Below are 112,202 nucleotides of genomic sequence, written 5' to 3'. Positions count from 1 at the left end.
ACGCCACGATCGAGGCCGCCCGCGCGGGCGAGGCGGGCCGCGGCTTCGCGGTGGTCGCCACCGAGGTGAAGCAGCTTTCGGCCCGCACCGCCCAGGCCACCGACGAAATCGCGGCTCAGGTTCCGGCCATGCAGGCGGCCACCCATGAGGCCGTTCAGGCGATCGAGAGCATCGTCGCCTTCGTCCGCCAGATGCACGACACGACAGCGACCGTGGCGAGCGCGCTCGAACAGCAGCGCTGCGCCACGCAGGAAATCGCCCGCAGCGTCGATCTCGCGGCGGTGGGCACCCAGGAGGTCGCTCAGACCGTCTGCGGCGTCAGCGAACTCGCCGCCACGGCCGGCGGCAGCGTCGGCGAGGTGCTCGATCTCGCCGGCACCCTCTCCCGCGAGGCGGCCTCGCTGGCGAGCGCCTTCGAGGGGTTGATGGCCCGCAGCAGCGCCGCCTGAGGCCGGGGTTCGGCGCCGCTCAGGCCTCGTCCCAGGGCGGGGCGGCCGGCGCCAGATGCGGCCCCAGCCTGACCGGCCAGACGCCCCGGGCGAGGCCCGTGCCATCGTCGATCTCGACCGCCAGGCCCGACAGGCTGCCCTCGCCCGACGCGGCTTCCAGCCGCGCACCCGGCGTCTTCTGCAGGAAGCGCCGGATCGGCTCCTCCTTCTGCATGCCCAGGATGGAATCATAGTCGCCGCACATCCCGGCGTCCGACTGGTAAGCCGTGCCGCCGGGCAGGATGCGCATGTCGGCGGTCGGCACATGGGTGTGCGTGCCGACGACGAGGCTGGCGCGGCCGTCGAGGAAATGGCCGGCGGCCTGTTTCTCGCTGGTCGCCTCGGCATGGAAGTCGACGATGACGGCGTCCGCCACCTCGCCCAGCGGGCAGGCAGAGAGTTCGCGCTCAAGCGCCTGGAAGGGGTCGTCGAGCGCATCCATGTAGATGCGGCCCATGACGTTGACGACGAGCACCCGCGCGCCGTTCCTCGCCTCGATCACCGCCGCGCCGCGCCCGGGCGTGCCCTTGGGATAATTGGCCGGCCGCACCAGCCGGTCCTGCCGCTCGATGAAGACGAGCGCCTCGCGCTGGTCCCAGGAATGGTTGCCCAGCGTCACCGCATCGGCCCCGGCCGCGAGCAACTCGTCGCAGATCGCCTCGGTGATGCCGAAGCCTCCGGCCGCGTTCTCGCCATTGATCACGACGCAGTCGAGCTTCCACTGCTGGCGCAGCCGCGGCAGGCGCTCCTGCACAGCGACCCGCCCGGGGCGGCCGACGACATCACCAAGGAAGAGAAAACGCATGGAAGGGTCCGGAAGCGGAAGACGCTCCTCCGTCGCGCGAAAGCGGACGGGAATCAACCGGGCGCATTCGCGCATCTGGGGCCCTGCTACACCTACGACGTCATTCCGGCCAAGCCGCAAAGCGGCGCCGCGCCGGAAACCATCATCGAGCGCCGTCGGGCCTTACGATGGATTCCGGGTCTGCGCTTCGCTGGCCCGGAATAACGTCGAGGTTGGCAACAAGAGGAGGGGCAGCCGCTCACCCGCAGCGGATCGTCTCGCGCTCGGTGACGATCCAGTCGAGGCGCCGGTCATGCGGCTCGTCAGGAACAGTGTCGATTTCCTGCGCGGCATAGGCGATGCCGATGCTGGTGACGGCGCCGAGCTCGGTGAGCTTCGCATCGTAATGGCCCTTGCCATAGCCGATGCGGTAGCCGCGACGGTCGAAGGCCGCGAGCGGCACGATCAGGATGGCCGGCACGCTCTCGGGCTGGGCCGGGTCGGGCACCAGCGTGCCGAAGCCGCCCGGCACGATCGGCTCATAGGGCGCCCAGCGCCGAAAGAGCATTCGCTTGGCGACAATGGCCGGCAGGCAGAGCGGCAGACCGCGCTCATGCAAGGCTTCGAGGACCGGCCTCGGATCGGCCTCGGAACGCATCGGCCAATAGGCCGAAATCGGGCCTTCCGCGGCGTCGAACACCGGCAGCGCCAGCATGGCTTGGGTGATCGCCTCATCCCAGATCAGGCGGTCGTCGATTTCGAGCGCGTCGCGCCGGGCGAGCGCCTGCTCGCGCAGGGCGGCTTTGCGCACAGCCTCGTCGGGAAGAGAAGACAGGTCGGTCATCGGAAAGTGCGGAGCCACCTCGGCCGTGGAGTTTCGATCCCGGGACACCTACAAAGTAGGTGGGCGCCGTGTGCTCGGGTCCAGGGACCCAAGCAGGGACAGCTCCCTAGGGAGTCGTATGGGCCCGGAAATACATACTCTCACGCACCAGACAGCCCCGCCACGCCAATGTAGGCGGGACGCCGGCAAAGCGCCAGTGCCGTGCCGGGTATTTCGGGGGAAGACTGCCCGTCAGGCTACGACCGACGCTAACCCTGAGGGCTCGGCAGCAGGCTGCGCGCCACGGCCTCGATGCGCTCGGCCGCGCCCATCAGCGCCTCGGCCGCGCGTTCCTCGACCTCGCCGACGCGCTGGTCGGCCGCCCCGGCATCGCCCTGGAGCGAAGCCAGCTGCGCTTCCAGCCGCGCGACGCGCCGCTGCATCTCCGAGGCCTCGTCGGCGACCATCAGCGCCGCCATGACATGGAGGCGCATGTCGCCGATCTCGCCGAAGGCCTGGCGCATCTCCTGGATCTTGCCGTCATAGACGCGGGCGAGCGCCTCGAGATGGGGCTCTTCCCCGTCCCCGCAGGCCATGCGGTAGGCCTTGCCGGCGATGGTGACATTGACTTGCGGCATGGCGATCTCCGCTCAATCGTCCCGGCCGCCGGCGCCGGCCGCGGCCGGCTCGCGATAGGCGGGGCCGGTCTCCGCGTCCTCGCCGCCGTCACCGCTGTCGTCGGCAGCCTGCGCCGGGCCATCGACCTGCGCCCGCTCGATCACGGCGCCGATCACATTCATCGCGCGCTGCAGGCGCTGGTCGACATCGGCTGCAGCAGTCTCGACATCGCCGAGCCGCGCGGTCGCGCCATCGAGCTCGGCTGCAAGCCGCGCCCGGTCGTCCTGCATCAGCGCCAGTTCGGTTTCGAGATTGGCACGGCCCCGCTCCGCCTCGACGCGGCGGCGGGCCGCGGCCTCCAGCTGTGCCAGGGCGCCGTCCAGCCGCGCCAGGGCCTTGTCCACCATCAGGCTCGCCACCGTGGCTCTCCCTTCTGATCGAAGCCGGCTCACACGATTCGGACCCTAGACCAACTCGCACGAAAACGTGAATCGGCAGCGCCGGGATGGACCTCCTTCGCAAGGGCTTGGCCGGGATTGCTTGTCCCGCATCGCAGCGAAAGACTGCCGCATCGCAGCAAAAACCGGGGCGGCGGAGGCCCTCTTGCGAATTGACTCCCACCGAGCCCGCGGCCTAAGCCGGGCCACCATTCGTGACCGGAGAGCGGTCGGAGATCGGGCCTCTGCTGGCCCGCCGCCCGCACGGGTTGGGGCCGCCGCTCCGCCCTCGCCAGACGGAGCCAGGAAGCATCATGACCACGACCGACCGTGCCCAGCACGACAAGCTCGCCAACGCCATTCGCGGGCTCGCAATGGACGGCGTCGAGAAGGCCAAGTCCGGCCATCCCGGGCCTGCCCATGGGCGCCGCCGACGTCGCCACCGTGCTCTTCACTCGCGTGATGAAGTATGACGCGGCCGATCCACGCTGGCCCGACCGCGACCGCTTCGTGCTCTCCGCCGGCCACGGCTCGATGCTCCTCTACGCCCTGCTCTATCTCACCGGCGCGCCGGGGCTGGAGCTCGATGATCTCAAGAAGTTCCGCCAGCTCGAGTCGAAGACGCCGGGTCACCCCGAGAACTTCATGACGCTCGGCGTCGAGACGACGACCGGCCCGCTTGGGCAGGGTCTCGCCACCGCCGTCGGCATGGCCATGGCCGAGCGCATGCTCGCCGCCGAGTTCGGCAAGAAGGTCGTCGACCACCACACCTATGTGCTCGCCTCCGACGGCGACCTGATGGAGGGCATCAGCCAGGAGGCGATCGCGCTCGCCGGCCACCAGAAGCTCAATAAGCTGGTCGTGCTGTGGGACGACAACGGCATCTCGATCGACGGCCCGCTCTCGATCACCGACAATGTCGACCAGGTCGCGCGCTTCAAGGCCTGCGGCTGGCGCTCCGAGCGCGTCGACGGTCATGATCCCAACGCCATCGAGGCCGCGATCCGCCGCGCCCAGAAGTCCAGCAAGCCGACGATGATCGCCTGCAAGACGATCATCGGCTTCGGCGCGCCGAAGAAGCAGGGCACCTCCAAGGCCCATGGCGAGGCGCTCGGCGCCGAGGAGCTCGAGGCCGCCAAGAAGAACCTCGGCATCACCGGCGGCGCCTTCGAGGTCGCGGCCGAAGTGCTGAAGGCCTGGCGCCAGGCCGGCAAGGCCGGCGCCAACGAGCATGCCAACTGGCGCAGCCGCTTCGGCCTGCTCTCCGAGCGCAAGCGCGCCGAGTTCGAGCGCCGCCTCGGCCATGGCCTGCCGGCCAAGCTCGGCAAGGCGATCCTCGCCCACAAGAAGGCGCTGATCGCCGCGCCCCAGGCCGTGGCGACCCGCAAGGCCTCGGAGCTAGCGCTGGAGGCGATCACCCCGGTGATGCCGGAGCTGGTGATGGGCTCGGCCGACCTGACCCCTTCCAACAACACCCGCACCAAGGCGGCCGAGGACTTCACGCCCAGGACCCCGAAGGGCCGCTATGTCCGCTACGGCATCCGCGAGCACGGCATGGCTGCCGCGATGAACGGCATCACGCTGCATGGCGGTTTCCGCACCGGCGGCGGCACCTTCCTGGTCTTCGCCGACTATGCCCGCCCCTCGATGCGCCTCGCCGCGCTGATGGGTCTCCCGGTCGTCTATGTCATGACCCATGACTCGATCGGCTTGGGCGAGGACGGGCCGACGCACCAGCCGGTCGAGCAGATCGCCTCGCTGCGCGCGATGCCGAACATGCATGTCTTCCGCCCGGCTGACACGATCGAGACGGCCGAAGCCTGGCAGTTCGCGCTCGAGAACACGAAGGGCCCGACCGTTCTGGCCCTCTCCCGCCAGAACCTGCCGCAGCTGCGCACCGACGCCACCGCGACGAACCGCTCGGCCAAGGGCGGCTACGAGCTGATGGCAGCCGAAGGCGGCAAGGCGCAGGTCTCGCTCTTCGCCTCGGGCTCCGAGGTCGAGATCGCGGTCGCGGCCCGCAAGCTGCTGGCCGAGAAGGGCGTGAGGGCGCGCGTCGTCTCCGTGCCCTCGCTCGAATTGCTGCTGGCGCAGGACGAGTCGACGCAAAGCGCCATCATCGGCGACGCGCCGGTGAAGATCGCGATCGAAGCCGGTGTGCGCTTCGGCTGGGATGCCGTGATCGGCCATGACGGCGCCTTCGTCGGCATGCACTCCTTCGGCGCGAGCGGCCCCTACAAGGAGGTCTACAAGCATTTCGGCATCACGCCGGAAGCGGTCGTCGACGCCGCAATGAAGCGCCACAACGGCTGACAGCGGCCACGTTGGAGAGAAAGCGGGGTCGGACCCGGCTTTCTCTCACGCAAACACTTGCTTTCGGTCACGCTTTGGCCGAATTGCCCGCGTGAATGGCGCGCGAGCGCCGGAGTTCGGCGAAGGAGAGGTTCGAGATGACGGTCAAGGTGGCGATCAACGGCTTCGGCCGCATCGGGCGCAACGTGCTGCGTGCGATCATCGAGTCGAAGCGCAAGGACATCGAGGTCGTCGCGATCAACGATCTCGGCCCGGTCGAGACGAACGCCCATCTCTTCCGCTTCGACAGCGTCCATGGCCGCTTTCCCGGCCAGGTGACTGTCTCCGGCGACACGATCGATGTCGGCCGCGGCCCGATCAAGGTCACCGCCGTGCGCGACCCCAAGGATCTGCCGCACAAGGCGCTGGGCGTCGACATCGCGCTGGAATGCACCGGCATCTTCACCACCAAGGAGAAGGCCTCGGCCCATCTCGCCGCCGGCGCCAAGCGCGTTCTGGTCTCGGCCCCCTGCGACGGCGCCGATTTGACGGTCGTCTTCGGCGTCAACAATGGCCAGCTCACCAGCGACCATGTCGTCGTCTCGAACGCGTCCTGCACCACCAACTGCCTCGCGCCGGTCGTGCACGTGCTTCATGACGCGGTCGGCATCGACAAGGGCTTCATGACCACGATCCATGCCTACACCGGCGACCAGCCGACGCTGGATACGATGCACAAGGATCTCTACCGCGGCCGCGCCGCCGCGCTCTCGATGATCCCGACCTCGACCGGTGCCGCCAAGGCGATCGGCCTCGTCATCCCCGAGCTGAAGGGCCGTCTCGACGGCTCCTCCGTTCGCGTGCCGACGCCAAACGTCTCGATGGTGGACTTCAAGTTCATCGCCAAGCGCAAGACCACGGTCGAGAAGATCAACGACGCGATCGTCAAGGCGAGCAAGCGCGGCCCGCTCAAGGGCATCCTCGCCGTCACCGACCAGCCCAACGTCTCGATCGACTTCAACCACGATCCGGCCTCGTCGACCTTCGCGCTCGACCAGACCAAGGTCATGGACGACAAGTTCGTCAGCGTCGTCGCCTGGTACGACAACGAGTGGGGCTTCTCGAACCGCATGAGCGACACCGCTGTCGCCATGGGCAAGCTGCTCTGATCGAACGCCCTTCCGAGGCCGCGCCGCACCGGTGCGGCCTCGCTCACTTCTCCAATCGAACGGAACGACCATGGCCAAGATCGAGCCGACCGTCGCATCGCCTGCCGAAACGTCGATGCCGACGACCGTCACGCCCGCCCCGAGCTATGGCACACCCGTGATCGTCGGTGGCAGCGCCACCGAGTCCGCACCGGTGACGGAGCCGCGCCAGCTCGACCAGCTCTCCCGCATCGAGGAGAAGGCCGCCCGCATCGAGGAAAAGTTCGCCCGCTACGAGGCCGTGCTGACCCGCGCCGAAGCCTCGCTCGAGCGCAGCGCCCACAAGGTCGACGCCGCCGCCGGCACGATGGACTTCGCCGCCATCCGCGGCGAGATCGCCGCCCTGCGTGACCGCGTCGACGCGACGCCGCGCGCCGCCACGCTCTTCACCACGGCCATCGTCACAGCGGTTCTCACCGTGGTTCTGACCATCCTCGTGCTGCGCTTCGGCGTGCCCGGCCTGATGCCGAGACTGCTGCCGTGACCGCCTTCAAGACGCTCGACGACGCCGACCTTGCCGGCAAGCGCGCGCTGGTGCGCGTCGACCTCAACGTCCCGATGGAGGACGGCAAGGTCACCGACACCACCCGCATCGACCGCATCCTGCCGACGATCCGCGAGATCGCGGCCAAGGGCGCCAAGGTCGTCCTGCTCGCCCATTTCGGCCGCCCCAAGGGCCCCGATGCCAAGAACAGCCTGAAGCAGGTCGTGCCGGCGCTGGCCCATGCGCTCGGCCAGCCGGTGACCTTCGTGGCGGACTGCATCGGCGACGACGTCGCCAAGGCTCTCGCGGCCGCCAAGAACGGCGATGTGCTGCTGCTCGAGAACACCCGCTTCCACGCCGGCGACGAGAGGAACGACCCCGATTTCGTCAAGGCGCTCGCTGCCAATGGCGACCTCTACGTCAATGACGCCTTCTCGGCAGCGCACCGCGCCCACGCCTCGACCGAGGGCCTCGCCCATGTCCTGCCGGCTTATGCCGGCCGCACCATGCAGGCGGAGCTGGAGGCGCTCTCCGCCGGCCTTGACAACCCCGCCCGCCCGGTCATGGCGATCGTCGGCGGCGCCAAGGTCTCGACCAAGCTCGACCTGCTCGGCAACCTCGTCAGGAAGGTTGACGTCCTCGCCATCGGCGGCGGCATGGCGAATACCTTCCTGGCCGCACGCGGCGTCGATGTCGGCAAGTCGCTCTGCGAGCACGATCTCGTCGCCACCGCCCGCGAAATCGAGGCCAAGGCGAAGGAAGCCGGCTGCGAGATCCTGCTCCCGGTCGATGCGCTGGTGGCGCGCGAGTTCAAGGCCAACCCCGGCCATCGCGTCGTGACGGTCGGCGAGGTCGCGGCCGACGAGATGATCCTCGATGCCGGCCCCCTCAGCGTCGCCGAGGTCGTGCTCAAGCTCGACACGATCAAGACGCTGGTCTGGAACGGGCCCTTCGGCGCCTTCGAGCTGCCGCCCTTCGACACCGCGACCGTCACCGTCGCCAAGGCGGCTGCCGCGCGCGTCAAGGCGGGCAAGCTCGTCGCGGTCGCCGGCGGCGGCGACACCGTCTCCGCCATGAACCATGCCGGCGTCGCGGACGACCTGACCTATGTCTCCACCGCCGGCGGCGCCTTCCTCGAATGGATGGAAGGCAAGCCATTGCCGGGCGTCGAGGCGCTGCGGAAGGGCTGAGAAGGCCATCTCCTCAGACTTCATCCTAAGGAGCGCTCCGCAGGAGCGCGTCGCGAAGGATGCTTCAGTCGACGCGGATTTCCCCGCTCCTCGGCACGGCCCCTCAGGGAACCGCCTTGCGGCCGTCCGAGCCAGTGCCACGCTCCATCCATGGGCGACGCTGATCAAATCGGCGAAGACCGCCTGAGAAGAGCAATCCGGGCGGAGGTCGCCTCTATCAGGCGAAGGGCGCGTTCGCGTGCAGTCGCTGGCTCGCCAGACGAGGCGAGAGTGCAGACCTTGTTGCGAAGGCAGGCCTGGTCGCTGTCGTTGCGGGAAGGCAGGGCGGAACTGGCCGCTGTGAAGCCCGAGATTGATTGGATGCTCCGGCTGGACGATCGCTTCTCCGCATGGCTTCGCAAGCAGCGGGACTGAGCCGAAAGTCCGAGCCCGCGGACGCTGAATCCGATCCCCAAACGCCGCTTTCGCTTTGCCATCCGGCCGGCGGCGCACTACATCCTCCCCATATCCATTGCCTCAAGGGGAGTGCCAACGTGGCCCGTATCACGCTTCGCCAACTGCTCGACCATGCCGCCGAGAACGACTACGGCGTGCCCGCCTTCAACATCAACAACATGGAGCAGGCGCTGGCGATCATGGCGGCAGCGGATGCCACCGACGCCCCCGTCATCATCCAGGCCTCGCGCGGCGCCCGCTCCTACGCCAACGACATCATGCTCAAGCACATGATGGACGCGGTCACCGAGATCTACCCGCACATCCCCGTCTGCGTGCATCTCGACCACGGCAACGAGGCCGCGACCTGCATGACCGCGATCCAGGCCGGCTTCACCTCGGTGATGATGGACGGCTCGCTCCATGCCGACGGCAAGACCCCGGGCGACTGGGACTACAATGTCGGCGTGACCAAGCAGGTCGTCGACATGGCCCATCTCGGCGGCATCTCCGTCGAGGGCGAGCTCGGCGTGCTCGGCTCGCTGGAATCCGGCGAGGGCGAGAAGGAGGACGGCCACGGCTTCGAGGGCAAGCTCAGCCACGACCAGCTCCTGACCAATCCGGAAGAGGCGGTGAAGTTCGTCGCCGAGACCAAGGTCGATGCGCTCGCGATCGCCATGGGTACCTCGCATGGCGCCTACAAGTTCACCCGCAAGCCCGATGGCGCGATCCTGGCGATGAACGTCATCGAGGAGATCCATCAGAAGCTGCCGAGCATGCACCTCGTCATGCACGGTTCCTCCTCGGTGCCGCAGGACCTCCAGGACATCATCAACCAGTATGGCGGCAAGATGCCCCAGACCTGGGGTGTGCCGGTCGAGGAGATCCAGCGCGGCATCAAGCACGGCGTCCGCAAGATCAACATCGACACCGACAACCGCATGGCGATGACGGGCCAGATCCGGAAGATCCTCTCCGAGCATCCCGGCGAGTTCGACCCGCGCAAGTACCTGAAGCCCGCCATGGAGGCGATGACCAAGCTCTGCAGCTTGCGCCTGCAGGAGTTCAACACCGCCGGCCAGGCCAGCAAGATCAAGCGCGTGCTCACCACCGCCGAAATGGCCAAGCGCTACGCCAAGGGCGAACTCGACCCGACCTTCGGAAAGGCCGCGTAAGCAAGGGACGTCATTCTCGGGCCGCGCGACGCGCGGACCCGGGGATCTCCTGGTGATGAGGCAACAAAAAACGCCCGGCCTTTCGCCGGGCGTTTGCTTTTTGCGAGAGACGGTCGGGGCAGGCCCGACCATGACGCTGGCGATCAGACGCCGATCTTGCCGCCGCCCTTCTTGGTGATCGCCACCACCGACGGCCGCACCGGCATGTCGGGCTTGAAGTCGGGCCAGCGGGTCGAGAGATCCTCGTAATAGGAGCGGCGGCCGAAGGCCGGCCAGTCCGGACCGTCGTCGCCGGGATGCTGAACCGCCACGAAGGCCGTGGTGTCGTCGGGCGTGAAGCAGGGGCCGCAGAGTTCGGCGCCATGCGGCACGCGGTAGAACAGCTTCGAGGTCCGTCGCGCGCCGCCCTCCGTATCGACCGCCCAGAGCCCGTCGGTGCGCCCGGTGACGTCGGGGCCGTTGCCGTCGGTCGAGACCCAGAGGCGCCCGGCGGAATCGACCACCGAATTGTCGGGCATGCCGAACCAGCCGCTCCTGGTCGTGTCGGTCGAGAAGGTCGCGCCGACGGCCGCCACGGACGGATCGCCGCATTTCAGCAGGATCTCCCAGCGCCCCTTGGTCGCCGTGTGGTCGCCGCCCTCTTCGATAATCTCGATGATGTGGCCGAAGGCGTTCTTGGCGCGCGGATTGGCGGCGTCGACCTGCTCGTCCTTGCGGTTCGAATTGTTGGTGAGCATCACATAGACCTTGCCGGTCACCGGATTGGGCGTGATGTCCTCGGGCCGGTCCATCTTGGTGGCGCCCAACAGGTCGCCGGCGCGGCGGGCCTCGATCAGCACATCGGCCTGGCTCTGGAAGCCGTTAGCCGCGGTCAGCGGCCCCTGCCCGAAAACCAGCGGCAGCCATTCCACCGTGCCCTCGGCCGCGAACTTCGCAACGTACAGCGTGCCGGAATCGAGCAGGTCCAGATTGGCCGCGCGGTTGTTGGCGTCGAAGCGGCCGGCAGTGACGAACTTGTAGACATAGTCGAAGCGCTCATCGTCACCGAGATAGGCGACGACGCGGCCGTCCTTGGCGACGATCATGTCGGCGCCTTCATGCTTGAAGCGGCCGAGCGCCGTGCGCTTCTTGGGCACGGAGTTCGGATCGAACGGATCGACTTCGATCACCCAGCCGAAGCGGTTGGCCTCGTTGGGCTCCTTCGCCAGGTCGAAGCGTTCCTCGAACCGGCCCCACGCGTAAGGGGAGGACGGGATCGCGAGGCGCTTGTAGTTGACCTCCTCGCGATGGCCCTCCGGCAGCTTGCCGGAGAAATAGCCGTGGAAGTTCTCCTCGCCCGAGACGAAGGTCCCCCAGGGCGTCATCGCGCCCGAGCAGTTGTTGAGCGTGCCCAGCACCTTGCGGCCGCTGGCGTCCGCGCCGGTCCTGACGCGGTCGGTCCCGGCGACAGGCCCCGACAGCTGCATCTCGCTCGCGACCGTGAGGCGGCGGTTCAGCTTCGAATCCGTCACCAGTGCCCATTGGCCGTTGGTGCGGCGGATCTCCGCGACGGTCGCGCCATGCGCCATCGCCTCGATCCTGAAGCGCTCCGGCGTCGCGTTCTTCAGGACCGGCTTGCCGTCCTTCATCTCGACGACGCCGGGAAACATCAGATGCGGGTTGGTGTATTCGTGATTGACGAAGAGCACGCCATGGGCGGAGGGGTCGGCCGCGCCCGGCATCGGCAGATAGCCGACGAAGTCGTTGTTGTAGCCGAACTGCTTGGCCTGGGCCTCGGGCGTCTGCTTGGCCGGGTCGAAGGCCGGCGCATCGGCCGTGACGGGGTCGCCCCAGCGCAGCAGGACCTGGGCGTCGTAGCCCTCGGCGACGTGGTGGTCGGCATCGACGCCGGCCTCGACCTCCTTGAAGGCGAAAGCGGATTTCGACGACTGCGCCTGCGCCTGCTCGGCCGTCTCCAGCGCCAGCGTGCCGACGGTCGCCGAGATCGCAGACACCGCCAGCGCGCCCTTCAGCAGGCCGCGGCGCGAGAAGCGCTGGGAGATCAGTTCGCCCATTGTGGCGTTGTCGGTCGGGTTCTGCGGCGCGGCGTCTTCATGCTCCAGAAGGCTGGCGCCGAAGGTCGATTCGTAGGGGCTGTCCTGGCTCATGGGTCCTGATCCCGGTGACATGCGCAGATTGGCATTGGAACAGATCGACGCCTAGCCGGCGAGGGTGACGTTGCGGTGACGGCGGCGATGATGCGCCCTGCGCATCGGGCCCTTCCGGCCGGCGCGATATTCTGGTTGAACGAGCCCCCCGCCGGCGCCGCAGGACCCGCATGTCCCTCCTTTTCTCAGCCCTCGTCGCCGTCTTCGTCGGCTTCGCCGCCTCGGTCGCGGTCGTGCTGGCGGCGGCGCAAGCGCTGGGTGCGACGCCGGCCCAGACCGTCTCCTGGATCGCAGGCCTCGCACTGGCGAAAGGGGCCGCGGGTCTCTGGCTGTCCTGGCGCCACCGCATGCCGATCATCTGCGCCTGGTCGACGCCGGGAGCCGCGCTCATCGCCGCCAGCAGCGGGCTCGACATGGCCGCTGCCGTCGGCGCCTTCCTGCTGGCCGCGGCGCTGATGATGCTGACCGCCGCTTTCCGTCCGCTCGGCGCGCTGATCGAGAAGATCCCGATGCCGATCGCCGCCGCCATGCTGGCGGGCGTGATCTTCCGCTTCGTGGTGGCGGTGTTCGACGAGATGCGGGTCTCGCCCGGCCTCGTCCTGCCGCTGCTGGCGGTCTTTCTGCTGGCGCGGCTGATCAATCCCTTTCTCGGCGTCATCGCCGCGCTCGGCGTCGGCATCGTCCTCAGCTTTGCCGCCGGGCTGGCGACATGGCCCACCGGCGGGCTCGCCCTCTCTGGCCTCGAATTCGTCACACCGCGCTTCGATACCGCCGCCATGCTCGGCATCGGCATCCCCCTCTATCTCGTCACCATGGCGGCGCAGAACCTGCCTGGCTTCGCCGTGCTGCGCGCCGCCGGATACCAGCCGCCCGTGCCGGCCTGCCTCTTCGTGACGGGGCTGACCTCCTTCCTCACCGCACCCTTCGGCGCCCATATGGTCAACATGGCGGCGATATCAGCCTCGATCTGCACCGGACCCGACACCCATCCCGATCCGGCGCAGCGCTGGAAGGCGGGCATCCTCTACGGCCTGCTCTGGCTCGCCATCGCCGCGACCGCGGGGCTGCTGCTCGCTCTCATCCTCGCCATGCCCAAGGCGCTGATCGTGGCGGTCGCCGGCCTGGGCCTGGTCGGCTCGCTGACCGGAGCCCTCACCCAGGCCACCGCCTCGGATGCCCATCGCTTCGCGGCCATCGTCGCCTTCGCCGTCGCGGCCTCGAGCCTGACGCTGTTTGGCGTCGGCTCGGCCTTCTGGAGCCTGGTTGCCGGCCTCGGAGTCTTGACATTGGACGCCATCGCGGGCCGTTTGCGCGCAAGATCATGACCACACAATCTCCCCCCACCCGCCTGATGCTCGTGACCCCGCCCGTGGCGGATGCCGACGCGATGGCCTTCCGTCTGATGCAGGCCCAGGCCGGCGGCGATCTCGCCGCGGTGCTGCTGCGGCTTGCGCCGGGCGACGAGCGCAGCCGCATCGAGCGCGTCAAGCGCCTCGCCGGCCCCGTCCAATCCGCCAATGTCGCCCTCCTCGTCGAGGATTCGGCGCTGGTCGCCACCCGCGGCGGCGCCGACGGTGTCCATCTGGCGGGCAGCCCCGAGGCGATCGCCGAAGCGCGCTCCAGCCTGAAGGGCGAGCGCATCATCGGCGCCGGCGGGCTGCGTGCCCGCCATGACGCCATGGATGTCGGTGAGGCCGGCGTCGACTACGTCATGTTCGGCGAGCCGCGCCCGGACGGCTCCGTGCCGCCGCTGCCGGCCGTGATCGAGCGCGCCGGCTGGTGGGCCGAGATCTTCCAGACGCCCTGCGTCGCCTATGCGCCCGATCCCGAATCCGTCGCCGCCCTCGCCGAAACCGGCGCGGAGTTCGTCGCGCTGGGCGAGTGGGCCTTCGAGGAGGGCCGCGATCTGCGCGCCGTCGTCGCGCAGGCGAACGAGGCCATCGCCGCCTGCGCGGCGAGGAAGTCCGCCCGATGACAGGCCTGCGCCGGGCCCTCGCCGGCCTGTGGCTCGCCGGCCTGTTCTTCGCATCGCCCGCTGCGGCGGCCGAGCGCGACCTCGCCTATGGCGCCTACCAGACCGGCCATTACCGCCGGGCTCTCTCCGAGGCGCTCAAGCGCATCGAGGCCAATGGTCGCGACGCGACGGCGATGACGCTGATCGGCGAGATCTACCGCCAGGGACTGGGCGTGCGCCCCGACCAGAAGGTCGCGACCGAATGGTATGAGCGCGCCGCCGAGCGCGGCGACATCAACGCCGTCTATGCGCTCGCCATCGCCCTGCTGGACGACGCCGCCGGTCGGCGCGACCCCGCCCGCGCCGGGGCGCTGCTGAAGCGGGCGGCCGAGGCCGGCCACCCCGCCGCCAATTACAACCTCGCCCTCGCCTTGCTCGCCACGGGCCAGCCCGCCGAGGAGACCCAGGCAGTCCGCAGCCTCGAGATCGCGGCCAAGGGCGGTATCCCCGACGCGCTGCATGCGCTGGCGACGCTCGCCCGCCAGGGCCGCGGCATGCCGAAGAGCGACGAGCAGGCGGCGCGCTGGATGGCCCAGGCCGCCCAGGCCGGCCATCTCCCGGCCGAGATCGAATATGCCATCATGCTGTTCAACGGCACCGGCGTCGCCGCCGACGAGACGGCCGCCGCCAGGCTGTTCCTGCGCGCTGCGGGCAAAGGCAACCCGATCGCCCAGAACCGGATCGCGCGGCTCTACCAGAGCGGCCGCGGCATTCCCCCCGACTCGATCGAGGCTGCCGCCTGGCATCTCGCGGCCCGGGCGCGCGGGCTCGATGACCCGGCGCTCGGGCAGCTCTTCGACCGGCTCACGCACGAGCAGCAGGCCCGAGCCGCGCGCCTCGCCGCCGATCGCATCGAGGGCGCAGCCTTGACGTCGCCCTGACAGGCGAGCAAGGGACCGGACGAGTTTTCTCCCGCCCTCCCCGTCGGCGCTGGCCGCGCCCCGGAGCCGGGCCCGCTGTCTGAACCGGATCCACGCGCGTTTGGGTCCAACTGCTGCGCCGAACGGCGCGAACGAGGTTACCGATGATCCGCTCTCCCCTGATGACCGTGATGACCGACGCCGTGATGAAGGCGTCGCGTTCGCTGAAGCGCGACTTCGGCGAGGTCGAGAACCTGCAGGTTCTCGCCAAGGGCCCGGGCGACTTCGTTTCCAAGGCCGACACCAAGGCCGAGGAGATCATCCGTGCCTCGCTGGAGAAGGCCCGCCCCGGCTATGGCTTCGTGATGGAGGAGGCCGGCAGCGTCGCCGGCACCGACGAGAGCAATCGCTGGCATATCGACCCGCTCGACGGCACCCACAACTTCCTGCGCGGCGTCCCGCACTGGAACATCTCGGTGGCGCTGGAGCGCGACAACCAGTTCGTCGCCGGCGTGATCTACGACGCGGCCAAGGACGAGCTCTTCATCGCCGAGAAGGGCAAGGGCGCCTATGTCAACAACCGTCGCATGCGCGTCTCGGGCCGCCGCGAGCCGACCGAGATGCTCGTCGGCATGGGCGTGCCCCATATCGGCAAGGGCGGCCACCCGCTCTTCCTGCGCGAGCTCGGCGCGGTGATGACCCGCTTCTCCAATGTCCGCCGCATGGGCTCAGCCGCGCTCGACATCGCCTATGTCGCCGCCGGCCGCTTCGACGCCTATTGGGAGCGCGATCTCAACACCTGGGACTTCGCCGCCGGCGCCGTGATGATCCGCGAGGCGGGCGGCACCTTCGGCACGCTCGATGGCAAGCAGCCGACGATGGCGCGCGACATCATCTGCGGCAACGAGGTCGGCGAGCAGGCCCTGCGCACGGCGCTCAAGGGCGTCTGAGCCGCGGGGCGCCGCGGCAACAGCCCGGGCTTTGGTCATATCTCCTTGATCTTTCGCGCTTGATCATCGCGGCATGGGAAGCGACAGTCCCTCCCGTCACGGTGGCGAACGGAAGATTAAGCATGGCGACTGAGGATCTGGCGGCCGAGCGGGACCCGGCCGTGCCCCCGCGGGACGAGACGCGATTCTCGCGCCCGCTGCGCTATGTCGTACGCGCCCTCGTCTTCCTCGCGCTGATCGGCTTCCTCGGCTTCATCCTCCAGGGCGGCCTGGTCACCGCCTTCATGACCAATCCGGGCCTGAACGGCCTGATCCTCGGCTCGCTCTTCGTCGGCGTGCTGATCGCGCTGCGCGAACTCTGGCGCCTCCATGCCGAGGCCCGCGCCGCCACCCGCCTCGCCGCCGACCCCGGCGCCGCGCAGATCCGCCGCGGCGAGGTCATCGCCCCGCTCGGACCCGTGCTGCCGGCGCTCGACGCCCGCAGCCTCGCCCCGGCCCAGGCGGCGACCGTGCTCGAATCGATCGCGGTCCGGCTCGACGATGGCCGCGAGGTGCTGCGCTATCTCGGCGGGCTGCTTGTCTTCCTTGGCCTGCTCGGCACCTTCTGGGGCCTGCTCGATACCGTCTCCTCCGTCGGCAACGTCATCAAGAGCCTGCGCACCGGCGCCGAGGCCGGCGTGCTGTTCGACGAGCTCAAGGCCGGCCTCGCCGCGCCGCTCGCCGGCATGGGCCTGTCCTTTTCGTCCTCGCTCTTCGGCATCGCCGGCTCGCTGATCCTCGGCTTCCTCGAACTGCAGGTCGCCCAGGCCCAACGCCGCTTCCGCAACGAGATGGAGAGCTGGCTCGGCACGCGCACGGGCGGCGCAGCAATCGTTGCTCCGGGCCTCCGCTCGCTGACCGGCGACCCGCTGGCCGACAGGCTGGACCGGCTCGGCGCTGCCATGGCCGAAAGCGGCGCCAACAACCGCGCCGCGACGCAGGCGCTCGCCAGCCTCGCCGAAGGCATCCAGGGCCTGGTCCAGCACATGCGCTCCGAGCAGCAGTTGATCCGCGACTGGGTCGAGGCCCAGGCCGGCCGCGAGAAGGACCTGAAGCGCCTGCTGGAGCGCCTCACAGCCGATAATGTGATGGAGCCCTGACGGCGATGGCCCTCTCCCGCTCCCACCGCCGCGACGAGGTCAATTTCTGGCCGGGCTTCGTCGATGCGCTCTCGACGATGCTGATCGGCATCGTCTTTCTGCTCTCGGTCTTCGTGCTCGGGCAGTTCTTCCTGTCGCAGGAGCTGACCGGCAAGGACACCGCGCTCGAGCGGTTGAACAGGCAGATCTCGGAGCTGACCGACCTGCTCGCGCTCGAGCGCTCCTCGAACCGCCAAGCGCAGGAAAATCTGCAGCTGCTGCAATCCTCGCTCACGCGCGAGCAGGCCGAGCGCGGCCGCATCCAGGATCTGCTCGCCGCCCAGCCCGGCAACCAGGCCGCCCAGCTCGGCGAGGCGCAGAAGGCGCTCGAGGCCGAAAAGCAGCTCTCCGCCCGGGCTCAGGCCACGGTCGATCTCGTCAACCAGCAGATCCAGGCCATGCGCCGCCAGCTTGCCGCGCTGGAGGAGGCGCTCGGCGCAGCCGAAGCCAAGGACAAGGAAGCACAGGCCCGCATCTCCCGACCTGGGCTCGCGGCTCAACGTGGCGCTGGCCCAGCGCGTTCAGGAACTGGCGCGCTATCGCTCGGACTTCTTCGGCCGCCTGCGCCAGGTGCTCGGCACGCGGCCCGACATCCGCGTCGTCGGCGACCGCTTCGTCTTCCAGTCGGAGGTGTTCTTCGACGCCGGCCAGGCCGTCCTCAAACCCGAAGGCCGCGGCGAACTCGACAAGCTCGGCGCCATCATCGCCGATCTCGGCCGCGAGATGCCGCCCGACCTGCCCTGGATCCTGCGCGTCGACGGGCACACCGACAACCGGCCGATCCGCTCGCCGCAATTCCCCTCGAACTGGCATCTCTCGGCAGGCCGCGCCATCGCGGTCGTCGAATATCTCGTGACGAAGGGCATCCCGGCCGATCGCATCGCCGCCACCGGCTTCGGCGACAACCAGCCGCTCGACGTCGCCAACACCGACGATGCCTGGCGCCGCAACCGCCGCATCGAATTCAAGATCACCGAGCGGTGAGGCGATGACGCGCGCCCGAGCAACGGCAGGGATTGTCGCCATGCTGCTCGCCGTCGCGGCCGCCGCCCCCGCCTGGGCGGAGCCTCGCCGCTCTGCGATCGAGGATTGCGCCGCCTGCCATGGTCTCGACGGCATCGCCCGCGACACCGAGGTGCCGCATCTCGCCGGCCAGAACGAGCGCTATCTCTTCAACCAGATGATGGCGTTCCGGACGGGCAAGCGCGCCCACAAGGAGATGCGCTACATGGCCCGCCACATGAGCGTCGAGGAAATCTCGGCGCTCGCTGCCTATTACGCGGCGCTGCCGCCGCGCTGACCGCTGCCGACCGGAGCCCGCCATGCCTTTCGCAGAGCCTGCCGACGCCACCGCCCGCCGAGCCCGGCCGCTGACCATCTGCTACCCCGTCGACGCTCTGCCGAAGCCCGACATGGCGCTAATGTCGCGGGCGCGCGAGCATCTCACCAAGATCGACGAGGTCACGGTCGCGCCGCGAGATGCCGAGGCCTTCAGCGTGCCCGCCGGCCACTTCTTCCGGATCATCGGCGTCGACGGCCCCCAGGTCGGCGATCTCAACCTCTGGAACGCACACGATCTCTCCGAGCGCTTCTTCAGCGGCAAGACCCGCCAGCTCCACGCCACCCATGTCTCGACCGGCGACCGGCTCTGGAGCAGCCTGCCGTCCTTGCGGCCGCTGGCGACGATCACCCATGACACGCTGGCCTGGTACGGCTTCGATGCCGATGGCGGCGGCATCCACGACGTCATCGGCACGCGCTGCGACCCCTACACCAACCGCCTGCTCTCGGGCGGCGACTACCACCATTGCTGCCATTCGAACCTGACGCGGGCGCTTGCCAGGGCGAAGGGGCTGCCGGTGACGGAGGCCGAGATGCATGTCCACGATGTGCTCAACGTCTTCATGTGCACCGGCTTCACCCGCGGGACGCATCAGTACTTCATGAAGGCGAGCCCGGTGCGGCCCGGCGACTACATCGAGTTCTTTGCCGAGATCGACCTGATCGGCGCGCTCTCCGCCTGCCCGGGCGGCGATTGCAGCACGACCCATTCCAGCGATGTCGCCGCCTGCTATCCCCTCAAGGTCGAGATCTACCGCACGCAGCCCGACCTGCTCGCCGGCTGGACCCCGCCGGAGCCCAGCGCCTATCCGCGCACGCATGGGCTGTAGGGCGCCTCCACACCCGCAATTGACAAAGCTGCCCTTGCGGAAGTCAGATCGGTCGGGACGGAGCGGGTTCCGCGGGGGGATTTTGATGAGGATTGCAGCCTTGGTGGCCTTCGCCGCCGTGATGTCGGTCGGTACGCCGGCCCTAGCCCAGCAGCAGCAGACCGAGATCGTCTTCTGCAACAAGACCGGATCCAAGATCTTCACCGCGCTGGCCCATGTCCCCCAGACGACCAAGAAATGGACGCTGACCGCCTGGCAGACGATTCCCGCCGGAGGCTGCAAGAGCGTTGCCCGCTGGAACACGGCCCTGTTCTACTACTATGCCGAGAAGGAAGGCCGGACCCTGCACTGGCCGGCCCAGTCCGGCGTCGACAAGACCTTCTGCGTGCCGACCCGCGCCATCACGCGCGAGATCGTCGGCGGCACCTGCCTGGCGGGCGAACGCAGCGTCGGCTTCAAGGGCACCGTGCCCAACGCGGGCAAGTACACGATCAACCTGGGCTCCTGAGCGCGGCGCGCCGAGGCGGCGCTTACGCCGCCTCGAGCCCGAACTGCAGCGCCGCCAGCCGGGCATAGAGCCCGCCGCGGGCCTTCAACTCGGCATGGGTGCCCTCCTCGACGACGCGGCCGTCCTCCATCACCAGGATGCGGTCGGCAGACAGGATCGTGGCGAGCCGGTGCGCGACGACCAGCGTCGTGCGCCCCTTCATCAGCGCGTCGAGCGCATCCTGTACCGCGCGCTCGCTCTCGGAATCGAGCGCGCTCGTGGCTTCGTCGAGCAGCAGGATCGGCGCGTCCTTCAAAACCGCGCGCGCAATGGCGAGGCGCTGGCGCTGCCCGCCCGACAGCGTCACGCCGCGCTCGCCGACGATGGTGTCGTAGCCATCGGGCAGGTCGCGGATGAAGCCGTCGGCCGCCGCCAGCCGCGCCGCCTCCTCGACCTCGGCCCGCGTCGCATCGGGCCGGCCATAGGCGATGTTGTCGCGCACCGAGACGCCGAAGACGGTCGGCTCCTGCGGCACCAGCCCGAAGCGCTGCCGCCAGGCTTCGGGATCGACCACAGGCCCCGCCATGCCATCGACGAGGACGCGCCCGGCACTGGGATCGTAGAAGCGCAGCGCCAACTGCAAGACCGTGCTCTTGCCGGCGCCCGACGGGCCGACCAAGGCGACCCGCTCGCCCGCCCGAACCGAGAAGGTGAGGTCCGACAACGCCTCGACGGTTCGCCCCGGATAGCTGAAGGACACGCGCTCAAAAGCGAGTTCGCCACGCGCGGGCTGCGGCATCGGCGCCGGGTTCGGCGGAGCGGCGATGGTCGGCTTCAGCGCAAGGATTTCGCCGAGCCGCCCGGCCGCCCCCGCCGCGGCCGAGATCTCGCCATAGACCTCGGAAAGCTGGCCGAGCGAGCTCGCCGCCAGCACCGCATAGAGCAGGAACTGCGACAGCCGCCCGCCGCTCATCCGCCCCTCGAAGACCTCAGTCGCCCCCGTCCACAGCACCCAGACCACGCTGGCGCTGACGAGGAAGATCGCCACACCCGAGAGCAGCGCGCGCGATGCGGTCGCGGCGCGCGAGGCGTCATAGGCCTCGTCCGAGGCCTGGCCGAAGCGGGCCGCCGTCTGCCGGGAAGCGCCGAAGGACTGCATGGTGCGGATCGCGCCGACCGCCTCAGAGGCGAAGGCCGAGGCGTCGGCCAGCCGGTCCTGCGCCGCCCGGGCGCGCCGGCGCACCGAGCGTCCGGAGAAGACCAGCGGCAGCACGATCAGCGGGATCGCGCCGATCACGATGGCCGAGAGTTGCGGGCTGGTCGCGATCATCAGCGAGAGCGCGCCGATCGTCATGATCGCGTTGCGCAGAGCGATCGAGGCCGTCGAGCCGAACGTCGCCTTGATCTGCGTCGTGTCGGCGGTCAGCCGGGAGACGAGGTCGCCGGCCCGACTCGAATCGAAGAAGGCGGGCTCGAGCCGGGTCAGATGGGCGAAGACGTCCGTGCGCAGATCGGCGACGATGCGCTCGCCCACCGTCATGACGAGGTAGAACCGCGCCGAACTCGCCAGCGCCAGCACCGCGACCACGCCGATCAGCAGTACGAAATAGCTGTTGGCGAGCTGCTGCTCGCCGCCGGAGAAGCCGACATCGATCACCCGCCGCACCGCCACCGGCAGCGCCAGCGTCGCCGCCGAGGCGATCACGAGGGCCAGCAGGCCGAGCGCGATCCGTGCGCGATATCTCAGGGCATAGGGCCAGAAGGACGCCAGGGAACGGAAATCCGGCCGTGCTTTGGTGTCGTCTTTTTCGGCTGCGGGCACGCGTCTTTGTCCTGTTCTGCTTGCGCTGTCGGCCCGGCTGAGATATGTGCACGCGACTTCACGACAGGCTCATACGATTTTTTCGACGGGCCGGGCAGGCTTGCCTGCTTGTCGACCACGCCCGTTTTCGACGTTTGAGGATTTAGCCATGGCCAAGACCGGCATCCACCCCGACTACCACACCATCAAGGTCGTCATGACCAATGGCACGGAATACTTCACGCGTTCGACGCTCGGCAAGGAGGGCGACACGCTCAACCTCGACATTGACCCGACGACGCATCCGGCCTGGACCGGCGGCTCGCAGCAGATGCTCGACCGTGGCGGCCGCGTTTCGCGCTTCAACTCGCGCTTCTCCGCCATCGGCGCCCTCGGCAAGAAGTGATCTGCCGGCGGGTTCGCCCGCCTGCCCTGATCTGAATCAAGAACGGCCCGGTCTTTCGACCGGGCCGTTTCGTTTTGGGGTGGGTTGCGGCGCGGCGATCCGCCGCGCGCCAAAGTCAGAGCGCGAGGCCGAGGCGGGCCTGCAGGCTGGCGAGCTGGTCCTTGACCGGATTGGCCTTCTCGGCCGGCGCCGGGGCGCTCATCTGGCCCTCGAGATGGCGGATGCGGGCCTGCAGCCGGAAGGAATGGGCGATCAGGTCGCGCAGGCCCTGCGGCAGGCGCTCCAGCTCGGCCGCCGTGCCGGACACGCCGGTCTCGGGGATGCGGACCTTGGCGTTCTCGGCGCGCGCCTGCTCGGCGGTCATCTCGCCCTCCGCGACTGCGCGCTGAACCAGCAGCCAGGAGGCGATCTGCATCAGCCGCGTCGTCAGCCGCATGCTCTCGGTGGCATAGCCGAGAGCGACCTCGCGCGGCAGCGCCGCAGACTGGGCCCTGCCCTCGCCGTCGAGATAGGCGGCGGTCTGCTCGACCAGCCCCATGCCCTCGCGGAACAGCACCATGAAAGCGTCGGACTTCACGAAGCCGCGTGCGAAGGAGATCGCGCCGTCGTCGCTGGTGGTCTCGCGGATCATCAGGTCGTTCATGGCCTTGTCTCCCATCGGCACAACGCCGTGTCCGCATGGCACGCGTCACGGCTCATGCCGTCGATGTCGCAAGGATAGCGCCGATGGGCGGGGGCCGCGTCGGTAACGTCCGGTTAACCTTAACGCGGGTAGAGACCATAAAAAAAGAGCCGCCCGAAGGCGGCTCGAAGGTCAACAGGGAGGCGTCAAACAGAGCGGGCAGGAGCCACTCGCATCCAGACAAACTGGATGATGCGATTCATACTTTGGAATCGTTAAGGAGCCCTTAACGCCGGCGCCATCTGCCGCTTTTTCAGCCGGGTTTCCGGAAGAACGCATCGGCTGCGCTGCGCGAGGCGTCCTTCTTCGCCCGCGCCTCGTTCAGCCGCTCGATCTCGGCCTGCAGTGCCGCCACGCGCAGATCGATCTCCGCCAGCGACAGCATCGACAGATCCTGCCCGATTTCGTGAACGGGCTTGGGCTTGGGACGGTCATCGTCGGAAAACAGGGACATCGGCGGCTCCATCGGCTCGGTTGACGAAGGTTACCGCCCCGTCGGGCCCTGCGCCACCGGGGCTGAAGCGTCCCCCGTCGCACCGCTTTTTCTTGGACAGGCGCACGGTGCGCGTCTATAAGCCGGCCATCCTGTTCATCGTCGATGATTTGGATGGCCGGCCGAAGAGGCCGGTCGGCGCCCGAGAGCTATTGTCCGCGACGTTGACCCGGCCCCAGCGCCGGATTCCGAGATTCCAGGAGACAGCCCGTGTCGTTACCTCCGCTGATGCCGAAAGCCACCGCGGTCTGGCTGGTCGAGAACACGTCCCTGACCTTCGAGCAGATCGCCGAGTTCTGCAAACTCCACCCGCTCGAGGTGCGTGGCATCGCCGATGGCGAAGTCGCCGCCGGCATCAAGGGGCTGGACCCGATCAATTCCGGACAGCTCACCCGCGAGGAGCTCGAGCGCGCCGCCAAGAATCCGGCCCACCACCTCAAGCTCGCCGAGCGCAAGGTGAAGGTGCCCGAGATGAAGAAGACGAAGGGGCCGCGCTACACCCCCGTCTCGAAGCGGCAGGACCGGCCCAACGCCATTCTCTGGCTGCTGCGCAACCATCCCGAGCTCAAGGACGCGCAGATCATCCGCCTGATCGGCACGACCAAGTCGACGATCGCGCAGATCCGCGACCGCACCCACTGGAACGCCCAGACGCTTTCGCCGATCGATCCGGTCAGCCTCGGCCTGTGCTCGCAGATCGATCTCGACTTCGAGGTCGGCCGCGCCGCCAAGGACCGCCCCGCCGCCGTCGCCGAGATCGGCTCGACGCTGCTTCCCGCCGAGGAGACCACGGCGCCGGAGCCCGCACCGCTCAGCCAGACCTTCGCCGATATGGGCAAGCCCAAGCGGGAGGAAGAGGCGGCGATCGACGTCGACTCTGTCTTCGCCAAGCTCAAGCAGATGAAGCGTCCGGTCGACGAGGACGACGAGGCCTGAGGCGTCTGCGTCTTGCCGATGGCGGCTCGCGCTGACACCCTGCCGGAATGAGTGCCGGACTAGCCTTCACCTTTCTGGGAACCGGCGCGCCGCCTGTCAGCCTGCGGCGCGCCGGTCCCTCCCATCTCGTCGAGGCCGGCGGCTGCAAGCTGCTGATCGATTGCGGTTCGGGCGTCAGCCAGCGGCTTGTGGCAAGCGGCCATCGCGGCGCCGACATCGACCTGCTCATCGTCACCCACGAGCATTCCGACCATCTGGTCGACTTCTATCAGCTCGTCATCTCCTCCTGGCATCAGGGCCGCAGCCGCCCCTGGCGGGTGCTGGCGCCGGCCCCCGCACTGGCCAATCTGCGCGACCAGTACGAGGCCTTCGCGCGCGAGCGCCGCCTGCGCATCGCCTTCGAGCAGCGCCCGGATGCCAGCGGCCTCGACGTCGTCTTCGAGGAACTGCAGGAGGGGCCGGTCGCGGGCCTCCAGGGCCTCTCGGTGACGGCGTTCCTGGTGGACCACAAGCCAGTGGAGCCGGCCTTCGGGCTGACGCTCAGCGACGGCACGAGCCGGATCGTTTTCTCCGGGGACACCCGCCTCACCCCGACGCTCGAGCAGGCCGCCGAGACTTGCGATCTGCTCGTTAGCGAAGTCTATGTCGAGAGCCAGATGCCGGTCGTCGCCGGCATCCGCACGGCCGCCACCGTCGCTGCGGTGAAGAGCTACCACATGACGCCGCAGGTGGTCGGCGATCTCGCGCGCAGGAGCGGTGCGAAAGCCTTGGCGATCACGCATATCGTGCCGCCTGCGGCCGATACGGCGCTGGTCGCGGAGGAGATTCGCGCGAGCGGCTATGCCGGGCCGCTGATCATCGGCGAGGATCTGATGCGGCTGGACTGGCCGCAGCGCCTGCTCCGATGGAACGGCGCGACCATCGGCTTCTAGCCCTGCGATCCGCGCCGGCCCCCTACCCCAGCCCCTTCGCCTTCAGCGCCAGCCCGATCTCGTCCAGCACCGCCGGATCCTCGATCGTCGCCGGCATGGCGTAGTCCTCGCCATCGGCGATCTTCTTCATCGTCGCGCGCAGGATCTTGCCCGAGCGCGTCTTGGGCAGCCGCCCGACCGTCAGCGCCAGCCGGAACGCGGCCACGGGTCCGATCTTATCGCGCACCAGCGCCACCAGTTCGCGCTCGACTGCATCCGGGCTTTGGGTGATGCCGGATTTGAGCACGACGAAGCCGCAGGGCTGCTCGCCCTTGACCGCGTCGCGGATGCCGACGACCGCGCATTCCGCCACCGCCGGATGCGAGGCCAGCACCTCCTCCATGCCCCCCGTCGAGAGGCGGTGGCCGGCGACATTGATGATGTCGTCGGTGCGCCCCATGATGAAGACATAGCCGTCGGCATCGATGAAGCCGGCATCCGAGGTGTTATAGAAGCCCGGATAGGCGGCGAGATAGGATTCGACGAAGCACTCTTCCGCCTGCCACAGGGTCGGCAGGGCGCAGGGCGGCAGCGGCAGCTTGATCACGATCGCGCCCATCGTGCCGGCCGGCACCGGCCGCCCGCCCTCGTCGACGCATTGCACGTCATAGCCCGGCATCGGCACCGTCGGGGAACCCGGCTTCACCGGCAGCAATCCGAGGCCGATCGGGTTGCCGACGATCGGCGAGCCGGTCTCCGTCTGCCACCAATGGTCGATCACCGGCACCTTCAGGATGTCCTGTGCCCAGACCAGCGTGTCGGGATCGGCCCGCTCACCCGCCAGGAACAGCGCCCGGAAATGCGAGAGATCATAGGCCGGCAGCAGGCTCGCCTGCGGGTCCTCCTTGCGGATGGCGCGGAAGGCGGTGGGCGCCGTGAACAGCACGACCGCCTTGTGCTCGGCGATCAACCGCCAGAAGGCGCCGGCATCGGGCGTGCCCACCGGCTTGCCCTCGTAGAGCACCGAGGTCGCGCCCTGGATCAGCGGCGCATAGACGATGTAGCTGTGGCCGACGACCCAGCCGACATCCGACGCGGTGATCATCACCTCGCCGGGCTTCACGCCGTAGAGATTGTCCATCGTCCATTTCAGCGCGACCAGATGGCCGCCATTGTCGCGCACCACGCCCTTGGGCTTACCCGTGGTGCCGGAGGTGTAGAGGATGTAGAGCGGGTCGGTCGCCGCGACGGGGACGCATTCGGCGCGGCGCCCTTGCGCCTTGGCGGCCGCGACCAGCATGCGCCAGTTCTTGTCGCGGGTGGCGTGCATCGACGCCTCGACCTGCGGCCGCTGCAGGATCAGGCAGGTCTGCGGCTTGTGCGCGGACAGCTCGATCGCCTGGTCGAGCAGCGGCTTGTATTCGACGACGCGGCTGGGCTCGATGCCGCAGGTCGCGGCCAGGATGACCTTGGGCGTCGCATCCTCGATGCGCGTCGCCAGTTCCTTGGCCGCGAAGCCGCCGAACACCACCGAATGCACTGCGCCGATGCGGGCGCAGGCGAGCATGGCGAAGGCTGCTTCCGGCACCATCGGCATGTAGAGGACGACACGGTCGCCCTTGGCGACGCCGAGGTCCTGCAGCACGGCCGCGAGCGCCCCGACCTCGTCGAGCATCTGCGCATAGGTGAAGACGCTCTTGGTGCCCGTGACCGGGCTGTCATGGATCAGCGCCGGCTGCTCGCCGCGCCCGTCGCGCACATGCCGGTCGAGCGCGTTGAAGCACGTGTTGCAGGTCGCGTCCGGGAACCAGCGGCCATAGGCGCCCTGGGCGGGATCGAAGATGCGCTTCGGCGGCGAGATCCACTCGATCGCCTGGGCGGCCTCCGCCCAGAACCCCTCCGGATCGGCCTGCCAGCGCCCATAGACTTCGCCGTAGCGGCCCTGCTCCGTCATGGCACCTTCCCCCTCGCTTTTTTGTTGTCGCCATCCCTTCACAGAGGCACGGCGCGCCGTCGAGAGCGACTTTCGCACATGGCGCCCCCGCGCCCTTGATCTTCTACCGCGGCGCGGGAGATGCCACGGTTGATCTGGCGCAAGCGCCGCCCTTCGCCTTTCGGACCTCCCTCACCATGCTGCTCGACCCCGCCTTCTTCGCCGCCATGGTGCCGGCGGTCATCCTGATGGGCCTGTCCAAGGGCGGCTTCTCGGGGCTCGGCCTGCTCTCGCTGCCGCTGATGGCGCAGGTCGTCTCGCCGGTGACGGCGGCCGCGATCATGCTGCCGGTGCTGATGTCGCAGGATGTCGTGACCGTCTGGTCCTACCGCCGTGATTTCGACCGCCGCACGCTGGCGACGCTCCTGCCGGGTGCCGCGCTCGGCATCTTCGCGGGCTATCTGCTGGCGGCGCGTGTGGCCGATGGCGCGGTCGTACTGGCCATCGGGCTGATCTCGGTCGTCTTCGCGCTGCGCAATCTCGTCTCCGGCGGCAAGGCGGAACTGCCGCCGACACGATCGAACTATCCGCAAGGGACTTTCTGGGGCGCACTCTCGGGCTTCACCAGCATGATCGCGCATGCCGGCGGCCCGCCCTACCAGATCTACACCATGCCGCTGCGGCTGCCGCCGGCCGTCTTCGTCGGCACCGGGGCGCTGTTCTTCGCGCTGATCAACATCATCAAGGTCGTGCCCTATATCGCGCTCGGCCAGTTCACGACCGCCAACCTCACCGCCTCGCTGGCGCTGCTGCCGGTCGCCATCGTCTCGACGGTGGCGGGCGTCTGGCTGGTCCGGAAGGTCCCGGTGAAGCGCTTCTACCGGATCATCTACAGCCTGCTCCTGCTGGTCGGGCTGAAACTCACCTATGACGGGCTGAACGGCCTGCACTGGCTCGGCTGAGGACCGCCCACGCACGCGCCCCCTTGCGCGCGATGGGCCGAAGGGATGGATTATCGCCGGGGCCCGCAGAGGCTAAGCCGAACGGGAGGGGACACCGCATGACCATATCCGCCTATGACACCGATCTCGACCGCAACCCGGCCAACCACCAGCCGCTGACGCCCCTGCCTTTCCTCGAGCGCGCGGCGAGCGTCTATCCGGACCACATCGCGATCATTCACGGGCCCCTGCGCCGCAGCTATGCGGATTTCTACGCCCGCTCGCGCCGGCTCGCCTCGGCGCTCGCCCGCCACGGCATCGGCAAGAACGACACCGTCGCCGCCATGCTGCCCAACACCCCGGCGATGCTCGAATGCCATTACGGCGTGCCGATGTGCGGTGCCGTGCTCAACACGCTCAACACCCGCCTCGACGCCGCGATCATCGCGTTTTCGCTGGATCACGGCGAAGCCAAGGTCCTGATCACCGACCGGGAGTTCTCGAAGACGATCAAGGAGGCGCTGGCGCTGTGCAAGGCCAAGCCCCTGGTCATCGACTATGACGACCCCGTCTATGACGGCCCCGGCGAACGGCTCGGCAGCATCGAATACGAGGCGTTCATCGCCACCGGCGATCCGACTTTTGCCTGGCGGATGCCCGACGACGAGTGGGACGCGATCGCCCTGAACTACACCTCCGGCACGACCGGCGACCCCAAGGGCGTTGTCTATCACCACCGCGGCGCCAATCTGCTGGCGACCTCGAACATCCTCACGGGCCAGATGGGCCGGCACCCGGTCTATCTCTGGACGCTGCCGATGTTCCACTGCAACGGCTGGTGCTTCCCCTGGTCGATCTCGCTGGTCGCCGGCACCCATGTCTGCCTGCGCCAGGTCCGCGCCAGGGCGATGTACGATGCGCTCGCCGACCATGGCGTGACCCATCTCTGCGGCGCGCCGATCGTGATGTCGGCCCTGCTCAACGCGCCCGCCGAGGAGCGCCGCGACTTTCCGCAGACGGTCTCCTTCTTCACCGCCGCCGCCCCGCCACCGGAGGCCGTGCTCGCCGGCATGAAGCAGGCCGGCTTCGAGGTGACGCATCTCTACGGGCTGACGGAGTGCTACGGCCCCGCCGTCGTCAACGACTGGAACCGTGACTGGGATGCGCTGCCGGCCCCCGAGCAGGCCGTGCTGAAGGCGCGCCAGGGCGTGCGCTACCCGGCGCTGGAAGGGCTCGACGTGCTCGACCCCGAGACGATGCAGCCGGTCCCGCGCGACGGCGCCACGATGGGCGAGGTCATGATGCGCGGCAATGTCGTGATGAAGGGCTATCTCAAGAACGCGAAGTCGACGCAGGCCGCCTTCGCCGGCGGCTGGTTCCACACCGGCGATCTCGGCGTGCGCTATCCCGACGGCTACATCCAGCTGAAGGACCGCTCCAAGGACATCATCATCTCCGGCGGCGAGAACATCTCCTCGATCGAGGTCGAGGACGCGCTCTACAAGCACCCGGCGATCCAGGCGGCCGCCGTCGTGGCCCGGCCCGACGACAAATGGGGCGAGACGCCCTGCGCCTTCGTCGAGTTGAAGCCCGGCCAGTCCGCGACCGAAGCGGAGATCGTCGCCTGGTGCCGCCAGCACCTCGCCGCCTTCAAATGCCCGCGGACCGTGGTCTTCACCGAAGTCCCGAAGACCTCGACCGGCAAGATCCAGAAGTTCCGCCTGCGCGAGATGGCGAAGGCCCTGTGAGCGCGCTCATTCCTTGGCCGGCGCGGGCGCAGGCGGCGCCGGCGCCGGCGCCGTCCAGGTGTTGATCCAGGTCTCCGAGAGGGTCCGCCCCCGGGCCCGCAGGAACAGCCGGAGTTCGGCCGTCTGCCCGTCCGGCAGGCTGGCATCGACGATGCAGCGGAAACCGCCCGCCGCCGGATTCGGCTGCAGGATGCGCGTGCCGATCGAGCCCGCCGTCACCGACGCCTCGAGTTCCACCCGCCCGGGATCGGCCAGGTAGTAGCCGAGATCGCCGCCGGCGAAGTCGACGATGAAGCGCTTGGTGCCCTGGCCGGCGACATGCCCATCCTCGATATCCGACCCCGCGAAGCTGTGCCGCGTCTGCGCGTAAGGGTGCAGATCATCCGTCGTGGACAGGGCGGTGATGCGGTAGCGGAACTCGGACGGCTCTCCGGTCGGAAGCGGCGTGTTCGGCGTCCAGCAGGCGCCAATATTGTCGAAGGCCTCGTTGTCCGTCGGGATCTCGATCAGCTCGATGCGCCCCTCGCCCCACTCGCCCTGCGGCTCGACCCAGTAGCCTGGCCTTGCATGGTAATGCGCCTCGAGGTCCTGGTAGTTCCCGAAGTCGCGGTCCCGCTGCATCAGCCCGAACCCCTTCGGATTCCGGTCGCCGAAGCTCGAGATGCGCAGACCCTTCGGGTTGCGCAGCGGCCGCCAGATCCACTCACCGCTGCCGGCCTGCATCATCAGCCCGTCCGAATCATGGATCTCCGGGCGGAAATCGCTGCGCTGGGCGAGATCGCCCTCGCCGGCCTGAAACATCGAGGTCAGCGGCGCGATGCCGATGCGCTCGATCACCTTGCGTGGAAAGATCGTGGCGGTGACGTCGACATGCGTCGTGGCCCCGGGCCTGACGACATAGCGATAGGCACCGGCCACCGAGGGCGAATCGAGCAGGGCGTAGATCACCAGATCCGCCGAATCGCGCGAGGGCTCCTCCAGCCAGAGCGCGCGCATGAAGGGAAACTCCTCCGGCTGCGCACCGCCAATGTCGAGCGCCAGCGAGCGGGCCGAGAGCCCGTAGCGATGACCGCGCCCGATCAGCCTGAAATAGCTCGCGCCGAGAAAGGAAATGACCTCGTCCTGCACCCGCGGATCGTTGAGATTCGTCGTCACCGCGAACCCCGCGAAGCCGAGCGAGGGCGAGAGCCCCTTGGGCACCGGCACCTTCCCGTATTCGAACAGGGAGGTGGTGAAGGGGATCGGCATCGCCGCGCCATGGTTGATGACGTGGAGTTGCACCGGCTTGTCGTGCAGGAAGCCGAGATGGAACGGCAGGAGCCGGAAATCCGAGCCACCTTCGCGCCAGAAGGCCTTGTCGCGGCGGAAGCGAATCTCGCGATAGCTGTCATAGGTCAGCTGCGAGAGCTCGGCGGGAATGCCCGCGCCATCCTTGTCGAAGGGCCGCTCGCCGAGCTGGCGCGCCCGCGCCACGACGTCGTCATAGCCGAAGCTCTTCTGCGGCCCGGGCGCCGGCGCCTGCGCGCCCGCCGGCAGCGCGACGAAGGCGCTGGCGGAAGCGAGCAGCCCCAGCAGAGACCGGCGCGAGCGCGCACCGCCCCTGTCGGGCTCCGCATCGCGGCCCGCAGCCGAGCGTTCATCGGGGTCAAACCGCATCATTTCTGTCCGTCCTGCTGGTGCTGCAGCCCCAACAGGAACCGGAGGCGGAAGTTCCGGCTCGCCCGCGGCCGGCCCGTGCAGCCATGAAAAAACCGGCCCCTTTCGGGGCCGGCCGGAACACGCGACGCAACTTCGGCCCGGTGGGCCGGCGCTCAATGGAGCGTTCGGTCCGGCATGGTCTGCCGCACCCGCTCGATCTCCTCCTTCAGCAGCAGCTTCTTTCGCTTCAGCTCGACCACGGTCAGACCGTCGGAGGAGGGGCGGGCCACGGCCTGGGCGATGGCTTCCTCGAGCTGACGATGCTTGCGTTCGAGTTCGACGAGATGGGTCTGCAGCGACATCTGGATCCTCCTGATGAGCGGTTGACGCGATCAATGTGACATAGAGCCGGCTTCACGTCTGCCGGATGGTCCCGCCGGACGGCATGACATTCTGTGATCGTGACCGACTCCTTTCTCCGGCCGCGCGAATGCGACGTGCCGCACCCGCAGGGCCGTTCCCGCACTTGCGGGGCGCCCGGCGTCTGACCATAGTCGCCGCCAATCGCGGCGATGATGGGACGGCGGCACTCCATGGGATTCGAGCTCAGCCCTGACGAGGTCGAGGCCTTCACCACGGAACTGGCCCGGCTGCGCGAGGAGCATCGCGACCTCGACAGCGCGATCGACGCGCTGGAGCGTGTCGGCGCCATCAATCAGGTCCAGGTTCAGCGGCTGAAGAAGCGCAAGCTCTACCTCAAGGACCGCATCTCGCAGATCGAGGATGCGCTGACCCCCGACATCATCGCCTGAGCATCGCAAAAGGCGCGATCGTGGATGCGGTTTTTCGTCCGGCTAAATCGATTTACATGGCCCATCCGCTGCAGTAGAGGCGTTTCGCTGCGGGGGCGGACCGCCCTTGCGGAAGGCTGGCCGCGGCGCTCCGTTGCCGACCTCCCGCAGGTGCGCTACACGGCATGCGACGAGCTTTTTCTCAGGATCAGACCATGGCCGATCACGGACACTCCGCTTCCGACATTCCGCAGATGGACTACCGCGAGCATGAGCGGACCTATCAGGGCTTCATCCACTTCGCCGAAGTCGGCACGGTCGCCTGCCTCGCCATCGTCGCGGTGCTCGCCGTCGGCGGCACCAAGCATGCCTGGGGCATCGCCATCATCGGCACGCTGCTGACCCTCGTCGCCACCGGTGTCGGCATCGCCTCGAAGTCGATCGGCTGGCGCGCGCCTGCGGTGCCGCTGGCCCTGATGCTGCTGGCGCTGCTGCTCGTCTCCGCCCCGCACTGATCCCGCCCGAACACACGCGCCGAGAGGTTCCGCCGCCATGCGCATCGCCGTGCCTGCCGAAACGCAAGGGGCCGAGACCCGCGTCGCCGTGACGCCGGAGACCGTCCGCAAGTTCAAGACCCTGGGAGCCGAGATCGCCGTGCAGAGCGGCGCCGGCCTCGCCTCCGGTATCTCCGACGCGGATTACGAGGCCGCGGGTGCGACCATCGCCGCCGATGCCGCCGCCGCGCTCGCCGGCGCTGCCATCGTGCTGAAGGTGCGCCGTCCCGCCGAGAGCGAGATCAAGGGCCTGCCCGCTGGTGCGCTGGTCGTGGCGACGATGGATCCCTATGGCAACGAGGCCGCGCTCGCAGCGCTCGCCAAGGCCAAGGTCTCGGCCTTCGCGATGGAGTTCATGCCGCGCATCACCCGCGCGCAGGTGATGGACGTGCTCTCCTCGCAGGCCAACCTCGCCGGCTACCGGGCTGTCATCGACGGCGCCGCCGAATATGGCCGCGCCCTGCCGATGATGATGACGGCGGCGGGCACCGTGCCGGCCGCGCGCATCTTCATCATGGGCGTCGGCGTCGCCGGCCTGCAGGCGATCGCGACCGCGCGGCGCCTCGGCGCCATCGTCACCGCCACCGACGTGCGCCCCGCCACCAAGGAGCAGGTCGAATCGCTCGGCGCCAAGTTCCTCGCCGTCGAGGACGAGGAGTTCAAGCAGGCGCAGACGGCCGGCGGCTACGCCAAGGAAATGTCCAAGGAATACCAGGCCAAGCAGGCCGAGCTGACGGCGAACCACATCGCCAAGCAGGACATCGTCATCACCACCGCGCTGATCCCCGGGCGCCCGGCGCCGAAGCTGATCTCGGCCGCCATGGTCGAGAGCATGAAGGCCGGCTCCGTCATCGTCGATCTCGCGGTCGAGCGCGGCGGCAATTGCGAGCTCGCCAAGCCCGGCGAGGTCGTGGTGACGCCCAATGGCGTGCGCATCGTCGGCCATCTCAACGTGCCCGGCCGCCTGCCAGCCACCGCCTCGCAGCTCTACGCCAAGAACCTGCTCGCCTTCGTCGAGACGCTGATCGACAAGGCCGAGAAGAAGGTCGCGGTGAACTGGGACGACGAGCTGGTCAAGGCCACCGCCCTGACCCGCGACGGCGCCGTGATCCATCCGAATTTTGCGGCCAAGCCCGCGCCCAAGCCAGAACCAGAGCCCGCACCGGCCGTCGAGGGGAGCGTCACCAATGGCTAATCCGACACCCGAACAGGCTCTCGAGCAGGCCCGCTCCGTCGCGGCCGCGGCGCGTCAGGCCGCCGATCTCGCCGCCCAGCATGCCGACAGCATCGCGGCCGGCGCCAGCGCGGCGACCGGCGGCTTCGTCGACCCGACCGTGTTCCGCCTCGCCATCTTCGTGCTGGCCGTCTTCGTCGGCTACTACGTCGTCTGGTCGGTGACGCCGGCGCTGCACACCCCGCTGATGTCGGTCACCAACGCGATCTCCTCGGTCATCGTCGTCGGCGCGCTGCTCGCGGTCGGCGTCGAGGCGGCGCCTGCGCTGGGCGACGGCCCGGTCTGGGCCAAGATCTTCGGTTTCCTCGCGCTGGTCCTCGCGGCGGTCAACATCTTCGGCGGCTTCCTCGTCACCGAGCGGATGCTGTCCATGTACAAGAAGAAGGGCTGAGCGCCGATGGCCGCGAACCTCTCCGCCCTTCTGTACGTCGTCGCCGGCGTCCTCTTCATCATGGCCCTGCGGGGCCTCTCCCATCCGACGACCTCGCGCCAGGGCAACCTGTACGGCATGGTCGGCATGGGCATCGCCATCGCGACCACGGTCGTCTTCTTCCCGCCGGCCGGCTTCTCCGGCTGGCTGCTGGTCGTGGCGGGCATCGCCATCGGCGGCGGCATCGGCGCCTTCATGGCCAAGCGCGTGCAGATGACGCAGATGCCGCAGCTCGTGGCCTTCTTCCACTCGCTCGTCGGCCTCGCCGCGGTGCTGGTGGCGGCAGCCGCGCTCTATGCGCCGAGCGCCTTCGGCATCGGCAAGGTCGGCGGCATCAGCGGCGCCAGCCTGTTCGAGATGGGTCTCGGCGTCGCCATCGGCGCGATCACCTTCACCGGCTCGATCATCGCCTTCCTCAAGCTCGACGGGCGCATGAGCGGCAAGCCGATCATGCTGCCGCAGCGCCACGGCATCAATATCGGGCTCGGCATCGCGCTGGTCGTGCTGCTGCTGATCTTCCTGAAGACCGAGAGCCATGTCGTCTTCTGGCTGATCGTGCTGGTCTCCTTCGCGCTGGGCGTGCTGCTGATCATCCCGATCGGCGGCGCCGACATGCCCGTCGTCGTCTCGATGCTCAACTCCTATTCGGGCTGGGCGGCCGCAGGCATCGGCTTCACGCTCGGCAACATGGCGCTGATCATCACCGGCGCGCTGGTCGGCTCGTCGGGCGCCATCCTGTCCTACATCATGTGCAAGGCGATGAACCGGAGCTTCCTCTCGGTCATCCTCGGCGGCTTCGGCGGCGACGATGCCGCCGCTGGTGCCGGTGGAGCCGTCGAGGCGCGCCCGGTCAAGCAGGGCTCCTCGGACGACGCCGCCTACATCATGAAGAACGCCGGCAAGGTCATCATCGTGCCCGGCTACGGCATGGCGGTCGCCCAGGCGCAGCACACCCTGCGCGAGATGGCCGACCTGCTGAAGAAGGAAGGCGTCGAGGTTAAGTACGCCATCCATCCGGTCGCGGGCCGCATGCCCGGCCACATGAACGTTCTGCTGGCCGAGGCCAACGTGCCCTATGACGAGGTCTTCGAGCTCGAGGACATCAACTCGGAATTCGGCCAGGCCGACGTCGCCTTCGTCATCGGCGCCAACGACGTCACCAACCCGGCCGCCAAGACCGACAAGACCTCGCCGATCTACGGCATGCCGATCCTCGACGTCGAGAAGGCCAAGACCGTGCTCTTCATCAAGCGCGGCATGGCGGCCGGCTATGCCGGCGTCGAGAACGAGCTGTTCTTCCGCCCCAACACGATGATGCTCTTCGGCGACGCCAAGAAGGTCACCGACGAGATCGTTAAGGCGATGGCGCACTGAGGCGCCCTTCCCTGTCCCGCTGCAAAAGACCGGCCTCGCGCCGGTCTTTTTCGTTTGGAGCCTGACACCAGTGAGCATCACGATCCGTCCGATGCGCGAGGCCGACCGCGAGGCGGTGACCGCGCTTCTGCTGCAGCTCGCCGCCTGGGAGGCCGGCCTGAGCAGCACCCGCGCCAGCGGCCGTGAGACGGCTCTAGCCTTGCTCGAGTCCGACAGCGCGCAGGCGCAAGGCCAGGGCGGCGCGCAGTTCGTGGCCGAGCGGGATAGCGCCTGCCTCGGCTATCTGGCGCTGCGGCTGGGTCGCACCGGGCCTTATGTGCATGATGAGCTGCGCGACCATGTCCTGATCGAGAACATCGTGGTCTCGGAGCAGGAACGCGGCACGGGCATCGGCCAGATGCTGCTGGCACAGGCCGAACGCTTCGCCCGCGAGCACGGGTGCCGGGCGCTCCAGCTCGGCGCGCTGACCGGCAACGACCCTGCGCTGCGGGCCTATCGCCGGGCCGGTTTCGAGCCCGTCTCCTACGAGATGATCAAGCGGCTCGACTGAGCGTCGCGCGATCGCCACCTTGCTGGGGGAGAAGCGCTGCGATGATGATCCTGACCCGCCTCCTCGGCCTCGCCCTTGCCGTCTATCTCGGCGTCCTCGGCCTGCTCTTCGTGCGGCAGCGCGAGCTCGTCTTTCCGCGCAATCCTGCCCGCGCCGACCTGGCCGCAGCCGGGCTGCCCGCGGCAGAGGAGCTGACCCTGACCGCCGCCGATGGCGAGCGCCTCGTTGCCTGGGCGGTTCCGCCGCGCGCCGGCAAGCCGGTGATCCTCTATTTCCACGGCAATGCCGGCCATCTCGGCAGCCCCGGGCGCATCGCCCGCTTCCGCGCCCTGACCGAGGACGGCACGGGCCTGCTCGCCGTCAGCTATCGCGGCTATGGTGGCTCGACGGGCAGCCCCAGCGAGGCGGGGCTGCATCTCGACGCCCGCGCCGCCTATGGCGCTGCGGCCGAGCGCTTCGGCGCGTCGCAGCTGATTGGCTATGGCGAATCGCTGGGAACCGGCGTGGTGCTCAAACTCGCCGCCGAGGCGCCGTTGGCCGCCGTCGTGCTCGAGGCCCCCTATCTCTCCACCGTCTCGGTGGCGCAGGGCATCTACCCTTACGTGCCCGTCGCCTGGCTGATGCTCGACAGCTTCCGCTCCGACGCGGTGATCGGCCGCGTCAGGGCGCCGCTGCTGGTGCTGCATGGCGAGCGGGACCGGGTGATCCCCTTCGCCCAAGGCGAGGCGCTCTACGGCCTCGCCAACGCGCCCAAGCGCTTCCTGCGCTTTCCCAAAGGCGGGCACGAGGATCTGCCGGCGCATGGCTCGCTGCCGGAGATCCGGCGCTTCCTCGCGGAGGTCGCGCGAGGATCCGTCACGGCGGCGGAGAGCCTCACCGTCGAGTGATCAGCTGCGGAAGAGCCCGCCGCCGCCGCCCAGACGCCCCTGCCCGGCGCGCGCGGCCGCATTGTTGCCGTCGAGCCCCAGAGCGCGCTGATAGCTCTGCGAGGCTTCCGACTTCTGGCCGAGCTTCTCCTGGGCGAAGCCGCGGCCGGCCCACGCATCGGCACTGCGGTTGTCGACATTCAGCGCGGCGGTGAAATCCTCGAGCGCCGAATCGTATTTGCCGACGGCGTTCAGGCTCTGCCCGCGGGCGATATAGGGCGGCGCGTTGTAGGGGTTGCGGTCGATCACCGAGTCGAAATCGGAGATCGCATACTGGTGCTGGCCTTCCTTCTGATAGACGAGCCCGCGCGCATGGAAGGCTTCCGCCGATTCAGGATTCAGCCGGATTGCGGTGTTGAGATCGGCCAGCGCCTGCTGGCTGTTGCCTTGGGCGCGCAGCAGATTGGCGCGCGCGATGAAGGCAGGGGCGTAGTTCGGGGCGACGCTGGTCGCCTTGTTGAAATCGGCCAGCGCAGCGTCGTTGCGGCCGCTCTGGCGCAGCGCCAGGCCGCGATTCGTATAGGCCGAGGCGAGGTTGGGGTTGAGCTGCACCGCCTTGGTGAAGTCGGAGATCGCGTCGGAGAAGCGGCCGACGCGGGCATAGGCCGCGCCACGGGTGTTGTAGGCGCCCGGATCGTTGGGGTTGCGGCTGATGACCTCCGACAGCGAGCCGATATTGACGCTCGCCTCGGCCGCCGAGGCCGTGTCGAGCTCGGCCACGGGCTGCGCCGTCATGCTCGAAACGGTGTCGCAGCCAGCCAGTGCCAAAGCCAGGCCCGCCACCGCCAGCCAGTTTCCGCCACGCATCATGCTCTGCCTCATCGGTCCGGTTCCGTTGCTCGTCTGCTATGCCGCCCCTCGGGCCGGCACCGCTTCATCGCGCTCCCCCAACCGACAGCGCCTCGCTCAGGAGAACGCACGCCAGTGCCAAGACTTGGTTAACGCCGCCAGAAAAGCAACAGCGCCCGGAGAGGGCTCCAGGCGCGGTCGGGTCTTTCGCGATTATCGACGGGCGGGCGAAATGCCGCAGCCCTTCGATATCAGGGGCGCTTCGGCTTCACCGGCGCCGGCAGCAGGCCTTCGCGCTGGAGCTTCTTGCGCTGCAGCTTGCGGGCGCGGCGGACGGCCTCGGCCTTTTCGCGAGCCTTCTTCTCGGAGGGCTTCTCGTAATGACCGCGCAGCTTCATCTCGCGGAAGACGCCTTCGCGCTGCAGCTTCTTCTTGAGGGCGCGGAGAGCCTGATCGACGTTGTTGTCGCGAACGAGAACCTGCACGTGAGTGTCCGTCTTTAGCGGGTTGGCGTTGAATAGCGGGTAAGACGTCCGCGGACGGCGTCTTTGAAGGTTCGTGCGGATAACAGAATTAAATCGGGCTGTCCACGCCGCAACGACCAAAAAATCGCGCCCTGGCCGCCCTTTTCAGCCGGCCTCGGGCCAGACCCGCGTGACATGCCCCATCTTGCGTCCGGGCCTTGCCTCGCGCTTGCCGTAGAGATGCAGATGCGCGCCGGGCTCCGCCAGGATTTCGCGCCAGCGCAGCGCCGCATCGCCGATCAGGTTCTCCATCTCGACACACCCGCGCCGGGCGGCCGAGCCGAGCGGGAAGCCGCAGACGGCGCGCACATGCTGGTGAAACTGCGAGGTCTGGGCGCCCTCGCTGGTCCAGTGACCGGAGTTGTGCACCCGCGGCGCGATCTCGTTGACGACGACGCTCTCGCTTGCCCCCTCGCCGACGATGAACATCTCGACCGCGAAGACGCCGACATAGCCCAGCGCCGCCCCGATCCGCCGTGCCGCCTCGATGGCGGCGGCTTCCGTCGCAGCCGAGACCTGGGCCGGAATCCGCGTGAAGGCGAGGATGTGGTCGCGATGCTCGTTCTCGCAGAGATCGAAGGCGGCGAAGCTGCCGTCAATGCCACGCGCCGCGACGACCGAGACCTCGCGGGCGAAGCTGACGAAGCCCTCCAGCACCGCCGGCGCCCGGCCGATCGCCTCATAGGCGCCGGCGAGATCGGTCCCGGGCAGGATCTTCACCTGCCCCTTGCCGTCATAGCCAAAACGGCGGGTCTTCAAGACGGAAGGCCGCCCCAGAGCGACGACCGCAGCCTCGAGATCGGCCAGGCAATCCACAGCACGGAACGGCGCCACCGTCAGCCCCTGCTCGGAGACGAAGCGCTTCTCGCTCAACCGATCCTGCGTCACCGCCAGCGCATGCACGCCAGGATGCAGCGGCTTGCGGGCCGCGAGGAAGGCCGCGGTCGCCGCAGGCACGTTCTCGAACTCATAGGTCACGACGTCGATGGCATCCGCGAAGCGAGCCAGAGCCGCCTCGTCCTCGTAAGGCGCGACCGTCTTTGCCGCCGCCACGTCGAAGGCCGGGTTCTCCGGCTCGGGCGCGAAGATATGGCTGGCGATGCCGAGATCGGCCGCCGCCAGCGCGATCATCCGGGCGAGCTGGCCGCCGCCGATGATGCCGAGCACGGCGCCGGGCGCCAGCCCCTTAAAAGGCACGCCCTCCCCCACGGACGCGCTCACGCCTCGTCCTTCACAGGGCGTTCCGCGATCGCCGCGCTCTGGCGCGCGCGATAGGCGTCGAGCCGTTCCGCCAGGCCCTCGTCCGACAGCGCCAGCACGGCCGCCGCCAGCAGCGCCGCATTGACCGCGCCGGCCCGGCCGATGGCGAGCGTGCCGACGGGGATGCCGGCCGGCATCTGCACGATCGAGAGCAGCGAATCCTGCCCCGACAGCGCCTTGGATTCGACGGGCACGCCGAACACCGGCAGCGGCGTCAGCGACGCCGTCATGCCCGGCAGATGCGCCGCGCCGCCTGCCCCCGCGATCACCACCTTGAAGCCTTCCGCCTTGGCGCCGGTCGCGAATTCAACCATGCGCTGCGGCGTGCGATGAGCGGAGACGATGCGGTCGTCATGGCCGATGCCGAGCGCATCGAGCGTCTCGGCGGCATGGCGCATGGTCGCCCAATCGGACTGGCTGCCCATGATGATGGCGACGGGCGCGGAGGTGGTGGCCATGGCGGGAAGCGCTTCCGGAAACGCTGGACGGGAAGCGCGCGATCTAGACCGCCCAACGCCGCACAAGCAAGCGCCGAATCGGGCTGACGTCGGCCAATCGGCCTTCGAGACCGCTTTAGCAGCTTGGAAGCCCTCATCCTGAGGAGCCATTCCCCTGGGAATGGCGTCTCGAAGGATGAGGGCTGAGGCGCCGAATGGCCCTAAGCCGTCGCCACAAGCCCGGCCCGCGCCAGCGCCGAGGCCTGGTCGGCCGCCACCGTCTCGATCTGAAAACCCTCGATCTCCGCCTCGAACAGCCGGTGGAAGTTCAATTCCGCATCGAGATGCAGGAACACCCCGCCGAGCCCGATCGCGGCGCGGTCCATGAAGACGAATTCGCGCGGCACCGTCACCGGCCCGCGCTTCTTCAGCGCCTGATGCACCTCGAAGGCCTGGCGGCGGCCCGTACTCGGCCGGGCTGACATCCTCGGCGATGCGGCGCGTGCGGTCCTCCAGCAGCGGCCCGTAGATGAAGCGCGCCCAGATGTTGAGCGTGTCGACCAGCTCCTTGGTCAGCCCCTTGAAGCCCCAGGTCTCATAGGCGTGGACGACGCGCGCCTCGTCGCCCTCCAGCAGGCCGCGATAGAGATCGACGACGCCGCCCACGAAGGACGGCGGGAAGATGCGGATGCAGCCATAGTCGAGCAGGTTGATCCCCTGCGGGGCGCCGTCCTCAGAGAAGACGGTGTAATTGCCCAGATGCGGGTCGCCATGGATGATGCCGTGATGGCTGAAGGGCCGCCACCAGGCCTTGAACATGGCCGTCGAGATCCGGTCGCGCGCCTGCTGCTCATCCTGCTTGTGGGTCAGGATGCCGTCGCCATCGAGCCAGTGCATCGTCAAAAGCCGCTTGGTCGAGAGCGAGGTCTCCAGCGCCGGCACGCGGATCTCCGGCGTCTGCGCCAGCACCTCCTGATAGAGCGCGATATGCTTGGCCTCGCGCTGGTAGTCGAGTTCCTCGCGGACGCGCGCGCCGATCTCCGTGGCGATCTCGCTGGTGTCGATCACCGGGTCCATGCGCCGGTGCAACGCAAACAGGATGTCGAGCTGGGAGATGTCGGCCTCAACCGCCGATTCCATATCCGGATATTGCAGCTTGCAGGCGAGCGCGACGCCCTCCAGCGTCGTCGCGCGGTGCACCTGCCCGAGCGAGGCGGCCGCCGCCGGCTGCAGATCGAAGGAGCCGAAACGCTCGCGCCATTGCGGGCCGAGCTCGGCCATCATCCGCCGCTTGACGAAGGCCGCGCCCATCGGCGGCGCCTGCGACTGCAGCTTCTGCAGCTCGGCGGCATATTCCGGCGGCACCACATCGGGAATGGTGGCGACGAGCTGCGCCACCTTCATGATCGGGCCCTTCAGCCCGCCGAGCGCCTTGGCCAGCGCCTCGGCATTAGAGGCGTTGCGCCCCTCCATCCCGAACAGCCGGGCGCCCGCAATGCGCGCCGCCACCCCGCCGACATTGGCTCCGACACGCGCATAGCGCACTGCCCGGGCAGAAAAGCGGTTGGCTTCGGAGTCGCGATCGGACATGGGGCGGGACGCTTTCGGGTGCGGGCTGGGCTCCTATGTAGGGTGGCGTCGTCGCGGGGCCAATGTGGCGGGTCGTCTCGCGGGACGAGAGGATGTCGGCTTGATTGCCCAATACGGACATCAACGAATGGTTGCTCTCGACCCGATAGCAGACCTTCCGGTGTCCAGCGCAGAAACACGGACGGATGTTAACGCCGACGTAGTACGGCCGGCTTTCGATAGACGACGACTTTCCCCTACGCTCTGGAGGTGTTCTTTGCCATCTCGGATGAAATTGGTAGTGGCTGCCGGCTGTTTGATGGTTGCGCTTCCGTTCTTCTGGTTCGGCATGGCGGCGGTAACTGAGCTTTGGCTTACATCGCCTTATCGCTATCGATTGGCGTTAGTCGTGTCGGTGAATGGCACGGATTTCGTCGCCGCGAGTGTCGTGGAAGGTCGTTTCACTCAGAAGTCTCCTCTCTTGCCGCAGACACGCGGCGTTTCCGTGAGTTTCTCTGGTGAAGCTGTGGCAGTCGATCTTGGCGAGCGCGGCGTCCTCTTTGCGACCCTGCTAGATGTTAAGCGGCCGTTTGCGTCCGGCATGTGGCTTGCTTCGCCGGAAAACATCGTCCAGTCAGCGTTTCCGCGCATCGCGGGGGAAGAGGGCGAACGGGGGTTTGCCCGCGTTCTGCGCCGCTACGCTCAGGGAGGCGAAATCCGGGAGCTACGGCCGGACCAGCTTCCCTTACTGGTGCTCTTTCGCGATATGGCAAACCCGATATCGGTCGAGCAAGTGGACCCATCGAACTTGGAACGACACTTCGGACCGGGCGCGAAGCTGACGCGGGCGACTATCGAGACCGTCCCCGTAGGATGGTTCCCGTTCAACCGCTTCGGCTTGTCGTCCCCACGATGGCTGACAGGGGTCCCCGTGACGAAAACGATAGATGCGAGACTTCCTTGGCTGGCAAGCTATCGCAATCAACAACTCGATGGCAGTCGGTACGAGCGGTCCGAAGCAGCCAATCGACTGGCTAACTCAATGAACGCTGGGGCTTTCAAGTCTTGGCAATAAGCTTTGGTTTTTGACTCACCGCGACCCTCGACACACCTACCGCCCAGCCAGTTCCGCCCTCATCTCCGCGACGCTGGCCGGACGCCCACCCGCAGCCTCGACCAGCCGCACCGTCTCCGCCACCAGCGCCGCATTCGTGCGCTCACACCCGAAGGGCGCAACGGCCCTCAGAACCGCTTACGCCGCCGGTCGGCCAGCACGGCCGTCGCCGCATTATGCCCCGGCGCGCCGGTGACGCCGCCGCCGGGATGGGCGCCCGAGCCGCAGAGATAGAGCCCCGGCACCGGCATGCGGTAATCGGCATGGCCGAGGACGGGGCGTGCCGAGAAGAGCTGGTCGAGCGTCAGCCGGCCATGGAAGATGTCGCCCCCGACGAGCCCGAAACGCGCCTCCAGATCGGCAGGGCCCAGCGCCAGCCGCCCGACCACCGAGGCCTTGAAGCCCGGCGCATGACGATCGACCGTCTCGATCATCAGATCGGCGACCCGGTCGCGGCAGGAATCCCAGTCGAGCCCCTCGGGAAGATCAGGCGCGACATGCTGGCAGAACAGGCTCGCGACATGGCAGCCGGGCGGGGCGAGCGTGTCATCGAGCGCAGACGGGATCAGCATCTCGACGATCGGCTCCTGCGACCAGCCTGAGAGACGCGCCTGCGCATGGGCCCGGTCCATATAGGCAAGGCTCGGCGCGATGATGATGCCGGCGGTGTGATGGTCGCCGGGTTCCGGCAGGCTGGTGAAGCGCGGCAGCTCCGACAGCGCGACATTCATCCGGAAGGTGCCCGAGCCGGAGGCGTAGCGCGTCATCCGCTCGGTGAAATCCGCAGGCACGATCGCCGGATCGACCTTGGAAAACAGCAGCCGCGGATGCAGGTTCGAGACGACCGCGCGCGCCCGCACCACGTCGCCGGCCTCCGTCACCGCACCGACCGCCCGGCCTGTCTCGCTCAGCACTTCGGCGACGGGGCTGTCGAGCCGGATGGCGACGCCGGCTTCCGCGCAGGCCTTCGCCATGGCCTGCGTGATCGCGCCCATGCCGCCGATGGCATGGCCCCAGGCGCCCTTGTGGCCGTTCACCTCGCCGAAGACATGGTGCAGCAGCACATAGGCAGAGCCCGGCGTGTAGGGGCTGGCATAGTTGCCGACGACGGAATCGAAGCCGAGCAGCGCCTTGATCGGCTCGCTCTCGAACCAGCCATCGAGCCAGTCCCCCGCCGATTTGGTGAAGAGGTCCATCACGTCGCGCTTCGCGGTGAGATCGAGCCGCGACAGCCGCCGCGCCACCCGCACGGCATCGATCAGATCCGGCAGCGCCGCCAGCCAACCGCCCTCAGCCAGATTGGGCGGCGCCTGCAAAACGAGGTCGCGCAGCACGCTGGCCACCGTCTCCAGCCGCGCCTCATAGGCCGGCAGACGCTGCGCATCGCGCTCCGAGAACGCGGCGACGGAGGCCGCCGTCCGGCCCGGACCGGCCGCGAGATGGCGCCCGTCCGGCAGCGGCAGGAAGTTGGCCATGCGCCGCTCGACGAGCCGCAGGCCGTGGCGCGGCAATTCCATCGCCGCGATGATCTCGGGCCGCAGCAGGCTGACCGTGTAGCTCGCGGTCGAGTTGCGGAAACCGGGATGGAAGCTCTCGGTGACGGCCGCGCCGCCGACGACGCCGCGCCGCTCCAGAACGGTGACCGACAGCCCCGCCTGGGCGAGCCGGTGCGCGCAGACGAGGCCGTTATGGCCCGCGCCGAGGATCACGACATCGCAGCTCGTCGTCGCCATGGCCGGCTCAGCCCACGGCCTTCAGCCGGGCCCTCACCTCGGCGACGCTGGCCGGGCGCCCGCCGGCCGCCTCGACCAGCCGCACCGTCTCCGCCACCAGATCGGCATTGGTCCGCCCGCAGCCGAAGGGCGCATCCTCCAGCCCGGCGCGCACATGGACGCCGCGCGCGACCGCCGCCGGGATCAGCCCGGTGAGATCCACGCCCAGCCCCGCGATCATCACCGGCGCCTCGGGGGCATCCTCCGCCAGCAGCTTCAGATGCGCATCGAGCGCCCAGTCGCGTGGCGGGAAGCCCCAGGCGAAGGTGTCCGAGAACATCAGCCGGTAGATCGGGCAGGGCATACCCGGATAGGCCTTGGCCAGCGCCGCGCCCAGCCGCGTGAAGCCGGGCTCGTAGATCGCATAGCTCGGATGGATGTTGTGCGCCTGCGCCACCGCCATCCCCTCGCGGATATGCTCGCCGGGGTTCTGGTAGATGAAGCCGGCCTCGCCTGAAGGGATGCCGTCGTAGGTCGTCCAGTTGCAGGAGCCAGGGTCGAGCACGCCCCATTCGACCAGCCCGCGCTTGGCCAGTTCCTCCAGATGCGTGTAGCGGCCCGAGCCGATGATGTCCCCGGCATAGGCCGAGCCCACGATCGGGATGGTCGGATAGACGATCGCGTCGACTTTCGCGCGGATGCCCTCGATCGCCTGGGCATAGAGCTCCCAGTCGTCGCGCTGCCGGCCGGTCTCGAGGTCGTAGACATGCAGATGCACGATCACCGCGCCGGCCTCCACCGCCGCGATCCCGTCGGCGACGATGTCGGGAATGGCGATCGGGATGCCCGGCTGCCGAGCCACGCCCCAGGGCCCGTTGATCGCGGCCTCGATCCAGATGGGTTTGGTCATCGGAATGTCCTCACGCTGACGCATCCTTCGGCCAGTTGTCGCGGATCCACCGTGTCAGCCCCTCCTCCTCGACCTCGCCCGCCGCGAGCGCGAGGATGGCGGCGGCGGCGGCGGGTTCGGGCACGATGAAATCGACGTCGTTGATGTAGAGAAACGTATAGAGCGCCAGCAGGGCCGTGCGCTTATTGCCGTCGATGAAGGGATGGTTCTTCGCCAGGCCGAAGGCGTAAGCCGCCGCCAACGCGGCGAGATCCGCGCCCTCATAGGACCATTTGTTGAGCGGCCTTTCGAGCGCCGACAACAGCATGCCACGGTCGCAAAGACCGCTCCCGCCGCCGTGAATGACGAGTTGCTCGTCATGGATCGCGACGACGATCTCCTCGGACAGCCAGTTCGGCTCGGTCATTTGGCGAGTTCGGCCAGGGCGTTGTGGTAGATCTTCATGCCGCGCCGAGCGGCTTCCATCGCCTTGTCGAAGTCAGGACGCTGCTTCACCAGACGGAAACCGCCCTCCGGCTGTTCAACGACATGGAGGCTGTCGCCCTCTTTCAGCCTCACCCGCGCCAGCAATTCCTTCGGGAGAATGATGCCGAGAGAATTCCCGACCTTGCGGATCTGCAGCACATTCGCGCCGTCAGCCGGCTGAGCCTTCACAGTCTGGTCGATCTTGTTCATGGCGGCCTCCGTTATGCGAAACGTATAACATGACGACTCGCTTTTGTCATGCCTCTGCGCTCAGCCTGCGGCAGCCACCGGTCCCTCGGCGCGTGGACGCCCCGCCCATGCCCCATCGAACACCATCGTCGCGACCAGCCACACCGCCAGCGCCACTGCCGCGACGCCCCCCAGCGTCATGAAGGCTGCCCCATAGCCCCAGGACTGCGCCACCCAGCCCCCCAGCGTCGGGCTCAACGAGGCGCCGATGCCCTGCACCGTCATCACGGCGCCGAGCCCGACATTGAAATGCCCGGTCCCGCGCAGGATGCTGGCGACGAGGCCCGGCAGCGCCACACCGAGCAGCCCCGCCCCGACGCCGTCGAGGATCTGCACGGGCACCAGCACCCAGAAGCCGGAGAACGAGGCGGCGATCAGCCCGCGCAGCGGCAGTGCGAGCAGAGCGAGCACGATGACGAGCCCATAGCCCCGGCTCTGCGCGAGCCTCGCTGCCAGCAGCGCCATCGGGATCATCGTCAACTGCGCCACCACGACGGTCAGCGCCGTCGCGGTGCTGGGGTCGCCCTGCCCGCTCGCGACCATGGACTGGCCGAGCAGCGGCAGCATCGCGCCATTGCCGAGATGGAACAGCATCATGACCAGCGCCATGATACCCAGCGGCGCGGAGGTCAGCAGCATGCGCCAGCCCGAGCCCTCGCGCGCCTCCGCATCATCAGCCTCGCAGCCGCGGGCCGCCTCATGGTCGATCGCATCGGCCGGGATCATCAGCGCGGCGGCCATGGCCCCCACCGCCATTGCGGTCATGAACCAGAACACCGCCTGCAGCCCGAAGACATAGCCGAGCGCGCCGCCCGCCAGCGCCGCAAACATGTTGCCGCCATGGTTGAAGGCCTCGTTGCGGCCGAGCTGCTGCGCGAACCCCGCCTGCCGCACGAGGCCCAGCGTGATCGCGGCGATGGCCGGCGCAATCACCGCCCCCGCCACGCCCTGGACGATCTGCGCGCCGATGGTGATGCTCAGGCTCGGCACATAGAGCATCGTCAGCGTCGCCGCGATGATCGCGACCGAGGCGACGATCATCGCCGCCCGCTTGAAGCGGGTAAGGTCGACCAGCGCCCCCAGTGGGGTCGTCGCCACCATGCCGGCGAGCCCGCCGACCGTCATCACCAGCCCGATATCCTGCGGCCCCCAGCCCTTTTCCTGGAGGTAGACCCCGAGGAAAGGGCCGAGCCCGTCCCGCACATCGGCCATGAAGAAGTTCAGCGAATTCAGGGCGACAAGGGACAAGGCGCAGCTCTCCGGGCCTGACGGCCGGCGACGGAACGTCACCCGCCCCGGCTTTGTTCCGCCCGCCCCGCCTGCATCTCTGGGCCTTGCCAGCGCCGACCACGGCACGCCAAATCCCCCGCCACGACGAAGCAGGTGAAGCCGATGCTCCAGCGCCACGCGACCTATGGCGAGACCGTCGAGCGGTTCCGCTGGGAGATCCCCGCGCATTTCAACATCGGCGTCGCCTGCTGCGACCGCCATGCGGATGGGACGGCGAAACCCGCGCTGCTCTACGAGGACGAGGCGACAGGCCTCGTCACCCTCTCCTTCGACGACCTCAAGCAGGCCTCCAACCGCATCGCCAATCTGCTGCGCGGCCATGGCGTCGCGGCGGGCGAGCGTGTCGGCATCCTGCTGCCGCAGCGGCCCGAGACGGCGATGGCGCATCTGGCGGTCTACAAGATGGGCGCCATCGCGTTGCCGCTCTTCATCCAGTTCGGGCCCGAGGCGCTGGAACACCGGCTCCAGCACAGCGGCGCGGCGGCGCTGATCACGGATGCCGAGAACCTGCCGAAGATCGAGGCGATCCGCCACGCCTTGCCGGATCTGCGGCTGATCATCCTGGCCGACGGTCCCGGCCCCGGTGGCACGCTCGACCTCGCATCGGAGATGGCGAAGGCCTCCGACGCCTTCACCCCGGTCGAGACCCGCGCCGATGATCCCGCCGTCATCATCTACACCTCCGGCACCACGGGGAAGCCGAAGGGCGCGCTCCATGCCCACCGCGTCCTGCTCGGCCATCTGCCGGGCGTGCAGATGCCGCAGGCCTTCTTCCCGCAGGCGGGCGACCTGTTCTGGACCCCGGCCGACTGGGCCTGGATCGGCGGGCTGCTCGATGTGCTGCTGCCCAGCCTGTATTTCGGGGTGCCGGTGCTGGCCTCGCGCGCCCGCAAATTCGATCCCGAGGCCGCCTTCGACCTGATGGCGCGGCACCGCGTCCGCAACGCCTTCCTGCCGCCCACCGCGCTGAAGCTGATGCGTCAGGTCCGCGATCCCCGGCGTTTCGGCTACGCGATGCGCTCGATCGGCAGCGGCGGCGAGACGCTCGGCGCCGACATGCTGGACTGGAGCCGCGAGACCTTCGGCTTCGCGGTCAACGAGTTCTACGGCCAGACCGAGGCCAACCTGCTGGTCGCCAACAACGCCGATCTCTTCCCGATCCGCCCCGGCTCGATGGGCCGCGCCGTGCCGGGCCACCGCGTCGCAGTGGTGTCGCCCGAGGGTGAGCCCCGGCCGGCGGGCACGCCGGGCCTGATCGCGGTCGCCCGCCCCGACCCGGTGATGATGCTGGGCTACTGGCGCCAGCCCGAGGAGACGGATGCCAAGTTCGCGGGCGACTGGCTCCTCACCGGCGACACCGGCCATTGCGACGAGGACGGCTATCTCTGGTTCCAGGGCCGCGACGACGACATCATCTCCTCGGGCTCCTATCGCATCGGGCCGGGCGATATCGAGGACTGCATCATGCGCCACGAGGCCGTGCTGATGGTCGCGGTCGTCGGCGTGCCCGATCCGATCCGCACCGAGGCGGTGAAGGCCTTCGTGCTGCCGCGGCCGGGCATTCAACCGTCAGCAACGCTGGCCGCCGAGATCCAGGCCTTCGTGCGGGACCGGCTCGCCGCCTACCAGTATCCCCGCCATGTCGAATTCGTCACCGAACTGCCGATGACCGCGACGGGCAAGATCCGGCGCAAGGATTTGAGGGACATGGAGGCGGCGAAGGCGCGGGCGGGGGAAGCGGGGTAAAGGTCATGCTCGGGCTTGACCCGAGCATCTCCGGCCGGAGGAGGCCTACCGTCCTGAGATTCTCGGGTCTGCGCTTCGCTTCGCCCGAGAATGACGCGCGCTCGGCGCGCCCTCTAACCCACCTCCAGCACCAGCTCGAAGGTCATCAGCACCGGGTTGTCGCCGCGCCGATAGCGCCCGGCAGCCATCGCCCCGGTATAGTCGACCAGCGCCACATCGATCTGCGCCTGCGGTCCGGCACCATCATTGACGATCGACCCGCCGGTGATCGCGACCTCGGTGGCGAAGTTCTCGACGATCCCGCCCTCCTCGAAGCGCGCCCCGATGGTCGAGCCGACGCCGCCATGGATGGTAGCCCGTACGATGCCGCGCTCGGCGCAGAAGGCCTCCAGCGCCCCGCAGAAGTCGATGTTCGGCTTGACCCTGAGCGCGAAGAAGCGGCCCTCGCGTGTGGCCCCAAGCGGCTCGGCCGGCCTCGGCCCGAACAGCTTGAAATGCGTCTCCGGATCGGTCTCGCCGAGGAAGGCGGCCCCATCGAGCCCGACCGCCGCCAGCGTGATCTCCTCCGCCACCATCGTCTCGTCGGGCAGGATATGGCCGCCGCTGCGCCGCCCGTCGCCCTCGACCCAAAGCGCATGGGCATGGAAGAAGGGTGCGCCGTCGCGCAAGCCGAAGGTCATCGCGCCCACCTCGATGCGGGCCACGCCGGCGGGCCGGAAGGTGTCGCTGTAGAAGGCCGCATGCTCCGGCGTCTGCGAGAGCGCCGGCATGACATAGGCGAAGGGCGAGAGCGCCAGCCCGTCGAGCTTCACTGTCCCGCTGACGAAGCCAGCCGCCGCGAAGCCGCGCCTTATGCCTTCGAGCAACGGCAGGCCGGGCTGCAGTGTCAGCGGAAAGCGCAGGCCGTGGCACTCCGCCCACTGGATGCGGCCGGGCGTCTCCGGTCCGGGCTGCTGGATGCGCCTCACGAGCCCTGCCCCCTCAGCCAGTCCAGTTGCCCGCGCGTCTCGAGTTCGTCGCGCACGAGCCGCTTGGGCACCTTGCCGTATCCGGATTTCGGCAGCGCCTCCCAGAAGAAGAAGCGCTTGGGCATCTTGTAGCGGGCGATCTTCTCCGAGAGGAACGCGGCGATCTCCGCCTCGTCGGCCCGGGCGCCGCCGCGGCAGACGCAGACGGCGACCCCGATCTCGCCCCAGACCGGATCGGGCAGGCCGAGCACCGCGACCTCCGCGATGGCGGGATGGGTCAGGATCTTCTCCTCGATCTCGCGCGGATAGATGTTCGAGCCGCCCGAGATGTACATATCCGAGGCGCGGCCGGTGATGTAGACGAAGCCTTCCTCGTCCATATGGCCGAGATCGCCGGTGCGGAACCAGCCGTTCCGGAACGACTTCGCATTTGCCTCCGGGTTGTTGTAATAGCCGGCGAAGACAGCCGGCCCGATCACGCAAATCTCGCCCTGGACGCCGGTTGCGACCTCCTCGCCCGCATCGTCCTGGATCTCCACCTGCATCGCGGTACGGGCATAGCCGCAGCTGCCGACCCGTGCCTGCGGCCCGTCCTCGGCGACATGCAGCGAGGGCGGCAGCACCGTGATGTTGCCGGTGACCTCGCCCAGCCCGAAATACTGCACGAGCACGGAGCCCAGCGTCGCCAGCGCGCGCTTCTGGTCCTCGCGATACATCGGCGCACCCGCATAGATGACGTAGCGCAGCGAGGAATGGTCGTGCTGCTCGACGGCCGGATGCTCGACCAGCATCTTCAGGATCGTCGGCACGGTGAACAGGCTGGTGACGCGGTGGTGCGCGATCAGCCGCCAGGCCTCGTCGATGTCGAAGCGCTCGGTCGGCAGCAGGATGGAGGCCGCCCCGCGCGCTGCCAGCATCAGCTGGTGCACGCCGGCGCCATGCGAGAGCGGCGCCACCACCAGCGAGCAATCGGCCTCGGTCGTGCCGGGCACGAGGTCGCAGAGATGGTTGGTGATGACAAAGCCCATCTGGCCATGGGTCAGCACCGCGGCCTTGGAGCGCCCGGTCGTGCCGGAGGTGAAAAAGAACCAGCACGGGTCGTCATGCTCGACGGCCACATCCGCGACCCGCTCGCCCCTGTGCCGCGCGATCACCGCGCCGACCTCGTCCTCGCCGAAGGCACCGGGCCCGATACGCCAGGTGAACTCCGGTGCGGGCGCGGCCTTTGCCACGGCTGCCGCATGATCGGGGAAATCGCCATGGCAGAGAAACGCCTTCGCGCCCGAGGAGGTCGAGAGATAGGCGACCTCGTCCGGCAGCAGCCGGAAATTGGTGGGCACCCAGACCGCGCCGATCCGGAAGGTCGCGAACATCGAGACATACATCGCGTCGCAGTTCTTGGAGTGCACCAGGATGCGGTCACCCTTGCCGATGCCGCGCGCCCGCAACCCCGCCGCCAGCGCCGAGACCTGCGCGTCGAGATCGGCCCAGCTCAGCGTCAGATCGCCCCAGACGAAGGCGGGGTGGGCGGCGAGCCGCCGCCCGTTCTGCGCGACGATATGGCCGAGATTCATTACACGCCGCGTCATCGGCGCGACGCCGCCTGCGGGTGCGGAGGCCTGTGTTGCGGTCATCTCAGTGTCTCCCTGAAAGAGAACGCGCCGTCATCCCGGGCGACCGCAGGGAGACCCGGGATCCATTCCTGAACGGTTCAGGCGTGGATCCCGGATCTCCGCTTCGCTGCGTCCGGGATGACGGCGCAGAATTGTATCTGGCGGTGCGGGCGATCGAACTGACGCGGAACTGCATTACACTCGCCTCGCCTCGACCACCGCCGCGACGGGCCGGACGACCCGGTCCGCAACGACGCGGCCCGGCACGAACATCTCCGCCAGCCGCCGCTCCATCGCGGCGACCTCGGCGCGCAGATGGCTGGCCAGCTCGTCCTGCCGCTCCTGCCCCATGCGGCTGTCGATCGCCGCCAGGCTGAGCGCGCCGGCGACGCGCCCGTCCGGATAGCGGAAGGCGATGCCGAGCCCCCAGGAGCTGGCGACCAGCCGTCCGGGGTTGAGGGCGAAGCCGCGCTGCCGCGCCGCGGCCAGATCGGCGCGGATCACGTCGGGCGCGAAGCCGGGATAGCGCGTCGTCAGGACGGGTCCGTTGGCGGCCATGAGGCGGTCCACATCGTCGTCCGGCATGGCTGCGAGAAGCGCGAGCGAGCCGGCCCCGACGCCGAGCGGATGCTGATCGCCGGTCTGCAGGGCATGCGTGCGCACCGGATAGGTGCCCTCCTCGCGATGCAGGCAGACACAGTAATTGTCGCGCCGCACCGACAGGAAACTCGTATCCATGGTGACGGCCGCAAGGCGCCGCAGGCTCTCCATCGCCAGGTCGAGCAGCCCGTGCCGGCGGGCCGCCAGCACGCCGAGCACGAAGGCCTCCTCGCCCAGGCAGTAATGGCGCGTCTGCGGTTCCTGTTCGACCAGACCGGCGCGCATCAGCGCCAGCAGCAGCCGCCGCGCGGTCGGCTTGTTGAGGCCGCTCCCAGCCACGATCTCGGCAAGCGGCAGGCCGCCGGCGGGCTCCCGCCCGATCAGCGCGAGCAGGTTCAGCGCGCGGTCGACGCTCTGCGAACCGGACATGCCGGCACGCGCCTTGTCGCTTGCTCCCACCTCGCATCCTCACGATCGGTCCACGATATGGACCTTGTTCTTGTTGCTAAAGCCTAGAGCGGCCCTTTGCGGATTGCAATGCGAGGATTGTCGTGTAATCTCCGGCCCGATCCACACAGACAGCGAACACAGTGTGGACCGCATCGACGGCTGCCTGACAAGCCAAAACAAGATCGATGCGACCGGGAGGACGACCAATGCCGATGCAGCACCGCCATGCGGGCAGCCGCCTGATGCCCGCCAGCCCGGCCTCGTCGGCCACGGGTGGCCTTGCTCCGCGCTGCGAAGGCTGACCCGCACCATGGTCGACGTCGCCGACAGGATCGCCCTGCCAGAAACCATCGCGGAGCTCGAGGGTGTCCGCCCGGGCTCGCCCTTCATGCGGCCCGTCGAGGCCATCGCGGCCGCGCTCGTCGCGCTGATCATCGGCGTGCTGCTGCTGGGCGTGACCTCGCGCTACGTCTTCTCGCTGCCGGTGATCTGGATAGATGAGGTCGCCTCGATCTCGTTTCTCTGGCTCGCCATGCTCGGCGCCGCCATCGCGATCGACCGCAACGAGCATCTGCGGCTGACGCTCTTCGTCGGCATGATGCCGGAGCGCCTGCGCGGCTTCGCCAACACCTTTGCGCTCTTGGTCGTCGCCGCCTTCCTGCTGGCGATGATCTACCCGGCGATCGACTATGCGATCGAGGAAAGCTTCGTCACCTCGGCCGCGCTCAACATTCCCAACAGCTGGCGCGTCTCGGCGCTCGCCACCGGCATCGTGCTGATGTCGCTGCTGGCCCTGCGCCACGCCTGGCGCACCTCGACGTTGCGCGATCTCCTGCTGGCGACGGCGCTGGTGGTTGCCATCGGCGTCGCCTTCTATCTGCTGACGCCGACCTTCAAGGGGCTGGGCTACAGCAACATCCTGATCTTCCTCGTCATCGTCGTTGCGCTCTGCCTCGCGGCCGGCGTGCCGATCGCCTTCTGCTTCGGCATGGGCACGCTCTGCTTCCTCGTCTTCTCAACCAATGTGCCGATGCTGGTGATGGTCGGCCGCATGGACGAGGGCATGTCGAGCATCATCCTGCTCTCGGTGCCGATTTTTGTGCTGCTGGGCTGCATCCTCGACGCCACCGGCATGGGCAAGGCGATCGTCGATTTCCTCGCCTCCATGCTCGGCCATATCCGCGCCGGCATGTCCTATGTGCTGCTCGGCTCGCTCTTCCTGGTCTCGGGCATCTCGGGTTCGAAGGTCTCGGACATGGCCACCGTCGCGCCCGCCCTCTTCCCGGAGATGAAGCGGCGCGGCTACCAGCCCAAGGAACTGATCGCGCTGCTCTCGACCGGTGCGGCGATGGCCGACACGGTGCCGCCCTCGATCGTCCTGATCGTGCTCGGCTCCGTCGCCGGCGTCTCGATCGCCGGGCTGTTCAACGCCGGTTTCGCCATCGCGATGGTGCTGCTGCTGGCGCTCGCCATTCTCGCGCGCTGGAAGGCCCGCCACGAGGACATGACCGGCGTGCGCCGGCTTTCGCTCTCCGTCATCGGCAAGACCGCGCTGGTCGCCGGGCCGGCACTGGTGCTGCCCTTTATCATCCGCGCAGCGGTCGGCGGCGGCGTCGCCACCGCGACCGAAGTCTCGACCATCGCGGTGCTCTACGCGCTGATCATCGGCATGGTGCTCTATGGCGGCATCGGCCCGCGCAAGCTCTATGCGATGCTGGTCGAGACCGCGGCCCTCTCGGGCGCGATCCTGATGATCCTCGGCACCGCGCTCGCCATGGCCTGGGCCCTGACCCAGACTGGCTTCGCCCGCGACCTCGCCATCTTCATGACCGGGCTGCCCGGCGGCTGGCTCACCTTCATGGCGGTGACGATCGTCGTCTTCATGGTGCTGGGCTGCGTGCTCGAGGGCCTGCCGGCCATCGTGCTGATGGCGCCGCTGATGTTCCCGATCGCCAAGAACCTCGGCATCAACGACGTGCACTACTCGATGGTCGTGGTCACCGCGATGAACATCGGCCTGATGACCCCGCCGATCGGCATCGGCTTCTACATCGCCTGCAAGATCGGCAATGTCTCGCCTGACGAGGCGATGGGCGCGATCTGGCCCTATCTGATCGCCCTGCTGGTGGGCCTCGTCGTCATCGCCGTCGTGCCCGGCCTCTCGACCTGGGTGCTGTGAGGACAGAGCGCCGCCCCGAGCCACCGACCGTCATCAACAAGAACGCCACAATAAACCACAGGGAGAAACGACCATGACCATCTCACGCCGCACCCTGCTCCAGGGCACCGCCGCCGCCTCCGCGGTCGGCACCTTCTCGATCGGCCGCGCCTCCGCCCAGAGCGCCGAGTTCACCTACAAATACGCCAACAACCTGCCGCTCGCGCATCCGCTGAACCAGCGCGCCAACGATGCGGTCGAGAAGATCAAGGCCGAGACCAACGGCCGCGTCGTCATCCAGATCTTCCCCAACAACCAGCTCGGCTCCGACACCGACATGCTGAGCCAGGTCCGCTCGGGCGGCGTCGAGTTCTTCACGCTCTCGCCGCTGATCCTCTCGACCCTGGTCCCCAACGCCTCGGTGTCGGGCATCGGCTTCGCCTTCCCGAACTACGACGCCGTCTGGAAGGCGATGGACGGCGAGCTCGGCGCCTATGTGCGCGGCCAGATCGGCAAGGCCAATCTCGTCGTCATGGACAAGATCTGGGACAACGGCTTCCGCCAGATCACCTCGTCCAAGGGCCCGATCAACACCCCCGACGACCTCAAGGGCCTGAAGATCCGCGTGCCGGTCTCGCCGCTCTGGACCTCGATGTTCACCGCCTTCCAGTCGGCCCCGGCCAGCATCAACTTTGCTGAGGTCTACACCGCGCTGCAGACCAAGATCGTCGACGCGCAGGAGAACCCGCTGGCGATCATCTCGACCGCCAAGCTGTTCGAGGTGCAGAAGTATCTCTCCGTCACGAACCACATGTGGGACGGCTTCTGGTTCCTCGGCAACAAGCGCGCCTGGGAGCGTCTGCCTGAGGACCTGCGCGCCATCGTCGCCAAGAACCTCAATGCCGCCGCCGAGCTGGAGCGCGCCGACGTCGCCAAGCTCAATGCCGGCCTGCGCGAGGATCTGACGGGCAAGGGCATGGTCTTCAACGAGACCAAGGCCGACCCCTTCCGCGACGCCCTGCGCAAGGCCGGCTTCTACGCCGAGTGGAAGAAGAAGTATGGCGACGAGGCCTGGGCGATCCTCGAGAAGGCCGTCGGCGGCTCGCTGAGCTGAGAGCCTTCGACGACCGCGCCCGTCATTCTCGGGCGAAGCGCAGCGCAGACCCGAGAATCTCCTGCAGGAGATGCTCGGGTCGAGCCCGAGCATGACGGCGCGGGTCGACCGCGAGACGAAAGAAGACCACCATGGCCGACCGGCTCAAGGGCAAGATCGCCGTCGTCTTCGGCGCCGGCTCCTCGGGTGAGGGCTGGGGCAACGGCAAGGCGGCGGCCGTCGCCTTCGCGCGCGAGGGAGCGCGCGTCGCCTGCATCGACATCAGCCAGGCGGCGGCCGACGAGACCGCCGCGATCATCACGGCTGAGGGCGGAATCGCCATCGCGCTGGCCGCCGACGTGACCCGGCAGGCCTCGATCGACGCCGCCGTCGCCGCGACGATGACGCGCTTCGGACGCATCAACATCCTCCACAACAATGTCGGCGTGACCCATATGGGCGGGCCGGTCGAGCTGTCGGAAGAGCAGTTCCAGGCCGCGATCGACCTCAATCTCGGCCCGGTCTATCGCTGCTCCAAGGCCGTGATCCCGCATATGCTGGCCGGCGGCGGCGGCGCGATCGTCAACATCTCCTCGATCGCCGCGATCCGCTGGGTCGGCTATCCCTATTTCGCCTATTACGCGACCAAGGCCGCCGTGAACCAGGCGACGGTAGCGCTGGCCATGCAGTATGCAAGGCAGGGCATCCGGGCGAACTGCATCATGCCCGGGCTGATCGACACGCCGATGATCTACAAGCAGATCTCGGCGCAGTACCCCTCGGTCGAGGAAATGGTCGCCGCCCGCGACGCGCTCGTGCCGATGGGCAAGATGGGCACCGCCTGGGACATCGCCAACGCCGCGGTCTTCCTCGCCTCCGACGAGGCGAAGTTCATCACCGGCGTCTGCCTGCCGGTCGACGGCGGCCAGACCTGCGGCGCGAGCGGGGTGGGGTGAGGCGCTGCTTCCGAACCCTGCTCGGAACCTCACCGCCATTCCGGGCAAGCGAAGCGAAAATCCGAAATCCATCCCAGAGAACTATGCTAACCCCTAGCGACGGCCACCAACCGCCGGCACAAGTATCGTGCGCAGAATTTCCGTTTTCATGGTCATTGAGCGCGCCTCCAAAAATCAGCAGTACCAATAGCCCGGGGATCCCAAAGTGGCATTTTGTTAAGCCATTCGCCAAAGCCGGTTTCCGGGCCAAATGACGGCAAATATCTCTGGACACCGACGGTCACAGGAGCACGCGTTGTCTCCAATGTGGCGCTCTTGAAACTATAACCAGGACCGAAACTCGCTGCGATATTGGTCGGATCGACGCGCGAAACCGTCTTTGGATCGCGCGGATCGAGGAAACGGACCATCAACGGCATTTGTTCGGGCCGAAGGGGCGCCACCAGATGCTCGTCACGGTAGCGTTTCAGGTTCTCAGGCAGGGCCTCACCGCCCCTATGTCCGGGCCGGCTATCCCTCGGAAAGGCCGAGTAGACGATCGAGCCCGGTTCGGAGTTGAAGCCTTCCTGGCGCGAGCCGTTCTTCAACAGCACAAAGATCTGCCCTCGCGCACCCAGATCGACGGTCACGGCCTCGCCGACGATGCGCATGCCGCCCGAAAAGCCCCGAGGCTGCTTCGTCTCGAACACTTCGACCACGCTGAAGCCGGACTTCACGCCATCGGGAGTGTTGACCTCGACCGTCAACTTGTAGCGGAAGCTGTTTGTCGGGAAGGCGATGGACCAGCAAGCCTTGAGGCCGATCAGGATCAGCAGCGGGGTCGCAACGATGATGGCGACGCGCTTCAACATTGGCGAACCGCTCACCGGCATCCGGAAGACGGGAAGATAACCCTGTGAGGCAACGCCATCCCGACCAACACCATTCCTCCCGAAGCCGGCCTCGTCCTCTTCATTGCGCCACCGAACCGTGCGGCTTCTTCATTCGTGCCGGCATGGCTGGACCTCTCAAACTAGGGGCTGACTTCAGTCGCTTGATGGATCGAGCCCCGACGACTGGGCGTTGCGGTCCACATTACATGTTCGCGACTAACAGAGTCCTCATCCTGAGGAGCCGCGAAGCGGCGTCTCGAAGGATGGTCCAGGAGGCTCCCGAACCATCTGGAACATCCTTCGAGACGCAGCCTTTGGCTGCTCCTCAGGATGAGGGCTGGAAATTCCTCACCCCCGCCTTGCGATCCAGTCCGCCAGCGGTCCCGCCAAACCCACGCTCTCCTTTCCCGCCGGCCGCGCGAAGCTCCCCGTGCGCGCCTTGAGCGGCCGCAGCAGTGCCAGCGTCTCGGCCTGCTTCACCGCCGCCTGAACCTGGTCGATCACCGGCACGGGAATGCGCTCGCGAACCTTCGCCGCGAGCCCCGCCAGCGGCGCTCCCGCCAGGATCACCACATCGGCCTGCGTGCTCGCGACCGCCTCGTTGGCGAGCGCCACCAGCAGTTCCTCCTTCTCCTCCTGCACATCCGAGATCGAGCGGAAGGCGCCGTCGAGCATGCGGATCCCGGCGCAGCGATCGGCCATGCCGTGCATCTCGACGCATTCCTGATACCAGGGCCCCAGCGCGCTCGCGAAGGTGACGATCGCGAAGCGTCGGCCGAGCATGCAGGCGGTCAGCATCGCGGCCTCCGCCATGCCGACCACCGGCACCTCGAACAATTCGCGCGCCGCGAACAGGCCCGGGTCGCCGAAGGCCGCGATCACCGCGGCATCGTAGGACCCCGCGCGCTCCGCCAGCATCTCAAGCGCGATCGCGCCGCCGATCTGTGCCTCCGCCCGCGTCGAGATATAGGGCACGCCGCGCGGTGCGGTCGCGGGCATGATCTGCGTGTCGGGGCCGACGACCTGCACCGCCGCATCGAGCAGCCGCGTCGTCAGGCTCTCGCTGGTGTTGGGGTTCAGCAGCAGGATCTTCATCGGGGCTCGCTCTCTCGGGATGGCACGCCGCGCCTGCAGGCTGCGTGCCATGGCGCCGCCCTCCGATCCAGCCCGGATCGCCAGCACGGCGCAGCGCGTTCCATCGCTGGAACACTTGATCCATTCCGCGCACGCTGCCAGAAGGGCTGACGCGCGGCGCGCGGCCGGGAGAGAGATGGCATGACGGACGAGACGGCCCTTGCGGCCCCTCGCGATTTCGACGGCCTGAGATCGCTGATCCTCGCCCGCCGCCAGTCGCTGCCCAAGCGCATCGCCCAGGTCGCCGCCTATGCGCTCGACAATCCCGACGAGATCGCCTTCGGCACGGCGGCCAGCATCGCCGACGCGGCCGGCGTGCAGCCCTCGACGCTGGTGCGCTTCGCCCAGCATCTCGGCTTCGATGGTTTCACCAGCCTGCAGAGCGTCTTCCGCGAACGGCTGCGCGAGCGCAATTCGAGCTATGAGGAGCGGCTTAACGCGCTGCGAGCCGATGTCGGCGGCAATGGCGCCAATCACCGCATCCTCGAGGGCTTCCTGACGGCGTCGGGCACCTCGCTCGACCTCATGGCCCGCTCCCTCGACGAGGCGCAGCTCGACCGCGCCCATCGACGCCCTCGCCGGGGCGGAGACGGTCTATATCCTGGCGCGACGGCGCTCCTATCCGGTCGCGAGCTACATGGCCTATGCGCTCGGCAAGCTCGGCGTGCGCAACCAGCTCGTCGAATCGGCCGCCGGCCTGAGCCCCGAGATCCTCTCCTTCGCGACGCAGCGCGACGTCGCGCTCGCCGTCAGCTTCTCGCCCTATGCGGCCGAGACGATCGACGAGGCTCGCCTGCTGTCGGAGCGCGGCGTGCCGGTCGTCGCCATCACCGACAGCGCCTTCTCGCCGCTCGTCCAGTTCGCGACGATCTGGTTCGAGGTCGCGGAGGCCGATTTCGGCGGCTTCCGCACGCTCTCGGCCACCATGGCGCTGTCGATGGCGCTGGCCGTCGGCATCGGCGACGCGCGCCGGGACCGCAAGCCCGGCAAGCCGCGCGGCCGGGCCCGCACCCCCTCCTGACGCCCCCGGCCACACTCTCCAGATCGGGAACATCCATTCCGAATTGACTAGAAAGTAGAACTGTTATTTCGTAAACGACGGATCGCCGGCGCGCGGTGCGCAGCCGGGACCAGGGGCAGGACAAGCCGGGAGAACGACATGGCGGCATCGCAGGGCGGACCCGCGCCGTCGCTCGACGTCATCACCATCGGGCGCGCATCGGTCGATCTCTACGGCCAGCAGATCGGCTCGCGGCTCGAGGATGTCGGCAGCTTCGCCAAATCGGTCGGCGGTTGCCCGGCCAATATCGCCATCGGCACGTCGCGGCTGGGCCTGCGCTCGGCCCTGCTGACGCGCGTCGGCGACGAGCAGTTCGGCCGCTTCCTGCGCGAGCAGCTCGCCCGCGAGGGCGTCACGCTGGACGGACTGAAGACGGACCCGACGCGGCTGACGGCGCTCGCAATCCTCTCGGTGGAGAGCGACAAATCCTTCCCGCTGCTGTTCTACCGCGAGAACTGCGCCGACATGGCGCTGGAGGAGGAGGACGTCGACGCGGCCTTCCTCGCCACGGCCCGCGGCGTCGTCGTCACCGGCACCCATTTCGCGAGGCCCAACACCGAGGCCGCCCAGCGCAAGGCGATGCGGCTTATGCGGGCGCAGGGCGGTAAGGTCATCCTCGACATCGACTACCGCCCCAATCTCTGGGGGCTGGCCGGCCATGCCGCGGGCGACAACCGCTACATCGCCTCGGCAGCCGTTTCGGAGCGGATGAAGAGCGTCCTGCCCGGCTGCGACCTTGTCGTCGGCACCGAGGAGGAGGTGCTCATCGCCTCGGGCGAGAGTGAGTTGCTGCCGGCGCTGAAGACGATCCGCGCGCTCACCCCCGCCACCATCGTGCTCAAGCGCGGGCCGATGGGCTGCATCGTCTATGAGGGCGAAATCTCCGACGATCTCGAAGACGGGATCATCGGCAAGGGCTTCCCGATCGAGGTCTACAATGTGCTGGGCGCGGGCGACGCCTTCATGTCCGGCTTCCTGCGCGGCTGGCTCGGCGGCGAGACCCTGCAGACGGCGGCGACCTGGGCCAATGCTTGCGGCGCCTTCGCCGTCTCGCGCCTGCTCTGCTCGCCCGAAAGCCCGACCTTCGCGGAGCTGCAGTACTTTCTCAAGAACGGCAGCCCGCATCGGGCGCTTCGTAAGGACGAGGCGATCAACCACATTCACTGGGCGACGACGCGTCGGCGCGACATCCCGTCGCTGATGGCGCTCGCCTGCGACCACCGCGCCCAGCTCGAGGAGGTCGCGCAGAAGGTCAGTGCCGACCCCGCCCGCATCCGCGACTTCAAGGTGCTGGCGGTCAGGGCCGCCGCGCGCGTCGCGGCCGGCCGCCCGGGCTACGGCATGCTGCTCGACGAGAAGCATGGCCGCGAGGCGATGTTCGAATTCGCCCGCCACCCCTTCTCCTGGCTCGGCCGCCCGGTCGAGCTGCCGGGCTCGCGGCCGCTGCGCTTCGAGACGAGCCAGGACATCGGCTCACTCCTGCCGGAATGGCCGGTCGATCACTGTATCAAGGCGCTCTGTTTCTACCATCCAGACGACGAGCCCGCGCTCAAGCAGGCCCAGCAGGAGAAGCTGCGCGGCCTGTTCGAGGCGGCCCGGAAGGTCGGTCGCGAATTGCTGGTCGAGATCATCGCCAGCAAGCACGGCCCGCTCGGCCCCGACACCATCGCCCGCGCGATGCAGGAGCTCTACGACCTCGGCATCAAGCCGGACTGGTGGAAGCTCGAACCGCAGGCCTCCCCTGCCGCCTGGGCGGCGATCGAGCAGACCATTGCCCGCAGCGACCCCTGGTGCCGCGGAGTGCTGCTGCTTGGGCTCGACGCTCCCGCCGAGGAGCTGGAGGCCGGCTTTGCCGCCACGGCCGCCACCCCCATCGTCAAGGGCTTCGCCGTCGGCCGCACCATCTTCATGGCCGCCGCCGAAGCCTGGCTCGACGGCCGCATCGACGACGAGGCCGCCATCGCCGACATGGCCCGTCGCTTCGGCGCGCTGACCGAGCTCTGGCTCGCCACGCGTGATCGCAAGGCGGCCTGACCGTGCCGTCCTTGTTCCATCCCCGACGTCATTCCGGACAAGCCGCGCCAGCGGCGCCGCTCCGGAATCCATCGTAGAATTCGGAGCCCTCCGATGGATTCCGGGCCTCCGCTTCGCTCCGCCCGGAATGACGAAGAGGTTCCACCGCCCAATCCGTGGCCGAAGAGACGTTTCATGACCGCCACCATCCGCCTCACCATGGCTCAGGCGCTGACGCGCTATCTCAGCCGCCAGATGACCGAGATCGACGGGCAGCGCCTGCCGATCTTCGGCGGCGTCTGGGCGATCTTCGGCCATGGCAATGTCGCCGGAATCGGCGAGGCGCTCTGGCACGATCGCGAGCGCCTGCCGACCTTCCGCGCCCATAACGAGCAGGCCATGGCCCATGCGGCAATAGCCTACGCCAAGACGAACATGCGCCGCCGCTTCATGGCCGCGACGACCTCGATCGGCCCCGGCGCGACCAATCTCGTCACCGCCGCCGCACTCGCCCATGTCAACCGCCTGCCGGTGCTGCTGCTGCCGGGCGACGTCTTCGCCAACCGCATCCCCGACCCCGTCCTCCAGCAGGTCGAGCATTTCAGCGACGGCACGATCTCGGCCAATGACTGCTTCAAGCCGGTCTCGCGCTATTTCGACCGCATCACCCGGCCCGAACAGATCATCCCGGCGCTCCATCGCGCCATGCAGGTTCTAACCGACCCGGCCGAATGCGGGCCCGTGACGCTCGCGCTCTGCCAGGACGTGCAGGCGGAGGCTTACGACTATCCCGAGAGCTTCTTCGAAGAGCGTCTTTGGACGCCGCGCCGCCCGCGGCCCGACCGAGCCGAACTCGCAGCGGCGACCGCCGCGCTGAAGGCGGCCAGGAAGCCGCTGATCGTGGCCGGCGGCGGCGTGCTCTATTCCGGCGCCAGCGACCAACTCGCCCGCTTTGCGACGCAGACCGGCATCCCCGTCTGCGAGACGCAGGGCGGCAAATCCGCCCTGCCCGACGACGCGCCGCTGAACATGGCCGCCGTCGGCGTCACCGGCACGGGCGCCGCCAACCGCCTCGCGGCGGAAGCCGATCTGATCCTCGCCGTCGGCACCCGCCTGCAGGATTTCACCACCGGCTCCTGGGCGCTCTTCGCCGCCGGCAAGAGCGTGATCGGTCTCAACGTCCAGGCTTTTGACGCCGGCAAGCACCGCGCCTTGCCGCTGGTCGCGGACGCCCGCGAGGGTCTGGCCGAACTGCGTGAGGCCATCGACGGCTGGACGGCCCCCGCGAGTTGGACCACTGATGCCAAGGCCGGCAAGGCGGCCTGGCGCAAGGAGGCGGATGCGGTCACCGCCGCCACCAACGCCGCCCTGCCCTCGGACGCCCAGGTCATCGGCGCCGTCCAGCGCGCGCTTGGCTCAGACATCATCCTGCTGCATGCGGCCGGCGGCCTGCCCGGCGAATTGCACAAGCTCTGGCAGGCGGGCTCGCCCGGCTCCTACCACGCCGAATACGGCTTCTCCTGCATGGGCTACGAGATCGCCGGCGGGCTGGGCGCCAAGATGGCGCGGCCCGACCGCGAGGTCGTCGTCATGGTCGGCGACGGCTCCTATCTGATGATGAACTCCGAGATCGCGACCTCGGTGATGCTGGGCCTCAAGCTCACCATCGTGCTGCTCGACAACCGCGGCTTCGGCTGCATCAACCGCCTCCAGAACGCCACCGGCAGCGCCTCCTTCAACAATCTGCTGAAGGACGCCCGGCACGAGACTCTGCCCGAGATCGACTTCGTCGCCCATGCCGGAAGCCTCGGCGCGATCGCGCTGAAGGCCGGCTCGATCGCGGAGCTGGAAACCGCGCTCGCTCAGGCGAAGGCGAACACCCGCACCACGGTCGTCGTCATCGACACAGACCCGCTGGTCTCGACCGGCGCTGGCGGCGCCTGGTGGGATGTCGCGGTGCCGGAGGTCAGCGAACGCGCCGAAGTCCGCGCCGCGCGGGCGCAGTACGACATCAAACGGCAGCGCCAGCGTGTCGGGAATTAAGCGCGCCGTCATCCCGGGCGGAGCGAAGCGGAGACCCGGGATCCATGCCGGAACAGTTCAGGCATGGATCCCGGGTCGACGCCGCTAACGCGGCTTGTCCGGGATGACGGCGTGTTTCCATCAACAACAGTTTGCGAAAGACCCCAAACATGATCCGCATCGGCGCAAACCCCATCGGCTGGTCGAATGACGACATGCTCGAGATCGGCGGCGACATTCCGCTCGAAACCTGCCTGAGCGAGGCCCGCACGGCCGGCTTCACCGGCATGGAGCTCGGCAACAAGTTCCCGCGGACCGCCGCGGCGCTGAAACCGATCCTCGACGCCCATGGCCATGCGCTCGTCTCCGGCTGGTACTCGACCGAGCTGCTGATCCGCGACGTCGCCGCCGAGATGGAAGCCGTGAAGGCTCACGCGACCCTGTTGCGCGACATGGGCTGCAACGTTCTGATCGCAGCCGAGACCTCGAACGCGATCCATTCCGACATGGCCAAGCCGCTCTCGCTCCGCCCCGTGCTGGCGAAGGATGGCTGGGCGCAGTTCGGCGCGCGCTACACCAACTTCGCTGAAGGCCTGAAGGCAAAATACGGCCTTCAGCTCGTCTATCACCACCATATGGGCACGGTGGTGCAAACCGAATCCGAGATCGACCGCTTCATGGCCGTGACCGGCGAGGCCGTCGGGCTCCTGCTCGACACAGGCCACGCCACCTGGGGTGGCGGTGATCCCGCCCGCATCGCCCGGCACTGGAAGCCCCGCATCCACCATGTCCACTGCAAGGACATCCGCGAGGCGGTGATGTGGCAGTCCAACAAGGAGGACTGGTCCTTCCTGCAGTCGGTGCTGGCCGGCGTCTACACCGTGCCGGGCGACGGACTGATCGACTACGTCCGCGTGCTCCGCGAGCTTCAGGGCTATTCCGGCTGGATCGTCGTCGAGGCCGAGCAGGACCCGAAGAAGGCGGAGCCCGCGACCTACGCGAAGCTCGGCCACGCCAATCTCAGCCGCTTCATCACCGAAGCGGGGCTGGGCTGACGACAGCGTCATTCTCGGGCGAAGCGCAGCGCAGGCCCCAGAATCTCTTGGAGGAGATGCTCGGGTCGAGCCCGAGCATGACGAACCCCGGATAGGAAACCGCCCATGTCCCACCTCAAGATCCGCCCCTCCGGCAGCCACGGCCTCTTGACCCGCGTCACGCCTGAGAGCGCCGGCTGGACCTATGTCGGCTTCGAGCTGCACCGGCTCAAAGCCGGCGAGAGCGTGTCAGCGGCGACGGGGGATCGCGAGGCCTGCATCGTCTTCGTCACGGGCAAGGGCAAGGTCGCGGCCGGCGGGCAGGCTCTCGGCGAGCTCGGCCAGCGCATGAGCCCCTTCGAGGGCAAGCCCTGGTCGGTCTATGTCCCGCAAGGGGCGGACTGGTCGGTGACCGCGACCACGGATCTGGAACTCGCGGTCTGCACCGCGCCCGGCCTGGGCGGCGGCCTGCCGGTGCGGGTGATCGCGCCCGACGCGCTCGGCCAGGAAATCCGCGGCAAGGGCTCCAACACCCGCCACGTCACCAACATCCTCCCCGAGGGCGAGCCGGCGGATTCGCTGCTCGTCGTCGAGGTGATCACGCCCGGCGGTAACACCTCGAGCTACCCGCCCCACAAGCACGACCAGGACGACCTGCCGCGCGAAAGCTATCTGGAAGAGACCTACTACCATCGGCTGAACCCGCCGCAGGGCTTCGGCTTCCAGCGCGTCTACACCGACGATCGCAGCCTGGACGAGGCCATGGCGATCGAGGATGGCGACGTCGTGCTGGTGCCCAGGGGCTACCACCCCTGCGCCACCTGCCACGGCTACGATCTGTACTATCTCAACGTCATGGCCGGCCCGAAGCGGACCTGGAAATTCCACAACGCCGCCGAGCATGAGTGGCTGACGAAGCTGTGAGGCGGGTGCCTGCTCGGCGTCGTTCTCGGGCTTGCCCCGAGAACCTCAGGACGAGAATGCTGGAGCCGGAGATGGTCGGGTCAAGCCCGACCATGACGACGCGCCCCCCTCACGTCCCGCATTTATAGACCGTCCCGGACGTCGACGGCCCCTTCCACTTGATGTCGGCTACGCTGGTCAGAACGTGGGTGCCGCCGAGATCGGCCGCACGGGATTTCAGTCGGGCGATGGCCGCATCGCGCGCCTTGTCGAGGATCAGCACGGCGTGCAGCTCCGAGGCGCCGTCGATCTCGCCGAGCTTCGTGCAGGGCTCGATCACGCTCTTGTTCTCCGTCAGCACCACGATGTTCGTGCGCGAGGTCGGGATCGCGCAGGCGCCGAGCAGGAGGGACAGCGCCAGAGCGGGCAGCAGCGGGAAACGGGGCATGAAGGCTGTCCTCGGGCGGTGACGAAACATCGGCCGCCATGATCCGCCGCTTTGCCGCAATTTCAAGGCCGGATCGATGGACTCATCGCGCCGTCGGTCCGCCAAGATGCAAGACTGCCTCCAGCAGCGTGCGCGCATAGTCCGTCTGCGGCGCGGCAAACAGCGCCAGGCTCTCGCCCTGCTCGACGATGGCGCCATTCTGCATCACCACCGTGCGCTCGCACATCATCCGGACGACGTTTAGGTCGTGGCTGACGAAGAGCAGCGCCAGATCGTCCTCGCGCCTTAGACGGTCGAGCAGCTGCAGGATCACCGCCTGGACGGAGACGTCGAGCGCCGCCGTCGGCTCGTCGAGGATCAGGAGCCGCGGCCGGCAGGCAATGGCGCGCGCGATGCCGACACGCGCCTTCTGCCCGCCCGAGAGCTGATGCGGGAAACGCTCCAGCAGGCTGCTCGGCAGACCGGCGCGCTCGGCGCATTCGCTGACGCGGGCGGTGAGCGCCGCCCCGTCCTTCATGTTCAGCAGGCGCCGCAGCGGATGGGCGATGCAGTCGAAGGCGTTGAAGCGCGGATTGAGGCTGTCGGTCGGGTCCTGGAAGACGATCTGGATGTCCTTGCGCAGCGGCGAGCGGTGGAAATCGCGCGCCGGCAGCGTACCGATCGCCTGCCCGTCGAACAGGATCTCACCCTCGCTGGCGTCGATCAGCCGGCAGACCAGCCGCGAGATCGTGCTCTTGCCCGAACCGGATTCGCCGACGAGGCCGAGGCTCTCGCCGGCCCGGATCGCAAAGGACACATCGTTCACCGCGACCACGCCGCGGTCATAGCGCTTCACCAGGTTCTGCACCTCGAGCAGCAGCGGCGTGCCGGGCACGGGCTTCTTCCCCGAGCCCTCAACCTGAGGAGAAGCCGCAGGCTTCGTCTCGAAGGATGAACCAGGAGGCTCCAGGCCCTCGGATGCCAGGGCCTCCGGCGCCAGATCCGCGATTGTCGAGGTCGCCGTCGGCGAGGCCGCGACGAGGCGCTTGGTGTAGGGATGCTGCGGCGCGCTGAACAGCGAGAGCGGCTGCGCCTCCTCCACCACCTTGCCCTGCTCCATCACGCAGACGCACTGGCAGTAGCGCGAGGCCAGCCCGAGGTCGTGCGTGATCAGGATCATCGCCATGCCGCGCTCGGCGGTGATCCTGGCGAGCAGGTCCATCACCGTCTTCTGCGTGGTGACATCGAGCCCGGTCGTCGGCTCGTCGGCGATCAGGAGCTTCGGCGCGCAGGCGATCGCCATCGCGATCATGATGCGCTGGCACATGCCGCCCGACAGCTCGTGCGGATAGGCGTCGAGCCGCTTCTCGGGCTCGCGGATCAGCACCGCCTTGAGCAACTCGAGCGCCCGCGCCCGGCCCTCGCCCGCCGAGATCGGCTCATGGGCCATGATCGCGTCTGCGATCTGCTGGCCGACCGTGCGGATCGGGTTCAGCGCGCCGCGCGGGTTCTGGAAGATCATCGAGATCGCCGCGCCATGCAGGCGGCGCAGCTGCTTAGAGGAGGCACTGGTGATGTCCTCGCCCGCAAAACGGATGCGCCCGGCGCTGATCCGGCCAGACGCATCGAGCAGCCGCGTCACCGCGAACGCCGTCACGGATTTGCCCGAGCCGCTCTCGCCGACGACGCCGAGCGTCTCGCCCGCTGCGACGGAGAAGGACACGCCGCGCACGGCCTCGACCAGCCCGCGCCGTGTCGAGAAGGTGACGTGCAGGTCTTCGATGGCGAGGAGGGGGGCGTCTTGTGAAGGGTTCACTGTTAAAACTCTGACGCCTGCCAATCGAAACGCACCGTCATCCCGGACAAGCGGCGCAGCCGCGCTGCTCCGGGATCCATCGAAGGGCGCTGGCGCTCTAGGATGGATCCCGCAGCAGCGCTTCGCTGCGTCCGGGATGACGCTGTGGTTCCGAGATCAATCATCAAGCGCGTCACGTCCGCATCCGCGGGTCGAGGATGTCGCGCAGGCCGTCGCCGAGCAGGTTGAAGCAGAGCACGGTCAGCATCAACGCGAGCCCCGGAAAGGCAACGAGCCACCATTTGCCGGTCGAGATGAAGCGGGCGCCCTCCGCGACCATGATGCCCCATTCCGGCGTCGGCGCGGAGACGCCGAGCCCGATGAAGGAGAGCCCCGCCGCGTTCAGGATCGCCCAGCCGAGATTGAGCGAGACCTGCACCGCCATCGCCGGCAGCACGTTCGGCAGGAGGAAGCGCAGGACCACCGAGACGTGGCTGTCGCCGCTGGCGCGCGCCGCCTCGACCCAACCGGCATTGCGCCGGACGTTCACCTCGGCCCGCGCGAAGCGGATGTAGAAGGGCAGGTTGATGATCGCGGTGGCGATCACGATATTCTCGACCCGGTTACCGAGCGCGGCGACCATCGCCATCGCCAGCACGAAGAGCGGGAAGGCCATCAGCACGTCGACGAAGCGCCCGACATAGCGGTCGAGCCGCCCGCCGGTATAGCCGCAGAGCGCGCCGACCACCGCACCGAGCACGAAGGACAGGCTCACGGCGGACGCCGCAATGGCGAGGTCGAGCCGGGCTGCCACGATGAGCCGGCTGAACACGTCGCGGCCGAGCTGGTCGGTGCCCGCCCAATAGGTCGCGCTCGGTGGCTTCAGCGCATTGGCGACATCCGACGCGATCGGGTCGAAGGGCACGATCCAGGGGCCGATCACGGCGAGCACGCACAGGATGAAGGCGCCGGCAGCGGCGACCGCCGTGACCGGATTGCCGCGCAGGATCCAGACCGTGTGGCGCAGCGTGGAGGAGGTCATGGGGTGGAACCTCCACCGTCATTCTCGGGCGAAGCGAAGCGCAGACCCGAGAATCTCAGGCCAGTGAGGCTCGTTTCCGAGATGGTCGGGTCAAGCCCGACCATGACGCAGTTATGAAGGCACCTCATTCCACCGACACCCTGGGATCGGCGATGCCGTAGAGCACGTCCACGGTCAGGTTCACCACGACGAAGATCGAGGCCATCAGCAGCACGAAGCCCTGCACCGGCGCATAGTCGGAGGAGAGCAGCGCATCGAGCGCATAGGAGGCCACGCCGGGCCAGGAGAACACCTTCTCGACGAGCACGTTGGCACCCAGCATCGTCGAGAACACAATGCCGGCGATCGTCAGCACCGGCAGAAGCGCATTCCTCAGCGCGTAGGTGACGATGACCTTCGCCGGCGGCAGGCCGAGCGAGCGCGCCGTGCGGACGAAGTCGCTGCCGAGCGAGGCCAGCATCGCGGCCCGCGTGATGCGCGCCAGCGGCGCCACCACGAACAGCGCCATCGTCATCGCCGGCAGCACGAGCTGCGCCGCCGCCGCGCGCCAGCCCTCCCAGTCTCCGGCCAGCGCAAAATCGATCAGCAGGAAACCGGTCGCGCGCGGCGGCAGCGAGGTGAAGATGTCGACACGCCCCGTCGGATCGGGCGCGAGCCCGAGCAGGTAGTAGAAGGCGTAGATCAGCAAGAGCCCCGAGACGAAGGTCGGCACGCAGACGCCGAGCGCGCAGATGAAGCGCACGAGATGGTCGACCCAGGAGCCCTGCCGCAGCGCCGCCGCGACGCCGAGCGGAATCGCGGTCAAAAGCGCGATCAGCAGCGCCGAGAAGGTCAGCTCCAGCGAGGCCGGCAGCCGGGACCTGAGATCCGCCAGCACCGGCTGTCCCGTGGTCAGCGAGCGGCCGAGATTGCCCGCGCCGATATCCCCGAGATAGCGCAGCAGCTGCTCGGGCACCGGCTTGTCGAGGCCCATCTGCTTGCGGATCATCTCGATCTCCTCCTTCCCGGCGCTGGGGCCGGAGGCGAAGAACACCGCCGGATCGCCCGGCAGCACCCGCATCAGCAGGAAGGTGAAGACCAGCACGCCAAACAGCGCCGGCAGCGACGAGGCGAAGCGCCAGCCGGCCCGTTTGGCGGTGGTGGAGAGTTGCGACATGTGTTGTCTCGCTCGCCCTGTTCCGAACCCGCACCGTCATCCCGGACAAGCGGCGAAGCCGCGCCGATCCGGGATCCATTCCTGAGCCTATCCGGAAATGGTCAGGCATGGATCCCGGGTCTTGGCTTCGCCAAGCCCGGGATGACGGCGGTGGTTTGGGATCAGTGGCGGAGGCCCTTCACTTCCGGCTCAGATCCCGGAAGTCGATCTGGCGGTGGAACTGGTAGACATAGCCCTCGATCGAGGGCGCCATCACCGCGTCCTGCGAGGGCTGCCAGAGCGGGATCTGCGGCATCAGCTCGAAATGCCGCGTGTTCAGCTCCTTGCCCAGCGCCGCATACTTGGCCATGTCCGGCTCGAAGCGGGCGGTCTGGGCCCATTCCGTGATCTTCTCGTCGTTGATCGAGGAGTAGTTCCAGCGGATCGGGCCGATGTAGAAGTTGCGGTAGAAGTAGTCCATCGAGGGCAGCCAGGCGACGATGCCCTCGGTGAAGAACGGCACCTTCTTCTCGTTGATCAGCGTCGACATCTGCGCGTCCGGCAGCTTCTGGATGTCGACCTTGATGCCGATCTTGGCGAGCGATTCCTTCAGCAGCGCGGCCATCGGCTCAGCCGTGCCGGCCTGCCCGACATTGAAGGAGAAGGTCGTCGAGAACCCGTCGGGGAAGCCGGCCGCGGTCAGCAGCTTCTTGGCCTCCGCGAGGTCGGTCTTCACCGGCTGCGCGATCGGGAAGGTCTCGCCCGTCGGCGCCTTGCCGTCGGCCCAGGTCGCGCCATAGAGCGGCTTGCCACGCCCGAACAGCGCCGCCTTGAACATGTCCTCATAGGGCAGCGCGGCGGCGATCGCCTTGCGCACCTCGATCTTGTCGAAGGGCGGCATCTGGTTGTTGAACGAGACGAAGGTGATGGCGTTGTACTGCGGGGTCGAGATGACCTTCAGCTTGCCCTTCTTCTCGAGATCGGCGGCATCCGTGGCCTGCAGGTCGATGGCGATGTCGGCATCGCCCTTCTCGACGAGGTTGGCGCGGGTCGCGGCCTCGGGGATCGTCTGGGTGATGATTCGCTTGAAGGCAGCGGGCTTCTCGGCCGAGCCGCGGTTCCAGTCCGGGTTGCGGCGCAGGATCGTGGTCTCGCCGGGCTTGAAGCTCTCGATGATATAGGCGCCCGAACCCGCTGTGTTTTCCTTCAGCCAGGCCAGCGCCCAGGGGTCTTCGGCGGTCGCCTTCGACTTGGCGAGCTTGGAATTGAAGATCACCGGATAAACCACGGCGAGATTGGCGAGCGCCAGCTTGTCGGGCTTGGGCAGCGTCACCTCGAAGGTGTGCGCGTCGACGACCTTGAACTGATCGGGGCTGGTCAGCGAGCCCGTCAGGAGCTGGCCCTTGCCGAGCACATTGGCCGTGACGGCGCGGTCGAGCGACCACTTCACGTCCTCGGCGGTCACCGGCGTCCCGTCGTGGAACTTGGCGTCCTTGCGCAGCTTGAAGGTGATCTTCAGCCCGTCGGGGCTGACCGTGTAGCTCTCGGCGAGCTCGGGCTGGAACTTGTCGAGGTCGAACACCCATTTGCCGTCGAGCTGCTTCTTCCCGAAGGAGAGCAGCCGGTCATAGGTCAGGAGCGAGAGGCCGAAGGCCTCGCGGGTCGAGCCCGGGATGTTGGGGTCGAGCGTATTGATCGCGGCGCCGGTAACGTGGCGCAGCGTCTCGGCACGGCTTTGCGCCAGCGCCGGCAGCGCCGTCGATGCCAGCAGCATCGACGCCAGGCAGGCGGTCCTCAGGATGCTCATGATGATCCCCTCGCGTTTTTTGTGGTGACGTTCGACAGGTTGGTTCCGAACGGAACAGGATGCAAGCAGGGTGCCATGCGAGCCACGCTCAGCCGACGGGCGTCGGTGGCCGGACCACGGCCTGCGGCTCGTCATAGGCCTGGAACTCCGCCCAGAGCGTCTCGATATCGGCCTGGAAGAGCCCCCGCGTCAGCCCGCCCACGAGCTTGGGCACGGCCGTGGTCATGGCGTTGATCGAGGAGCCCGAGGCGCCGAAGCTCATCGTCGAGGCGATGCTGAAGAGATGGATGTCGGCGATCCAGGGTGTCGCGCCGGGCACCCGCTCGGTCAGCGCATAATCGTCGCCGAGATAGGGGAAGCGCGCCAGCCGCTCGTCCCGCTCGGCCGGCGGCGGCCTGTAGCGATCGCCCCAGGCGGCGATGTTGCCGGCGAAGCGGGCCAGTTCCGGCCGCGCCGCAAGGTCGATCTCGATTCCGGTGGCGGCGATGACGTAATCGACGCGCAACGCGCCCGACGGCGTCACCAGATCGACCCCGTCGCGCCCGTTGATCGCGCTGGCGATCGGGGCGCCGAGATGCAGCCGGAAGGCTGCGTGCCGGGCGCAGCGATCATAGGTCGCCTGCGGGAAGCCCTCGCGCAGCCCCATGATCGCGCTCATGAAGCGCCAGCGCCAGGCATCGTCGAGATCGCCGAGATGGCGCAGGAAGCCGCGGAAGGTCAGCCAGCGATAGGGCTGCACCACCTGGATGTCCTTGCGCCGGCAGAGCAGATGCACCTCCGCCGCCCCGGCTTCCAGCGCGGTCGCGGCATTGTCGAAGGCCGAGGCGCCGGCGCCGACGACTGCCACGCGCTTTCCCGCCAGCGCCGTGAAATCGATCGCATCCGCACAATGCGCCCGGCGCGGCGGCGGCAGTGCCGCGATCACGCCCGGCAGGCTCCAGTCGCCCATGCTCTCCTGGCCCGTGGCGAGCACGACCTTGCGCGCGAAGAGCCGGCTCTCGACACCCGCGCTGCGGACGGTCAGCGCCAGCAGCCCGTCCGCCGGCGCGATGTCGACGACCTCGGCCTCGTTGCGGACGGGGATGCCGGTGACATGGCGGAACCAGTCGAGATAATCCGCCCAATACCCCTTCGGGATCAGCGCCAACTCGTTCCAGCTGTCGGCGCCGAACTTCGCCTCGTGCCAGGACTGGTAGGTCAGGCTCGGCACGTCGAGATCGGGGCCGGTGAAATCCTTCGGGCTGCGCAGCGTGTGCATCCGCGCATAGGTCCGCCAGGGGCCCTCCTGCCCGGCCGGGGCCTTGTCCAGCACCAGGATGTTGTCGACGCGCGAGCGCAGCAGCCCGAAGGCCGTGGCCAGGCCGGACTGTCCGCCGCCGACGATGACGACGTCATGCGCCGGCTGGCCATCCGGCCCCGTCTTCGGCTTCAGCCAGGGCGCGCGCGGATGGGCGATGCGGGCGAGATCAGCCGCGACGCGGCTTGCGAGCAGGGAAAGGCCATCATGTTTCATGGCGGCCCCGATGCAGCGTTCATGCCGTCCATCGCCTCCTCCTCAGGCGGCCAGCCAGCCGCCATCGACGACCATCGTCGTGCCGGTGCTGAAGGATGAGGCATCGCTGGCGAGATAGAGGGCGGCCTGCGCCACCTCCTCCGCCCGGCCGAAGCGCTTCATCGCATGGCGGCTGCGCGAGGCCTCCCGCACCGGCTCCGGATCAGCATGGCGGGCGAAGCTGCGCCGCAGCATCGGCGTGTCGATGGCGCCGGGCGCGATCGCGTTCACGCGGATGCCGTCGGCTGCGTAATCCAGAGCCATCGTCCGCGTCAGGCTGAGGATCGCCCCCTTGGCGGCGATATAGGCACTGTTGCCGCGCCCGCCGGCGATCGCGAGCTGCGAGGCGAAGGTCACGATCGCCCCGCCGCCGCGGGCCTGCATCTGCGGGATCGCGGCGCGCGCGAACAGGAAGGTGCCGCCAACATTGGCGCGGAACACGGCATCCCAATCGTCGGGCGCCGTCGTCGTCACCGTGCCGCCGCAGGAGAAGCCCGCCGCCGTCACCAGCACGTCGAGGCCGCCGAAGCGCGCGGCGCAGGCTGCCACGGCCCCCTCCCCGAAGCCCGGCTCACCCACATCGCCGCACTGGATGATCGCAGCGCCACCGGCCGCCTCGACCTGCCCCTGCGTCTCGGCGAGGCCGGCCCCGTCGCGGTCGACCAGCGCGAGCTGCGCGCCCTCGGCCGCGAAGAGGAGCGCGATCGCCTGGCCGATGCCGGAGCCCGCGCCCGTGACCAGTGCCGTCTTGCCGGCAAGTTTCATCGTCCCGTCTCCATCGTCCGTCCATGCGTGTGCCACCAGGCGGCGAGCCTGTCGGCCGACGCCAGCCCCTCGGTCTGCGCCGACCAACCGATGTCATGCGCAATCCGGGCCACGGCCATCGGGGCACGGTCGGAAGGCCCGTGGAAATCGATGGTCGCCGCCTCGCCCGGCTCCGCCAGTCGGCAGATGAAGCCGGGGAAGGCCTGCGCCAGCCGCTGCCCCCAATCGAGCAGCGTGAAACGCCGGCCGGTCGAGACATTGTAGACGCCGTGGCCCGGCTTCTGGGCCGCCGCCACCGCCAGCACGGCGTCCGCCACGTCGGGCGCATAGATCCAGTCGCGCAGACCCGGCCGCGGCAGGATCGCTGGCTGCCCTCCCGCCGCCGCCGCCAGGATCTGGCAATGCGGGCTCAGCGTGTCGCGCACGCCGGTCGCATGCTCCCAGGGACCGAAGACCCCGCTCAGTCGCAGGCTGACGACGTCGAGCCCCCAGAGATCGCCGAGCCGCGCCCCGACGCGCTCGCTCGCCCATTTGGTGATGGCATAGAGCCCGACCGGGTCGCCCGGCGTCGTCTCGTCGAGTTCGGGCAGGCGCTCGCCGGCAGCGCCATAGGCGGCAGCGGAGCTCAGATTGACCACCCGCCTCACCCCCGCCGCCCGCGCCGCCGCCAGGATCGGCACCTGCGCCAGGAGATTGACCTTCAGCGTCGTGGCCGGATCGGTCGCGTCGCGCTCGCGACCGGCCGTGATCGCCGCGCCCATCACGACGAGTTCGGTGCCCTGCCCCATCGCCGCCCCAACCGCGGCCTCGTCGGTGACGTCGCCGCGGATCGCGGTGAAGGCGCCCGGCAGCCCGGCGAAGCTCCGCAGCGCAGCATCGGGGATCGGCGAGCGGTCGAAGGCCAGGACGTCATGCCCGGCCTGGAGCAGGGCCTCCGCGATGTTGAGGCCGACGAAGCCGGCCCCGCCGAAGATCAGGGTTCTCACCGATGGGCCTTTCGTCCGGACGGTCGCCTGCATGCGCAGACCGTCGATAGGGTGCGCCGCCTGCCCTTCGGGAAACGGCTTTCGGGCTTGAGCTAAGGCCGGGGCCGCGTCAGCCGCAAGCCGCGTCTCGCGCGGGGGCCTGCGCGCCATCGTCGGGGCGGGCCGGATTGCAAGGCCGGCCTTCATCGGCTAGGCCTCCCGCCATCATCATCCGGCCCCGCTCACCGCCGCGGTCCGGCGCATCGTCGCCGCGCCCCCATGCGATCCGAAATCCCGCGCGGCGCCGGTCTTGCCCACCGTTCCAGAGGAGCCTGCCATGGCCCGTAAGAAATCGAAGCCGCTCGAGGCCGAGTTCGTGATGTTCGATGTCGTCTATGTCGACGGTTCGCGCCGCTCCAACCGGCGGGTGCCGACGGAGTTGCTCGGCGGTCTCGACGGGGACGAGCCCGCCCGCGACGCCATCATGGAGCAGGACCGCATCATCGCCGAGAAATCCGGCATGCCGCCGCTTGAGATCGCCAGCCTGACGCGTTCGGGCAAGCCGGTCGAGAAGCCGGCTCGCAAGGCGGGGTGAGCCGGCAGACGGCTCGAGACGCGGCCGGTGTTCGGCAAGCAACGCGCACAGGGGATTTAACCCAAACAGCGCCCTTGTCCTTGACCTGCCAAGGCTCCTGCACTTTAGTCCGCTACAGCCTTTGGGAGGCTGCAAAAAGGGACAACAAATGCGCACCATTCTGATTGTCGGAGCTTTGGCGGCGGTGCTCGCCGGCTGCCAGACGGCTCAGGAGTCGCTCGCCGATGCCGAGATCACTTGCGAGTCGCAGGGCTTCCGCCCGGGCACCCGCGCCTATCAGCAGTGCCGCTCCGCCAACTACGTCGAGAACCGCCGCGCTTCCAACGAAGCGGGCAGCGCCGTTGCGGCGGGCGTCGCGGCCGGTGTCGTCGGCGGCGCGATCGCGGCCTCGGCCAACCGCGGCTACTATCGCCGTGGCTACTACTATGGCGGCCCCGGCTACTGGTGGTGAGAGCGCGACGCGTCACCTGGCGTGACGTGTCCGGCTACTGAAAAAGCCCTGCCGCAGCGATGCGGCAGGGCTTCTTGTTTTGGAGGCCGGGCCCTTCGACCCGGCTCCGAAGGCGAAGGCGCTCAGCGCTTGGTGGTACGGCGACGCTGCGGCGCGCTCTCGCTGGTCGTGGCGGAGGCGATCAGCGAGCCGATGACATAGACCGCGATGCCGACGCCGATCATCGCAGCGATCGGCTCGCGCTCGGCCCGGTGAGCGATCATGCGGCTGCCGTAATCGGCATAGTCGCGCGCCCGGCCAGCGTAGTCGCGCGCCTCGTCACGCGCGCTGCCGGAATGGCTGCGCAGCCACTTCTCGCCGCTCTTCAGCAGACCCTCGCCGGTATCCGCAGCTTCGCTGCCATAGCCCTGCAGCAGCCGGCTCCAGCGGCCGAAATCGGGCTGGTAGCGCTCGTAGCGGGACGGCGACGGGCGCAGCGCAGCCCATGCGATCAGGCCGACGCTCAGCGCGCCGAGCCCGAAGGCGGCCAGCGGGTGGCGCTCGACGGCATCGCGAACCGCTTCGCCGCTCTCGCGAGCCATTTCCACCGGGTCGGTCTCGGTCAGCGCATCCTTGGCGCGGTAATAGCCGTCGCGCACGGTCTCTGTCGCCTTCTCGGCGAGGTTCGACGCCTTGGCGCGGACGGTGCCCGCCAGGTCCTCGGCCTCGTCGCGGGCCTCGTCGATGCTCTTGGGCACGTCGGGCGGGAAGCTGTTCATGGTCGCCATCGTCGAATCTCCTCATGCGGCGCTGAAAGGGAAAGCCCGTGCGGGCGCAGACCGCGCGGCGGCTCGGGCCGTTGCGGAGAGAACGGCCGATCGGCGCGAGTGTTCCCGCGGCGCGTTGATCCACGCAGCTGAAGCGAACGGAAACAGATGAGGCCGCCCTGCGACGCGGGACGGTCACGAGGAGGCCGCGATTGCGTGCGATCTCCTGATTCCCATCCTGCAAGAGACAAGGAGACGCGAATGGACGTTCAGCACCTCCTCATCCAGCAACCCGGCATTCTGTCCGATCCCGAATGGATCGCCCTCGAGAGCATCGGCGAGCGGACCGCCCATTTCGTCTTCGACGACACGATGCTGCATCTGCTGGCAGGTCGCGGCCTGGTCGAATCCGCCGGCAAGAGCTGGCGCATCACCGAACAGGGCCAGCGCTGCCTGAGCGAGCGCAATGCCTGACAAGGCGAACGCAGGACCACCGATCGACGGCCGGCCGCATCGCGCGCCGGCCGTTTTCGTTCTGGAAATCGGGACTAGCCCTCCCCATTCTCGGGACACCGCCCGCTCGTTCCGCAGGATCCGCCATGGCCAAGCCCGTCAGCATCACCGTCTCCCATGAGCTCGGCCGCGAGGGGGCGGTCGCACGCCTGCGCGACGGGATCGACCGCGTCCGCGACCGCCTCGGCCTGCTGAAGATGCAGCTCGTCGAGGAACGCTGGGAGGACGACAGCCTGCATTTCGGCGTCGCCGCGCTGGGTTATACGGTCCGTGGCCGGCTCGACGTGGAACAGACGCTGGTCCGGGTCGAGATGATGCTGCCCTGGGTCCTGGCCGTCTTCGCGGAAAAACTGAAGATCGGCGTCGAGAAACAGGGACAGATCCTGCTGGAGAAACCGCGGACCTGAGCCCGCCAGCACGAAACCTGCACGAAGCTGACCGCCGCGCCCGATTCTTCGGAGAATCCTGCGCTGCGATGTTGAAATCGCGGGGGCCAGCCGGCATGGTCGTCGCTCGCCCCGACCTGCCCCTCTTCGCCTTCTGACCACCTTGGGAGACCCATGCATCACGGCCCGCTGATCGCCATTCTCGTCGCGGGCCTCGGCCTGGCCTTCGTCTTCGGGGCGCTCGCCCAGAAGCTGCGGATCTCGCCGCTGGTGGGCTATCTCGTCGCGGGCGTTGCCGTCGGCCCCTTCACCCCGGGCTTCGTCGCGGACCAGAACCTCGCCAACGAACTGGCCGAGATCGGCGTCATCCTGCTGATGTTCGGCGTCGGCCTGCATTTCTCACTAAAGGACCTGCTTTCGGTGAAGGCCATCGCGGTGCCCGGCGCGATCGTCCAGATCGGCGTGGCGACGCTGCTCGGCATGGGCCTGGGCCTGCTGCTGGGCTGGACCTGGGTCGCCGGCCTCGTCTTCGGCCTCGCGCTGTCGGTGGCGAGTACGGTCGTGCTGCTGCGGGCACTGCAGGAGCGCCGGCTCGTGCAGAGCGAGAAGGGCAAGATCGCCGTCGGCTGGCTGATCGTCGAGGACCTCGCCATGGTGCTGGCGCTGGTCATGATCCCAGCCGTCGCCGACGCGTTGCACGGCTCCCAGCCGGGCGTGCCCTCGCCGCTGTCGACCCAGTTCGACCTCGGCCTCTGGGGCGTCCTGGGCTTCACCCTGATGAAAGTCGTCGCCTTCATCGCCTTCATGCTCGTCGTCGGCCGGCGCGTCATCCCCTGGATCCTGCATTGGGTCGCCCATACCGGCTCGCGCGAGCTGTTCCGCCTCGCCGTGCTGGCTGTGGCGCTGGGCGTCGCCTTCCTCGCGGCCAGCCTGTTCGGCGTCTCCTTCGCGCTCGGCGCCTTCTTCGCCGGCATGATCCTCAGCGAATCCCCGCTCAGCCAGCGCGCGGCGGAGGAATCGCTGCCGCTGCGCGACGCCTTCGCCGTGCTGTTCTTCGTCTCGGTCGGCATGCTGTTCGACCCCGCGATCCTGCTGCGCGCACCCGGCCCGCTGCTGGCGACGCTGGCGATCATCCTGCTCGGCAAGTCGCTCGCTGCCTGGCTGATCGTGCGCGCCTTTGGCAAGTCGAATGCCGTCGCGCTGACGATCTCGGCCTCGCTGGCGCAGATCGGCGAGTTTTCCTTCATCCTCGCCGGGCTCGGCGTCTCGCTCGCCATCCTGCCGCCGCAGGGTCGCGACCTGATCCTCGCCGGCGCGATCCTCTCGATCCTGCTCAATCCGGTGCTGTTTGCGCTGGTCGACCGTTTTGCCAGCGACGGCGCAGGCAAGGCCAAGCCGTCGGCGAAGCCCATGGCGGACGCAGGCGCGGCCTCGCCCGAACCCGTGGTCGAGGTGGCGCCCGATCTCGACATCGTCCCCACCACGCTCTCCGACCACATGGTCGTCGTGGGCTATGGCCGCGTCGGCGCGCTGCTCGGCGCCGGTCTCAAGGCGCGCGGCGAGAAGGTGCTGGTGATCGAGGAACAGGGAGACGCGATCGCGGCCGCGCAACGTGACGGCGCCGAACTCCTGCTCGGCAACGCCGCCGACCCGGCCGTTCTGGCCGCCGCCGGTCTCGACCGGGCGCGGCGGCTCTTCGTCGCGATCCCGCAGAGCTTCGAGGCCGGGCAGGTCTGCGAACAGGCAAGGCGCGACAATCCGGCCCTGCCCATCGTCGCCCGCGCCCATTCGGACGCGGAGGTGGCGCATCTGACCCGCTGCGGCGCCACGCTGACGATCATGGGCGAAGCCGAGATCGCCCGCGCCATGCTGGCGCTCTGCGGGGCGGGAGAGCCGCCGGCGGCGGTTGAGCCTCAAAAGCCGGAATGAGGACGCGCGTCATTCTCGTGCTGGGCGCAGCGCAGACCCGAGAATCTCTGGCAGGAGATGCTCGGGTCAAGCCCGAGCATGACCTCGCGTGGGCAGAAGGGCTCGCCCTCAGACCATCTCGAACCTGATGTCCTGCGCGCCTTCCCAGAGCGTCTTGCGGCCGAGCGTGTAGAGGTTCTCCAGCCCCGAGGTCAGGGTGATGAAGTGGTTGCCGGCGAGCTGGCCCATCTTGCTGGCGAAGTGCACGCCGCCATAGGCGAGCAGGATCTCAGTTTCGCTGATGCCGCCGGGATAGAGGATGATCTGGCCCGGAGCCGGATAGCTGGTGTGGTTCTCGTAGCCGACGCCAAAGTCGAGATCGCCGAGCGGCATCCAGACGCCCTCGCCGCTCCAGCGCACATGCACGATCTTGCTGGTGAACGGCATGTGCCGGAGGAAGGCGGCGCAGGTCTCGGGCGCGTTCTCGAGCTCGAGCTTGGCTTCGAAGGTGAAGGGGCCGGCGGTGACGATGAGCTGGGACATGCGGGTTGCGCCTCTGCGATGGATGCCGATACCGCCGGGAAACGCCCTCCGGGGGCCGCGCCGCGAGACGGTAGAATAAGATTATTTGTGAAATGATCTTATCCCGACTACCCTAGCATAAGGAGGTGCGCCATGGCGACAATGACGATTTCCTTGCCCGATCCGATGAAGGAATGGATCGAGGCCCAGATCAAGCAGGGCGAATACGCCAGCACCAGCGACTATGTCCGCGACCTCGTCAGGCGCGATCGCGAGCGACGCGCCCACCCCGAGCTGACCCTCGCCGATCTCCAGCGCATCGTTGCGGAATCGCGCGCCAGCGGCACGAGCGACAAGACCCTGCCGGATATTCTGGCGCTGGCGAAACGCGCGGCGGAGGGCAAGGCCGGCCGCCATGGCTGAGTTCGCCCTGACGAAAAGAGCGGAGGCCGATCTCTACGACCTCGCCCTGTTCGGACTGGAGCGCTTCGGCGAACGACAGGTCGAGGCTTACCTAGCCGAATTCGACCATGTCTTCGGCCTGCTGGCGGCCCATCCGCGCATGGGCCGTAAGGCAGAGGCGATCGCAAGCGGCGTCAGGCGCCACGAGCATCGCGCTCACGTCATCCTCTATGAGGAGGTGCCGGAGGGCGTCCGGATTCTCGCGGTGGTCCACGCCAGCAGCCTCCGTAGACTGTCCCTGTAGCGGACCGTCAGCCGCTACGAAAACGCCGCCTTCAGGTCGAGCGTCCCGACCTTGCCGATCGCCTCGTAATTGCGCTTTAGCCAGCGCTTGGCCGCCGCCCGGCCGATGTCGCGCAGGCGCAGCAGGAAATCCCAGTCCGCATTAAGCCGCGAGGAGGAGGTCATCTCCGCCAGCGGCGGGCCGCCGTCGATGCGGTGCATCAGCACGCGCTTGTACTCGTTCCGGTCGAGCTTGCCGCCGTCGACCAGCCGGTTGACGAAGTCGATCGCGCGCAGCTCGCGCAGCAGCGAGGCGTTGAAGGTGATCTCGTTCAGCCGGTCCTGGATGTCGCGCGCCTTGGTCGGCAGCTCCTTACGCAGCAGCGGGTTGATCTGCACGAGCAGAATGTCGTCGCCGGCCGCCTCGTAGAACAGCGGGAACAGCGCCGGATTGCCCATGAAGCCACCGTCCCAATAGGCTTCCTTGCCGATCTCCACCGCCTGGAACAGCATCGGCAGGCAGGCCGAGGCCATCAGATGGTCGGCCGTCAGCTCCGGCCCGTTGAACAGCTTGATCTTGCCGCTGCGGACATTGGTGGCGGCGATGAACAGCTTCACTTGCGTGCAGGCCCGGACCTTGTCGAAATCGATCAGGTCCGCGATCACCCCGCGCAGCGGATTGATGTTCAGCGGGTTGATGTCGTACGGGCTCGCCACCTTCGAGAACATCTCGAACCAGAGCATGCCCGGCGGCACGCCGTTGCTGCCGCCCCAGGCGCCCAGCATCGTGTCGATCAGCGAGCGCTCCGAGCCCCCATATTTCCCGTCGACGCTGATCGCCCGCCAGAACGCCTCGAGCTTGGTGCGCGCGCCCTCGGGCCCGCCCTCGATCCAGCCTTCCGCCAACACGACAGCGTTCATCGCCCCCGCACTGGTGCCCGACAGCGCCTCGATGGCGAGCCGCCCGTCCTCGAGGATCGCGTCGAGCACGCCCCAGGTGAAGGCGCCATGCGCGCCCCCGCCCTGCAGCGCCAGCGAGACCGATTTCTGAGCCTTTGGTCCGGCGAGCCCGAGCAGCGGGCTCGCCGCTTTCTTGCGGCCGGTCACGCGGCGGTCCAGCCGCCATCCATCGGCAGCGTCGTGCCGGTGATCGACTTGGCCGCGTCAGTGCAGAGGAAGACGGCGAGCGCCGCAACCTGCTCGACGGTGACGAACTCCTTCGTCGGCTGCGCCGTCAGCAGCACGTCGTTGATGACCTGCTCCTTGGTCAGCCCGCGCGCCTTCATCGTGTCGGGGATCTGCTTCTCGACCAGCGGCGTCCAGACATAGCCGGGCGCGATCGCGTTCACCGTGATGCCCTTGGTCGCGACCTCGAGCGCCACCGTCTTGGTGAAGCCGGCGATGCCGTGCTTGGCCGCGACATAGGCGGACTTGAAAGGCGAGGCGACGAAGGCATGCGCCGAGGCGGTGTTGATGATGCGGCCCCAGCCCTTCGCCTTCATCTTCGGCAGCGCGGCGCGGGTCGTGTGGAAGGCCGAGGACAGGTTGATCGCGATGATCTGGTCCCATTTCGCGATCGGGAACTCATCGACCGGCGCGACATGCTGGATGCCGGCATTGTTGACGAGGATGTCGACGGCGCCGAATTCGGCCTCCGCCTGTGCGATGAAGCCGGCGATCTCCTCGGGCTTGGTCATGTCGGCGGCCGAGAACAGCACCTTGACCCCGAACTCGTTGGACAGCTCGGAGCGCAGCTTCTCCGCCTCGTCGGCAGGCAGGATGCCGTTGATGACGAGATGGGCGCCCTCCTTGGCGAGAGCCCTCGCATAGGCGAGCCCGATGCCGGAGGTGGATCCGGTGATGGCGGCCGCACGGTCTTTGAGAAACATCGGCGTCTGGGCTCCTGACAATCGCTCGAAAAGTGCTTAGGTTCGGCCGGACAGGGCGGCGCCGCCGCGGCGGGACCGCCCGGACAGGATCGCCGCACGTTGCCCGATGACCCTTCGCAACGCAACATGACCAAAATGCAGCCGCACGCCCACAGCCATGGCGACCATGCCCATGCCTCCCACGAGGCCGGCGAATGCCGCCATGCCCATGACCACCGCGTCCATGCGGCGGAAGCCCTGGCCCGGGCCGAGCAGATATGCCGAGAGCGCGGCCTGCGCCTGACGCCGATCCGCGCCAAGGCGCTGCAGGCGCTCCATGCCGATCACCGGCCCGTCGGCGCCTATGATCTCGCCGACCGGATATCGCCTGCCGGCGGGCGCAGGCTGGCGCCGATCTCGATCTATCGCGCGCTCGATTTCCTGGTCGAGCAGGGCTTCGTCCACCGCCTCTCCTCGCGCAACGCCTATGTCGCCTGCCTGCACGGCCATGGCGCCGACGAGGTCGTCGCCTTCCTGATCTGCGAGGCCTGCGGCGGCGTCGACGAGGATTCCTCGCCGGCGATGAAGCAGGCGGTCGCCGCCATCGCCCAGTCGCGCCAATTCGCGCCCTCGCATCAGGTCGTCGAAATCGTCGGCCGCTGCGAGCATTGCCGGAACCTGCAATCATGAGCCAAACGCGCGAGACGGAGCACGGCCGATGAACGAGCGGGCCCTTCCCTGCCTCGGCGCCGAGCATTCGGGGCCGCAACCGCGCCATCTCACCGTGCCGGTGCGCGTCGGCAACGTGCTTGTCGGCGGCGGCGCGCCCATCGTCGTGCAGTCGATGACGAATACCGACACCGCCGATATCGACGGCACTGTCGCGCAGGTCGCCGCACTCGCCCGGCAGGGCTCGGAACTGGTCCGCATTACGGTGGATCGCGACGAGGCCGCGGCCGCCGTGCCGAAGATCCGCGAGCGGCTCGACCGCGTTGGCATCGACGTGCCGCTGATCGGCGACTTCCACTATATCGGCCACAAGCTGCTGGCAGAGCATCCCGCCTGTGCCGAAGCGCTGGCGAAATACCGCATCAACCCCGGCAATGTCGGCTTCAAGGACAAGAAGGACCGCCAGTTCGGCCAGATCGTCGAGTTGGCGATCAGATACGGCAAGGCGGTCCGCATCGGCGCCAACTGGGGCTCGCTCGACCAGGAGCTGCTGACCGCGCTGATGGACGAGAACGCGCTCCAGCCGCGCCCGCTCGACGCCCGCGCCATCATGCGCGAGGCGATGGTCCAGTCCGCCCTGCTCTCGGCCGTCCGGGCCGAGGAGATCGGGCTCGGCAAGGACAAGATCATCCTCTCCGCCAAGGTCTCGGGCGTGCAGGACCTAATCACGGTCTACCGCATGCTGGCCCAGCGCTCCGACTACGCCATCCATCTCGGCCTCACCGAGGCCGGCATGGGCTCCAAGGGCATCGTCGCCTCCTCGGCGGCGCTCGGCATCCTCCTGCAAGAGGGCATCGGCGACACGATCCGCTTCTCGCTGACGCCCGAGCCCGGCGGCGATCGCACGCTCGAGGTCAAGGCGGCGCAGGAACTGCTCCAGACCATGGGCTTCCGCGCCTTCGTGCCGCAGGTTGCGGCCTGCCCCGGCTGCGGCCGCACCACCTCGACCGTGTTCCAGGAACTCGCCCGCGACATCCAGGACTGGATCGCCGGATCGATGCAGGATTGGAAGACGCGATATCCCGGCGTCGAGGCGCTGAACGTCGCGGTGATGGGCTGCATCGTCAACGGGCCCGGCGAATCGAAGCACGCCGATATCGGCATTTCCCTGCCGGGCACCGGCGAGGAGCCGACCGCTCCGGTCTTCGTCGACGGCAAGAAGGTCAAGACCTTGCGCGGGCCCGCCATCGCGGCCGAGTTCAAGGCCATGGTCGCGGACTACGTGACACAGCGCTACGGCCGGCGCGCCGATGCGGCCGAGTGACACGACGGCGCGACGCCTGCCCTGTTCCGGACGCATGACGGTGCCTTTGCGTGATGGCGCCATTGTGTTAGAGGCCCCGGCCTTTCGCTGCAGCGCAGCGCGCGCGGAGATCCCCGATGGGGCATGACCTGACGAATCCCCCGACCCAGAGGACGGAGGATTCCCGTTTCGGCCTGGACAATGGCCACCCCGGACAACACGGCCCGGCCAAGCACGGTCACGGTGGTTACGCCGCCCTGGCGCTGGGCGCGCTCGGCGTCGTCTATGGCGACATTGGCACCAGCCCGCTCTACGCCTTGCGCGAGACGGTGCTGGCCGCGACTGGCGCGGCCTCCGGCGGTCATGGCGGTGGCGGCGCGATCGCGCTGACAGCGCCGATCCCGCGCGAGATCATCATCGGCGTGCTGTCGCTGATCCTCTGGTCGCTGGTGATCGTGGTCACGCTCAAATATGTCGTGCTGCTGCTGAGCGCCGACAACAATGGCGAGGGCGGTACGCTCACCCTTGTCGCCCTAGCGCAGCGCGCGCTCGGCCGCATGCGCGGCGGCGTCGTGCTCTTCCTCGGCATGGCCGGCGCGGCGCTGTTCTACGGCGACGCCGTCATCACGCCGGCGATCTCGGTGCTCTCGGCGGTGGAGGGCATCAAGCTCGTGACGCCGGCGCTGAATGACTATGTCGTGATGATCGCGTCGGGCATCCTGATCGCACTCTTCCTGGTCCAGAGCCGCGGCACGGCCAAGGTGGCCAATTTCTTCGGCCCGCTGATGATGATCTGGTTCCTGACGCTGGCGGGGCTGGGCATCTACCACATCGCCGACGATCTCGGTGTCTTCGCCTCGATCAACCCCTATTGGGGCTTCCGCTTCTTTTTCGCCCATCCCGGCGTCTCGCTTGCCGTGCTCGGCTCGGTCTGCCTGGCCGTCACAGGCGCCGAGGCTCTCTATGCGGATATGGGCCATTTTGGCCGGGGGCCGATCCGCAGCGCCTGGATCTGGATGGTCTTTCCCGCCCTCTGGCTGAACTATCTCGGCCAGGGCGCGCTGATCCTCTCCGACCCGACCGCGATCGACAATCCGTTCTACAAGCTAGCGCCGGAAGGCTTCATCCTGCCGCTGGTGGTGATGGCGACGATCGCGACGATCATCGCGAGCCAGGCCGTGATCACCGGCGCCTTCTCGCTGACGCGCCAGGCGATCCAGCTCGGCCTTCTGCCGCGCCTCGAGATCCGCCACACCTCCGAGACGACCTCGGGCCAGATCTACATCCCGCGCATCAACATCATGCTGCTGGTCGTGGTGCTGCTGCTGGTCTGGACCTTCCGCAACTCCTCGAACCTCTCGCACGCCTATGGCATCTCGGTCTTCGGCGCGATGGTGGTGGATTCGCTCCTGGCGTTCATCGTGATCTGGAAGGGCTGGCGCTGGTCGCTGGCCGCCACGCTCGCGGTGGTGACGCCCTTCCTCGTCATCGACGTCGCCTTCTTCGCAGCCAACATGCTGAAGCTGTTCAGCGGCGGCTATGTCCCGGTCCTGCTCGCGGTCGTGCTCGTCGTGCTGATGTGGACCTGGGTGCGCGGCACCAAGATCCTCTTCGACAAGACCCGCAAGACCGACGTCCCGCTGCTGGAATTGGTCGGCATGCTCTCCAAGAGCCCGCCCTACCGAGTCAAGGGCATGGCCGTGTTCCTGACCAGCGACCCGGAGACGGCGCCGGCCTCGCTGCTGCACAACCTCAAGCACAACAAGGTGCTGCACGAGCGCAACGTCATTCTCACCGTCCGCTCGGCCGACACGCCGCGCGTCGCCGAGGAGGAGCGCGTGCGCCTCTCCCGCATCACCGACGATTTCTGGCGGGTCGATCTGGTCTATGGCTACATGGAGAGCCCGAACGTACCCAAGGGGCTGGCCGTGCTGCGCAAGCAGGGCTTCAAGTTCGACATCATGTCGACCTCGTTCTTCCTCTCGCGCCGCTCGATCAAGGCCTCGCCGCAATCGGGCATGCCGGTCTGGCAGGACAATCTCTACATCTCGCTGACCAAGAGCGCGACGGACGCCACGAGCTTCTTCCAGATCCCGACCGGCCGCGTCGTCGAGGTGGGGACGCAGGTGACGGTGTAAGAGGCGCGCGTCATGGTCGGGCTTGACCCGACCATCTCGGAAACCAGTGTTTTCTTGTCCGGAGATTCTCGGGTCTGCGCTCCGCTCCGCCTGAGAATGACGTCACGCGCTCAATCGAGCCGCGCCGCCGTCTCCGGCACCTTCCGCACCCGCTCGCGGTAGAGCAGGTAGAGCCCGGACGCGATCACGATGGTCGCGCCGGCGAAGGTCCAGCCGTCGGGGAACTGGCCGAAGACGAACCAGCCCAGCACGATCATCCAGACGATCTGCGAATAGATGAAGGGGGCCAGCACCGTGGCCGGCGCGAGCCGGTGCGCCAGGATCAGCAGCCAGTGGCCGAAGCCGCCGAAGGCGCCCATGGCGAGCATCACCAGCCAGACGAAGGGCGTCTGCGGCATCGTCCAGAAGAACGGGATGATGGGCAGCACCGCCAGCGTTCCCGCCACGCCGGAATAGACCATCGTGGTCTCCGGCGGGTCGTAGGCCGCGACCTGGCGCGTCGCCAGCGCGTAGAAACTGTAGCAGATGGTCCCGAAGACGCAGAGCAAGGCGGCCGGATGCATGCCGCCGACACCGGGCCGCGTGATTACGAGAACACCCAGGAAGCCGACGCCGATCGCCGCCAGCCGGCGCGGCCCCGGCCATTCGCCGAGCAGCGGCCCGGCGACGAGCGCCACCAGCAGCGGGCCCGCGAACATGATCGACACGGTTTCCGCGAGCTGGAGATATTTGAGCGCGATGAAGTTCAGCGCGGTCGCGCCCAGAAGCAGCAGCGAGCGGACGCCCTGCAGCCAGGGGCGCTTTGTCCGCAGCACGCCGGGATGGCTCCAGGGATTGAGCAACATCAGGACGAGCACCATGCTCACGGCATAGCGCGCGAACACGGTCTGGACGGGATGCATATGGCCCGAGAGCCATTTTGCGCTGGTGTCGAGCAGGGCGAAGAACAAAACCGCGCAGCAGATCAGTCCGATCGCGATCAGGCGGGAGCGGCGGGTTTCCGACAGATGCGGAGAGGCGGCGGGCAAGGCGGATCCCGTCATGCGCTGGGAGAATGGCCGCGCCAGATTTAACCGAAATCGCGCCCCGGACCAGTGCGGCAGCGCATGGACTCCATGCGCGATCGGGACGCGGCGCCCTCAGGCGCCGCGCTCAGGCGTCGCTGTCGGCCTCGTCGCCATCCGCCTCGGGGTCATCGGCCTCGACACCGGCCTTGGAAAGGCCCTTGGCGGCCTTGCGCAGCAGCCGGCGCAGCTGCTTGCGCTCCTTGCCGTCGAGCTTGTCGAGCAGCTCCTCCTCGACCTGCGTCCACACTGCGTCGAGTGCCTCGGCGGTCTTGTGGCCGCTCTCCGTCAGCGCGACCTGCACGAGCCGCCCGTCGCGGCCGCCGCCCTCGCGTGTCACCAGCCCTTGGGTGGAGAGGCGCCCGATGGTCTTGGAGACGGTCGGCGGCTTGACGCGCAGCAGCGAGGCGAGCTCGCCCATCGTCATCGGCGCGGGCTGCAGCGCCTTCAGCGCCTGCTCCTGGCCGGGAAACAGTCCCAGCGCGTTGAGCCGCTCGCCCATGCGGGCGCGATGCAGCCTTGCGGTGACGAGCAAGGCCCGCCCGACGCTCTTCTCGAGTGCCTTGGTCATGTCGCTCGCTCCCCAGCTCAACCCCGGGCTCGATCCTTATGCGGATCAGGAAGTCGCTTCGCCGGCTGCGTGTTCGCTCGCCAAGATGACGATGTGATGACAGTCACCGGCGCGCTGTCACAGAGAGCGCATGCGCTCGGACACTTTGGCCAGGAAGGCCGCCCGGCTCTCCGGCGTCGCGCGGTTCATGTCGTAATGGGCGAGATAGCGCGGACGCGCGGTCGGATGGCAGACCGCTCGCAGCACCCGGCAGACCGCCTTGCGCGGCGGATCGCCCATCAGAAGCGCGCGCCAGCGCGTGCCGCCATAGGTGGTGACGGCAGTGAGCCGGCGGATATTCCAGAGATTGGGGCGGACCTTGCCATCGACCAGCTTGAAGGAGATGCCGGGCAGGAAGACCCGGTCGAAGAAGCCCTTGAGGATCGCCGGATAGCCGAAATTCCAGACCGGAAAGCACAGCACCAGCGCCTCGGCCGCCTGCACCCGCGCCACATAGCCGGCGACAGGATCGGTGTTGGTGGCGAGGTCATGATAGCCGACACGCTCGTCCCGGCTCAGCACCGGATCGAAGCCCTCGGCATAGAGATCGCAGTCGTCGACCTCGTGCCCGGCTGCCGTCAGCGCCTCGACGACGGTCGCATGCAGAGCGGCGCCATAGCTCTCGGGATTGGGGTGAGCGTAGAGGACGAGGACGCGCATCCTCAGCCGACCCCGGCTTCCGAGAGGCTGCGGAACAGGAAGGTGCCGCCCGCCTTGTAGTCGTAGGACGGGTCCTCCCAGGCGATCATCTTGCCCGGGTTGAGCAGCCCCTGCGGATCGGCCTCGCGCTTGAAGGACAGCTGCGCCTCGTCGGTCTGCTTCATGCCGCCCTCCTCCAGCGTGTAGCGGTGCGGGTTGAAGATCGGCGCGCCCATCTCCTCATGGATAGCCATGATCTCCTCCAGCCGCTCCTCCGTCGTGAAGCGCACCAGCGGCAGGCCGAAGCAGGTGACCTTGCCGTCAAAGCGGACGAATTCGAGATGGCAGATCACCTCGTCGCCGAAGCGGCCATGGATCCGGTCGACCAGATCGACCTGGTTCGGGAAGGGGTAGAGCACCTGCAGATAGGTGATCGCGGGATCGACCCGCAGCGCCCGCAGCGTGGTGTGGTTCCAGCCCAGCTCGTAAGCCGGCGGCAGGCCCTTGGCCTCTTCCGGCGACAGCTTGTCCGAGCGCAGCAGCAGCTCCGCGCCCTTGAAGCGCCGCGCATAGGCCAGCAGCGATTCCAGCGCGAAATCGGCGACCATGACGATGACGAGATGGCTGTCGCGCGGCAGGAACTTGCGATGGCGCAGGAAATAGTCGTGCGGCGCCGGCGCGGCGACAACGCAGAGATTCTTCAGCGCCAGCCCATCCTGCTCGCCGAGGCTGTTGGCGAACTCCGTCGCGCCGCGCAGGCTGTCGAAGCCGAGGATCGCGTCGACCCACTCATAAGCCGGCCCGAGCGGCATCTCGACCTGGGTGATGATGCCGTTGGTGCCATAGGCATGGGCGACCTTGTGCAGGTCCTCGCCCTGGAGTTCGAGGATGCGCGGCTGCGCCTCCATCGTCGCGACCCTCAGCCGGATGATGTTGCCCCAGTCGCGCAAGCCGCCCCATTTGATCGAGCCCACGCCGCCCGAGCCGCCGGCGATGAAACCGCCGATCGAGGCCGTCTGGTAGGTCGAGGGATGCAGCCGCAATTCCTGCCGCGAATGCGCCCGCGTCTGCTCGTCGATCCGCGCCATGATCGCGCCGGGCTCGGCGACATAGCGGCCCGGCGCGATGTCGAGCACCTTGTCGAAGCCCGAGAGATCGAGCAGCACCCCGCCCGAAAGCGGCATCGCCTGGCCGTAATTGCCCGTGCCCGTGCCGCGCGGCGTCACGGGGATGCCGAGCGCGTGGCAGGCGGCCAGCACCTCCAGCACCTGCGCCTCGCTCACCGGCGAAACCACAAGATCGGCGGTGACATGGTCGAGCTGGCGCTTCAGCACCGGCGAATACCAGAAGAAGTCGCGGCTCTTCTGCTTCACCAGCGCCGGATTATCCTCGCAGCGGATCGAGCCGAGGCGGGCCTTGAGCGCGGCGATGTCGTAGCGGGTGGTCATGTGATGCGGCTCCACCGTCATGCTCGCCCTTGTGGCGAGTATCCACGCCTTGAACACAGGTCTTGACGAACCAAGACGTGGATGGTCGGGACAAGCCCGACCATGACGGTCAGGGCGAACGAGAGACTCACGACCGCCCGCCCATCAGATGGTCCAGTTCGCGATGGTCCGGCAGCGTCGTGTCGATCGCGCGGCCGGCGACCAGCACCGTGCGGTCCGACTGCGGACGGGCGAAGAACTCGGTCCAGTCCCGCGCCCGGGTCAGGATCAGGTCGGCCGGGCCGCCGGGCGACAGCACGCCTTCCCCTTCCAGCCCCATGAGGGATGCCGGCGTCCGCGCCACCGCATTGGCCCAGTCGGTCCCGGCATGGTCGAGCTGGAGGATGCGGGTGCCCTCGCGCAGCACCTCGATCAGGTCGAGATCGCCATAGGCGTAGAACGGGTCGCGCGTGTTGTCCGACGCGATCATCACCGGCACGCACGCCGCCTTCAGCTCGTGCAGCGCGGTGACGCCGCGCCAGCGCGGGGTGCGGCCGGGCGTCCTGTCCTGCAGATACATGTTGCACATCGGCAGCGAGACCACCGCGATGCCGGCCTCCCTGACCTTGGCGATGATGCGCGCCTGGGCCTGCGGCTCCTGCAGCGCCAGCGAGCAGCAATGCCCGGCGAGAATCTTGCCCGTGAAGCGATGCCGGATCGCGGCGTCCGCGATGTGCTCCAGCGAGCGCGCGGCCGGATCGTTGGTCTCGTCGACATGGAAGTCGAGGTCGAAGCCGTTCTCGATAGCGGTGCGGAAGATCACGTCCAGCGCGGCGTCGAGTTCGGGGATCATGTAGCTGACGCAGCCGAACAGGCGGTTGCCATGCGCCTTCACCGCGGCGACGACATCGCGGACATGGCCTTCGTCCAGCGCGAACTGGATGCCGAAGAGCGGCGAGCCCTGGATCGCGATCCGCCCCGCCCATTCCGCCCGCAACTCCGCCAGCACGGGCCAGGAGAGGCCGATCTGCTTCCCCAAAGAATCGATATGCGTCCGGACGGCGGCGGTGCCATGCGCGAAGGCGCAGCGCAGGCCGAACTCCATCCTTGCGCGGACATCCGTCGCCGACCAGTTCGCCTCGCGGTCGGCCATCACGCTGTTGAGCGCGCCCATGAAGCTGCCGTCGGGATTGCGCTGCCGCGGCCAGATATGGCCCTTGTCGAGATGGACATGGCAGTCGACCAGGCGCGGCAGCACGATGCCGCCGTCGAGATCGAGCACAGGCCCTTCGCCAAGCCCCTCCGTGCCAGCCGGCAGGATCGAGGCGATCCGCCCCTCCTCCAGCGCGAGGTCGACCAGCGCCAGCCCGTCGCGATCAGCGGCAAGCCCACCGGCCTCGACGAGGCAAAGCGGCACGCGGGCCTGGGTCAGACGACAGGAGGGGGCGGACGGCACAGCAGCGAAACCGGTACTCACGGGAACAACATCTCCATCGGCCTCGCCATGCACGATCGATACCGGCGCGCTTGACGGCGGGCAAGCCGCCGCCGCATGAGGGCGGCTTCCCGCCGATGGAGAGTGTCCCCATGCCGCAGGCCAGACTGATCGATGGCAAGGCCATCGCCGCCACCTTGCGCGCGCAGATCGCGACCGAGGTCGCCGGCATCAAGGCGGCGAGCGGCAAGGTGCCCGGCCTGCATGTGGTGCTGGTCGGGGACGATCCGGCGAGCCGCGTCTACGTCGCCTCCAAGGAGAAGCTCGCCGTCGAGGTCGGCATGAACTCGGTGGCGCACCGCCTGCCGGCCGACACCAGCCAGGAAACCCTGCTCGCCAAGCTCGCCGAGCTCAACGCCGACGACGCGGTCGACGGCATCCTTGTGCAGCTGCCGCTTCCGAAGCATCTCGACACCGCCGCCGTGATCGACGCCATCGACCCCGCCAAGGATGTCGACGGGCTGCACCCCATCAATGCCGGCCGTCTCGCCGGCGGCAAGATCGACCCCGAGCAACTGCTCGTGCCCTGCACGCCGCTGGGCTCGATGCTGCTACTGAAGAGCGTCCTGCCCACGCTTGCGGGGATGGAGGCGGTCGTGATCGGCCGCTCGGAACTCGTCGGCCGTCCCGTCGCGCAGTTACTGCTCCAGGCCGACTGCACGGTGACGATCGCCCATTCGCGCACCAAGGACCTGGCCGCCGTGGTGCGCCGCGCCGACATCGTCGTCGCCGCCGTCGGCCGCCCTGGCTTCGTCAGGGGCGAGTGGATCAAGCCCGGCGCCACCGTCATCGATGTCGGCATCAATCGCCTGCCCGACGGCAAGCTCACAGGCGACGTCGCTTTCGCGGAAGCCGTCGACATCGCCGGCGCGATCACACCTGTCCCCGGCGGCGTCGGCCCGATGACGATCGCCTGCCTGTTGAGGAATACGCTGACGGCGTTCAAGGCGCGGCGGGGGTAGGCCAAGACGTCATGCTCGGGCGAAGACCCGAGCATCTCAGGACGAGAGGGCGCCTGTTCTTGAAAGAGATTCTCGGGTCTGCGCTGCGCTTCGCCCGAGAATGACGTGCGTGGAGCGATAGCGCCCCGCGCCCCTCACATATGAATCTGGCGCTTCTCGACGGCCATCGCCGCTTCCTTGACCGTTTCGGCCAGCGTCGGATGGGCGTGGCAGGTGCGGGCGAGGTCTTCCGACGAGCCGCCGAACTCCATCAGCACGGTCACTTCCGCGATCAGGTCGCCGGCGCGCGGGCCGATGATGTGGCAGCCCAGGACGCGGTCGGTCTTGGCGTCGGCCAGCACCTTCACGAAGCCGTCGGTCTGGCGCATCGCGCGGGCGCGTCCATTGGCGGTGAAGGGGAACTTGCCGACCTTGTAGTCAACGCCCGCCGCCTTCAGCTCCTCCTCGGTCTTGCCGAGCGAAGCGACCTCAGGCGAGGTATAGACGATGCCGGGGATCGCATCGTAGTTCACATGGCCGTGCTTGCCGGCGATGATCTCGGCGACCGCGACGCCCTCGTCCTCGGCCTTGTGCGCCAGCATCGGCCCGCGCACCACGTCACCGATGGCATAGATGCCGGCGACATTGGTCTTGAAGTGGTCGTCGATGACGACCCGGCCGCGCTCGGTGGCGACGCCGGCGCCCTCGAGCCCGAGGCCGTCCGTGTTCGGGCGGCGGCCGATCGCCACCAGCACGATGTCGGCGGAGAGCGTGCTCGCCTCGCCGCCGGCCGAGGGCTCGACGGTGAGGGTGGCGCCACCCTTGGCACCCGTCTCGACCTTGGTGACCTTGGCACCGAGGCGGAAGGTAAAGCCCTGCTTCTCCAGGATGCGCTGGAACTGCTTAGCGACTTCGGCATCCATGCCGGGCAGGATGCGGTCGAGATATTCGATCACCGTGACCTTGGCGCCGAGCCGGCTCCAGACCGAACCGATCTCGAGGCCGATCACGCCGGCGCCGACCACGACCAGCTCCTTGGGAACGGCGGCGAGTTCGAGCGCGCCTGTCGAGGTCACGACCGTCTTCTCGTCGACCGTCACGCCCGGCAGGCCGGCGGCTTCCGAGCCCGTGGCGATGACGATGTTCTTGGTCTCGAGCTCCTTGGTGGAGCCGTCCTCGGCGGTGACGACGACCTTGCCGGCGCCCGGGATCGAGGCGGTGCCGTGGAACGGCTCGATCTTGTTCTTCTTCAGCAGGAAGGCGACACCATTGACGTTGGCGTCCACCGTCTCCTGCTTGTGCGCAAACATCGCCTTCAGGTCGAGCTTGGGCTGGCCGACGACGATGCCGAGCTTGGCGAAGCTGTGGCCGGCCTCCTCGAACATCTCGGAGGCATGCAGCAGCGCCTTGGAGGGGATGCAGCCGACATTGAGGCAGGTGCCGCCATGCGTCTTGCGCTTCTCGACCACCGCGACCTTGAGGCCGAGCTGGGCGGCGCGGATGGCGCAGACATAGCCGCCGGGGCCGGTTCCGATGACGACGAGATCGTAGGACATGGAGCTTCTCTCGTGAAATTCAGGCGAGGATATCAGGTTCGGGCGCAGGACGCGCCCGCGAACGGGTGGAGGCGACGCGGATCGGTGGCCATGGACGCCTCCCTTGCCTTCAGTAGACCGCCCGCACCGCCATCAGCATCAGCCCGGCGAGCGAGGCCAGCCAGACCAGCGTGCGCAGGTTCGGGATGCCCGCGAGATAGAGCGGCAGATAGACCATCCGCGCCGCCAGCCAGATCAGACCGCCGAGCAGCCCGATCCCGTCGGCACGATCCCGCAGCATCAGCAACGCGACCAGCAGGACGAAGGCCGGGAAGGTCTCCTGGAAATTCCGCAGCGCGCGGTCGGCGCGTCCGGCAAACTTCCCCGAGGGGGCACTCCCCTCGTCGCGCGGGCTGGCATTCCAGGCCGAACCGCGCTCCCGCGTGACGCTCGTCACCTGCGCGGCGATATGGACGAGCAGGAGGACGACGCCCGCGACGCCCAGCGCCGCCATGGCCGCGTCGCCCTGCACGGCCAAGGCCTCAGAGGTCCAGCACGAGGCGGGCCGGATCCTCCAGCCCTTCCTTGATGCGGACGAGGAAGGTCACGGCCTCCTTGCCGTCGATGATCCGATGGTCGTAGCTGACCGCCAGATACATCATCGGGCGCACCACGACCTGGCCGCCGACGACGACCGGGCGCTCCTGGATCTTGTGCATGCCGAGGATCGCCGACTGCGGCGCGTTCAGGATCGGCGTCGACATCAGCGAGCCATAGACGCCGCCATTCGAGATCGTGAAGGTGCCGCCCTGCATCTCCTCGATCTTGAGCTGGCCGTCGCGGGCCTTCTTGCCGAACTCGCCGATCTTCTTCTCGACGCCGGCGATGGAGAGCTGGTCGGCATCGCGCACCACCGGAACCACGAGGCCCTTCTCGGTGCCGACGGCGACGCCGATATGGTAGTAGTTCTTGTAGATGATGTCGGTGCCGTCGATCTCGGCGTTGACGGCCGGGATCTCCTTCAGCGCCTGCACGCAGGCCTTCACGAAAAAGCCCATGAAGCCGAGCTTCACGCCGTGCTTCTTCTCGAAGACATCCTTGTACTGGTTGCGCAGCGCCATCACCGCCGACATGTCGACCTCGTTGAAGGTCGTCAGCATGGCCGCGTTGGACTGGGCCTCCTTGAGGCGGCGCGCAATGGTCTGGCGCAGCTTCGTCATCTTGACGCGCTCTTCGCGTGAGGCGTCGTCGACCGGCGACGGCGCACGGACCTGCACGGGCGCAGCCGGAGCCGGGGCGGCAACCGCCGGGCCGGTCGCGATCGCGGCCAGCATGTCGCCCTTGGTGACGCGGCCATCCTTGCCCGAGGCATTGACCTTGGACGGGTCGACGCCGCTCTCGGCCGCCAGGCGCGACACGGCCGGGCCGGAATCGCCGGCCTTGGTGGCAGGCTTGATCTCGCTGTCGCCGGCCACTTCGCCGGCCTTCGCCTCGGCGGCGGCCGTCGTGGTCTCGCCGGCCTTGCCGGAGGCCTGCGCCACGGCGGCGTCGGCCTTCTTCTCCTCGGCCTTGGCGGCCGGCGCGGCGGCGGCGCCACCGGCCGAGATCATGCCCAGCAGCGCGCTGACGCCGACAGTGTCGCCTTCCTTGGCGACGATCTCGCCGAGCACGCCGGCAGCCGGCGCGTTGACCTCGAGCGTCACCTTGTCGGTCTCGAGCTCGACCAGCGGCTCGTCGGCCTTCACGGCGTCTCCCGGCTTCTTGAACCACTTGCCGATGGTGGCCTCGGAGACGGATTCGCCGAGGGTGGGTACGCGGATTTCGGTCGCCATGTCAGGCCTCTGTTCTGTTCTGTCTGACGTTTTGGGTGTCTGGGCGTCAGCCGGCGAAGGCTTCGTCCAGGAAGGCGTTGAGCTGGGCGAGATGCTTGGACATCAGGCCGGTCGCGGTCGCGGCCGAGGCCGGGCGGCCGACATAGCGCGGCCGCTTCGACTTCGAGCCGGCATGGCCCAGCACCCACTCCAGATAGGGCTCGACGAAGGTCCAGGAGCCCATGTTCTTGGGCTCTTCCTGGCACCAGACCACGTCGGCGCCCTTGAAGCGCGCCAGCTCCTGCGCCAGCGACTTCAGCGGGAAGGGATAGAGCTGCTCGACGCGCATCAGGTAGACATCGTCGATGCCGCGCTTCTCGCGCTCGTCCAGCAGGTCGAAATAGACCTTGCCCGAGCACAGGATGACGCGCCGGATCTTCGAATCCTTGACCAGCTTGGTCGTCGAGTTGCCGCGCTCGGCGTCGTCATGCAGCACGCGGTGGAAGGTCGAGCCCTCGGCCAGCTCCTCCAGCGTCGAGACGCAGCGCTTGTGGCGCAGCAGCGACTTCGGCGTCATCAGGATCAGCGGCTTGCGGAAGTCGCGCTTCAGCTGGCGGCGCAGGATGTGGAAATAGCTCGCCGGGGTCGAGCAGTTCGCCACCTGCATGTTGTCCTCGGCGCACATCTGCAGGAAGCGCTCGAGACGGGCCGACGAATGCTCCGGCCCCTGCCCCTCATAGCCATGCGGCAGCAGGCAGACGAGGCCCGACATGCGCAGCCACTTGCGCTCGCCCGATGAGATGAACTGGTCGAACACGACCTGCGCGCCATTGGCGAAGTCGCCGAACTGCGCCTCCCACATCGTCAGCGCATTCGGCTCCGACAGCGAATAGCCGTATTCGAAACCGAGCACCGCCTCCTCCGAGAGCATCGAGTTGATGACCTCGTAGCGGGACTGGCCCTCGCGGATATGGTTCAGCGAGGTGTGACGGGCTTCCGTCTCCTGGTCGATCAGCACGGAATGGCGCTGCGAGAAGGTGCCGCGCTCGCAATCCTGGCCCGAGAGGCGCACCGGATTGCCGTCGAGCAGCAGCGAGCCGAAGGCCAGCGCCTCGGCGGTCGCCCAATCGATGCCCTGCCCGGTCTCGACCGCCTTGCGGCGGTTGTCGAGGAAGCGCTGGATCGTCTTGTGGACGTTGAAGCCCGGTGGCACCGCCGTGATCTTCTCGGTGATCTCGCGCAGGACGTTGGCGTCGACGCCGGTGGCGCCGCGGCGCGGATCGTCCTCGTCGGCGCGGATCGCCTTCATGCCGGCCCAGCGGCCGTCGAGCCAGTCGGCCTTGTTGGGCTTGAAGGCCTGGCCGGCGTCGAACTCGATCTCGAGCCTGGCCTTCCAGGCGGCACGCGCCTCATCGACCTCGCCGGGCTGGATCACGCCCTCGGCCTCGAGCTTGGCGGTGTAGAGCTCCAGCGTCGTCTTGTGGCCGCGGATCTTGCGGTACATCAGCGGCTGGGTGAAGCCCGGCTCGTCGCCCTCATTATGGCCGAAGCGGCGGTAGCAGAACATGTCGATGACGACCGGCTTGTGGAACTTCTGCCGGAACTCGATCGCGACCTTCGCCGCGAACACCACCGCCTCCGGATCGTCGCCATTCACATGGAACACCGGAGCCTCGACCATCTTCGCCACGTCGGACGGATAGGGCGAGGAGCGCGAATAGCGCGGATAGGTGGTGAAGCCGATCTGGTTGTTGATGATGAAGTGGATCGAGCCGCCGGTGCGGTGGCCCTTCAGCCCGGACAGGCCGAGGCACTCCGCCACCACGCCCTGGCCGGCGAAGGCGGCGTCGCCATGCAGCAACAGCGGCAGCACCTTGGAGCGCTCGACGATGTCGCCGAACTGGTCCTGCTTGGCGCGCACCTTGCCGAGCACGACGGGGTCGACGATCTCGAGATGCGAGGGGTTGGCGGTCAGCGAGATGTGGACGTTGTTGCCGTCGAACTCGCGGTCGCTGGAGGCACCGAGATGGTACTTCACGTCGCCCGAGCCCTCGACGTCGTCAGGCGCGAAGGAGCCGCCCTTGAACTCGTGGAAGAGCGCCCGGTGCGGCTTGCCCAGCACCTGGGTCAGCACGTTCAGGCGGCCGCGATGGGCCATGCCGAAGACGATGTCGCGCACGCCGAGCGCGCCGCCGCGCTTGATGATCTGCTCCAGCGCCGGGATCAGCGCCTCGCCGCCGTCCAGGCCGAAGCGCTTGGTGCCGGTGTACTTGAGGTCGATGAACTTCTCGAAGCCCTCGGCCTCGACCAGCTTGTTCAGAATGGCCTTCTTGCCCTCGCGCGTGAAGGCGATCTCCTTGTCGGGCCCCTCGATGCGCTCCTGCAGCCAGGCCTTCTGCTCCGGATCGGAGATGTGCATGAACTCGATGCCGACCGTGCTGCAATAGGTCCGCTGCAGCACCGCGACCATCTCGCGGACCGTGGCGAACTCCATGCCGAGCACGTTGTCGATGAAGATCTTGCGGTCGAGATCGGCCTCGCCGAAGCCGAAGGCGGCCGGCGACAGCTCCTCGGTGTCCTTGACCTGCTCGATCCCGAGCGGGTCGAGCTTGGCATGGAGGTGGCCGCGCATCCGGTAGGCGCGGATCAGCATGATGGCGCGGACGGAATCACGCGTCGCCTGCTGCACATCGGCGGCCGAGATCTCGACGCCCTTGGCCTGGGCCTTGCCCTTGAGCTTGTCGGAAACGACCTTCTCGACCACGGCCCAGTTGCCGTCCAGCGCCGAGACGAGCTCGCCATTGGCGTGGATCGGCCAGTTCGGCTTGGTCCAGGAGGCGCCCTTGGCGTTCTGGACGATGGCCTGGCCCTCGTCCTTCAGCCCGGCGAAGAAGCCCTGCCACTGCTCGTCGACCGACTTCGGGTCGGCCTGGTAGCGGGCGTAGAGATCCTCGATATAGGCCGCGTTGCCGCCATAGAGGAAACCCGTCTGCGCGAGAGCCTCGTTGATGTCCTGGCGAGCCATGGTCGTTTCTGCCTTTTCCTGCCTGCCGCTTCGTCTGGCCGTCACGGTCGGCCCCGAGCCGACCCTCTCTTGGGGAGTCCGGCGCGGGACGTGATGGTCGGGTCAGGCCCGACCATGACGCCCCGCCACGGTCTGTCGGGCCCTCAGCCCTTCAACACTTCGACCAAGGTCTTTCCAAGGCGCGCCGGCGAGGGCGAGACCCGGATGCCGGCCGCTTCCATGGCCGCGATCTTGTCCTCGGCACCGCCCTTGCCGCCCGAGATGATCGCGCCCGCATGACCCATGCGGCGGCCGGGAGGCGCCGTGCGACCGGCGATGAAGCCGACCATCGGCTTCTTGCGACCGCGCTTGGCCTCGTCCTTGATGAACTGGGCCGCGTCTTCCTCGGCCGAGCCGCCGATCTCGCCGATCATGACGATCGACTTGGTGTTGTCGTCGGCCAGGAACATCTCGAGCATGTCGATGAACTCGGTGCCCTTGACCGGGTCGCCGCCGATGCCGACGGCCGTGGTCTGGCCAAGGCCCTCGCGCGTGGTCTGGAACACCGCCTCATAGGTCAGCGTGCCCGAGCGCGACACGATGCCGACAGAGCCCGGCTTGAAGATGTTGGCCGGCATGATGCCGATCTTGCTCTCGCCCGCCGTCACGACGCCGGGGCAGTTGGGCCCGATCAGCCGCGACTTGGAGCCGACCAGCGAGCGCTTGACCTTGACCATGTCGAGCACCGGGATGCCCTCGGTGATGCAGATGATCAGCGGGATCTCGGCGTCGATCGCCTCGCAGATCGCATCGGCCGCACCCGGAGGCGGCACATAGACGACGGAGGCGGTGGCTCCGGTCTTGGCCTTGGCCTCGTGGACGCTGTCGAAGACCGGCAGGCCGAGATGGAGCGAACCGCCCTTCCCAGGCGAGGTGCCGCCGACCATCTGCGTGCCATAGGCGATCGCCTGCTCGGAGTGGAAGGTCCCGTTCTTGCCGGTGAAGCCCTGGCAGATGACCTTGGTGTTCTTGTCGATCAGGATGGACATGGTTGCTCCTCAAGCCTTCTTGATCGCGGCCACGATCTTCTGCGCGGCGTCGTCGAGGTCGTCGGCGGGGATGACGTTGAGGCCCGAGGACGAGATGATGTCCTTGCCTTCCTGGACGTTAGTGCCTTCCAGGCGAACGACCAGCGGGACCTGCAGCCCGACGGCCTTCACCGCGGCGATGACGCCACGCGCGATGACGTCGCACTTCATGATGCCGCCGAAGATGTTGACCAGGATGCCCTTCACCTTCGGGTCGGCGGTGATGATCTTGAACGCCGCCGTCACCTTCTCTTCCGAGGCGCCGCCGCCGACGTCGAGGAAGTTCGCAGGGCTTTCACCGTAGAGCTGGATGATGTCGAGCGTCGCCATGGCCAGGCCGGCGCCGTTGACCATGCAGCCGATCGTGCCGTCGAGCGCGATATAGGCGAGGTCATACTTCGAGGCCTCGATCTCCTTCTCGTCCTCTTCCGTCGTGTCGCGCAGCGCGACGATCTCGGGGTGACGGTAGAGCGAGTTGGAATCGAACGAGATCTTGGCGTCCAGGCACTTGATCTGGCCCTGCTTGGTCACGATCAGCGGGTTGATCTCCAGCATGTCCATGTCCTTGGCCACGAACGCGGTGTAGATCTGGCCCAGCACCGTGCCGGCCTGCTTGGCGAGGTCGCCCGAGAGGCCGAGGATGCGCGACATGGCGCGGCCGTGATGCGGCATGATGCCGGTCGCGGGATCGACCGTGATGGTCTCGATCTTCTCCGGCGTGTCATGGGCGACCGCCTCGATGTCCATGCCGCCTTCCGTCGAGATCACGAAGGCGACGCGCGAGGTCGAGCGGTCGACCAGCGCCGAGAGGTAGAACTCCTTCTCGATGTCCGAGCCGTCCTCGATATAGAGGCGGTTGACCTGCTTGCCGGCCTCGCCCGTCTGCGCGGTCACGAGCGTGTTGCCGAGCATCTCCTTGGCGTGGGACTCGACCTCCTCGACCGACTTGGCGAGACGCACGCCGCCCTTGGCGTCGGGGCCGAGCTCCTTGAACTTGCCCTTGCCGCGGCCGCCCGCATGGATCTGCGACTTCACGACATAGAGCGGTCCCGGCAGCTTCTTGGCGGCCTCGACCGCCTCCGCCACCGTCAGGGCGGGGAAGCCGGCGGAGACCGGCGCGCCGAACTCCTTGAGGACGGCCTTGCCCTGGTATTCGTGGATGTTCATGTGCTCGGTTTCCCTGGAAGCTTATGGGGGATGGCGGGGCGGGCGGGGCCGGGCGCTGCGCCGTGAGCGCGCCGCCGGACCCGCCCGTCCTGGATCACGCCAGTGACGAATCGATGGCCTTGCACGCGTCGATCAGGCCCTGCACCGAGGCGACCGACTTCGCCAGCATCTCCTTCTCGGCGGCGTTCAGGCGGATCTTGACGACCCGCTCGACACCCTTGGCGCCGATCACCACCGGCACGCCGACGAACATGTCCTTGACGCCGTACTGGCCGCGCAGCGCGGCCGCCGCCGGCAGGACGCGCTTCTGGTCCTTGAGGTAGCTCTCGGCCATCGCGATCGCCGAGGCCGCCGGAGCGTAGAAGGCCGAGCCGGTCTTGAGCAGGTTGACGATCTCGCCGCCGCCCTTGCGGGTGCGCTCGACGATGGCGTCGAGGCGCTCCTGCGTCGTCCATTTCATCTTGACGAGGTCGGGCAGCGGGATGCCGGCGACGCCGGAATAGCGCACCAGCGGCACCATGTCGTCGCCATGGCCGCCGAGCACGAAGGCCTGGACGTCCTTGACCGAGACCTGGAACTCGTCGGCCAGGAAGTGGCGGAAGCGGGCGGAGTCGAGCACGCCGGCCATGCCGCAGATCATGTTGGGCTTCAGGCCCGAGAACTTCTGCAGCGCCCAGACCATCGCATCGAGCGGGTTGGTGATGCAGATCACGAAGGCCTTGGGGGCGTAGGTCTTGATGCCCTCGCCGACGGCCTTCATCACCTTCAGGTTGATGCCGATCAGGTCGTCGCGGCTCATGCCGGGCTTGCGCGGCACGCCGGCGGTCACGATGATCACATCGGCGCCCTTGATGTCCTCATAGGACGAGGTGCCCTTGTAGGCGGCATCGAAGCCGTCGACCGGCGACGACTCGGCGATGTCGAGGCCCTTGCCCTGCGGAATGCCATCGGCGATGTCGAACAGGACGATGTCGCCGAGTTCCTTCAAGCCGGCGAGGTGGGCGAGCGTGCCGCCGATCTGGCCGGCGCCGATGAGGGCGATCTTCTTGCGGGCCATTGCCTAGTCCTTTGTCTGGCGCTGCGAAATGCCGGAGAACCGGCGAAACCGTGCGTTCCTTTGGCCCAAATGGCCCTTTTGCCGCAACCCTCGCGCGACCTTGCCCGCAAGCCCTGCACAGGGCGTTGCGATCCGGCCCGCCAGCACGCCACCCTCGACTTTTCAGATACTTAGCGGAGGCCGCCCAACGATCCGCCCCAGAATGACACGGAACGGCCGTAATGACAATTTACACAGGATGTAATTCGTCACGCGATTTCGTCAGACGATCCCGGCGATCAGCACCCGCAGCGAAACCCGGATCAGCGTCGACAGCCGGATATCGACCGAGGCCTGGGGCACGTCCGATTCCAGCTCCAGCGCCGCCGGATGGATGAAGCGGTGGGTCGCGTCGATGACGAAGGCGATCGCCCGGTCGCGGTCGCGCGGCTCGAAGGTGCCCGACGCGATGCCCTCGTCGATCACCCGTTCGAACAGCGCCCGCACCCGCGCCCGGTTGCGCCGGCTGATGGCATGGCGCTTCGCCACCGCCTGCGACAGCGCCGCAAACAGGTGCGGCTCCTCGCTCAACAGGTCGCGATTGGCCTTGGCCAGCGCCAGGATCAGCCGCTCGAGCTTGTCGTCGGCAGGGTCGGGACCATCGGCGATGTCGGCGAGATGCCGCTCCGTCGCCTTCAGCCAGACATCGACGACCGCATCGACCAGCGCCGCGCGCGAGGGAAAGTAGCGATAGACATTGGCATGGGTCATGCCCGCCTCTTCGGCCACCGCGACGACCGTGAAGCGCTTCAGCCCGAACCGGCGCAGATGCTCGCTGGCGACCGTGAGGATGCGGGTCTCGCTCGGCTCGCGCTGGGTCATGGCGCTATCGGGCCCCGGGGTGGGAAAGGGACAGCGCCATCCTCACGTCTCCACCAGCCCGCCGCTATCGCCCGAGGCCGCTGAATCCGCCCGGCCATGCGGCAGGCCGAGATAATCGTCGGAGCGCATCTCGATCAGCCGCGAGACCGTGCGGTCGAACTCGAAGGCCTCGCGTCCGGTCTTGGCGCGGTAGAGTTCATGCGGCTCGGCCTGCGCCGAGGCGACGAGCTTCACATGATGCTCGTAGAGCGTGTCGATCAGGATGATGAAGCGCTTGGTCTCGTTGCGCTGCTCGTCGGCCAGCACGGGAATGTCGTCGAGCACCAGCGTGTGGAAGCGCTGCGCCAGCGCGTTATAGTCCGAGGCGCCATAGGCCTTGCTGCAGAGATCGCCGAAGCCCGCCCGCGCCACGCCCGCCGCCGCCTGCGGCAGGACCAGCTCATGGCCCTTCACGTCGATGACGAGGCGCTGCCCCTTCGTCGCGCCGGAGAGCTTGCGGAAGGCGTCGTCCAGCGCGGCTTCAGCCGCGGCGTCGGCCGGCACGCGATAGACCGGCGCGCCGCCGAGCTTCTCCATCCGGAAATCGGTGCGCGCCTCCAGCTTGAGAACCTCGACCTTCTCGGCCAGCAGCGCCACGAAGGGCAGAAACAGCGCCCGGTTCAGCCCGCCCTCATAAAGCCGCGACGGCTCGACATTCGAGGTCGCGACCACCACCACCCCGGCGGCGAACAGCGCCGTGAACAGCCGGCCGAGGATCATCGCATCGGCGATATCGGTCACCGTGAACTCGTCGAAGCAGAGCAGCCGTGCCTCGGCCGCCAGTTCGGCCGCCACGGGCCCGATCGGATCGGGATCCTTGACCTCGCCGGCCTTGAGCTTCTGGCGATAGGCATGGATGCGGCCGTGCACATCCGCCAGGAAGGCGTGGAAATGCACCCGCCGGCGCCGCGGCACCGCGACGGAGTCGTAGAACAGATCCATCAGCATGGTCTTGCCGCGGCCGACCGAGCCCCAGATGTAGAGACCCTTGGGCACGTCCTTGGCGGCCGCCTTCTTACCGAACAGCCAGCCCAGCGCGCTGCTCTTCTGCGCCAGGCGCTGCGCGGCCAGTGCCTCGGCCAGGGCCTGCAGCCGCTTGACCACGGCGACCTGCGCCGGATCGCGCTCGATCGCCCCGGTTTCGACCAGGGCGGCATAGCGTTGGGCGATCGAGGCGGTCATGGCGGCGAGGGTCTTCGGGCAGGCGTTGGGGCCTACCGGGTTACGGCAGCCCCGCCGGCCCGGCAAGCCCGATGCGCTTCAAGCGCGATGCGGGCGCCTCAGGCCGCCGCCAGCCGCGCCCGCGGATTGCGCTTGCGGAAGCGGCGCCTCGCCCAGATCACCAGCCCCGTGCCCCAGAGCCCGGCCAGCACCAGCGACAGCGCCAGATTGAGCCCGCTGCCCCAGAGCGCATGCCAGTTGCCCTCATGCAGCGCGCGCGGCCAGTTCATCGGCGGCGTCTCGAGCCCCTCGCGCGCCACCACCACGCCGGTCAGCCGGTTGCCGACATAGACCCGCGCCAGCAGCCGCCCGCCGCGCACCCGCAGCGAGGTCAGATCGGCGAGGTCATGCGCGCGGGCGACGAGCGGGATCGCCTCGGCCAGCGGCAGTCGCGCCGGCCGTGCCCCACCCGCCGACGTCGCCGGGGTCAGGCTGATGCCGAAGGCGATGGCGAGCCCGGTCAGTGGCGACAGCACGATCAGCGGCAGGAACACCCAGGCGCCAGCCTTATGCCAGCCGCCGAGCGTGTTGCGCAGGCGCGGCCAGCCCATCAAGACACCCAGCAGCGCCAGCATCAGCATCGCGATGGTCGAGGCGGTGACGAGCCAGCCGAGATCGAGCAGCAGCCGCTCATGCAGCTGCCGCGCCGTGCCGAACCAGTCGGCCCAGCCCGGCTCGTCGATCTCCTCGCCGGTCCGCAGGCTGACATCGACCGAGCCGTCCGGCCCGACGCTGTTCAGCGTCATCAGCTGGTCATAGGTACGGATCGTCAGCCCGGTCGCCTTGCCCTCCGGATCGAACTTTTGCAGAGCCGCCAGCACGGAGGCCTCGGTCACCGGCGCCGCGGGCCGCGTGCGCTGCGCCAGCGGCTCGAGCGAGAGCACGAGCCCGCTCAGGATCAGCGCCAGCAGCGGCAGGGCGAAGACGAGCGTGATCCAGCGGTGGAACCGCAGCCAGTACGGCTTGAGCATCATGAGGGGTGACTTTCGGAAGAGCAGCATCGCCTTGGAATCATTCTAAGGTGAGCCGCATCCCTATCGCAAGCCGCCCTGCCCCGCCCTGCGCTGGATCAAACCCGCCCGATGGCCGGACGCACCGAAACCCCCGACCGGCTCACGCCGCGGGGTTTCGGGCTCTTCAAGGCGTATCCGAGGGGATGCGCGGGACGATGGTGGCGTCGCAGTCGACGGCTGCGTGCCGATGTCGATGTCGAATGTCGTGTCGAAGCAGCGCCAACAGCCGCTACCCCGTCCCGCACGCGGATCTTTTATGCCGACCAGATCGCCTTCTGGTTATCCGTGCCACGGGTCGCGCGGCCTGGCTCACCCGCGCGATGGCGATCTGCGCCTCCGCCGCCTTCGGCCCGCAACGGCCTCAGGCGACGAAACCCGCAACCCCGCCCGGCCGCACGATGCCTCGCGACAGCCCCCTTGGTCGGGCGGAGCGAGAGGAGAATAGGCACGGGTTCGGGGGGCGGGGATAAGATTTCCGCTTGCCAGCGTCATGCTCGGGCCCGACCCGAGCATCTCAGGACCAGACATCACCAGCGCCTCATCCGGCCTGAGATTCTCGGGTCTGCGCTACGCTCCGCCCGAGAATGACGCGCGACCGGCGCCCTCCCCTCAACTCCGCCCGGGAATCATCCGGATGGCGTTGCCGAGATGGACGGCGCAGGCCTTCATGTCGTCCTTGGCCATCATGTCGGTGGCCAGGGTCAGCTCCTTCATCGCGATCGCCTTCTTGTCCGGGTCGGTCATCTTGGCGGTCTCGGCGTTCATCTTGGACAGCTCGACCTGGCTGCAGGTCGTCGGCGGCAGCGGCGTGGTGTCGGGCGCCGCCGGCGCGGTCTGCGCCCCGGCCGGCGACAGCGCCAGCACGAAGCCGAGCGCGGCGAGGGTTAGGGTGGTCCTGAACATGGTTTGATCTCCCTGAAGGGGCCGGAAGGGCCCTTTCGCGGGAAACAGGGCGTGGGGAGGATTGTTCCGGGTGGCTCTCCGGCCGGCAGTCGTCACGATTAGCGCGGGCCTCTCGAAGGGTGAGGACGCGTGGCCTACCCTCTCCGCCCCCGCCTCTCCCCGGCCCCCTTCGGCCGCTGCTCCGTGCGTGGGCCCATCTCGTCGAGCGTCGGCTTTTTCGGCAGCGCCCGCGACACCGGCTTGCCCTCGCCGCCGCCGAAATTATGCGGGCCCATATCGGCGTCGGTGGGTTTGCGAGCGCGGGTCGGCGGCAGGTTGGCGCTGGAGCCATAGCTGCGCTCGCCCTTGTACTTGCCGGCCGAGGCCTCGACATCGCCCTGGCGGGCGAGCGGGTCGTCTGAGATGGCGAGTTCGGTTGCCTGCAGGCGCTTGATCTCGTCGCGCAGCCGGGCGGCGGTCTCGAATTCGAGATCGGCGGCGGCCTCGCGCATGCGCTTTTCGAGATCGGCCAGCGCCGCCTTGAAATTGTGCCCGGCCGCCGGCGTGCCGAGCCCGGCATCGACGGTGACGTGGTCGCGCTCATAGACGCTGCCGAGAATGTCGCCGATGGCGCGCTTGATCGTCTGCGGCGTGATGCCGTGCTCGGCATTGTAGGCGAGCTGCTTCTCGCGGCGGCGGCTGGTCTCGGCCAGTGCCCGCTCCATCGAGCCGGTGACCTGATCGGCATAGAGGATGACCTTGCCGTCGACATTGCGGGCGGCGCGGCCGATCGTCTGGATCAGCGAGGTCTCGGAGCGCAGGAAGCCCTCCTTGTCGGCGTCGAGAATGGCGACGAAGCCGCATTCGGGAATGTCGAGCCCCTCGCGCAGCAGGTTGATGCCGACCAGCACGTCGAAGGCGCCCAGCCGCAGATCGCGCAGGATCTCGATGCGCTCGATCGTGTCGATGTCGGAATGCATGTAGCGCACGCGCACGCCGTTCTCGTGGAGATATTCGGTCAGGTCCTCGGCCATGCGCTTGGTCAGCACGGTGACGAGCGTGCGGTAGCCGGCGGCCGTGACATCCTTGATCTCGTCGAGCAGGTCGGCGACCTGGTGCTTGGCGGGGCGGATCTCGACCGGCGGATCGATCAGCCCGGTCGGGCGGATGACCTGCTCGGTGAAGACGCCGCCGGTCTGCTCCATCTCCCAGGAACCCGGCGTCGCCGAGACATGCACCGATTGCGGGCGCATCGCGTCCCATTCCTCGAAGCGCAGCGGCCGGTTGTCCATGCAGGAGGGCAGGCGGAAGCCATATTCCGCCAGCGTCGCCTTGCGCCGAAAGTCGCCGCGATACATGCCGCCGATCTGCGGCACGGTGACATGGCTTTCGTCGGTGAAGACCAGCGCATTGTCGGGCAGATATTCGAACAAGGTCGGCGGCGGCTCGCCCGGCTTGCGGCCGGTGAGATAGCGCGAATAGTTCTCGATGCCGTTGCAGGAGCCGGTGGCCTCGATCATCTCGATGTCGAAGGTGCAGCGCTGGTCGAGCCGCTGCGCCTCGAGAAAGCGGCCCATCGAGTTGAGCTCGTCGAGACGGGCCTTCAGCTCCTGCTTGATGCTCTTCACGGCCTGGGTCAGCGTCGGCCGAGGCGTGGTGTAGTGCGAATTGCCGTAGACCTTGACGAATTCGAGGTCGGCGGTTTTCTGCCCCGTCAGCGGGTCGAACTCGGCGATGCTCTCGACCTCGTCGCCGAACAGGCCGATGCGCCAGGCGCGGTCCTCATAGTGGGCCGGGAACAGCTCGATCACGTCGCCACGCACGCGGAACGAGCCGCGGGTGAAATCATGCTGCGTGCGCTTGTACTGCAGCGCCACCAGATCGGCGATGAGCTGGCGCTGCTCGACACGCTCGCCCAGCTTGATGCCGAAGGTCATCGCCGTATAGGTCTCGACCGAGCCGATACCGTAGATGCAGGAGACCGAGGCGACGATGATGACGTCGTCGCGCTCGATCAGCGAGCGCGTCGCGGAATGGCGCATCCGGTCGATCTGCTCGTTGATGGACGACTCCTTCTCGATGAAGGTGTCCGAGCGCGGCACATAGGCCTCGGGCTGGTAGTAGTCGTAGTACGAGACGAAATACTCGACCGCGTTGTCGGGGAAGAAGCTCTTGAACTCGCCATAGAGCTGCGCCGCCAGCGTCTTGTTCGGTGCCAGGATCAGCGCCGGGCGCTGCGTCTTCTCGATCACCTGCGCCATGGTGAAGGTCTTGCCCGAGCCGGTGACGCCGAGCAGCACCTGGTCGCGCTCCTGCCGCGCGATGCCCTCGACCAGCTCGGCGATCGCGGCCGGCTGGTCGCCGGCGGGCTCGTATTCCGAGTTCATCCGGAAGCGGATGCCGCCCTCGGACTTGTCGGGCCGCGGCGGGCGGTGCGGCACCCAGGCCTTGCCCGGCTCGATGAAGGGATTGCCGCTCTCCAGCAGCGTCTGCAGCGAGGTCGCGGTCGCGGCCGCCGCGCCCTCGGCCCCGATGAAGGCTGCATCGGCCTTCTTCGAGAGCTTGCGCTTGGGCCTCTCCTCGCCGCCGGGCCGTTCCGTGGCGTAGCTCGGCTTCGCCTCATAGCCGGCCTGCGGCTTGTCGGAGAACCCGGCCGCGCCGCCGGGCACGGCCTTGCCGCGGTTGATCGCAGGGTTGAGCAGGTCGGCAAGGTAGCCCTCGAGCGGCTTCAGCTCCTGCCGCGACGCCTTGGAATTGGGCGTGCGCGCCGAGGACGGCTTCTTGGCGGGCTTGGGCTTGGCAGGTGTGTCGGACATGGCTGCAATATGGGGCGCATCCCGTCCGCGCGCGAGAGGGTGCGGCGCATGGCCGGGCACACTGGTGACAGGAGCTGGCAGGAGCGAAGCCCCGCCCGGGGCGGCGGCGCGCGCTAGCGCTCCTCCGCCAGTTCGGCCTTCTTCCGCTCCGCCCAGTCGCGCCCGGCATCGCCGCCCCAGAGCTGCCAGGCGATGAAGCCTGCCGAGGGGTTCTCGGCATTGTCGAAATCCTTGCCGTTCTTGTCGACCGCGTGCCGCGCGAAATAGCTCGCCATGCGCTTGACGACATCCGCCGAGAGCGGCTCGCGCTTCATCAGCTGGTGCGCGCGGGCAACGCCGACGCGGGTGCCGCCGCGCTTGTGCTGCGCCCGCAGCGTCAACCCCTGCTCGGCCGCCTTCGCAGCAGCGGCAGGCGGCGTCAGATCGATCTCCGCCATCAGCGTGCCTCCAGTTCGCTCTGCGATTTCAGCACCCGCGCCCCGTCTTCCTGCAGGACCAGATAGGCCGGCTTCTCCTCCGAGGCGTTGCGGTGGATCCGCTTGCCCTTGATCATCCGGCTGACGGGTTTGGTGAAGACGGCCTCGACCTCGCCCTCGGCCGTGCCGCTGCCCCAGTGCCAGCGGACGGCGGTGCCCTTTCGCAATGGACTTGTCATGCGATCTCTCCATGATCGGCAACCGATGAGAGAAGCAACGCGGGTGACCGCGACCGGGTTCATCGGGGAGGGATTCGCCATGCGCCGCCACCTGATTGCGATCGTGACGGGAGCGGCGGCCCTGCTCGCCTCGATGGGGGCGCAGGCGGTCGGGCCGGACTGGACCTGGCTCGACGAGGACCCGGAATATCGCCAGGCGCGTCGCTGGATCGAGGAGAAGAACTTCCCGCCCGCGATCGAGAAGCTGGAGGCGCTGCTGAAGCGCTCGCCACATTCGCCCGTGCTGCTGAACTGGCTCGCCTATTCGCACCGCAAGCTGAAGAATTACCCGCTCTCGAAGCAGTATTACGACGCCGCCCTGATGCGCGACCCGACCTTCCTGCCTGCGCTCGAATATCAGGGCGAATGGTTCATCGAGACCGGCGACATGGCGAGCGCCAGGGCCAATCTCGCCAGGCTCGCCAGCCTCTGCGGCCGCTGCCATGAATGGCAGGATCTTGACGCGGCGATCGCGAAGGCAGAGGGGCGGTAGACCTCCGTCATTCTCGGGCGGAGCGAAGCTCAGATCCGAGAATCGCAGGACGAGCGAAGTGCGGGCGCCTCAACCTCATGAGATGCTCGGGTCAAGCCCGAGCATGACGCGCTGCTCTCGTTGCCCCAGCCACCCCACCATCCCGGCCGCCGCGGCGACGCCGGTGGCGAAGCAGCCCTGCAACAGATAGCCGCCGGTGGGGGCTTCCCAGTCCAGCATCTCGCCGGCGACGAAGACGCCCGGCAGGCGGCGCAGCATGAAGCCGTCGTCGATCTCGTCGGCGGCGATGCCGCCGGCGCTGGAAATCGCCCGGTCGATCGGCATCGTCCCCGTCAGGCGCACAGGCGCGGATTTGATCGCCGCCGCCAGCGCGGCCGGCGTTTCGTCGAGTTTGCCGCCGACGCTGTCGCGCAACACGGCCACCGCCGCCGGCGAAAGCCCCGCCGCCTTGCGCAGATGGTTGCTCAGCGTCTCACCAGGCCGGCGCTTGCCGAGCTTGTCGGTCAGCCGGGCGAGGTCGAGATGGGGCCGCAGATCAATCTCCAGCACCGCCGAACCATCGCGCGCGATCGCCTCTCGCAGCGGTCCCGACAGCGCGTAGATCGCGCCGCCCTCCAGGCCGTTCGCGTCGATCATCGCCTCGCCCGCAATCTCTTTGCCGGCAAAGCGCAGCGTGATCCGCTTCAAAGGCGCGCCGGCGAAGCGCTCGCGAAGGGTATCGGACCAGGCCACCGCGAAGCCGCCATTGGCCGGCCGCAGGGGCGAAACGGCAACGCCCCTCCCCGCCAGCAGCGGAACCCAACCGCCATCGGACCCCAGCCGCGGCCAGCTCGCTCCGCCGAGCGCCAGCAGCGTCGCATCCGGCGTGAGCGTCGCCTCGCCGGCCGCCGTCACGAAGGTCAGCGCTCCCTGCGCGTTCCAGCCGGTCCAGCGCCGGCCGGCTTCGAGCCGCACGCCGAGCCCGTCGAGCCGGCGCAGCCAGGCGCGCAGCAGCGGCGAGGCCTTCATCGCCTTCGGGAAGACGCGCCCGCTCGTGCCAATGAA

General features: G+C 68.2%; 104 protein-coding genes, 1 other RNA gene and 4 pseudogenes (2 of these 109 only partly in view). 50 read left to right on the top strand and 59 right to left on the bottom strand.

The window, feature by feature from the left end; translation table 11 throughout:
* Window positions 1-449, top strand: partial view of a methyl-accepting chemotaxis protein gene (locus tag ABIE41_RS09455; protein WP_192643888.1) — the final stretch only. It extends 913 nt beyond the left edge of the window; 449 of the gene's 1,362 nt are visible here — the last part of the coding sequence; its start codon lies off the left edge, out of view; its stop codon occupies window positions 447-449.
* 19 nt (window positions 450-468) lie between these two features.
* Here the strand turns inward: ABIE41_RS09455 and ABIE41_RS09450 are convergent, their stop codons facing one another.
* The 5 genes from ABIE41_RS09450 to ABIE41_RS09430 form a co-directional block, all read right to left on the bottom strand.
* Window positions 469-1,293 carry a TIGR00282 family metallophosphoesterase gene (locus ABIE41_RS09450; RefSeq protein WP_192643889.1) on the bottom strand — a complete coding sequence of 275 codons (825 nt, stop codon included), beginning with the start codon at window positions 1,291-1,293 and terminating at the stop codon, window positions 469-471.
* A 238-nt stretch (window positions 1,294-1,531) separates the two neighbouring features.
* Window positions 1,532-2,116, bottom strand: a complete 585-nt coding sequence (locus ABIE41_RS09445) for a 5-formyltetrahydrofolate cyclo-ligase (protein WP_192643890.1) — start codon at window positions 2,114-2,116, stop codon at window positions 1,532-1,534.
* Between the two features lie 7 nt (window positions 2,117-2,123).
* Window positions 2,124-2,277: non-coding RNA, 6S RNA (gene ssrS, locus ABIE41_RS09440), on the bottom strand.
* Between the two features lie 87 nt (window positions 2,278-2,364).
* Window positions 2,365-2,733, bottom strand: coding sequence for a cell division protein ZapA (locus ABIE41_RS09435; protein ID WP_192643891.1), 369 nt, complete (start codon window positions 2,731-2,733; stop codon window positions 2,365-2,367).
* A 12-nt stretch (window positions 2,734-2,745) separates the two neighbouring features.
* Complete coding sequence (locus ABIE41_RS09430; RefSeq protein WP_354191856.1) at window positions 2,746-3,132, bottom strand: DUF4164 domain-containing protein; 387 nt, start codon at window positions 3,130-3,132, stop codon at window positions 2,746-2,748.
* A 332-nt stretch (window positions 3,133-3,464) separates the two neighbouring features.
* Between ABIE41_RS09430 and tkt the strand changes: the two are divergent.
* The 6 genes and pseudogenes from tkt to fba all read left to right on the top strand — a co-directional run bounded on the left by tkt (window position 3,465) and on the right by fba (window position 9,934).
* Window positions 3,465-5,463: pseudogene (gene tkt / locus ABIE41_RS09425) on the top strand (transketolase).
* A gap of 137 nt (window positions 5,464-5,600) precedes the next feature.
* Entirely contained in the window at window positions 5,601-6,611 is a 1,011-nt protein-coding gene (gene gap / locus ABIE41_RS09420; RefSeq protein WP_192643893.1) for a type I glyceraldehyde-3-phosphate dehydrogenase, read from the top strand.
* 70 nt (window positions 6,612-6,681) lie between these two features.
* Window positions 6,682-7,134 carry a hypothetical protein gene (locus ABIE41_RS09415; protein ID WP_192643894.1) on the top strand — a complete coding sequence of 151 codons (453 nt, stop codon included), beginning with the start codon at window positions 6,682-6,684 and terminating at the stop codon, window positions 7,132-7,134.
* On the top strand, window positions 7,131-8,324 hold the full coding sequence (locus ABIE41_RS09410; protein ID WP_192643895.1) for a phosphoglycerate kinase: 1,194 nt from the start codon (window positions 7,131-7,133) through the stop codon (window positions 8,322-8,324). The genes ABIE41_RS09415 and ABIE41_RS09410 overlap by 4 nt, the downstream gene beginning before the upstream one ends.
* Window positions 8,325-8,594: 270 nt before the next feature.
* The gene (locus ABIE41_RS09405; RefSeq protein ID WP_192643896.1) at window positions 8,595-8,738 is read left to right on the top strand and encodes a hypothetical protein; all 144 of its coding nucleotides are present in this window, start codon (window positions 8,595-8,597) and stop codon (window positions 8,736-8,738) included.
* A gap of 119 nt (window positions 8,739-8,857) precedes the next feature.
* A complete protein-coding gene (gene fba / locus ABIE41_RS09400) occupies window positions 8,858-9,934 on the top strand; it encodes a class II fructose-bisphosphate aldolase (protein WP_192643897.1) in 1,077 nt (358 codons plus the stop codon).
* 143 nt (window positions 9,935-10,077) lie between these two features.
* Here fba and ABIE41_RS09395 read toward each other — a convergent pair whose 3' ends face one another.
* On the bottom strand, window positions 10,078-12,081 hold the full coding sequence (locus tag ABIE41_RS09395) for a PhoX family protein (RefSeq protein ID WP_192643898.1): 2,004 nt from the start codon (window positions 12,079-12,081) through the stop codon (window positions 10,078-10,080).
* Between the two features lie 170 nt (window positions 12,082-12,251).
* On the opposite strand from ABIE41_RS09395, the gene ABIE41_RS09390 reads away from it, so the two are divergent.
* The 9 genes and pseudogenes from ABIE41_RS09390 (at window position 12,252) to ABIE41_RS09350 (ending at window position 19,762) form a co-directional block, all read left to right on the top strand.
* Window positions 12,252-13,406, top strand: a complete 1,155-nt coding sequence (locus ABIE41_RS09390; protein ID WP_192643899.1) for a benzoate/H(+) symporter BenE family transporter — start codon at window positions 12,252-12,254, stop codon at window positions 13,404-13,406.
* Window positions 13,403-14,056, top strand: coding sequence for a thiamine phosphate synthase (locus ABIE41_RS09385; RefSeq protein ID WP_192643900.1), 654 nt, complete (start codon window positions 13,403-13,405; stop codon window positions 14,054-14,056). Before ABIE41_RS09390 ends, ABIE41_RS09385 begins: the two co-directional genes overlap by 4 nt.
* A complete protein-coding gene (locus tag ABIE41_RS09380) occupies window positions 14,053-14,976 on the top strand; it encodes a tetratricopeptide repeat protein (RefSeq protein ID WP_192643901.1) in 924 nt (307 codons plus the stop codon). Before ABIE41_RS09385 ends, ABIE41_RS09380 begins: the two co-directional genes overlap by 4 nt.
* A gap of 143 nt (window positions 14,977-15,119) precedes the next feature.
* A complete protein-coding gene (locus tag ABIE41_RS09375) occupies window positions 15,120-15,905 on the top strand; it encodes an inositol monophosphatase family protein (RefSeq protein ID WP_192643902.1) in 786 nt (261 codons plus the stop codon).
* A 122-nt stretch (window positions 15,906-16,027) separates the two neighbouring features.
* Window positions 16,028-17,044: a flagellar motor protein MotA gene (locus tag ABIE41_RS09370; protein ID WP_354191855.1), complete on the top strand. Its 1,017-nt coding sequence runs from the start codon at window positions 16,028-16,030 to the stop codon at window positions 17,042-17,044.
* Between the two features lie 5 nt (window positions 17,045-17,049).
* Window positions 17,050-18,067 (top strand): annotated as a pseudogene (locus ABIE41_RS09365) (peptidoglycan -binding protein).
* A gap of 40 nt (window positions 18,068-18,107) precedes the next feature.
* A complete protein-coding gene (locus ABIE41_RS09360; protein WP_354191854.1) occupies window positions 18,108-18,383 on the top strand; it encodes a c-type cytochrome in 276 nt (91 codons plus the stop codon).
* A gap of 22 nt (window positions 18,384-18,405) precedes the next feature.
* Window positions 18,406-19,254, top strand: coding sequence for an urea carboxylase-associated family protein (locus tag ABIE41_RS09355; RefSeq protein WP_192643905.1), 849 nt, complete (start codon window positions 18,406-18,408; stop codon window positions 19,252-19,254).
* 103 nt (window positions 19,255-19,357) lie between these two features.
* Window positions 19,358-19,762, top strand: coding sequence for a DUF1036 domain-containing protein (locus ABIE41_RS09350; RefSeq protein ID WP_354193418.1), 405 nt, complete (start codon window positions 19,358-19,360; stop codon window positions 19,760-19,762).
* A 22-nt stretch (window positions 19,763-19,784) separates the two neighbouring features.
* Here ABIE41_RS09350 and ABIE41_RS09345 read toward each other — a convergent pair whose 3' ends face one another.
* Complete coding sequence (locus ABIE41_RS09345) at window positions 19,785-21,563, bottom strand: ABC transporter transmembrane domain-containing protein (RefSeq protein ID WP_192643907.1); 1,779 nt, start codon at window positions 21,561-21,563, stop codon at window positions 19,785-19,787.
* A 148-nt stretch (window positions 21,564-21,711) separates the two neighbouring features.
* Here ABIE41_RS09345 and rpmE point away from each other — a divergent pair, with 148 nt between their 5' ends.
* Window positions 21,712-21,948 carry a 50S ribosomal protein L31 gene (rpmE, locus tag ABIE41_RS09340; RefSeq protein WP_192643908.1) on the top strand — a complete coding sequence of 79 codons (237 nt, stop codon included), beginning with the start codon at window positions 21,712-21,714 and terminating at the stop codon, window positions 21,946-21,948.
* A 115-nt stretch (window positions 21,949-22,063) separates the two neighbouring features.
* Here the strand turns inward: rpmE and rcdA are convergent, their stop codons facing one another.
* Both rcdA and ABIE41_RS09330 read right to left on the bottom strand, forming a co-directional pair.
* Window positions 22,064-22,591 (bottom strand): protease adaptor protein RcdA, encoded by a 528-nt coding sequence (gene rcdA / locus ABIE41_RS09335; protein ID WP_354191853.1) that lies wholly within the window; start codon window positions 22,589-22,591, stop codon window positions 22,064-22,066.
* Between the two features lie 292 nt (window positions 22,592-22,883).
* Window positions 22,884-23,084, bottom strand: a complete 201-nt coding sequence (locus tag ABIE41_RS09330) for a DUF1192 domain-containing protein (protein WP_192643909.1) — start codon at window positions 23,082-23,084, stop codon at window positions 22,884-22,886.
* A gap of 249 nt (window positions 23,085-23,333) precedes the next feature.
* Between ABIE41_RS09330 and ABIE41_RS09325 the strand changes: the two genes are divergently transcribed.
* A complete protein-coding gene (locus ABIE41_RS09325; protein WP_192643910.1) occupies window positions 23,334-24,059 on the top strand; it encodes a DUF1013 domain-containing protein in 726 nt (241 codons plus the stop codon).
* A gap of 47 nt (window positions 24,060-24,106) precedes the next feature.
* The gene (locus tag ABIE41_RS09320; RefSeq protein ID WP_192643911.1) at window positions 24,107-24,991 is read left to right on the top strand and encodes an MBL fold metallo-hydrolase; all 885 of its coding nucleotides are present in this window, start codon (window positions 24,107-24,109) and stop codon (window positions 24,989-24,991) included.
* A gap of 22 nt (window positions 24,992-25,013) precedes the next feature.
* On the opposite strand, the gene ABIE41_RS09315 is transcribed toward ABIE41_RS09320, so the two are convergent.
* Window positions 25,014-26,924, bottom strand: coding sequence for a propionyl-CoA synthetase (locus tag ABIE41_RS09315; RefSeq protein WP_192643912.1), 1,911 nt, complete (start codon window positions 26,922-26,924; stop codon window positions 25,014-25,016).
* Between the two features lie 176 nt (window positions 26,925-27,100).
* On the opposite strand from ABIE41_RS09315, the gene ABIE41_RS09310 reads away from it, so the two are divergent.
* Together ABIE41_RS09310 and ABIE41_RS09305 are read left to right on the top strand one after the other, a co-directional pair.
* Window positions 27,101-27,865 carry a sulfite exporter TauE/SafE family protein gene (locus ABIE41_RS09310; RefSeq protein WP_192643913.1) on the top strand — a complete coding sequence of 255 codons (765 nt, stop codon included), beginning with the start codon at window positions 27,101-27,103 and terminating at the stop codon, window positions 27,863-27,865.
* 98 nt (window positions 27,866-27,963) lie between these two features.
* The gene (locus tag ABIE41_RS09305; protein ID WP_192643914.1) at window positions 27,964-29,592 is read left to right on the top strand and encodes an acyl-CoA synthetase; all 1,629 of its coding nucleotides are present in this window, start codon (window positions 27,964-27,966) and stop codon (window positions 29,590-29,592) included.
* A 6-nt stretch (window positions 29,593-29,598) separates the two neighbouring features.
* Here the strand turns inward: ABIE41_RS09305 and ABIE41_RS09300 are convergent, their stop codons facing one another.
* On the bottom strand, window positions 29,599-31,251 hold the full coding sequence (locus ABIE41_RS09300; protein WP_354191852.1) for an OpgD/OpgG family glucan biosynthesis protein: 1,653 nt from the start codon (window positions 31,249-31,251) through the stop codon (window positions 29,599-29,601).
* Between the two features lie 152 nt (window positions 31,252-31,403).
* Window positions 31,404-31,592: a YdcH family protein gene (locus ABIE41_RS09295; protein ID WP_067992327.1), complete on the bottom strand. Its 189-nt coding sequence runs from the start codon at window positions 31,590-31,592 to the stop codon at window positions 31,404-31,406.
* Window positions 31,593-31,823: 231 nt separating this feature from the next.
* On the opposite strand from ABIE41_RS09295, the gene ABIE41_RS09290 reads away from it, so the two are divergent.
* The 7 genes from ABIE41_RS09290 (at window position 31,824) to ABIE41_RS09260 (ending at window position 37,050) form a co-directional block, all read left to right on the top strand.
* A complete protein-coding gene (locus ABIE41_RS09290; RefSeq protein ID WP_192643915.1) occupies window positions 31,824-32,042 on the top strand; it encodes a YdcH family protein in 219 nt (72 codons plus the stop codon).
* Window positions 32,043-32,236: 194 nt separating this feature from the next.
* Window positions 32,237-32,536, top strand: a complete 300-nt coding sequence (locus ABIE41_RS09285) for an aa3-type cytochrome c oxidase subunit IV (protein ID WP_192643916.1) — start codon at window positions 32,237-32,239, stop codon at window positions 32,534-32,536.
* Between the two features lie 37 nt (window positions 32,537-32,573).
* Window positions 32,574-33,770, top strand: a complete 1,197-nt coding sequence (locus ABIE41_RS09280; protein WP_192643917.1) for a Re/Si-specific NAD(P)(+) transhydrogenase subunit alpha — start codon at window positions 32,574-32,576, stop codon at window positions 33,768-33,770.
* Window positions 33,763-34,200 carry an NAD(P) transhydrogenase subunit alpha part 2 gene (locus ABIE41_RS09275; RefSeq protein ID WP_192643918.1) on the top strand — a complete coding sequence of 146 codons (438 nt, stop codon included), beginning with the start codon at window positions 33,763-33,765 and terminating at the stop codon, window positions 34,198-34,200. Before ABIE41_RS09280 ends, ABIE41_RS09275 begins: the two co-directional genes overlap by 8 nt.
* Window positions 34,201-34,206: 6 nt before the next feature.
* On the top strand, window positions 34,207-35,613 hold the full coding sequence (locus ABIE41_RS09270; protein WP_192643919.1) for an NAD(P)(+) transhydrogenase (Re/Si-specific) subunit beta: 1,407 nt from the start codon (window positions 34,207-34,209) through the stop codon (window positions 35,611-35,613).
* Between the two features lie 70 nt (window positions 35,614-35,683).
* Window positions 35,684-36,163 (top strand): GNAT family N-acetyltransferase, encoded by a 480-nt coding sequence (locus ABIE41_RS09265; protein WP_192643920.1) that lies wholly within the window; start codon window positions 35,684-35,686, stop codon window positions 36,161-36,163.
* Window positions 36,164-36,204: 41 nt separating this feature from the next.
* A complete protein-coding gene (locus ABIE41_RS09260) occupies window positions 36,205-37,050 on the top strand; it encodes an alpha/beta hydrolase (RefSeq protein ID WP_192643921.1) in 846 nt (281 codons plus the stop codon).
* Here ABIE41_RS09260 and ABIE41_RS09255 read toward each other — a convergent pair whose 3' ends face one another.
* From ABIE41_RS09255 to ABIE41_RS09235, 5 genes and pseudogenes are all read right to left on the bottom strand, one after another.
* A complete protein-coding gene (locus ABIE41_RS09255) occupies window positions 37,051-37,899 on the bottom strand; it encodes a tetratricopeptide repeat protein (RefSeq protein WP_354191851.1) in 849 nt (282 codons plus the stop codon).
* A gap of 230 nt (window positions 37,900-38,129) precedes the next feature.
* Complete coding sequence (gene rpsU, locus ABIE41_RS09250) at window positions 38,130-38,363, bottom strand: 30S ribosomal protein S21 (protein ID WP_054140900.1); 234 nt, start codon at window positions 38,361-38,363, stop codon at window positions 38,130-38,132.
* Window positions 38,364-38,507: 144 nt separating this feature from the next.
* Complete coding sequence (locus ABIE41_RS09245; RefSeq protein WP_354191850.1) at window positions 38,508-39,623, bottom strand: 5-(carboxyamino)imidazole ribonucleotide synthase; 1,116 nt, start codon at window positions 39,621-39,623, stop codon at window positions 38,508-38,510.
* Window positions 39,620-40,120: a 5-(carboxyamino)imidazole ribonucleotide mutase gene (purE, locus tag ABIE41_RS09240; protein WP_069056409.1), complete on the bottom strand. Its 501-nt coding sequence runs from the start codon at window positions 40,118-40,120 to the stop codon at window positions 39,620-39,622. Before purE ends, ABIE41_RS09245 begins: the two co-directional genes overlap by 4 nt.
* 200 nt (window positions 40,121-40,320) lie before the next feature.
* A pseudogene (locus ABIE41_RS09235) lies at window positions 40,321-41,689 on the bottom strand (ABC1 kinase family protein).
* A 298-nt stretch (window positions 41,690-41,987) separates the two neighbouring features.
* On the opposite strand from ABIE41_RS09235, the gene ABIE41_RS09230 reads away from it, so the two are divergent.
* Window positions 41,988-42,743, top strand: a complete 756-nt coding sequence (locus ABIE41_RS09230) for a hypothetical protein (protein ID WP_192643924.1) — start codon at window positions 41,988-41,990, stop codon at window positions 42,741-42,743.
* A 167-nt stretch (window positions 42,744-42,910) separates the two neighbouring features.
* On the opposite strand, the gene ABIE41_RS09225 is transcribed toward ABIE41_RS09230, so the two are convergent.
* From ABIE41_RS09225 to ABIE41_RS09205, 5 genes are read right to left on the bottom strand one after another with little or no spacing between them, the layout of a single operon-like run.
* Window positions 42,911-44,515 carry a phytoene desaturase family protein gene (locus ABIE41_RS09225; RefSeq protein WP_192643925.1) on the bottom strand — a complete coding sequence of 535 codons (1,605 nt, stop codon included), beginning with the start codon at window positions 44,513-44,515 and terminating at the stop codon, window positions 42,911-42,913.
* Between the two features lie 7 nt (window positions 44,516-44,522).
* Window positions 44,523-45,404: a beta-keto acid cleavage family enzyme gene (locus tag ABIE41_RS09220; protein WP_192643926.1), complete on the bottom strand. Its 882-nt coding sequence runs from the start codon at window positions 45,402-45,404 to the stop codon at window positions 44,523-44,525.
* Between the two features lie 10 nt (window positions 45,405-45,414).
* Entirely contained in the window at window positions 45,415-45,810 is a 396-nt protein-coding gene (locus ABIE41_RS09215; protein ID WP_192643927.1) for a type II toxin-antitoxin system death-on-curing family toxin, read from the bottom strand.
* Window positions 45,807-46,079: an AbrB/MazE/SpoVT family DNA-binding domain-containing protein gene (locus ABIE41_RS09210; protein ID WP_192643928.1), complete on the bottom strand. Its 273-nt coding sequence runs from the start codon at window positions 46,077-46,079 to the stop codon at window positions 45,807-45,809. The genes ABIE41_RS09215 and ABIE41_RS09210 overlap by 4 nt, the downstream gene beginning before the upstream one ends.
* Window positions 46,080-46,139: 60 nt before the next feature.
* Window positions 46,140-47,366 (bottom strand): MFS transporter, encoded by a 1,227-nt coding sequence (locus tag ABIE41_RS09205; protein WP_354191849.1) that lies wholly within the window; start codon window positions 47,364-47,366, stop codon window positions 46,140-46,142.
* A 144-nt stretch (window positions 47,367-47,510) separates the two neighbouring features.
* Between ABIE41_RS09205 and ABIE41_RS09200 the strand changes: the two genes are divergently transcribed.
* A complete protein-coding gene (locus ABIE41_RS09200; protein ID WP_192643930.1) occupies window positions 47,511-49,154 on the top strand; it encodes an acyl-CoA synthetase in 1,644 nt (547 codons plus the stop codon).
* 113 nt (window positions 49,155-49,267) lie between these two features.
* Here ABIE41_RS09200 and ABIE41_RS09195 read toward each other — a convergent pair whose 3' ends face one another.
* From ABIE41_RS09195 to ABIE41_RS09185, 3 genes are all read right to left on the bottom strand, one after another.
* Window positions 49,268-50,122: a PCC domain-containing protein gene (locus ABIE41_RS09195; protein ID WP_192643931.1), complete on the bottom strand. Its 855-nt coding sequence runs from the start codon at window positions 50,120-50,122 to the stop codon at window positions 49,268-49,270.
* Entirely contained in the window at window positions 50,119-51,756 is a 1,638-nt protein-coding gene (locus ABIE41_RS09190) for an acyl-CoA synthetase (protein WP_192643932.1), read from the bottom strand. The genes ABIE41_RS09195 and ABIE41_RS09190 overlap by 4 nt, the downstream gene beginning before the upstream one ends.
* Window positions 51,757-51,930: 174 nt before the next feature.
* Window positions 51,931-52,764, bottom strand: coding sequence for an IclR family transcriptional regulator (locus ABIE41_RS09185; RefSeq protein ID WP_192643933.1), 834 nt, complete (start codon window positions 52,762-52,764; stop codon window positions 51,931-51,933).
* A 319-nt stretch (window positions 52,765-53,083) separates the two neighbouring features.
* On the opposite strand from ABIE41_RS09185, the gene ABIE41_RS09180 reads away from it, so the two are divergent.
* The 3 genes from ABIE41_RS09180 to ABIE41_RS09170 all read left to right on the top strand — a co-directional run bounded on the left by ABIE41_RS09180 (window position 53,084) and on the right by ABIE41_RS09170 (window position 56,992).
* The gene (locus ABIE41_RS09180) at window positions 53,084-54,964 is read left to right on the top strand and encodes a TRAP transporter large permease (protein WP_210321043.1); all 1,881 of its coding nucleotides are present in this window, start codon (window positions 53,084-53,086) and stop codon (window positions 54,962-54,964) included.
* 73 nt (window positions 54,965-55,037) lie between these two features.
* On the top strand, window positions 55,038-56,057 hold the full coding sequence (locus tag ABIE41_RS09175) for a TRAP transporter substrate-binding protein (protein ID WP_192643935.1): 1,020 nt from the start codon (window positions 55,038-55,040) through the stop codon (window positions 56,055-56,057).
* Window positions 56,058-56,188: 131 nt separating this feature from the next.
* The gene (locus ABIE41_RS09170; protein WP_192643936.1) at window positions 56,189-56,992 is read left to right on the top strand and encodes an SDR family NAD(P)-dependent oxidoreductase; all 804 of its coding nucleotides are present in this window, start codon (window positions 56,189-56,191) and stop codon (window positions 56,990-56,992) included.
* A 152-nt stretch (window positions 56,993-57,144) separates the two neighbouring features.
* On the opposite strand, the gene ABIE41_RS09165 is transcribed toward ABIE41_RS09170, so the two are convergent.
* Window positions 57,145-57,843, bottom strand: a complete 699-nt coding sequence (locus ABIE41_RS09165) for a hypothetical protein (protein WP_192643937.1) — start codon at window positions 57,841-57,843, stop codon at window positions 57,145-57,147.
* Between the two features lie 369 nt (window positions 57,844-58,212).
* Window positions 58,213-58,959 carry an aspartate/glutamate racemase family protein gene (locus ABIE41_RS09160; protein ID WP_192644316.1) on the bottom strand — a complete coding sequence of 249 codons (747 nt, stop codon included), beginning with the start codon at window positions 58,957-58,959 and terminating at the stop codon, window positions 58,213-58,215.
* Window positions 58,960-59,139: 180 nt separating this feature from the next.
* On the opposite strand from ABIE41_RS09160, the pseudogene ABIE41_RS09155 reads away from it, so the two are divergent.
* From ABIE41_RS09155 to iolB, 5 genes and pseudogenes are all read left to right on the top strand, one after another.
* Window positions 59,140-60,019: pseudogene (locus ABIE41_RS09155) on the top strand (MurR/RpiR family transcriptional regulator).
* A 138-nt stretch (window positions 60,020-60,157) separates the two neighbouring features.
* Complete coding sequence (locus ABIE41_RS09150) at window positions 60,158-62,092, top strand: bifunctional 5-dehydro-2-deoxygluconokinase/5-dehydro-2-deoxyphosphogluconate aldolase (protein WP_192643939.1); 1,935 nt, start codon at window positions 60,158-60,160, stop codon at window positions 62,090-62,092.
* Between the two features lie 174 nt (window positions 62,093-62,266).
* The gene (iolD, locus tag ABIE41_RS09145) at window positions 62,267-64,114 is read left to right on the top strand and encodes a 3D-(3,5/4)-trihydroxycyclohexane-1,2-dione acylhydrolase (decyclizing) (RefSeq protein WP_192643940.1); all 1,848 of its coding nucleotides are present in this window, start codon (window positions 62,267-62,269) and stop codon (window positions 64,112-64,114) included.
* Between the two features lie 149 nt (window positions 64,115-64,263).
* Window positions 64,264-65,148, top strand: a complete 885-nt coding sequence (gene iolE, locus ABIE41_RS09140) for a myo-inosose-2 dehydratase (RefSeq protein ID WP_192643941.1) — start codon at window positions 64,264-64,266, stop codon at window positions 65,146-65,148.
* Window positions 65,149-65,253: 105 nt separating this feature from the next.
* Entirely contained in the window at window positions 65,254-66,051 is a 798-nt protein-coding gene (gene iolB, locus ABIE41_RS09135) for a 5-deoxy-glucuronate isomerase (protein ID WP_192643942.1), read from the top strand.
* A 109-nt stretch (window positions 66,052-66,160) separates the two neighbouring features.
* Here iolB and ABIE41_RS09130 read toward each other — a convergent pair whose 3' ends face one another.
* The 8 genes from ABIE41_RS09130 to ABIE41_RS09095 all read right to left on the bottom strand — a co-directional run bounded on the left by ABIE41_RS09130 (window position 66,161) and on the right by ABIE41_RS09095 (window position 75,539).
* Window positions 66,161-66,478 (bottom strand): hypothetical protein, encoded by a 318-nt coding sequence (locus ABIE41_RS09130; RefSeq protein WP_192643943.1) that lies wholly within the window; start codon window positions 66,476-66,478, stop codon window positions 66,161-66,163.
* Window positions 66,479-66,560: 82 nt separating this feature from the next.
* Window positions 66,561-68,273, bottom strand: coding sequence for a nickel ABC transporter ATP-binding protein NikE (nikE, locus tag ABIE41_RS09125; protein WP_192643944.1), 1,713 nt, complete (start codon window positions 68,271-68,273; stop codon window positions 66,561-66,563).
* A 172-nt stretch (window positions 68,274-68,445) separates the two neighbouring features.
* Entirely contained in the window at window positions 68,446-69,294 is an 849-nt protein-coding gene (locus tag ABIE41_RS09120; RefSeq protein ID WP_192643945.1) for an ABC transporter permease, read from the bottom strand.
* Between the two features lie 124 nt (window positions 69,295-69,418).
* Window positions 69,419-70,450, bottom strand: a complete 1,032-nt coding sequence (locus ABIE41_RS09115; protein WP_192643946.1) for an ABC transporter permease — start codon at window positions 70,448-70,450, stop codon at window positions 69,419-69,421.
* Window positions 70,451-70,628: 178 nt separating this feature from the next.
* Entirely contained in the window at window positions 70,629-72,236 is a 1,608-nt protein-coding gene (locus tag ABIE41_RS09110) for an ABC transporter substrate-binding protein (RefSeq protein ID WP_192643947.1), read from the bottom strand.
* 88 nt (window positions 72,237-72,324) lie between these two features.
* Window positions 72,325-73,749: an FAD/NAD(P)-binding protein gene (locus tag ABIE41_RS09105; protein ID WP_192643948.1), complete on the bottom strand. Its 1,425-nt coding sequence runs from the start codon at window positions 73,747-73,749 to the stop codon at window positions 72,325-72,327.
* Window positions 73,750-73,791: 42 nt separating this feature from the next.
* Entirely contained in the window at window positions 73,792-74,553 is a 762-nt protein-coding gene (locus ABIE41_RS09100; protein ID WP_192643949.1) for an SDR family oxidoreductase, read from the bottom strand.
* Window positions 74,550-75,539, bottom strand: coding sequence for an NAD-dependent epimerase/dehydratase family protein (locus ABIE41_RS09095; protein ID WP_192643950.1), 990 nt, complete (start codon window positions 75,537-75,539; stop codon window positions 74,550-74,552). Before ABIE41_RS09095 ends, ABIE41_RS09100 begins: the two co-directional genes overlap by 4 nt.
* Window positions 75,540-75,855: 316 nt before the next feature.
* Here ABIE41_RS09095 and ABIE41_RS09090 point away from each other — a divergent pair, with 316 nt between their 5' ends.
* Together ABIE41_RS09090 and ABIE41_RS09085 are read left to right on the top strand one after the other, a co-directional pair.
* Window positions 75,856-76,113 (top strand): hypothetical protein, encoded by a 258-nt coding sequence (locus tag ABIE41_RS09090; RefSeq protein WP_192643951.1) that lies wholly within the window; start codon window positions 75,856-75,858, stop codon window positions 76,111-76,113.
* Between the two features lie 148 nt (window positions 76,114-76,261).
* Window positions 76,262-76,564, top strand: coding sequence for a hypothetical protein (locus tag ABIE41_RS09085; RefSeq protein WP_192643952.1), 303 nt, complete (start codon window positions 76,262-76,264; stop codon window positions 76,562-76,564).
* Window positions 76,565-76,686: 122 nt separating this feature from the next.
* On the opposite strand, the gene ABIE41_RS09080 is transcribed toward ABIE41_RS09085, so the two are convergent.
* A complete protein-coding gene (locus tag ABIE41_RS09080) occupies window positions 76,687-77,331 on the bottom strand; it encodes a hypothetical protein (RefSeq protein WP_192643953.1) in 645 nt (214 codons plus the stop codon).
* Window positions 77,332-77,571: 240 nt separating this feature from the next.
* On the opposite strand from ABIE41_RS09080, the gene ABIE41_RS09075 reads away from it, so the two are divergent.
* The 3 genes from ABIE41_RS09075 (at window position 77,572) to ybaL (ending at window position 80,138) form a co-directional block, all read left to right on the top strand.
* A complete protein-coding gene (locus ABIE41_RS09075; protein WP_192643954.1) occupies window positions 77,572-77,784 on the top strand; it encodes a hypothetical protein in 213 nt (70 codons plus the stop codon).
* Between the two features lie 125 nt (window positions 77,785-77,909).
* Complete coding sequence (locus tag ABIE41_RS09070; RefSeq protein ID WP_192643955.1) at window positions 77,910-78,230, top strand: polyhydroxyalkanoic acid system family protein; 321 nt, start codon at window positions 77,910-77,912, stop codon at window positions 78,228-78,230.
* A gap of 153 nt (window positions 78,231-78,383) precedes the next feature.
* Window positions 78,384-80,138: a YbaL family putative K(+) efflux transporter gene (gene ybaL, locus ABIE41_RS09065; RefSeq protein ID WP_192643956.1), complete on the top strand. Its 1,755-nt coding sequence runs from the start codon at window positions 78,384-78,386 to the stop codon at window positions 80,136-80,138.
* Between the two features lie 108 nt (window positions 80,139-80,246).
* Here ybaL and ABIE41_RS09060 read toward each other — a convergent pair whose 3' ends face one another.
* Window positions 80,247-80,660: a DUF3830 family protein gene (locus tag ABIE41_RS09060; protein WP_192643957.1), complete on the bottom strand. Its 414-nt coding sequence runs from the start codon at window positions 80,658-80,660 to the stop codon at window positions 80,247-80,249.
* A gap of 132 nt (window positions 80,661-80,792) precedes the next feature.
* Here ABIE41_RS09060 and ABIE41_RS09055 point away from each other — a divergent pair, with 132 nt between their 5' ends.
* The gene (locus tag ABIE41_RS09055; RefSeq protein WP_192643958.1) at window positions 80,793-81,062 is read left to right on the top strand and encodes a type II toxin-antitoxin system ParD family antitoxin; all 270 of its coding nucleotides are present in this window, start codon (window positions 80,793-80,795) and stop codon (window positions 81,060-81,062) included.
* Window positions 81,055-81,345 carry a type II toxin-antitoxin system RelE/ParE family toxin gene (locus ABIE41_RS09050; RefSeq protein ID WP_192643959.1) on the top strand — a complete coding sequence of 97 codons (291 nt, stop codon included), beginning with the start codon at window positions 81,055-81,057 and terminating at the stop codon, window positions 81,343-81,345. The genes ABIE41_RS09055 and ABIE41_RS09050 overlap by 8 nt, the downstream gene beginning before the upstream one ends.
* A gap of 14 nt (window positions 81,346-81,359) precedes the next feature.
* Here the strand turns inward: ABIE41_RS09050 and ABIE41_RS09045 are convergent, their stop codons facing one another.
* Window positions 81,360-82,430, bottom strand: a complete 1,071-nt coding sequence (locus ABIE41_RS09045; protein ID WP_192643960.1) for a patatin-like phospholipase family protein — start codon at window positions 82,428-82,430, stop codon at window positions 81,360-81,362.
* Window positions 82,427-83,212: a 3-hydroxybutyrate dehydrogenase gene (locus ABIE41_RS09040; protein WP_192643961.1), complete on the bottom strand. Its 786-nt coding sequence runs from the start codon at window positions 83,210-83,212 to the stop codon at window positions 82,427-82,429. The genes ABIE41_RS09045 and ABIE41_RS09040 overlap by 4 nt, the downstream gene beginning before the upstream one ends.
* A gap of 126 nt (window positions 83,213-83,338) precedes the next feature.
* Here ABIE41_RS09040 and ABIE41_RS09035 point away from each other — a divergent pair, with 126 nt between their 5' ends.
* From ABIE41_RS09035 to ABIE41_RS09025, 3 genes are all read left to right on the top strand, one after another.
* Window positions 83,339-83,881: a transcriptional repressor gene (locus ABIE41_RS09035; RefSeq protein ID WP_354191848.1), complete on the top strand. Its 543-nt coding sequence runs from the start codon at window positions 83,339-83,341 to the stop codon at window positions 83,879-83,881.
* Window positions 83,882-83,909: 28 nt separating this feature from the next.
* Entirely contained in the window at window positions 83,910-85,184 is a 1,275-nt protein-coding gene (gene ispG / locus ABIE41_RS09030; protein ID WP_192643962.1) for a flavodoxin-dependent (E)-4-hydroxy-3-methylbut-2-enyl-diphosphate synthase, read from the top strand.
* Between the two features lie 116 nt (window positions 85,185-85,300).
* Complete coding sequence (locus ABIE41_RS09025) at window positions 85,301-87,301, top strand: potassium transporter Kup (RefSeq protein ID WP_192643963.1); 2,001 nt, start codon at window positions 85,301-85,303, stop codon at window positions 87,299-87,301.
* Between the two features lie 110 nt (window positions 87,302-87,411).
* Here ABIE41_RS09025 and ABIE41_RS09020 read toward each other — a convergent pair whose 3' ends face one another.
* The 5 genes from ABIE41_RS09020 to ABIE41_RS09000 form a co-directional block, all read right to left on the bottom strand.
* Window positions 87,412-88,329, bottom strand: coding sequence for a DMT family transporter (locus ABIE41_RS09020; protein WP_354191847.1), 918 nt, complete (start codon window positions 88,327-88,329; stop codon window positions 87,412-87,414).
* Between the two features lie 124 nt (window positions 88,330-88,453).
* A complete protein-coding gene (locus ABIE41_RS09015; RefSeq protein ID WP_192643965.1) occupies window positions 88,454-88,936 on the bottom strand; it encodes a MarR family winged helix-turn-helix transcriptional regulator in 483 nt (160 codons plus the stop codon).
* A gap of 117 nt (window positions 88,937-89,053) precedes the next feature.
* Entirely contained in the window at window positions 89,054-89,635 is a 582-nt protein-coding gene (locus ABIE41_RS09010; RefSeq protein ID WP_192643966.1) for an NAD(P)H-dependent oxidoreductase, read from the bottom strand.
* 2 nt (window positions 89,636-89,637) lie between these two features.
* Window positions 89,638-91,062, bottom strand: coding sequence for an FAD-binding oxidoreductase (locus ABIE41_RS09005; RefSeq protein ID WP_192643967.1), 1,425 nt, complete (start codon window positions 91,060-91,062; stop codon window positions 89,638-89,640).
* A gap of 127 nt (window positions 91,063-91,189) precedes the next feature.
* The gene (locus ABIE41_RS09000) at window positions 91,190-92,518 is read right to left on the bottom strand and encodes a cytosine deaminase (protein ID WP_354191846.1); all 1,329 of its coding nucleotides are present in this window, start codon (window positions 92,516-92,518) and stop codon (window positions 91,190-91,192) included.
* 110 nt (window positions 92,519-92,628) lie between these two features.
* Between ABIE41_RS09000 and folD the strand changes: the two genes are divergently transcribed.
* Entirely contained in the window at window positions 92,629-93,498 is an 870-nt protein-coding gene (folD, locus tag ABIE41_RS08995) for a bifunctional methylenetetrahydrofolate dehydrogenase/methenyltetrahydrofolate cyclohydrolase FolD (RefSeq protein ID WP_192643968.1), read from the top strand.
* Between the two features lie 134 nt (window positions 93,499-93,632).
* On the opposite strand, the gene lpdA is transcribed toward folD, so the two are convergent.
* The 14 genes from lpdA to ABIE41_RS08925 form a co-directional block, all read right to left on the bottom strand.
* Entirely contained in the window at window positions 93,633-95,033 is a 1,401-nt protein-coding gene (lpdA, locus tag ABIE41_RS08990; RefSeq protein WP_192643969.1) for a dihydrolipoyl dehydrogenase, read from the bottom strand.
* A 109-nt stretch (window positions 95,034-95,142) separates the two neighbouring features.
* Window positions 95,143-95,544 (bottom strand): MAPEG family protein, encoded by a 402-nt coding sequence (locus ABIE41_RS08985; protein WP_465247085.1) that lies wholly within the window; start codon window positions 95,542-95,544, stop codon window positions 95,143-95,145.
* 10 nt (window positions 95,545-95,554) lie between these two features.
* Entirely contained in the window at window positions 95,555-96,844 is a 1,290-nt protein-coding gene (gene odhB / locus ABIE41_RS08980; protein ID WP_192643970.1) for a 2-oxoglutarate dehydrogenase complex dihydrolipoyllysine-residue succinyltransferase, read from the bottom strand.
* Between the two features lie 46 nt (window positions 96,845-96,890).
* The gene (locus ABIE41_RS08975; RefSeq protein ID WP_192643971.1) at window positions 96,891-99,848 is read right to left on the bottom strand and encodes a 2-oxoglutarate dehydrogenase E1 component; all 2,958 of its coding nucleotides are present in this window, start codon (window positions 99,846-99,848) and stop codon (window positions 96,891-96,893) included.
* Window positions 99,849-99,991: 143 nt separating this feature from the next.
* Window positions 99,992-100,876, bottom strand: coding sequence for a succinate--CoA ligase subunit alpha (gene sucD / locus ABIE41_RS08970; RefSeq protein ID WP_069056452.1), 885 nt, complete (start codon window positions 100,874-100,876; stop codon window positions 99,992-99,994).
* 9 nt (window positions 100,877-100,885) lie between these two features.
* A complete protein-coding gene (sucC, locus tag ABIE41_RS08965) occupies window positions 100,886-102,082 on the bottom strand; it encodes an ADP-forming succinate--CoA ligase subunit beta (RefSeq protein WP_192643972.1) in 1,197 nt (398 codons plus the stop codon).
* A 94-nt stretch (window positions 102,083-102,176) separates the two neighbouring features.
* Entirely contained in the window at window positions 102,177-103,139 is a 963-nt protein-coding gene (gene mdh, locus ABIE41_RS08960) for a malate dehydrogenase (RefSeq protein WP_192643973.1), read from the bottom strand.
* Between the two features lie 261 nt (window positions 103,140-103,400).
* A complete protein-coding gene (locus ABIE41_RS08955) occupies window positions 103,401-104,000 on the bottom strand; it encodes a TetR/AcrR family transcriptional regulator (protein WP_192643974.1) in 600 nt (199 codons plus the stop codon).
* Between the two features lie 42 nt (window positions 104,001-104,042).
* Window positions 104,043-105,221 carry a cell division protein ZapE gene (zapE, locus tag ABIE41_RS08950; protein ID WP_192643975.1) on the bottom strand — a complete coding sequence of 393 codons (1,179 nt, stop codon included), beginning with the start codon at window positions 105,219-105,221 and terminating at the stop codon, window positions 104,043-104,045.
* Window positions 105,222-105,319: 98 nt separating this feature from the next.
* Window positions 105,320-106,234 (bottom strand): PepSY-associated TM helix domain-containing protein, encoded by a 915-nt coding sequence (locus ABIE41_RS08945; RefSeq protein ID WP_354191845.1) that lies wholly within the window; start codon window positions 106,232-106,234, stop codon window positions 105,320-105,322.
* Window positions 106,235-106,882: 648 nt separating this feature from the next.
* The gene (locus tag ABIE41_RS08940; RefSeq protein ID WP_192643976.1) at window positions 106,883-107,176 is read right to left on the bottom strand and encodes a hypothetical protein; all 294 of its coding nucleotides are present in this window, start codon (window positions 107,174-107,176) and stop codon (window positions 106,883-106,885) included.
* A gap of 134 nt (window positions 107,177-107,310) precedes the next feature.
* Window positions 107,311-109,971 carry an excinuclease ABC subunit UvrB gene (gene uvrB / locus ABIE41_RS08935; protein ID WP_192643977.1) on the bottom strand — a complete coding sequence of 887 codons (2,661 nt, stop codon included), beginning with the start codon at window positions 109,969-109,971 and terminating at the stop codon, window positions 107,311-107,313.
* Between the two features lie 113 nt (window positions 109,972-110,084).
* On the bottom strand, window positions 110,085-110,408 hold the full coding sequence (locus ABIE41_RS08930; protein ID WP_192643978.1) for a hypothetical protein: 324 nt from the start codon (window positions 110,406-110,408) through the stop codon (window positions 110,085-110,087).
* On the bottom strand, window positions 110,408-110,626 hold the full coding sequence (locus ABIE41_RS08925) for a hypervirulence associated TUDOR domain-containing protein (protein ID WP_192643979.1): 219 nt from the start codon (window positions 110,624-110,626) through the stop codon (window positions 110,408-110,410). Before ABIE41_RS08925 ends, ABIE41_RS08930 begins: the two co-directional genes overlap by 1 nt.
* A 79-nt stretch (window positions 110,627-110,705) precedes the next feature.
* On the opposite strand from ABIE41_RS08925, the gene ABIE41_RS08920 reads away from it, so the two are divergent.
* Complete coding sequence (locus ABIE41_RS08920; RefSeq protein WP_192643980.1) at window positions 110,706-111,158, top strand: tetratricopeptide repeat protein; 453 nt, start codon at window positions 110,706-110,708, stop codon at window positions 111,156-111,158.
* Window positions 111,159-111,233: 75 nt separating this feature from the next.
* Here ABIE41_RS08920 and ABIE41_RS08915 read toward each other — a convergent pair whose 3' ends face one another.
* Window positions 111,234-112,202: the 3' portion of a TIGR03862 family flavoprotein gene (locus ABIE41_RS08915; protein WP_192643981.1), read on the bottom strand. The gene runs 285 nt beyond the window's last position; only the last 969 of its 1,254 coding nucleotides appear in the window; its start codon lies beyond the right edge, outside the window — the gene reads right to left on this strand; its stop codon occupies window positions 111,234-111,236.

Origin of the sequence: Bosea sp. OAE506, assembly GCF_040546595.1 — a bacterium.
Lineage (GTDB): Bacteria > Pseudomonadota > Alphaproteobacteria > Rhizobiales > Beijerinckiaceae > Allobosea.
This window is presented reverse-complemented; position numbering and strand designations above follow the sequence as displayed.

Excerpts from the sequence above, each read along its gene's own strand:
- ABIE41_RS09450 (WP_192643889.1), bottom strand. The coding sequence starts at position 1,293 with ATGCGTTTTCTCTTCCTTGGTGATGTCGTCGGCCGCCCCGGGCGGGTC.
- ABIE41_RS09445 (WP_192643890.1), bottom strand. The coding sequence starts at position 2,116 with ATGACCGACCTGTCTTCTCTTCCCGACGAGGCTGTGCGCAAAGCCGCC.
- ABIE41_RS09435 (WP_192643891.1), bottom strand. The coding sequence starts at position 2,733 with ATGCCGCAAGTCAATGTCACCATCGCCGGCAAGGCCTACCGCATGGCC.
- gap (WP_192643893.1), top strand. The coding sequence starts at position 5,601 with ATGACGGTCAAGGTGGCGATCAACGGCTTCGGCCGCATCGGGCGCAAC.
- ABIE41_RS09415 (WP_192643894.1), top strand. The coding sequence starts at position 6,682 with ATGGCCAAGATCGAGCCGACCGTCGCATCGCCTGCCGAAACGTCGATG.
- ABIE41_RS09395 (WP_192643898.1), bottom strand. The coding sequence starts at position 12,081 with ATGAGCCAGGACAGCCCCTACGAATCGACCTTCGGCGCCAGCCTTCTG.
- ABIE41_RS09390 (WP_192643899.1), top strand. The coding sequence starts at position 12,252 with ATGTCCCTCCTTTTCTCAGCCCTCGTCGCCGTCTTCGTCGGCTTCGCC.
- ABIE41_RS09385 (WP_192643900.1), top strand. The coding sequence starts at position 13,403 with ATGACCACACAATCTCCCCCCACCCGCCTGATGCTCGTGACCCCGCCC.
- ABIE41_RS09380 (WP_192643901.1), top strand. The coding sequence starts at position 14,053 with ATGACAGGCCTGCGCCGGGCCCTCGCCGGCCTGTGGCTCGCCGGCCTG.
- ABIE41_RS09375 (WP_192643902.1), top strand. The coding sequence starts at position 15,120 with ATGATCCGCTCTCCCCTGATGACCGTGATGACCGACGCCGTGATGAAG.
- ABIE41_RS09370 (WP_354191855.1), top strand. The coding sequence starts at position 16,028 with ATGGCGACTGAGGATCTGGCGGCCGAGCGGGACCCGGCCGTGCCCCCG.
- ABIE41_RS09360 (WP_354191854.1), top strand. The coding sequence starts at position 18,108 with ATGCTGCTCGCCGTCGCGGCCGCCGCCCCCGCCTGGGCGGAGCCTCGC.
- ABIE41_RS09355 (WP_192643905.1), top strand. The coding sequence starts at position 18,406 with ATGCCTTTCGCAGAGCCTGCCGACGCCACCGCCCGCCGAGCCCGGCCG.
- rpmE (WP_192643908.1), top strand. The coding sequence starts at position 21,712 with ATGGCCAAGACCGGCATCCACCCCGACTACCACACCATCAAGGTCGTC.
- rcdA (WP_354191853.1), bottom strand. The coding sequence starts at position 22,591 with ATGAACGACCTGATGATCCGCGAGACCACCAGCGACGACGGCGCGATC.
- ABIE41_RS09330 (WP_192643909.1), bottom strand. The coding sequence starts at position 23,084 with ATGTCCCTGTTTTCCGACGATGACCGTCCCAAGCCCAAGCCCGTTCAC.
- ABIE41_RS09320 (WP_192643911.1), top strand. The coding sequence starts at position 24,107 with ATGAGTGCCGGACTAGCCTTCACCTTTCTGGGAACCGGCGCGCCGCCT.
- ABIE41_RS09315 (WP_192643912.1), bottom strand. The coding sequence starts at position 26,924 with ATGACGGAGCAGGGCCGCTACGGCGAAGTCTATGGGCGCTGGCAGGCC.
- ABIE41_RS09310 (WP_192643913.1), top strand. The coding sequence starts at position 27,101 with ATGCTGCTCGACCCCGCCTTCTTCGCCGCCATGGTGCCGGCGGTCATC.
- ABIE41_RS09305 (WP_192643914.1), top strand. The coding sequence starts at position 27,964 with ATGACCATATCCGCCTATGACACCGATCTCGACCGCAACCCGGCCAAC.
- ABIE41_RS09300 (WP_354191852.1), bottom strand. The coding sequence starts at position 31,251 with ATGATGCGGTTTGACCCCGATGAACGCTCGGCTGCGGGCCGCGATGCG.
- ABIE41_RS09295 (WP_067992327.1), bottom strand. The coding sequence starts at position 31,592 with ATGTCGCTGCAGACCCATCTCGTCGAACTCGAACGCAAGCATCGTCAG.
- ABIE41_RS09290 (WP_192643915.1), top strand. The coding sequence starts at position 31,824 with ATGGGATTCGAGCTCAGCCCTGACGAGGTCGAGGCCTTCACCACGGAA.
- ABIE41_RS09285 (WP_192643916.1), top strand. The coding sequence starts at position 32,237 with ATGGCCGATCACGGACACTCCGCTTCCGACATTCCGCAGATGGACTAC.
- ABIE41_RS09280 (WP_192643917.1), top strand. The coding sequence starts at position 32,574 with ATGCGCATCGCCGTGCCTGCCGAAACGCAAGGGGCCGAGACCCGCGTC.
- ABIE41_RS09275 (WP_192643918.1), top strand. The coding sequence starts at position 33,763 with ATGGCTAATCCGACACCCGAACAGGCTCTCGAGCAGGCCCGCTCCGTC.
- ABIE41_RS09270 (WP_192643919.1), top strand. The coding sequence starts at position 34,207 with ATGGCCGCGAACCTCTCCGCCCTTCTGTACGTCGTCGCCGGCGTCCTC.
- ABIE41_RS09260 (WP_192643921.1), top strand. The coding sequence starts at position 36,205 with ATGATGATCCTGACCCGCCTCCTCGGCCTCGCCCTTGCCGTCTATCTC.
- ABIE41_RS09255 (WP_354191851.1), bottom strand. The coding sequence starts at position 37,899 with ATGATGCGTGGCGGAAACTGGCTGGCGGTGGCGGGCCTGGCTTTGGCA.
- purE (WP_069056409.1), bottom strand. The coding sequence starts at position 40,120 with ATGGCCACCACCTCCGCGCCCGTCGCCATCATCATGGGCAGCCAGTCC.
- ABIE41_RS09230 (WP_192643924.1), top strand. The coding sequence starts at position 41,988 with ATGGTTGCGCTTCCGTTCTTCTGGTTCGGCATGGCGGCGGTAACTGAG.
- ABIE41_RS09225 (WP_192643925.1), bottom strand. The coding sequence starts at position 44,515 with ATGGCGACGACGAGCTGCGATGTCGTGATCCTCGGCGCGGGCCATAAC.
- ABIE41_RS09220 (WP_192643926.1), bottom strand. The coding sequence starts at position 45,404 with ATGACCAAACCCATCTGGATCGAGGCCGCGATCAACGGGCCCTGGGGC.
- ABIE41_RS09215 (WP_192643927.1), bottom strand. The coding sequence starts at position 45,810 with ATGACCGAGCCGAACTGGCTGTCCGAGGAGATCGTCGTCGCGATCCAT.
- ABIE41_RS09210 (WP_192643928.1), bottom strand. The coding sequence starts at position 46,079 with ATGAACAAGATCGACCAGACTGTGAAGGCTCAGCCGGCTGACGGCGCG.
- ABIE41_RS09200 (WP_192643930.1), top strand. The coding sequence starts at position 47,511 with ATGCTCCAGCGCCACGCGACCTATGGCGAGACCGTCGAGCGGTTCCGC.
- ABIE41_RS09190 (WP_192643932.1), bottom strand. The coding sequence starts at position 51,756 with ATGACCGCAACACAGGCCTCCGCACCCGCAGGCGGCGTCGCGCCGATG.
- ABIE41_RS09185 (WP_192643933.1), bottom strand. The coding sequence starts at position 52,764 with ATGTCCGGTTCGCAGAGCGTCGACCGCGCGCTGAACCTGCTCGCGCTG.
- ABIE41_RS09175 (WP_192643935.1), top strand. The coding sequence starts at position 55,038 with ATGACCATCTCACGCCGCACCCTGCTCCAGGGCACCGCCGCCGCCTCC.
- ABIE41_RS09170 (WP_192643936.1), top strand. The coding sequence starts at position 56,189 with ATGGCCGACCGGCTCAAGGGCAAGATCGCCGTCGTCTTCGGCGCCGGC.
- ABIE41_RS09165 (WP_192643937.1), bottom strand. The coding sequence starts at position 57,843 with ATGTTGAAGCGCGTCGCCATCATCGTTGCGACCCCGCTGCTGATCCTG.
- ABIE41_RS09160 (WP_192644316.1), bottom strand. The coding sequence starts at position 58,959 with ATGAAGATCCTGCTGCTGAACCCCAACACCAGCGAGAGCCTGACGACG.
- ABIE41_RS09150 (WP_192643939.1), top strand. The coding sequence starts at position 60,158 with ATGGCGGCATCGCAGGGCGGACCCGCGCCGTCGCTCGACGTCATCACC.
- iolD (WP_192643940.1), top strand. The coding sequence starts at position 62,267 with ATGACCGCCACCATCCGCCTCACCATGGCTCAGGCGCTGACGCGCTAT.
- iolE (WP_192643941.1), top strand. The coding sequence starts at position 64,264 with ATGATCCGCATCGGCGCAAACCCCATCGGCTGGTCGAATGACGACATG.
- iolB (WP_192643942.1), top strand. The coding sequence starts at position 65,254 with ATGTCCCACCTCAAGATCCGCCCCTCCGGCAGCCACGGCCTCTTGACC.
- ABIE41_RS09130 (WP_192643943.1), bottom strand. The coding sequence starts at position 66,478 with ATGCCCCGTTTCCCGCTGCTGCCCGCTCTGGCGCTGTCCCTCCTGCTC.
- ABIE41_RS09120 (WP_192643945.1), bottom strand. The coding sequence starts at position 69,294 with ATGACCTCCTCCACGCTGCGCCACACGGTCTGGATCCTGCGCGGCAAT.
- ABIE41_RS09115 (WP_192643946.1), bottom strand. The coding sequence starts at position 70,450 with ATGTCGCAACTCTCCACCACCGCCAAACGGGCCGGCTGGCGCTTCGCC.
- ABIE41_RS09110 (WP_192643947.1), bottom strand. The coding sequence starts at position 72,236 with ATGAGCATCCTGAGGACCGCCTGCCTGGCGTCGATGCTGCTGGCATCG.
- ABIE41_RS09105 (WP_192643948.1), bottom strand. The coding sequence starts at position 73,749 with ATGAAACATGATGGCCTTTCCCTGCTCGCAAGCCGCGTCGCGGCTGAT.
- ABIE41_RS09100 (WP_192643949.1), bottom strand. The coding sequence starts at position 74,553 with ATGAAACTTGCCGGCAAGACGGCACTGGTCACGGGCGCGGGCTCCGGC.
- ABIE41_RS09090 (WP_192643951.1), top strand. The coding sequence starts at position 75,856 with ATGGCCCGTAAGAAATCGAAGCCGCTCGAGGCCGAGTTCGTGATGTTC.
- ABIE41_RS09085 (WP_192643952.1), top strand. The coding sequence starts at position 76,262 with ATGCGCACCATTCTGATTGTCGGAGCTTTGGCGGCGGTGCTCGCCGGC.
- ABIE41_RS09080 (WP_192643953.1), bottom strand. The coding sequence starts at position 77,331 with ATGGCGACCATGAACAGCTTCCCGCCCGACGTGCCCAAGAGCATCGAC.
- ABIE41_RS09075 (WP_192643954.1), top strand. The coding sequence starts at position 77,572 with ATGGACGTTCAGCACCTCCTCATCCAGCAACCCGGCATTCTGTCCGAT.
- ABIE41_RS09070 (WP_192643955.1), top strand. The coding sequence starts at position 77,910 with ATGGCCAAGCCCGTCAGCATCACCGTCTCCCATGAGCTCGGCCGCGAG.
- ybaL (WP_192643956.1), top strand. The coding sequence starts at position 78,384 with ATGCATCACGGCCCGCTGATCGCCATTCTCGTCGCGGGCCTCGGCCTG.
- ABIE41_RS09060 (WP_192643957.1), bottom strand. The coding sequence starts at position 80,660 with ATGTCCCAGCTCATCGTCACCGCCGGCCCCTTCACCTTCGAAGCCAAG.
- ABIE41_RS09055 (WP_192643958.1), top strand. The coding sequence starts at position 80,793 with ATGGCGACAATGACGATTTCCTTGCCCGATCCGATGAAGGAATGGATC.
- ABIE41_RS09050 (WP_192643959.1), top strand. The coding sequence starts at position 81,055 with ATGGCTGAGTTCGCCCTGACGAAAAGAGCGGAGGCCGATCTCTACGAC.
- ABIE41_RS09040 (WP_192643961.1), bottom strand. The coding sequence starts at position 83,212 with ATGTTTCTCAAAGACCGTGCGGCCGCCATCACCGGATCCACCTCCGGC.
- ABIE41_RS09035 (WP_354191848.1), top strand. The coding sequence starts at position 83,339 with ATGACCAAAATGCAGCCGCACGCCCACAGCCATGGCGACCATGCCCAT.
- ispG (WP_192643962.1), top strand. The coding sequence starts at position 83,910 with ATGAACGAGCGGGCCCTTCCCTGCCTCGGCGCCGAGCATTCGGGGCCG.
- ABIE41_RS09025 (WP_192643963.1), top strand. The coding sequence starts at position 85,301 with ATGGGGCATGACCTGACGAATCCCCCGACCCAGAGGACGGAGGATTCC.
- ABIE41_RS09015 (WP_192643965.1), bottom strand. The coding sequence starts at position 88,936 with ATGACCAAGGCACTCGAGAAGAGCGTCGGGCGGGCCTTGCTCGTCACC.
- ABIE41_RS09010 (WP_192643966.1), bottom strand. The coding sequence starts at position 89,635 with ATGCGCGTCCTCGTCCTCTACGCTCACCCCAATCCCGAGAGCTATGGC.
- ABIE41_RS09005 (WP_192643967.1), bottom strand. The coding sequence starts at position 91,062 with ATGACCACCCGCTACGACATCGCCGCGCTCAAGGCCCGCCTCGGCTCG.
- folD (WP_192643968.1), top strand. The coding sequence starts at position 92,629 with ATGCCGCAGGCCAGACTGATCGATGGCAAGGCCATCGCCGCCACCTTG.
- lpdA (WP_192643969.1), bottom strand. The coding sequence starts at position 95,033 with ATGTCCTACGATCTCGTCGTCATCGGAACCGGCCCCGGCGGCTATGTC.
- odhB (WP_192643970.1), bottom strand. The coding sequence starts at position 96,844 with ATGGCGACCGAAATCCGCGTACCCACCCTCGGCGAATCCGTCTCCGAG.
- ABIE41_RS08975 (WP_192643971.1), bottom strand. The coding sequence starts at position 99,848 with ATGGCTCGCCAGGACATCAACGAGGCTCTCGCGCAGACGGGTTTCCTC.
- sucD (WP_069056452.1), bottom strand. The coding sequence starts at position 100,876 with ATGTCCATCCTGATCGACAAGAACACCAAGGTCATCTGCCAGGGCTTC.
- sucC (WP_192643972.1), bottom strand. The coding sequence starts at position 102,082 with ATGAACATCCACGAATACCAGGGCAAGGCCGTCCTCAAGGAGTTCGGC.
- mdh (WP_192643973.1), bottom strand. The coding sequence starts at position 103,139 with ATGGCCCGCAAGAAGATCGCCCTCATCGGCGCCGGCCAGATCGGCGGC.
- ABIE41_RS08955 (WP_192643974.1), bottom strand. The coding sequence starts at position 104,000 with ATGACCCAGCGCGAGCCGAGCGAGACCCGCATCCTCACGGTCGCCAGC.
- zapE (WP_192643975.1), bottom strand. The coding sequence starts at position 105,221 with ATGACCGCCTCGATCGCCCAACGCTATGCCGCCCTGGTCGAAACCGGG.
- ABIE41_RS08945 (WP_354191845.1), bottom strand. The coding sequence starts at position 106,234 with ATGATGCTCAAGCCGTACTGGCTGCGGTTCCACCGCTGGATCACGCTC.
- ABIE41_RS08940 (WP_192643976.1), bottom strand. The coding sequence starts at position 107,176 with ATGTTCAGGACCACCCTAACCCTCGCCGCGCTCGGCTTCGTGCTGGCG.
- uvrB (WP_192643977.1), bottom strand. The coding sequence starts at position 109,971 with ATGTCCGACACACCTGCCAAGCCCAAGCCCGCCAAGAAGCCGTCCTCG.
- ABIE41_RS08930 (WP_192643978.1), bottom strand. The coding sequence starts at position 110,408 with ATGGCGGAGATCGATCTGACGCCGCCTGCCGCTGCTGCGAAGGCGGCC.
- ABIE41_RS08925 (WP_192643979.1), bottom strand. The coding sequence starts at position 110,626 with ATGACAAGTCCATTGCGAAAGGGCACCGCCGTCCGCTGGCACTGGGGC.
- ABIE41_RS08920 (WP_192643980.1), top strand. The coding sequence starts at position 110,706 with ATGCGCCGCCACCTGATTGCGATCGTGACGGGAGCGGCGGCCCTGCTC.